General features: G+C 69.5%; 116 protein-coding genes and 1 pseudogene (2 of these 117 cut by a window edge). 62 read left to right on the top strand and 55 right to left on the bottom strand.

What is annotated here, in order from left to right; genetic code table 11:
• On the top strand, window positions 1–75 hold the final stretch of the coding sequence (locus tag ACO06I_RS14255; RefSeq protein ID WP_421933222.1) for a hypothetical protein. Its footprint begins 288 nt before the window's first position; only the last 75 of its 363 coding nucleotides appear in the window; its start codon lies off the left edge, out of view; it ends in the stop codon at window positions 73–75.
• Between the two features lie 11 nt (window positions 76–86).
• Complete coding sequence (locus ACO06I_RS14250; protein WP_421933221.1) at window positions 87–512, top strand: SHOCT-like domain-containing protein; 426 nt, start codon at window positions 87–89, stop codon at window positions 510–512.
• A gap of 76 nt (window positions 513–588) precedes the next feature.
• Here ACO06I_RS14250 and ACO06I_RS14245 read toward each other — a convergent pair whose 3' ends face one another.
• Both ACO06I_RS14245 and ACO06I_RS14240 read right to left on the bottom strand, forming a co-directional pair.
• Window positions 589–1,659 (bottom strand): 1,9-bis(guanidino)-5-aza-nonane synthase, encoded by a 1,071-nt coding sequence (locus ACO06I_RS14245; RefSeq protein WP_421933220.1) that lies wholly within the window; start codon window positions 1,657–1,659, stop codon window positions 589–591.
• Window positions 1,660–1,755: 96 nt separating this feature from the next.
• Window positions 1,756–3,009: a type III PLP-dependent enzyme gene (locus ACO06I_RS14240; protein ID WP_421933219.1), complete on the bottom strand. Its 1,254-nt coding sequence runs from the start codon at window positions 3,007–3,009 to the stop codon at window positions 1,756–1,758.
• A gap of 378 nt (window positions 3,010–3,387) precedes the next feature.
• Here ACO06I_RS14240 and phnC point away from each other — a divergent pair, with 378 nt between their 5' ends.
• The 8 genes from phnC (at window position 3,388) to arsB (ending at window position 10,642) form a co-directional block, all read left to right on the top strand.
• Window positions 3,388–4,182: a phosphonate ABC transporter ATP-binding protein gene (gene phnC / locus ACO06I_RS14235; RefSeq protein WP_421933218.1), complete on the top strand. Its 795-nt coding sequence runs from the start codon at window positions 3,388–3,390 to the stop codon at window positions 4,180–4,182.
• Window positions 4,179–5,180 carry a phosphate/phosphite/phosphonate ABC transporter substrate-binding protein gene (phnD, locus tag ACO06I_RS14230; RefSeq protein ID WP_421933217.1) on the top strand — a complete coding sequence of 334 codons (1,002 nt, stop codon included), beginning with the start codon at window positions 4,179–4,181 and terminating at the stop codon, window positions 5,178–5,180. Before phnC ends, phnD begins: the two co-directional genes overlap by 4 nt.
• The gene (gene phnE / locus ACO06I_RS14225; RefSeq protein ID WP_421933216.1) at window positions 5,180–5,992 is read left to right on the top strand and encodes a phosphonate ABC transporter, permease protein PhnE; all 813 of its coding nucleotides are present in this window, start codon (window positions 5,180–5,182) and stop codon (window positions 5,990–5,992) included. The genes phnD and phnE overlap by 1 nt, the downstream gene beginning before the upstream one ends.
• Window positions 5,993–6,161: 169 nt before the next feature.
• Entirely contained in the window at window positions 6,162–7,433 is a 1,272-nt protein-coding gene (locus tag ACO06I_RS14220) for an OprO/OprP family phosphate-selective porin (RefSeq protein ID WP_421933215.1), read from the top strand.
• Between the two features lie 38 nt (window positions 7,434–7,471).
• Window positions 7,472–8,509, top strand: coding sequence for a substrate-binding domain-containing protein (locus tag ACO06I_RS14215; RefSeq protein ID WP_421933634.1), 1,038 nt, complete (start codon window positions 7,472–7,474; stop codon window positions 8,507–8,509).
• 107 nt (window positions 8,510–8,616) lie between these two features.
• Complete coding sequence (locus tag ACO06I_RS14210) at window positions 8,617–8,988, top strand: ArsR/SmtB family transcription factor (protein WP_421933214.1); 372 nt, start codon at window positions 8,617–8,619, stop codon at window positions 8,986–8,988.
• Window positions 8,988–9,515, top strand: a complete 528-nt coding sequence (locus ACO06I_RS14205; protein WP_421933213.1) for an arsenate reductase ArsC — start codon at window positions 8,988–8,990, stop codon at window positions 9,513–9,515. The genes ACO06I_RS14210 and ACO06I_RS14205 overlap by 1 nt, the downstream gene beginning before the upstream one ends.
• Window positions 9,516–9,586: 71 nt before the next feature.
• Window positions 9,587–10,642 (top strand): ACR3 family arsenite efflux transporter, encoded by a 1,056-nt coding sequence (gene arsB / locus ACO06I_RS14200; protein ID WP_421933633.1) that lies wholly within the window; start codon window positions 9,587–9,589, stop codon window positions 10,640–10,642.
• Here arsB and ACO06I_RS14195 read toward each other — a convergent pair.
• The 3 genes and pseudogenes from ACO06I_RS14195 to ACO06I_RS14185 form a co-directional block, all read right to left on the bottom strand.
• Entirely contained in the window at window positions 10,639–11,736 is a 1,098-nt protein-coding gene (locus ACO06I_RS14195; RefSeq protein ID WP_421933632.1) for a glycosyltransferase family 4 protein, read from the bottom strand. The two genes, arsB and ACO06I_RS14195, sit on opposite strands and share 4 nt — an antisense overlap.
• 111 nt (window positions 11,737–11,847) lie before the next feature.
• Window positions 11,848–12,036 (bottom strand): annotated as a pseudogene (locus ACO06I_RS14190) (TetR/AcrR family transcriptional regulator); the annotation flags it as partial.
• Window positions 12,037–12,087: 51 nt separating this feature from the next.
• On the bottom strand, window positions 12,088–12,906 hold the full coding sequence (locus ACO06I_RS14185; RefSeq protein WP_421933212.1) for a UDP-2,3-diacylglucosamine diphosphatase: 819 nt from the start codon (window positions 12,904–12,906) through the stop codon (window positions 12,088–12,090).
• 151 nt (window positions 12,907–13,057) lie between these two features.
• Here ACO06I_RS14185 and ACO06I_RS14180 point away from each other — a divergent pair, with 151 nt between their 5' ends.
• Window positions 13,058–13,693 (top strand): TetR family transcriptional regulator, encoded by a 636-nt coding sequence (locus ACO06I_RS14180; protein ID WP_421933211.1) that lies wholly within the window; start codon window positions 13,058–13,060, stop codon window positions 13,691–13,693.
• Between the two features lie 10 nt (window positions 13,694–13,703).
• Here ACO06I_RS14180 and ACO06I_RS14175 read toward each other — a convergent pair whose 3' ends face one another.
• Window positions 13,704–13,850 carry a hypothetical protein gene (locus ACO06I_RS14175; RefSeq protein WP_421933210.1) on the bottom strand — a complete coding sequence of 49 codons (147 nt, stop codon included), beginning with the start codon at window positions 13,848–13,850 and terminating at the stop codon, window positions 13,704–13,706.
• Between the two features lie 126 nt (window positions 13,851–13,976).
• Window positions 13,977–15,722, bottom strand: a complete 1,746-nt coding sequence (locus ACO06I_RS14170; protein WP_421933209.1) for a DUF885 domain-containing protein — start codon at window positions 15,720–15,722, stop codon at window positions 13,977–13,979.
• Between the two features lie 117 nt (window positions 15,723–15,839).
• On the opposite strand from ACO06I_RS14170, the gene ACO06I_RS14165 reads away from it, so the two are divergent.
• Complete coding sequence (locus ACO06I_RS14165) at window positions 15,840–17,240, top strand: amino acid permease (protein WP_421933208.1); 1,401 nt, start codon at window positions 15,840–15,842, stop codon at window positions 17,238–17,240.
• 1 nt (window position 17,241) lies between these two features.
• Here the strand turns inward: ACO06I_RS14165 and rfbA are convergent, their stop codons facing one another.
• Genes rfbA through rfbB form a run of 3 tightly spaced genes read right to left on the bottom strand, consistent with a single transcriptional unit; the run spans window position 17,242 to window position 20,080 of the window.
• Window positions 17,242–18,138 carry a glucose-1-phosphate thymidylyltransferase RfbA gene (rfbA, locus tag ACO06I_RS14160; RefSeq protein ID WP_421933207.1) on the bottom strand — a complete coding sequence of 299 codons (897 nt, stop codon included), beginning with the start codon at window positions 18,136–18,138 and terminating at the stop codon, window positions 17,242–17,244.
• Window positions 18,135–19,034: a dTDP-4-dehydrorhamnose reductase gene (rfbD, locus tag ACO06I_RS14155; protein ID WP_421933206.1), complete on the bottom strand. Its 900-nt coding sequence runs from the start codon at window positions 19,032–19,034 to the stop codon at window positions 18,135–18,137. Before rfbD ends, rfbA begins: the two co-directional genes overlap by 4 nt.
• Window positions 19,031–20,080 (bottom strand): dTDP-glucose 4,6-dehydratase, encoded by a 1,050-nt coding sequence (gene rfbB / locus ACO06I_RS14150; protein WP_421933205.1) that lies wholly within the window; start codon window positions 20,078–20,080, stop codon window positions 19,031–19,033. Before rfbB ends, rfbD begins: the two co-directional genes overlap by 4 nt.
• A 249-nt stretch (window positions 20,081–20,329) precedes the next feature.
• Between rfbB and ACO06I_RS14145 the strand changes: the two genes are divergently transcribed.
• The gene (locus ACO06I_RS14145) at window positions 20,330–21,922 is read left to right on the top strand and encodes an MATE family efflux transporter (RefSeq protein WP_421933204.1); all 1,593 of its coding nucleotides are present in this window, start codon (window positions 20,330–20,332) and stop codon (window positions 21,920–21,922) included.
• Here ACO06I_RS14145 and ACO06I_RS14140 read toward each other — a convergent pair.
• On the bottom strand, window positions 21,919–23,133 hold the full coding sequence (locus ACO06I_RS14140) for a serine hydrolase domain-containing protein (RefSeq protein WP_421933203.1): 1,215 nt from the start codon (window positions 23,131–23,133) through the stop codon (window positions 21,919–21,921). The two genes, ACO06I_RS14145 and ACO06I_RS14140, sit on opposite strands and share 4 nt — an antisense overlap.
• A 284-nt stretch (window positions 23,134–23,417) precedes the next feature.
• On the opposite strand from ACO06I_RS14140, the gene ACO06I_RS14135 reads away from it, so the two are divergent.
• The 4 genes from ACO06I_RS14135 to ribB all read left to right on the top strand — a co-directional run bounded on the left by ACO06I_RS14135 (window position 23,418) and on the right by ribB (window position 28,393).
• Window positions 23,418–24,752, top strand: a complete 1,335-nt coding sequence (locus ACO06I_RS14135) for an acyl-CoA dehydrogenase family protein (RefSeq protein WP_421933202.1) — start codon at window positions 23,418–23,420, stop codon at window positions 24,750–24,752.
• A 127-nt stretch (window positions 24,753–24,879) separates the two neighbouring features.
• The gene (locus ACO06I_RS14130) at window positions 24,880–26,649 is read left to right on the top strand and encodes a class I adenylate-forming enzyme family protein (RefSeq protein WP_421933201.1); all 1,770 of its coding nucleotides are present in this window, start codon (window positions 24,880–24,882) and stop codon (window positions 26,647–26,649) included.
• A 2-nt stretch (window positions 26,650–26,651) separates the two neighbouring features.
• On the top strand, window positions 26,652–27,233 hold the full coding sequence (locus tag ACO06I_RS14125; RefSeq protein ID WP_421933200.1) for an NADPH-dependent FMN reductase: 582 nt from the start codon (window positions 26,652–26,654) through the stop codon (window positions 27,231–27,233).
• On the top strand, window positions 27,230–28,393 hold the full coding sequence (gene ribB / locus ACO06I_RS14120; protein ID WP_421933199.1) for a 3,4-dihydroxy-2-butanone-4-phosphate synthase: 1,164 nt from the start codon (window positions 27,230–27,232) through the stop codon (window positions 28,391–28,393). Before ACO06I_RS14125 ends, ribB begins: the two co-directional genes overlap by 4 nt.
• Here ribB and ACO06I_RS14115 read toward each other — a convergent pair.
• Window positions 28,390–28,860, bottom strand: coding sequence for a hypothetical protein (locus ACO06I_RS14115; protein WP_421933198.1), 471 nt, complete (start codon window positions 28,858–28,860; stop codon window positions 28,390–28,392). The genes ribB and ACO06I_RS14115 overlap by 4 nt on opposite strands.
• 600 nt (window positions 28,861–29,460) lie before the next feature.
• Here ACO06I_RS14115 and ACO06I_RS14110 point away from each other — a divergent pair.
• The gene (locus ACO06I_RS14110; RefSeq protein ID WP_421933197.1) at window positions 29,461–30,132 is read left to right on the top strand and encodes a DUF1013 domain-containing protein; all 672 of its coding nucleotides are present in this window, start codon (window positions 29,461–29,463) and stop codon (window positions 30,130–30,132) included.
• Between the two features lie 128 nt (window positions 30,133–30,260).
• Here the strand turns inward: ACO06I_RS14110 and ACO06I_RS14105 are convergent, their stop codons facing one another.
• Entirely contained in the window at window positions 30,261–30,437 is a 177-nt protein-coding gene (locus ACO06I_RS14105; protein WP_304700459.1) for a DUF465 domain-containing protein, read from the bottom strand.
• Window positions 30,438–30,568: 131 nt separating this feature from the next.
• On the opposite strand from ACO06I_RS14105, the gene ACO06I_RS14100 reads away from it, so the two are divergent.
• The 3 genes from ACO06I_RS14100 (at window position 30,569) to ACO06I_RS14090 (ending at window position 31,934) form a co-directional block, all read left to right on the top strand.
• On the top strand, window positions 30,569–31,168 hold the full coding sequence (locus ACO06I_RS14100; RefSeq protein WP_421933196.1) for a UbiX family flavin prenyltransferase: 600 nt from the start codon (window positions 30,569–30,571) through the stop codon (window positions 31,166–31,168).
• Entirely contained in the window at window positions 31,168–31,614 is a 447-nt protein-coding gene (locus tag ACO06I_RS14095) for a TIGR02444 family protein (protein ID WP_421933195.1), read from the top strand. Before ACO06I_RS14100 ends, ACO06I_RS14095 begins: the two co-directional genes overlap by 1 nt.
• A 98-nt stretch (window positions 31,615–31,712) precedes the next feature.
• Entirely contained in the window at window positions 31,713–31,934 is a 222-nt protein-coding gene (locus tag ACO06I_RS14090) for a YdcH family protein (RefSeq protein ID WP_421933194.1), read from the top strand.
• Here ACO06I_RS14090 and ACO06I_RS14085 read toward each other — a convergent pair.
• Entirely contained in the window at window positions 31,931–32,692 is a 762-nt protein-coding gene (locus tag ACO06I_RS14085) for a GGDEF domain-containing protein (protein ID WP_421933193.1), read from the bottom strand. The two genes, ACO06I_RS14090 and ACO06I_RS14085, sit on opposite strands and share 4 nt — an antisense overlap.
• Window positions 32,693–32,826: 134 nt before the next feature.
• On the opposite strand from ACO06I_RS14085, the gene purE reads away from it, so the two are divergent.
• Both purE and ACO06I_RS14075 read left to right on the top strand, forming a co-directional pair.
• Window positions 32,827–33,318 (top strand): 5-(carboxyamino)imidazole ribonucleotide mutase, encoded by a 492-nt coding sequence (gene purE / locus ACO06I_RS14080; RefSeq protein ID WP_421933192.1) that lies wholly within the window; start codon window positions 32,827–32,829, stop codon window positions 33,316–33,318.
• Window positions 33,319–33,323: 5 nt separating this feature from the next.
• The gene (locus tag ACO06I_RS14075; protein ID WP_421933191.1) at window positions 33,324–34,415 is read left to right on the top strand and encodes a 5-(carboxyamino)imidazole ribonucleotide synthase; all 1,092 of its coding nucleotides are present in this window, start codon (window positions 33,324–33,326) and stop codon (window positions 34,413–34,415) included.
• Here ACO06I_RS14075 and motA read toward each other — a convergent pair.
• On the bottom strand, window positions 34,412–35,281 hold the full coding sequence (gene motA / locus ACO06I_RS14070; protein ID WP_421933190.1) for a flagellar motor stator protein MotA: 870 nt from the start codon (window positions 35,279–35,281) through the stop codon (window positions 34,412–34,414). The two genes, ACO06I_RS14075 and motA, sit on opposite strands and share 4 nt — an antisense overlap.
• A gap of 110 nt (window positions 35,282–35,391) precedes the next feature.
• Between motA and ACO06I_RS14065 the strand changes: the two genes are divergently transcribed.
• Window positions 35,392–36,723, top strand: coding sequence for an MFS transporter (locus ACO06I_RS14065; protein ID WP_421933189.1), 1,332 nt, complete (start codon window positions 35,392–35,394; stop codon window positions 36,721–36,723).
• Here ACO06I_RS14065 and ACO06I_RS14060 read toward each other — a convergent pair.
• Window positions 36,720–37,997, bottom strand: coding sequence for a lytic murein transglycosylase (locus tag ACO06I_RS14060; RefSeq protein WP_421933188.1), 1,278 nt, complete (start codon window positions 37,995–37,997; stop codon window positions 36,720–36,722). The genes ACO06I_RS14065 and ACO06I_RS14060 overlap by 4 nt on opposite strands.
• A 148-nt stretch (window positions 37,998–38,145) precedes the next feature.
• The gene (locus ACO06I_RS14055) at window positions 38,146–38,772 is read right to left on the bottom strand and encodes a TetR/AcrR family transcriptional regulator (RefSeq protein ID WP_421933187.1); all 627 of its coding nucleotides are present in this window, start codon (window positions 38,770–38,772) and stop codon (window positions 38,146–38,148) included.
• An 89-nt stretch (window positions 38,773–38,861) separates the two neighbouring features.
• Between ACO06I_RS14055 and ACO06I_RS14050 the strand changes: the two genes are divergently transcribed.
• The 5 genes from ACO06I_RS14050 (at window position 38,862) to ACO06I_RS14030 (ending at window position 41,714) form a co-directional block, all read left to right on the top strand.
• Entirely contained in the window at window positions 38,862–40,136 is a 1,275-nt protein-coding gene (locus ACO06I_RS14050) for a cytochrome P450 (RefSeq protein ID WP_421933186.1), read from the top strand.
• Window positions 40,137–40,144: 8 nt separating this feature from the next.
• Entirely contained in the window at window positions 40,145–40,321 is a 177-nt protein-coding gene (locus ACO06I_RS14045; protein ID WP_421933185.1) for a rubredoxin, read from the top strand.
• A gap of 122 nt (window positions 40,322–40,443) precedes the next feature.
• Window positions 40,444–40,569: a type B 50S ribosomal protein L36 gene (gene ykgO, locus ACO06I_RS14040; protein WP_111456358.1), complete on the top strand. Its 126-nt coding sequence runs from the start codon at window positions 40,444–40,446 to the stop codon at window positions 40,567–40,569.
• Between the two features lie 17 nt (window positions 40,570–40,586).
• The gene (locus ACO06I_RS14035; protein WP_421933184.1) at window positions 40,587–41,195 is read left to right on the top strand and encodes an HAD family hydrolase; all 609 of its coding nucleotides are present in this window, start codon (window positions 40,587–40,589) and stop codon (window positions 41,193–41,195) included.
• 66 nt (window positions 41,196–41,261) lie between these two features.
• Window positions 41,262–41,714 (top strand): PA2169 family four-helix-bundle protein, encoded by a 453-nt coding sequence (locus tag ACO06I_RS14030; RefSeq protein ID WP_421933183.1) that lies wholly within the window; start codon window positions 41,262–41,264, stop codon window positions 41,712–41,714.
• A 49-nt stretch (window positions 41,715–41,763) separates the two neighbouring features.
• On the opposite strand, the gene ACO06I_RS14025 is transcribed toward ACO06I_RS14030, so the two are convergent.
• Window positions 41,764–42,033 (bottom strand): hypothetical protein, encoded by a 270-nt coding sequence (locus tag ACO06I_RS14025; RefSeq protein ID WP_421933182.1) that lies wholly within the window; start codon window positions 42,031–42,033, stop codon window positions 41,764–41,766.
• A 205-nt stretch (window positions 42,034–42,238) separates the two neighbouring features.
• Between ACO06I_RS14025 and ACO06I_RS14020 the strand changes: the two genes are divergently transcribed.
• From ACO06I_RS14020 to ACO06I_RS14005, 4 genes are all read left to right on the top strand, one after another.
• Window positions 42,239–43,471, top strand: coding sequence for a cytochrome P450 (locus ACO06I_RS14020; protein ID WP_421933181.1), 1,233 nt, complete (start codon window positions 42,239–42,241; stop codon window positions 43,469–43,471).
• 86 nt (window positions 43,472–43,557) lie between these two features.
• Window positions 43,558–44,277 carry an ABC transporter ATP-binding protein gene (locus ACO06I_RS14015; protein WP_421933180.1) on the top strand — a complete coding sequence of 240 codons (720 nt, stop codon included), beginning with the start codon at window positions 43,558–43,560 and terminating at the stop codon, window positions 44,275–44,277.
• Window positions 44,274–46,643 (top strand): FtsX-like permease family protein, encoded by a 2,370-nt coding sequence (locus ACO06I_RS14010; protein ID WP_421933179.1) that lies wholly within the window; start codon window positions 44,274–44,276, stop codon window positions 46,641–46,643. The genes ACO06I_RS14015 and ACO06I_RS14010 overlap by 4 nt, the downstream gene beginning before the upstream one ends.
• Before the next feature lie 4 nt (window positions 46,644–46,647).
• On the top strand, window positions 46,648–47,850 hold the full coding sequence (locus ACO06I_RS14005; RefSeq protein WP_421933178.1) for an efflux RND transporter periplasmic adaptor subunit: 1,203 nt from the start codon (window positions 46,648–46,650) through the stop codon (window positions 47,848–47,850).
• On the opposite strand, the gene folE is transcribed toward ACO06I_RS14005, so the two are convergent.
• Window positions 47,847–48,428, bottom strand: a complete 582-nt coding sequence (gene folE, locus ACO06I_RS14000; protein WP_421933177.1) for a GTP cyclohydrolase I FolE — start codon at window positions 48,426–48,428, stop codon at window positions 47,847–47,849. The genes ACO06I_RS14005 and folE overlap by 4 nt on opposite strands.
• A 232-nt stretch (window positions 48,429–48,660) precedes the next feature.
• Between folE and ACO06I_RS13995 the strand changes: the two genes are divergently transcribed.
• The 3 genes from ACO06I_RS13995 to ACO06I_RS13985 are packed head-to-tail and all read left to right on the top strand — an operon-like array spanning window position 48,661 to window position 49,627.
• Window positions 48,661–48,927, top strand: a complete 267-nt coding sequence (locus ACO06I_RS13995; protein ID WP_215338304.1) for a DUF2312 domain-containing protein — start codon at window positions 48,661–48,663, stop codon at window positions 48,925–48,927.
• Window positions 48,924–49,253, top strand: coding sequence for a hypothetical protein (locus ACO06I_RS13990; protein WP_421933176.1), 330 nt, complete (start codon window positions 48,924–48,926; stop codon window positions 49,251–49,253). Before ACO06I_RS13995 ends, ACO06I_RS13990 begins: the two co-directional genes overlap by 4 nt.
• Before the next feature lie 2 nt (window positions 49,254–49,255).
• Window positions 49,256–49,627 (top strand): hypothetical protein, encoded by a 372-nt coding sequence (locus tag ACO06I_RS13985; protein WP_421933175.1) that lies wholly within the window; start codon window positions 49,256–49,258, stop codon window positions 49,625–49,627.
• Between the two features lie 4 nt (window positions 49,628–49,631).
• Here ACO06I_RS13985 and ACO06I_RS13980 read toward each other — a convergent pair whose 3' ends face one another.
• Window positions 49,632–51,392 carry a M14 family metallopeptidase gene (locus ACO06I_RS13980; protein WP_421933174.1) on the bottom strand — a complete coding sequence of 587 codons (1,761 nt, stop codon included), beginning with the start codon at window positions 51,390–51,392 and terminating at the stop codon, window positions 49,632–49,634.
• A gap of 109 nt (window positions 51,393–51,501) precedes the next feature.
• Window positions 51,502–52,995 (bottom strand): sigma-54-dependent transcriptional regulator, encoded by a 1,494-nt coding sequence (locus ACO06I_RS13975; RefSeq protein ID WP_421933173.1) that lies wholly within the window; start codon window positions 52,993–52,995, stop codon window positions 51,502–51,504.
• A 179-nt stretch (window positions 52,996–53,174) separates the two neighbouring features.
• Between ACO06I_RS13975 and ACO06I_RS13970 the strand changes: the two genes are divergently transcribed.
• Together ACO06I_RS13970 and ACO06I_RS13965 are read left to right on the top strand one after the other, a co-directional pair.
• On the top strand, window positions 53,175–53,831 hold the full coding sequence (locus tag ACO06I_RS13970) for a hypothetical protein (RefSeq protein ID WP_421933172.1): 657 nt from the start codon (window positions 53,175–53,177) through the stop codon (window positions 53,829–53,831).
• A gap of 80 nt (window positions 53,832–53,911) precedes the next feature.
• A complete protein-coding gene (locus tag ACO06I_RS13965) occupies window positions 53,912–56,026 on the top strand; it encodes a PQQ-dependent dehydrogenase, methanol/ethanol family (RefSeq protein WP_421933171.1) in 2,115 nt (704 codons plus the stop codon).
• Window positions 56,027–56,170: 144 nt separating this feature from the next.
• On the opposite strand, the gene rocD is transcribed toward ACO06I_RS13965, so the two are convergent.
• Window positions 56,171–57,391: an ornithine--oxo-acid transaminase gene (gene rocD / locus ACO06I_RS13960; protein WP_421933170.1), complete on the bottom strand. Its 1,221-nt coding sequence runs from the start codon at window positions 57,389–57,391 to the stop codon at window positions 56,171–56,173.
• Window positions 57,388–58,245: a dimethylarginine dimethylaminohydrolase family protein gene (locus tag ACO06I_RS13955; RefSeq protein ID WP_421933169.1), complete on the bottom strand. Its 858-nt coding sequence runs from the start codon at window positions 58,243–58,245 to the stop codon at window positions 57,388–57,390. Before ACO06I_RS13955 ends, rocD begins: the two co-directional genes overlap by 4 nt.
• 115 nt (window positions 58,246–58,360) lie before the next feature.
• On the opposite strand from ACO06I_RS13955, the gene ACO06I_RS13950 reads away from it, so the two are divergent.
• The 3 genes from ACO06I_RS13950 to ACO06I_RS13940 all read left to right on the top strand — a co-directional run bounded on the left by ACO06I_RS13950 (window position 58,361) and on the right by ACO06I_RS13940 (window position 60,467).
• Window positions 58,361–58,783 carry an Lrp/AsnC family transcriptional regulator gene (locus tag ACO06I_RS13950; protein ID WP_421933168.1) on the top strand — a complete coding sequence of 141 codons (423 nt, stop codon included), beginning with the start codon at window positions 58,361–58,363 and terminating at the stop codon, window positions 58,781–58,783.
• Window positions 58,784–58,819: 36 nt separating this feature from the next.
• Window positions 58,820–59,791, top strand: coding sequence for an alpha/beta hydrolase (locus tag ACO06I_RS13945; protein WP_421933167.1), 972 nt, complete (start codon window positions 58,820–58,822; stop codon window positions 59,789–59,791).
• A 91-nt stretch (window positions 59,792–59,882) separates the two neighbouring features.
• Window positions 59,883–60,467: a hypothetical protein gene (locus tag ACO06I_RS13940; RefSeq protein WP_421933166.1), complete on the top strand. Its 585-nt coding sequence runs from the start codon at window positions 59,883–59,885 to the stop codon at window positions 60,465–60,467.
• A gap of 59 nt (window positions 60,468–60,526) precedes the next feature.
• On the opposite strand, the gene yghU is transcribed toward ACO06I_RS13940, so the two are convergent.
• Window positions 60,527–61,402 (bottom strand): glutathione-dependent disulfide-bond oxidoreductase, encoded by an 876-nt coding sequence (gene yghU / locus ACO06I_RS13935; protein ID WP_421933165.1) that lies wholly within the window; start codon window positions 61,400–61,402, stop codon window positions 60,527–60,529.
• A gap of 100 nt (window positions 61,403–61,502) precedes the next feature.
• Window positions 61,503–63,197, bottom strand: coding sequence for a calcium-binding protein (locus ACO06I_RS13930; RefSeq protein WP_421933164.1), 1,695 nt, complete (start codon window positions 63,195–63,197; stop codon window positions 61,503–61,505).
• A gap of 181 nt (window positions 63,198–63,378) precedes the next feature.
• On the opposite strand from ACO06I_RS13930, the gene ACO06I_RS13925 reads away from it, so the two are divergent.
• Both ACO06I_RS13925 and ACO06I_RS13920 read left to right on the top strand, forming a co-directional pair.
• The gene (locus ACO06I_RS13925; RefSeq protein WP_421933163.1) at window positions 63,379–65,169 is read left to right on the top strand and encodes a M3 family oligoendopeptidase; all 1,791 of its coding nucleotides are present in this window, start codon (window positions 63,379–63,381) and stop codon (window positions 65,167–65,169) included.
• A 41-nt stretch (window positions 65,170–65,210) separates the two neighbouring features.
• Window positions 65,211–65,915 carry a phosphatase PAP2 family protein gene (locus tag ACO06I_RS13920; RefSeq protein ID WP_421933162.1) on the top strand — a complete coding sequence of 235 codons (705 nt, stop codon included), beginning with the start codon at window positions 65,211–65,213 and terminating at the stop codon, window positions 65,913–65,915.
• Here ACO06I_RS13920 and ACO06I_RS13915 read toward each other — a convergent pair.
• The 3 genes from ACO06I_RS13915 to ACO06I_RS13905 form a co-directional block, all read right to left on the bottom strand.
• Window positions 65,912–66,844 (bottom strand): MarR family transcriptional regulator, encoded by a 933-nt coding sequence (locus tag ACO06I_RS13915; RefSeq protein WP_421933161.1) that lies wholly within the window; start codon window positions 66,842–66,844, stop codon window positions 65,912–65,914. The genes ACO06I_RS13920 and ACO06I_RS13915 overlap by 4 nt on opposite strands.
• Window positions 66,845–66,961: 117 nt before the next feature.
• The gene (locus ACO06I_RS13910) at window positions 66,962–67,894 is read right to left on the bottom strand and encodes a hypothetical protein (protein WP_421933160.1); all 933 of its coding nucleotides are present in this window, start codon (window positions 67,892–67,894) and stop codon (window positions 66,962–66,964) included.
• A 75-nt stretch (window positions 67,895–67,969) separates the two neighbouring features.
• Window positions 67,970–69,187: an acyl-CoA dehydrogenase family protein gene (locus ACO06I_RS13905; RefSeq protein ID WP_421933159.1), complete on the bottom strand. Its 1,218-nt coding sequence runs from the start codon at window positions 69,185–69,187 to the stop codon at window positions 67,970–67,972.
• 133 nt (window positions 69,188–69,320) lie between these two features.
• Here ACO06I_RS13905 and ACO06I_RS13900 point away from each other — a divergent pair, with 133 nt between their 5' ends.
• The 10 genes from ACO06I_RS13900 to ACO06I_RS13855 all read left to right on the top strand — a co-directional run bounded on the left by ACO06I_RS13900 (window position 69,321) and on the right by ACO06I_RS13855 (window position 79,085).
• Complete coding sequence (locus ACO06I_RS13900; protein WP_421933158.1) at window positions 69,321–71,489, top strand: beta-glucosidase family protein; 2,169 nt, start codon at window positions 69,321–69,323, stop codon at window positions 71,487–71,489.
• Window positions 71,490–71,669: 180 nt separating this feature from the next.
• Window positions 71,670–72,269, top strand: a complete 600-nt coding sequence (locus ACO06I_RS13895) for a TetR/AcrR family transcriptional regulator (protein WP_421933157.1) — start codon at window positions 71,670–71,672, stop codon at window positions 72,267–72,269.
• An 11-nt stretch (window positions 72,270–72,280) separates the two neighbouring features.
• A complete protein-coding gene (locus ACO06I_RS13890; RefSeq protein WP_421933156.1) occupies window positions 72,281–72,997 on the top strand; it encodes an MBL fold metallo-hydrolase in 717 nt (238 codons plus the stop codon).
• A gap of 110 nt (window positions 72,998–73,107) precedes the next feature.
• Window positions 73,108–73,584: a PaaI family thioesterase gene (locus tag ACO06I_RS13885; RefSeq protein WP_421933155.1), complete on the top strand. Its 477-nt coding sequence runs from the start codon at window positions 73,108–73,110 to the stop codon at window positions 73,582–73,584.
• Window positions 73,584–74,633, top strand: coding sequence for an alpha/beta fold hydrolase (locus tag ACO06I_RS13880; protein ID WP_421933154.1), 1,050 nt, complete (start codon window positions 73,584–73,586; stop codon window positions 74,631–74,633). Before ACO06I_RS13885 ends, ACO06I_RS13880 begins: the two co-directional genes overlap by 1 nt.
• A gap of 85 nt (window positions 74,634–74,718) precedes the next feature.
• Window positions 74,719–74,949: an aa3-type cytochrome c oxidase subunit IV gene (locus ACO06I_RS13875; protein ID WP_421933153.1), complete on the top strand. Its 231-nt coding sequence runs from the start codon at window positions 74,719–74,721 to the stop codon at window positions 74,947–74,949.
• A 182-nt stretch (window positions 74,950–75,131) separates the two neighbouring features.
• The gene (locus tag ACO06I_RS13870) at window positions 75,132–76,265 is read left to right on the top strand and encodes a Re/Si-specific NAD(P)(+) transhydrogenase subunit alpha (protein ID WP_421933152.1); all 1,134 of its coding nucleotides are present in this window, start codon (window positions 75,132–75,134) and stop codon (window positions 76,263–76,265) included.
• A 19-nt stretch (window positions 76,266–76,284) separates the two neighbouring features.
• The gene (locus ACO06I_RS13865; protein WP_421933151.1) at window positions 76,285–76,626 is read left to right on the top strand and encodes a proton-translocating transhydrogenase family protein; all 342 of its coding nucleotides are present in this window, start codon (window positions 76,285–76,287) and stop codon (window positions 76,624–76,626) included.
• The gene (locus ACO06I_RS13860; RefSeq protein WP_421933150.1) at window positions 76,623–78,041 is read left to right on the top strand and encodes an NAD(P)(+) transhydrogenase (Re/Si-specific) subunit beta; all 1,419 of its coding nucleotides are present in this window, start codon (window positions 76,623–76,625) and stop codon (window positions 78,039–78,041) included. The genes ACO06I_RS13865 and ACO06I_RS13860 overlap by 4 nt, the downstream gene beginning before the upstream one ends.
• Window positions 78,042–78,317: 276 nt before the next feature.
• Window positions 78,318–79,085 (top strand): M23 family metallopeptidase, encoded by a 768-nt coding sequence (locus ACO06I_RS13855; RefSeq protein WP_421933149.1) that lies wholly within the window; start codon window positions 78,318–78,320, stop codon window positions 79,083–79,085.
• On the opposite strand, the gene ACO06I_RS13850 is transcribed toward ACO06I_RS13855, so the two are convergent.
• Window positions 79,082–79,483 (bottom strand): hypothetical protein, encoded by a 402-nt coding sequence (locus ACO06I_RS13850; protein WP_421933148.1) that lies wholly within the window; start codon window positions 79,481–79,483, stop codon window positions 79,082–79,084. The two genes, ACO06I_RS13855 and ACO06I_RS13850, sit on opposite strands and share 4 nt — an antisense overlap.
• A 118-nt stretch (window positions 79,484–79,601) precedes the next feature.
• Here ACO06I_RS13850 and ACO06I_RS13845 point away from each other — a divergent pair, with 118 nt between their 5' ends.
• Together ACO06I_RS13845 and ACO06I_RS13840 are read left to right on the top strand one after the other, a co-directional pair.
• Window positions 79,602–80,105 carry a hypothetical protein gene (locus ACO06I_RS13845; protein WP_421933147.1) on the top strand — a complete coding sequence of 168 codons (504 nt, stop codon included), beginning with the start codon at window positions 79,602–79,604 and terminating at the stop codon, window positions 80,103–80,105.
• A gap of 49 nt (window positions 80,106–80,154) precedes the next feature.
• Window positions 80,155–81,021 (top strand): alpha/beta fold hydrolase, encoded by an 867-nt coding sequence (locus ACO06I_RS13840; protein WP_421933146.1) that lies wholly within the window; start codon window positions 80,155–80,157, stop codon window positions 81,019–81,021.
• 299 nt (window positions 81,022–81,320) lie between these two features.
• Here ACO06I_RS13840 and tilS read toward each other — a convergent pair whose 3' ends face one another.
• The 12 genes from tilS to ruvC all read right to left on the bottom strand — a co-directional run bounded on the left by tilS (window position 81,321) and on the right by ruvC (window position 90,726).
• Complete coding sequence (gene tilS / locus ACO06I_RS13835; protein WP_421933145.1) at window positions 81,321–82,541, bottom strand: tRNA lysidine(34) synthetase TilS; 1,221 nt, start codon at window positions 82,539–82,541, stop codon at window positions 81,321–81,323.
• Window positions 82,529–83,371, bottom strand: coding sequence for a tol-pal system protein YbgF (gene ybgF, locus ACO06I_RS13830; protein ID WP_421933144.1), 843 nt, complete (start codon window positions 83,369–83,371; stop codon window positions 82,529–82,531). The genes tilS and ybgF overlap by 13 nt, the downstream gene beginning before the upstream one ends.
• Before the next feature lie 122 nt (window positions 83,372–83,493).
• The gene (gene pal, locus ACO06I_RS13825) at window positions 83,494–84,030 is read right to left on the bottom strand and encodes a peptidoglycan-associated lipoprotein Pal (RefSeq protein WP_421933143.1); all 537 of its coding nucleotides are present in this window, start codon (window positions 84,028–84,030) and stop codon (window positions 83,494–83,496) included.
• Between the two features lie 128 nt (window positions 84,031–84,158).
• The gene (gene tolB / locus ACO06I_RS13820) at window positions 84,159–85,454 is read right to left on the bottom strand and encodes a Tol-Pal system beta propeller repeat protein TolB (protein WP_421933631.1); all 1,296 of its coding nucleotides are present in this window, start codon (window positions 85,452–85,454) and stop codon (window positions 84,159–84,161) included.
• Window positions 85,455–85,477: 23 nt separating this feature from the next.
• A complete protein-coding gene (locus tag ACO06I_RS13815) occupies window positions 85,478–86,302 on the bottom strand; it encodes an energy transducer TonB (RefSeq protein WP_421933142.1) in 825 nt (274 codons plus the stop codon).
• 7 nt (window positions 86,303–86,309) lie between these two features.
• Complete coding sequence (locus ACO06I_RS13810; protein ID WP_421933141.1) at window positions 86,310–86,804, bottom strand: ExbD/TolR family protein; 495 nt, start codon at window positions 86,802–86,804, stop codon at window positions 86,310–86,312.
• Between the two features lie 4 nt (window positions 86,805–86,808).
• Window positions 86,809–87,519 carry a protein TolQ gene (gene tolQ / locus ACO06I_RS13805; protein WP_421933140.1) on the bottom strand — a complete coding sequence of 237 codons (711 nt, stop codon included), beginning with the start codon at window positions 87,517–87,519 and terminating at the stop codon, window positions 86,809–86,811.
• Window positions 87,520–87,698: 179 nt separating this feature from the next.
• The gene (locus tag ACO06I_RS13800; RefSeq protein ID WP_421933139.1) at window positions 87,699–88,136 is read right to left on the bottom strand and encodes a YbgC/FadM family acyl-CoA thioesterase; all 438 of its coding nucleotides are present in this window, start codon (window positions 88,134–88,136) and stop codon (window positions 87,699–87,701) included.
• Window positions 88,133–88,504, bottom strand: a complete 372-nt coding sequence (locus tag ACO06I_RS13795) for a hypothetical protein (protein ID WP_421933138.1) — start codon at window positions 88,502–88,504, stop codon at window positions 88,133–88,135. The genes ACO06I_RS13800 and ACO06I_RS13795 overlap by 4 nt, the downstream gene beginning before the upstream one ends.
• Before the next feature lie 79 nt (window positions 88,505–88,583).
• Window positions 88,584–89,618 (bottom strand): Holliday junction branch migration DNA helicase RuvB, encoded by a 1,035-nt coding sequence (gene ruvB / locus ACO06I_RS13790; RefSeq protein WP_421933137.1) that lies wholly within the window; start codon window positions 89,616–89,618, stop codon window positions 88,584–88,586.
• Entirely contained in the window at window positions 89,615–90,229 is a 615-nt protein-coding gene (gene ruvA, locus ACO06I_RS13785; RefSeq protein WP_421933136.1) for a Holliday junction branch migration protein RuvA, read from the bottom strand. Before ruvA ends, ruvB begins: the two co-directional genes overlap by 4 nt.
• Window positions 90,226–90,726, bottom strand: coding sequence for a crossover junction endodeoxyribonuclease RuvC (ruvC, locus tag ACO06I_RS13780; RefSeq protein ID WP_421933135.1), 501 nt, complete (start codon window positions 90,724–90,726; stop codon window positions 90,226–90,228). The genes ruvA and ruvC overlap by 4 nt, the downstream gene beginning before the upstream one ends.
• Window positions 90,727–90,883: 157 nt before the next feature.
• Here ruvC and ACO06I_RS13775 point away from each other — a divergent pair, with 157 nt between their 5' ends.
• Window positions 90,884–91,729 (top strand): hypothetical protein, encoded by an 846-nt coding sequence (locus ACO06I_RS13775; RefSeq protein ID WP_421933134.1) that lies wholly within the window; start codon window positions 90,884–90,886, stop codon window positions 91,727–91,729.
• A 7-nt stretch (window positions 91,730–91,736) separates the two neighbouring features.
• On the opposite strand, the gene ACO06I_RS13770 is transcribed toward ACO06I_RS13775, so the two are convergent.
• Both ACO06I_RS13770 and ACO06I_RS13765 read right to left on the bottom strand, forming a co-directional pair.
• Window positions 91,737–92,366, bottom strand: coding sequence for an energy transducer TonB (locus ACO06I_RS13770; RefSeq protein ID WP_421933133.1), 630 nt, complete (start codon window positions 92,364–92,366; stop codon window positions 91,737–91,739).
• Window positions 92,367–92,418: 52 nt separating this feature from the next.
• Window positions 92,419–93,126: a type I pantothenate kinase gene (locus ACO06I_RS13765; protein WP_421933132.1), complete on the bottom strand. Its 708-nt coding sequence runs from the start codon at window positions 93,124–93,126 to the stop codon at window positions 92,419–92,421.
• Between the two features lie 81 nt (window positions 93,127–93,207).
• On the opposite strand from ACO06I_RS13765, the gene ACO06I_RS13760 reads away from it, so the two are divergent.
• The gene (locus ACO06I_RS13760) at window positions 93,208–93,642 is read left to right on the top strand and encodes a PaaI family thioesterase (RefSeq protein WP_421933131.1); all 435 of its coding nucleotides are present in this window, start codon (window positions 93,208–93,210) and stop codon (window positions 93,640–93,642) included.
• Here the strand turns inward: ACO06I_RS13760 and ACO06I_RS13755 are convergent.
• From ACO06I_RS13755 to ACO06I_RS13740, 4 genes are all read right to left on the bottom strand, one after another.
• Complete coding sequence (locus ACO06I_RS13755) at window positions 93,639–94,037, bottom strand: VOC family protein (protein WP_421933130.1); 399 nt, start codon at window positions 94,035–94,037, stop codon at window positions 93,639–93,641. The genes ACO06I_RS13760 and ACO06I_RS13755 overlap by 4 nt on opposite strands.
• An 80-nt stretch (window positions 94,038–94,117) precedes the next feature.
• Window positions 94,118–95,305 carry a carbohydrate porin gene (locus ACO06I_RS13750; protein ID WP_421933129.1) on the bottom strand — a complete coding sequence of 396 codons (1,188 nt, stop codon included), beginning with the start codon at window positions 95,303–95,305 and terminating at the stop codon, window positions 94,118–94,120.
• 639 nt (window positions 95,306–95,944) lie between these two features.
• On the bottom strand, window positions 95,945–96,199 hold the full coding sequence (locus tag ACO06I_RS13745) for a hypothetical protein (RefSeq protein WP_421933128.1): 255 nt from the start codon (window positions 96,197–96,199) through the stop codon (window positions 95,945–95,947).
• Between the two features lie 89 nt (window positions 96,200–96,288).
• Window positions 96,289–96,465, bottom strand: coding sequence for a hypothetical protein (locus ACO06I_RS13740; protein ID WP_421933127.1), 177 nt, complete (start codon window positions 96,463–96,465; stop codon window positions 96,289–96,291).
• A gap of 117 nt (window positions 96,466–96,582) precedes the next feature.
• Between ACO06I_RS13740 and ACO06I_RS13735 the strand changes: the two genes are divergently transcribed.
• Window positions 96,583–97,659, top strand: a complete 1,077-nt coding sequence (locus ACO06I_RS13735; RefSeq protein WP_421933126.1) for a methyl-accepting chemotaxis protein — start codon at window positions 96,583–96,585, stop codon at window positions 97,657–97,659.
• Window positions 97,660–97,706: 47 nt separating this feature from the next.
• Here ACO06I_RS13735 and ACO06I_RS13730 read toward each other — a convergent pair whose 3' ends face one another.
• Window positions 97,707–98,126, bottom strand: coding sequence for a hypothetical protein (locus ACO06I_RS13730; protein WP_421933125.1), 420 nt, complete (start codon window positions 98,124–98,126; stop codon window positions 97,707–97,709).
• A 75-nt stretch (window positions 98,127–98,201) separates the two neighbouring features.
• Here ACO06I_RS13730 and cytX point away from each other — a divergent pair, with 75 nt between their 5' ends.
• Window positions 98,202–99,494, top strand: a complete 1,293-nt coding sequence (cytX, locus tag ACO06I_RS13725; RefSeq protein ID WP_421933124.1) for a putative hydroxymethylpyrimidine transporter CytX — start codon at window positions 98,202–98,204, stop codon at window positions 99,492–99,494.
• Here the strand turns inward: cytX and ACO06I_RS13720 are convergent.
• Window positions 99,466–99,735 carry a hypothetical protein gene (locus ACO06I_RS13720; protein WP_304697682.1) on the bottom strand — a complete coding sequence of 90 codons (270 nt, stop codon included), beginning with the start codon at window positions 99,733–99,735 and terminating at the stop codon, window positions 99,466–99,468. The genes cytX and ACO06I_RS13720 overlap by 29 nt on opposite strands.
• Window positions 99,736–100,029: 294 nt before the next feature.
• On the opposite strand from ACO06I_RS13720, the gene ACO06I_RS13715 reads away from it, so the two are divergent.
• Window positions 100,030–102,078 carry an ATP-binding protein gene (locus ACO06I_RS13715; RefSeq protein WP_421933123.1) on the top strand — a complete coding sequence of 683 codons (2,049 nt, stop codon included), beginning with the start codon at window positions 100,030–100,032 and terminating at the stop codon, window positions 102,076–102,078.
• Window positions 102,079–102,125: 47 nt separating this feature from the next.
• Window positions 102,126–102,932 carry an acyl-CoA thioesterase gene (locus ACO06I_RS13710; RefSeq protein ID WP_421933122.1) on the top strand — a complete coding sequence of 269 codons (807 nt, stop codon included), beginning with the start codon at window positions 102,126–102,128 and terminating at the stop codon, window positions 102,930–102,932.
• A 10-nt stretch (window positions 102,933–102,942) separates the two neighbouring features.
• Here ACO06I_RS13710 and ACO06I_RS13705 read toward each other — a convergent pair whose 3' ends face one another.
• Window positions 102,943–103,686, bottom strand: coding sequence for a YebC/PmpR family DNA-binding transcriptional regulator (locus ACO06I_RS13705; RefSeq protein ID WP_421933121.1), 744 nt, complete (start codon window positions 103,684–103,686; stop codon window positions 102,943–102,945).
• Window positions 103,687–103,803: 117 nt separating this feature from the next.
• Between ACO06I_RS13705 and ACO06I_RS13700 the strand changes: the two genes are divergently transcribed.
• Window positions 103,804–104,037, top strand: coding sequence for a hypothetical protein (locus ACO06I_RS13700; protein ID WP_421933120.1), 234 nt, complete (start codon window positions 103,804–103,806; stop codon window positions 104,035–104,037).
• On the opposite strand, the gene ACO06I_RS13695 is transcribed toward ACO06I_RS13700, so the two are convergent.
• The 5 genes from ACO06I_RS13695 to ACO06I_RS13675 form a co-directional block, all read right to left on the bottom strand.
• Entirely contained in the window at window positions 104,006–104,422 is a 417-nt protein-coding gene (locus ACO06I_RS13695) for a hypothetical protein (RefSeq protein ID WP_421933119.1), read from the bottom strand. The genes ACO06I_RS13700 and ACO06I_RS13695 overlap by 32 nt on opposite strands.
• Entirely contained in the window at window positions 104,419–105,000 is a 582-nt protein-coding gene (locus ACO06I_RS13690; RefSeq protein WP_421933118.1) for a histidine phosphatase family protein, read from the bottom strand. The genes ACO06I_RS13695 and ACO06I_RS13690 overlap by 4 nt, the downstream gene beginning before the upstream one ends.
• Entirely contained in the window at window positions 104,997–105,782 is a 786-nt protein-coding gene (locus ACO06I_RS13685) for an SDR family NAD(P)-dependent oxidoreductase (RefSeq protein ID WP_421933117.1), read from the bottom strand. Before ACO06I_RS13685 ends, ACO06I_RS13690 begins: the two co-directional genes overlap by 4 nt.
• Window positions 105,783–105,842: 60 nt before the next feature.
• Window positions 105,843–106,676, bottom strand: coding sequence for an alpha/beta fold hydrolase (locus tag ACO06I_RS13680; protein WP_421933116.1), 834 nt, complete (start codon window positions 106,674–106,676; stop codon window positions 105,843–105,845).
• A 174-nt stretch (window positions 106,677–106,850) separates the two neighbouring features.
• A protein-coding gene (locus ACO06I_RS13675) for a quinone oxidoreductase family protein (protein WP_421933115.1) crosses the window boundary here: on the bottom strand, window positions 106,851–106,952 show its end. Its footprint extends 864 nt past the window's final position; the window shows 102 of its 966 coding nt (coding positions 865–966); the start codon falls outside the window, past its right edge; the stop codon is at window positions 106,851–106,853.

Below are 106,952 nucleotides of genomic sequence, written 5' to 3'. Positions count from 1 at the left end.
GTGCTGATGGCGCTGAGCGGCACGCAGATCGACATCGACCGGCGCGACGCCAACGTCCACCTGAAGATCCTCTAGGAGAGACCGCCATGAGCGAAGATCGCCGCTCGATCCTGCAGATGCTGTCGGAAGGCAAGGTCACGCCCGACGAGGCCGAACGCCTGATCGCCGCCCTGGAGCGAGGCGCCGGTCCTCGGGCGCCCGAGGGGGCTCCGGCCGCCAAGGCGGCGCCGAAATACCTGCGGGTCGCCGTCGACACCGACGAGGGTCACGGCGGTCCCACCAAGGTCAATGTCCGGGTGCCGATGAACCTGCTGCGGGCCGGGGTGCGGCTCTCCAGCATCATCCCGCCCCAGGCCCGGGACAAGGTCAACGAGGCCATGCGGCAGCACGGCGTGCCCTTCGACATCAACAGCCTGAAGCCGGAAAACCTGGAGGAGCTGGTGGAACAGCTCAACGACCTGACGGTCGACGTCGACCAGGACCGGACCAAGGTGCGGATCTATTGCGAATAGCGAGCGGGTATCCTCCCCACACGCTGAACTCGGCCGTCACGCCCCGGGCGTGACGGCCGCTTCTTTTCAGGTCGGCCTACTTCGCGATCTTCTGGAACAGCTTGGCCCAGCGGGGCTTCTCGCGGGTCTTCCAGGCGCCGCGGTGCCAGGCGTCCGAGGCGATCAGCGGGACCACGGTGCTGGCCTCGGCGAACACCATCTGTTCCCAGGTGACGTCGACCTTGCCCCAGGAGCAGGCCTCCTTCAGCGTCGAGGACGAGCAGGCGCCGTCGCGCACGTCGGCCACGGTGATCTGGATGGCGTACTTGTGCATGTCCACCTCGTGGCCAAGGATCTCGGCGCAGACCACGGTGTCCTGGGCGAAGTTCTTCGGAACCCCGCCGCCCACCATGAACAGGCCCGTGGTGCCGGCCGCGATCTTGACGTCGGTCAGCTCGCGGAAGTCGGCCACGGAGTCGATGGTCAGGTAGGGCTTGCCCGCCTTCATGTTCTCCACCTGGTGCTTCACCAGGCCGAAGCCGGCGGAGCTATCGGTGAAGGCCGGGCAGAAGATCGGAATGTCCAGCTCGTAGGCCGTCTCGATCAGCGAGCCCTTCTTCTTGGCGCCGCCCTCGGCCAGCCACTTGCCCATCTCCCAGATGAACTCGCGGCTCGAATAGGGGCGCGGCTCCAGGGCGTTGCAGAGCTGGAAGATGGTCTCGTCGCAGTTCTGGAGCTCTTCCTCGTCGATATAGGTATCGTAGATGCGGTCGATATAGAGGGCGCGCAGGTCCCGGTCGTCGACCGGATCCTGGGGCTTGGACTGGTAGTGCTTGAAGCCCAGGGCCTCGAAGAAATCCATGTCCACGATCGAGGCGCCGGTGGAGACGACGCAGTCGATCAGGCCGAACTTCAGCATGTCGCGATAGATGTGCATGCAGCCGCCGGCGCTGGTGGAGCCGGCCAGGGTCAGCCAGGTGGAGCAGCCCTTGTCCTCCAGCGCCATGGTCAGGATGTCGGCCGCGCGGGCGGTGTCGCGGCTGGTGAAGCTCATCTGCCGCATCGAATCGATGATCGGCCGGGCGTCGTACTGGTCGATGGCCACGTGCTCGACGGTGGTCGAGAGCAGCTCGGCCTTGCGGTTGGTGTTCTGAACGTCAGCGTTCATTCTCTTGATCCTGTAGAGTTTGAGCGCCCGTCCATGGAAAAGGGGCCCAGCCGGGACGGAGCGACCGGCTGGACCATCAACACCTGGGCGGCGGGGTTATTTCCGCCGACGCTTCTTCCCGCGCGCCCGTGACAGCTTCACGACGTTGGCGGTGTCGGACTTCGGCACCGGGATCGAACGCCGGGCCAGGCCGAACATGGAGGCCATGGGCGCGTCCTCGCACTCGATGGTCTCGGCGTCGCCGAAGCCATTGAAGCGGGTGTTCATCGCCACCCCATAGGCGCCCAGCATGCCGATCTCGACATAGTCACCCTCGCGGATGTCCTCGGGCAGCCAGAATGGGCCGGGCATGTGGTCCAGGGAATCGCAGGTGGGACCCCAGAAGCGATAGGGCTTCAGGGCGCCTTCGACCTCCTGGGCCTCGCCGTCCACGTTGCGGATCAGCTTGACCGGAAAGGGCCACTTGGTGTGGGCGGCGTCGAACAGCGAGCCGTAGGACCCGTCGTTCAGATAGAGGGCGTCGCCCTTGCGCAGCTCGACCTTGGTGAGGATCGAGGAGCCTTCGGCCACCAGGGCCCGGCCGGGTTCGCACCACAGCTCGGTGGTCTCGTGCACCATCATCTCGGCGAAACCGCGGTCGATGGAGTCCACATAGTCGGCGAGCGCCGGCGGAACCATGCCGGGATAGACCGACGGGAAGCCGCCGCCCACGTCCACCACGTCGGCGAAGACGCCGGCGCGGACCAGGGCGCGGGAGGCCTGGGTCATGGCCGCCTGGTAGGCGGTGGGACGCATGCATTGGCTGCCGACGTGGAAGGAGACGCCCATCAGGTCCTGGGTCGCCCGGCGGGCGGCCAGCAGCAGGGCCGGGGCCTCGAAGGCGTCGACCCCGAACTTGCCCGACAGGGAATAGGCCGCGCCCTCGGCGGCGACCGCCAGACGCACGATCAGGTTCAGGTCCTTGGCGCCGCCGGTGGCGTCCAGGATCTTGGCCAGCTCTTCGTGCGTATCCAGCGCGAAGGTGCGGACCCCATGATCGAAATAGGCCTGGGAGATGGCCGAGCGGCTCTTCACCGGATGCATGAACGCCATGCGCGATCCGGGCGCGAACTGGCTCACCAGTTCGATCTCCGGGATCGAGGCCACGTCGAACGAGGTCACCCCATTGGCCGCCAGGGTCTCGATGACCCACGGCGAGGGATTCGCTTTGACAGCGTAGAAGACGTCGCCTCGGAAATTTTCCTGGAACCAGCGCGCCGCCACAGCCACCGCGTCAGGTCGCGCTATTGCGACAGGACGTTCCGGGGACCGCTGACGGACCAGGTCCAGGGGCGTATGATACGTGTGCAATTCACGTAACCCCCAACGGATTGTTGAACCTAGCCGGCGTTAGCAGCGCTTTTGAGGACTTCGGGTCCGCCGGAGCGCGGTGAAATAGGGGCATATCACCCCTGTGTAAAGAGGTTTGATTCCGCTGCGGTAAATCGCGCGCAAACCCTGACGGGGCCAAGGCTTGGAGAGGGGGACCCGCGCGCGGTTTTGTGACGGTCCCTCAGGGGCTGAATCGACCGCCTTGGGGTCATTCCTGCCCCGCCCGCGGCCGCAGGGCGTGACGGCGTTAACGGACGCTAGACCGGACGCGGGCCGGCGTGTCATGAAGTCGTCGCAGCGGTCGGCGATGACGCGTCTCCGCCCCTGCGTGCGCCGACCTTGGAAACTTCTGCATTCATGACTGACGCCGCCGTTCTGTCCGTACGGAACGCCTCGAAGAGCTTTGGCCCTCGCAAGGCGCTCGACGGCGTGTCCCTCAGTGTGGCCCGGGGCGAGATGATCGCCCTGATCGGCCCGTCCGGCTCGGGCAAGTCCACCCTGTTGCGCTCCATCAGCGGCCTGCAGACCATCGACCAAGGCCCCGGCGTCATCGAGGCCTTCGGCGGGCCGGTGCAGTCGGGCGGCAAGATCAGCCGCAAGGTGCGCGAGACCCGCATCCGCGTCGGCTTCATCTTCCAGCAGTTCAACCTGGTGGGCCGGCTGTCGCTGTTCACCAATGTCGCCCTGGGGTCGCTCGGCCGCATCCCGGCGATCCGCGGCCTGCTGGGCCTCTGGCCGCAGGAAACCAAGGACGCCGCCATGGCCGCCCTGGCCCGGGTCGGCGTCGCCGACTATGCCGGCCAGCGGGCCAACACCCTGTCTGGCGGCCAGCAGCAGCGCGGCGCCATCGCGCGCGCCCTGGTGCAGAAGGCCAAGATCATCCTGGCCGACGAGCCGGTGGCCTCCCTCGACCCCGTCTCGGCCCGCAAGGTGATGGAGCTTCTGCGCGACCTCAACGCCGTGGACGGCCTCACCGTCGTGGTCACCCTGCACCAGGTCGACTACGCCCTGCGCTACTGCAAGCGGGTGGTGGCCCTGAAGGCCGGCAAGGTCGTCTATGACGGCCCCATCGACGGCCTGGACCGCGCCCGCCTGATCGACATCTACGGCCCCGAATTCGAAGACGCCTTCTGGGAAGGAGCGCCGAAATGATCCGCCGCCATGTTCTGACCGCCCTCGCGGCCGCCCTGGCCCTGTCCGCCTGCGGCCAGAAGCCCGCCGACAAGACCGCGGCCCCCAAGGAGCTGACCTTCTCCATCCTCTCGGCCGAGAACCAGGCCTCGATGGCGCCGCTGTGGCAGCCGATGCTGGACGACATGTCCGAGCAGCTCGGGATCAAGGTGAAGCCCTATTTCGCCACCAACTACACCTCGCTGATCGAGGCCATGCGCTTCAACCAGGTGCAGGTGGGCTGGTTCTCCGCCCTGCCGGCGCTGGAGGCCGTGCGCCGGGCCGACGGCCAGGTGCTGGGCCGGGTCATCGATTCCGGCGGCGTCGACTCCTACGAGTCCGTGCTGATCGTGAAGAAGGGCAGCGGCATCACCCTCGATGACGTGCTCAAGTGCGGCAAGCGCTACTCCTTCGGCATCGGCGACGCCAAGTCGACCTCCGGCACCCTGGCGCCCATGACCTACCTGTTCTCGCCGCGCGGCATCGAGCCCGCGGCCTGCTTCAAGGGCGTCCGCTCGGCCAGCCACCAGGCCAATGTCTTCTCGGTCGCCAACGGCGTGCTGGACGTGGCCACCAACAACTCCGTGGGCCTGGTGTTCGCCGGCCGCGAGAATCCGGAGATCGCCGCCAAGATCGAGGTGATCTGGCGCTCGCCCCCCCTGCCGGAATCCTCCATCGTCGCCCGCAAGGACCTCGATCCGGCGATCAAGGAAAAGCTGCGCCAGTTCTTCCTGACCTATGGAACCGGCACGGGCCCCCGCGCGGACAAGCAGCGCGAGGTGCTCAAGGGCCTGGCCTATGGCGGCTTCCGCCCGGCCGACGATTCCTATCTCGATCCGATCCGCGAGATGGAAGCCTCCGAGGCCCTGGCCGACGCCAAGCGCGGCGGCGACGCAGCCAAGATCGCCAAGGCCCAGGCCGCCTATGACGACATCCGCGCCAAGGCCGCCCAGCGCCGCGCCGTCAATCCGGACGTCTGATGAGCCAGACCGACATCCATCCGCCGGGCCTCCTGGCCCCGCCCAGCCGCACCCTGGCCCAGCGAGCCCCCGACGTCCTGGTCTGGGGCGGCGTCATCGTGCTGTTGATGATCAGCTTCCGGCCGGTGGAGATGAACCACCTGGTCCTGCTGTTCCGCAATTCGGAGAACATGCGCCAGTACGGCGGCGACCTGCTGCATCCGGACTTCACGAACTGGAAGATCTACGTCTCCCAGATGTGGCTCACCATCCAGATCGCGCTGTGGGGCACCGGCCTGGCGGTGGTGCTGGCGATTCCCTTTGGCCTGGCCTGCGCGCGCAACGTCTCGCCGGCCTGGCTCCAGCAGCCGATGCGGCTGCTGATGAACCTCCTGCGCTCGATTCCCGACCTGGTGGTGGGCACCCTGTTCATCGTGGCCGTCGGCCTGGGCCCGTTCGCCGGCGTCCTGGCGCTCGCCCTCAACACCGGCGGGGTGCTGGCCAAGCTGTTCTCCGAGGCGGTGGAATCCATCGACAAGGGTCCCGTGGAGGGCGTGCGGGCCACCGGCGCCACGCCCCTGCAGGAGGTCATCTGGGGGGTCATCCCGCAGGTCGCGCCCCTGTGGACCTCCTATGCGCTCTACCGTTTCGAATCCAATTCGCGCTCAGCCACCGTGCTGGGCCTGATCGGGGCGGGCGGGATCGGCCAGGTGCTGTTCGAGACCATGAACGCCTTCGCCTACCAGCAGCTCTCGGCCATCGTGATCGTCATCGTCGTCGCGGTGTCGCTGATCGACCTGCTGTCCCAGGCCATGCGCAGCCGCCTGATGTAGGCCGCCCAAGACCGTCCGCGCACGGATGGTCTGTCACAAACCTGAAGCGTGACCGTCATCGATCCGGCGCCGGATCGTCATGCAAACTTGGCCGAAGCGTCACGGGACCTCGTTAAGCCGCCCCTAGCCTGAAGAGGCACGGGGATAAGCTCCACAAGGATCCGAAGATATGACCTTCAAGACCTCGCTCTGCGCCGGTATGGCGCTCAGCGTCGCCATGCTGGCGGCCGGCGCCGCCAGCGCCCAGGACACCACGACCGCCTGGAAAGGCGCGCCGCAATGGACCAATGACGACGTTCAATTCAAGGTGCGGGGCCGCCTGCTGATCGACTACGTCTATCAGGACGTGAAGCGTGACGCCCCGCTGGCCGACTACAAGACCAGCAATGTCCGCGGCCGTCAGGCCTTCCTGGGCATCGAAGGCAAGCTCAACAACTACATCGCCTACAAGGCCGAGGGCGGCGCCGTGAACGGTGGGGCCTGGTCCTGGGACGACGTGGTCCTGGAATACAAGCCCAACGAGATGACCTCGGTCATGGTCGGCGCCATCAAGGCCGCCGGTCTCGAGAACCTCACCTCCACCCGCTTCACCACCTTCATGGACCGCGGCCCCTACGGCGACATGGGTCCCGACAGCTACCTGCTGTCCCTGGTGACCAAGGTGAACGGCTACAACTGGACCGCCACCGGCGCCGTCCAGGGCAACTCGCTCAACTCCGCCGACGTCAACAACACCGCCACGGCCAATCCGGGCTCCAAGGAGCGGGTCGGCTTCACCGGCCGCGTCTCCTACGCCCCCATCCTCACCGATTTCGACAAGCTGCACGTGGCGGTCTACGGCCGCTACCGCAACCACGGTGACGAGAGCGCCTTCAACTACGCCGCCCGCCCCAACACCAACTACGGCGACTCCGGCCGCTATATCGCCACCGGCGCCATCGGCGACATCGACAAGACCGTCGGCGTCGAAGCCGCCTACATCCACAACAACTTCTCGATCCAGGGCGAATATTCCGACATCAAGGTGACCCGTCTCCAGACGGTCCAGCCCGGCGGAAACCCGGACGTGAAGGTGGGCTACGCCTTCATCAGCTTCTGGCCCACCGGTGAGCAGCGCAACTACGACGCCACCAAGGGCGAGTTCGGCCGTCCGAAGATCCTCAACCCGATCACCGGCGGCGGCATGGGCGGGGTCGAACTGGCCCTGCGCTACGACTACGCCGACCTGACCGACGCCTATTCGTCCGCCGCCACCACGGCCGGCCGCACGCTCAGCCAGGACGCCGGCAAGTACAAGGCCTGGACGCTGGGGGCCAACTACTACCCCACCGGCTACGCCCGCCTGCAGGCCAACTACACCCGCTCGAAGATCGACAACCCCGGCGCTGGCCGCGACGTCGATGTCGACACCTTCCAGATGCGCGCTCAGCTCGACTTCTAAGCCGAGCGAACGAGGAGATTGAGATGAAGACCGTTCAACTGAAGACCCTGCTCGGCTGCGTCGCCGCCTGCGCCCTGATGGGCGCCGGCTCCAACGCCTGGGCCGCCCGCGACTATGTCTGGGCCGCCGGCTCCTCCACCGTCTTCCCCTTCGCCACCCGCGTGGCGGAGAACTACGCCAAGAAGACCGGCGCCAAGTCTCCCAAGGTGGAGAGCCTGGGCACCGGCGGCGGCATCAAGCTGTTCTGCGGCGGCGTCGGTGACGCCTTCCCGGACATCGCCAACGCCTCGCGTCCGATGAAGAAGTCGGAGTTCGACGCCTGCGCCGCCAAGGGCGTGAAGGATATCGTGCAGATCAAGATCGGCTTCGACGGCATCGTCGTGGCCACCGACAAGGACGGCGCCGACTACGCCTTCAAGACCGAGCACCTCTATCTCGGCCTGGCCGCCAACGTGCTGCGTCAGGGCAAGTTCGTGAAGAACCCCTACACGACCTGGGATGAGATCGGCGCCGGCCTGCCCGGCAACCGCATCCAGGTCTACGGCCCGCCGCCCTCCTCGGGCACCCGCGACGCCTTCGTCGAACTGGCCATCGAGGCCGGCGCGCGGAAGTATCCGACCGCCGACGCCCTGCGCTCGGACAATGAGAAGAAGTTCAAGGAACTGGTCGACCCGCTCCGCAAGGACGGCTGGGTGGACGCCGGCGAAAACGACAACGCCATCGTCGGCACCCTCACCAAGACGCCGGGTGCGCTCGGCGTGTTCGGCTGGTCCTACCTCGAAGAGAACATGGACAAGATCAAGGGCGCCAGCGTCAACGGCGTGAAGCCCTCGCCGGGCTCCATCTCGGACGGTTCCTACCCGCTCGCCCGCTCGCTCTACATCTATGTGAAGAAGTCCCAGATCGGCGTCACCGCCGGGCTCCAGGACTTCGTCAACGAGTTCGTCTCCGACGCGGCCACCGGCCGGGGCGGCTACCTGCAGAGCCGCGGCCTGATCCCGCTGCCGGCCGGCCAGCACGATGGCCAGCAGGCGGTCGCCGCCAAGCTCACCCCCATGGCGCGCCCGGCTTCCTGAGCCCCCTCAAGCCGGACAAGCCAAGAGCGCCGCGGTCCCCCGGGACCGCGGCGTTTCTTTTTGCGCGCGGTCTCGCAACTGTCGCATATTTCGACTATTATCGAATTATGGAACTCAAGCCCGCCATCGCCAGCCTCTCCGCCCTGGCCCACGAAGGCCGCCTGGAAGTCTTCCGCCTGCTCATCAAGGCCGGCGCCGAGGGCCTGCCGGCCGGGGAGGTCGCCCGCCGCCTCGAGGTGCCCCCCAGCAGCCTCTCGGCCAATCTCAACCTGCTGAGCCACGCGGGCCTGGTCCAGGCGCGGCGCGAGGGCCGCTCGATCATCTATACCGCCGACTACGGCGCCATGAGCCGCCTGATCGGCTTCCTGCTGGAGGATTGCTGCGCCGGGTCCCCCGAGGTCTGCGCGCCGCTGTCGGCGATCCTCGACCGGGCCGCCTGCTGCGCGTCGGCGGAGGCCGCCACCCTGGAGACCGTCTGATGACCTCCGCCAAGCCGCTGAACGTGCTGTTCCTCTGCACCGGCAATTCGGCCCGCTCGATCCTCGCCGAGGCGATCATGAACCGGGTCGGGGCCGGCAAGTTCAAGGCCTGGTCGGCCGGCTCCATGCCGGCGGGCCAGGTCAATCCCCACGCCCTGGCCCTGCTGGAGAAGCTGAACTATCCGACCGAGGGGCTGCGCTCCAAGCCCTGGGACGAGTTCTCGCGGACCACCAATCCCGACGCGCCGGAGCTCGATTTCGTCTTCACGGTCTGTGACAACGCCGCCGGCGAGGTCTGCCCGATCTGGCCGGGCCAGCCGATGAGCGCCCATTGGGGCCTGCCCGATCCGGCGGCCGTGGAGGGGAGCGAGGCCGAGAAAGCCGTCGCCTTCGCCGACGCCTACCGGATGCTGAACAACCGCATCGGCATCTTCGTCAACCTGCCCCTCAGCTCGCTGGACAGCATGTCCCTGCAGAAGCGCCTCAACGAGATCGGCAAGACCCAGGGCGAGCCCCGGCCGGCCTGACCGCCTCGCCCCCGACAGGAACCCCTCCCTTGACGTCAACCTCCCCCACGCCGATGGCCGCGCCCGCGCCCATGGCCACCTTCGAGCGCTTCCTGACCCTCTGGGTGGCCCTGTGCATCGTCGCCGGGGTGGCCCTGGGACACCTCTTCCCCGAGGTCTTCCAGGTGATCGGCGGCCTGGAGATGGCCCGGGTCAACCTGCCGGTGGCCGGCCTGATCTGGCTGATGATCATTCCCATGCTGATGAAGGTCGACTTCGGCGCCATGCGTCAGGTGGGCCGCCACTGGCGGGGGATCGGGGTCACCCTGTTCATCAACTGGGCGGTGAAGCCCTTCTCCATGGCCGCCCTCGGCGCCCTGTTCATCGGCTACCTGTTCCGGCCCTGGCTGCCGGCGGGCGAGATCAATTCCTACATCGCGGGCCTGATCATCCTGGCGGCGGCCCCCTGCACGGCCATGGTCTTCGTCTGGAGCAACCTCACCCGCGGCGAGCCCAACTTCACCCTCAGCCAGGTGGCCCTGAACGACGCCATCATGGTGGTGGCCTTCGCCCCGATCGTCGGCCTGCTGCTGGGGCTCTCGGCCATCACCGTGCCCTGGGAGACCCTGCTGCTGTCGGTGGGCCTCTACATCGTCGTGCCGGTGATCCTGGCCCAGGGCCTGCGCGCCGCCCTGCTGGCGCGCGGCGGCGAAGCCGGCCTCAGGCGGGTGCTCGACCGCATCGGACCGGTGTCGCTCACCGCCCTGCTGGCCACCCTGGTGTTGCTGTTCGGCTTCCAGGGGGAGCAGATCATCGCCCAGCCCGCCATCATCGCCCTGCTGGCGGTCCCCATCACCATCCAGGTCTACTTCAACTCCGGCCTGGCCTATCTGCTGAACCGCGCCGCCGGCGAGGCCCACTGCGTGGCCGGGCCCTCGGCCCTGATCGGCGCCAGCAACTTCTTCGAACTGGCGGTGGCCGCGGCCATCAGCCTGTTCGGCTTCACCTCCGGCGCGGCCCTGGCCACGGTGGTCGGCGTCCTGATCGAGGTGCCGGTCATGCTCTCGGTGGTGGCCATCGTGAACGCCAGCAAGGGCTGGTACGAGGCCGGCGCGGCGGTCCGTCGCGTGGCGGCGGGAAAGAGCTAGGCGGCCTCCGGCCGCCGGCGGCGCACCCGGGCCAGACGGCGCAGGCGCCGCCAGAACCGGGTCTTCTCAGGCTCGGGATAGGGCTGCAGGTTGCGCACGAAGTCCTCGGCGCAGGCCCGCCAGGAGAAGCCCTCGGCGAAGGCGCGCACCTTCCTGCGATCCAGCTTCAACGCCTCCAGGCAGGCCTCGCGCAGGCCCTCGGTGGCGCTGCCGGCCAGCACCCCGGCGTCGCTGCCCGGGATAATGTCGATGGGGCCGGGCGCCGGATAGGCCGCCACCGGCGTGCCCGTGGCCATGGCCTCAAGGATCACCAGGCCGAAGGTGTCGGTGAGCGAGGGGAAGACGAAGACGTCGGCGCAAGCGAAGTGGGCGGCTAGCTCCTCGCCCATCTTGAAGCCGCGGAACACCACCTCCGGATACTTGGCCTTCAGCTCCTCGGTCTGGGGGCCGTCGCCCACCACCACCTTGGTGCCGGGCAGGTCGAGGCCCAGGAAGGCCTCGATGTTCTTCTCCACGGCCACTCGGCCCACCGACAGGAAGATCGGCCGCGCCAGGCCCTCATAGACGTCGGGTTCGGCCTCGCCGCGCGGATGGAAGGCCTCGGTGTCGACGCCGCGGGACCAGGCGGTGATATTGCGGAAGCCGTGATGCTCCAGCTCGTCGCGCATGGTGGGCGTGGCCACCATCAGCCGTCCCGACGGCTTGTGGAACCACTTCATGTAGGCGTAGCCGGCCGCCAGGGGCAGCGGCAGGCGGGCCGAGACATATTCCGGGAACCGGGTGTGGTAGCTGGTGGTGAAGGGCAGCTTCCACTCCACGCAGATGCGGCGCGCCGCCAGGCCGAGCGGTCCCTCGGTGGCGATGTGGATGGCCTCGGGCTCGAAGGCCTTGAAGCGTTCCTGCACCGGCTCGTAGGTGCCCACGGCCACCTTGATCTCGGCATAGGTGGGCAGGGGGAAGGTCTTGAACTGGTCGGGGCTGATCACCTCGACCGTGTGGCCCATCTCCCGCATCTCCTTGATGACCCGGGTCAGGGTGCGGACCACCCCGTTCACCTGCGGCTCCCAGGCGTCGGTCACCACCATGATGCGCATCGGCTTGAGGCTGTCGCGCGGGGCGGTGATGGCGTCACGGACCCGGGCCCGCGAGGGCCGGGGCGGGGTGAGCGCCTGGGTCTGCAGCCAGGCCCAGAAGGCCCCCATCAGGGCTTCACGGGTGGGGAAGTGGCGGTAGACGGTGCGCTCGCCGACCTTGGCCTCGGCGGCGATCTCGGCGAAGCTCAGCTCCTCCAGGCCGCCGGACTCCAGGCGCGTGGCCACCGCCCGCAGGATCTGGTCGTGCGTCTCGGCCTTCTGGCGATCGCGCAAATTGGAGACATAGCGAGTTGGGGGCATCGTCATGACAGTCGCACTGTCATCAGCCGGCCTGCGCTGTCAAGAACCGTGTTACGCCGCAACGGGTTCGAGGATCGCCTCGTCCACCGTGTCGACGGTGCGCGTGATGGCCGACCAGGATCGGATCTTCGCCCACTCCAGGATTTCCAGCCGTCCGTCCGGATGTTCCACCAGGGCCGAACAGCTCTCCACCCAGTCGCCGTCATTGATATAGACGATCCCGTCGATGTCGCGCATCTCGGCCTTGTGGATGTGGCCGCAGATCACGCCGTCCACGCCGCGACGGCGGGCCTCGTCGGCCACGGCGGCCTCGAAGTTCTCCACGAACTGCAGGGCGTTCTTCACCCGGGTCTTCAGATAGGCCGACAGGCTCCAGTAGCCGAAGCCGAGGCGCCGCCGGGCCCGGTTGAACAGGGTGTTGGCCGCCAGCAGGGCCCGGTAGGAATAGTCCCCGAGGATGGCCAGCCAGCGGGCGTGCTGCACCACCCCGTCGAACTCGTCCCCGTGGGTCACCAGGAAGCGTTTGCCGTCGGCGGTTTCGTGGATGGCGTCGCGGGCCACCACCACCCCGCCGAAATGGACGCCGGTGAACTCCCGGACCCGGTCGTCGTGGTTGCCCGGCACATAGATGACGTTCACCCCCTTGCGGGCCAGGCGCAGGATCTTCTGCACCACGTCGTTGTGGCTCTGGGGCCAGTGCCAGCCCGATCGCAGCTTCCAGCCGTCGATGATGTCGCCCACCAGATAGAGGCTGTCGCACTCGATGTGGCGGATGAAGTCGAGCAGCAACTCTGCCTGACATCCCTTCGTCCCCAGATGGACGTCGGAAATGAACACGGTGCGATAACGCCGGATTCCGAAATCGGCCATCGAGGACCCCCTGGTGAGCAGCCAACGCCTGCCGGTTAGGCTGATTGCATGTCACTCTCATGAAACCGATCGTGCCTCTTTCGAAGCGGGGCCTTTGAGGGTAAGGGATTGGTCAGGCCGACCCTCCCCAGGTCTCCCCAATCAGGTCCCGATGGACGCCCGTACCTATCCTGCGAAGGAGACGCCGAAGTCTCGGCGTACCCGCGCGCGCATCTTGGACGCCGCCATGCGGCTGTTCGCCGAAGTCGGCTATCACGCCGCCACCAACGCCATGATCGCGGACGCCGCGAACCTGACTCGCGGCGCGATGCTCTACCATTTCGCCAGCCGCGAAGAGCTGGTGGAGGCCGCCGTGGCCTATATCGAGGTGGAGCGGGCCCGGCTGTTCGAACAGGCGGCCTCGGCGCCCGCAGCCCCCGGCGTCGACGCCTCGGAGCACGCCATCGACGCCTACTGGGCCCTGCTGCACGAAGCGCCCTTCGTGGCCTTCGCGGAGCTGGAGACCGCCGCGCGAACCGATCCCATGCTGCGGGTGCGCCTGGCCGCCGCCCAGAGCGCCTTCGACCGGGCCCAGGTGGGCGACCGCTTCCTGGCCCTGGCCCAGGCCGGCGAGGATCCCCGGTTCCAGACCAGCCGCGACCTCGGCCGCTTCCTGCTGGAGGGCCTGGCCAAGGGCGCCATGACCTATGACGAGCCGGCGCGCAAAGAGCGCCTGCTGACCGTGGTCAAGCGGGCCGTGCGGGTGTTGAACCGCAAGGGCGATGTTCAGGAACTCTGGCCCGACTAGGCCAGGGGGTTCAGAGGGTCGCGAGCAGACCCACGAAGGCGATGGCCTTCACCGCCAGGTACCAGAAGACGGCGTTCAGGCCGAGAAAGCCCGCCACCAGGGCCAGTTTGTAGAAACTTGGACGCCTGGATGCGCGGCCCGGGAAGGCGTTCGCCATCGATGTTTCCTCCGCTGCTGCTTGGTTCGGAGGGTGCAGCTAAGCTTCGTAAGTCGTGCGCCGATTCACTGTGATTGTCCCGGCGACCGAATGTCGCCTATCAAACGTTAGAGCGCGAGAAATGTTTCACCGCGCCCGTTCCGCGACGATCCAGGCGTCGATGCGGGTCTCCAGCAGATCCAGGGGGAGGGGGCCCGCCAGCAGCACCGCGTCGTGGAAACGGCGGATGTCGAAGCGGTCGCCCAGGGCGGCCTGGGCCTTGGCCCGCAACTGGACGATCTTCATCTCGCCAACCTTGTAGGCCAGGGCCTGTCCCGGCCACGACACGTAGCGGGCCAGCTCCACCTCGATATTGAGCGGCGACAGGGCGGTGTTGTCGGTGAAGCAGGCGCGGGCCTGGTCCAGGCTCCAGCCCTTCCAGTGGATGCCGGTGTCGGCCACCAGGCGGCAGGCGCGCCACATCTCGTAGGACAACCGGCCGAACCGCTCATAGGGGTCGCGGTAGATCCCCATCTCTCCGCCCAGCTTCTCGGCATAGAGGCCCCAGCCCTCGGTGAAGGCGGTGACGCCGGCCTCGCGACGGAAAGTGGGCACGCCTTGCAGTTCCTGGCCCAGCGCGATCTGCAGGTGATGGCCCGGGACAGCCTCGTGCAGGGTCAGGGCCGGCAGCTCGTAGAGCGGCCGCTGGTCGAGCTTGGCGGTGTTGACCATGTAGCCGCCGGCCACGCCCTGGGCCGGGCTGCCGGTGAAATAGCGGCCGGTGGTGTAGTTGGCCTCGATGTCGGCGGGCACCGGCCGCACGCCATAGGTCAGGCGCGGCAGGGTGGCGAACCAGCCCGGCAGCTTGTCGTCGATGCGCTTGGCGATCCGTGAGGCCTTCTCCAGCAGGTCCTCCCGCGAGGTGGCATAGAACCGCGGGTCGGACCGCAGCATGGCCAGGAAGGCCTTGAAGTCACCCTTGAAGCCGGTCTCGGCGATCACCCCGTCCATCTCGGCCCGGATCCGCGCCACCTCGGCGAGGCCCGCCGCGTGGATCTCGTCGGGGGTCATCCTGGTCGTCGTGTGGTCGGCCACCAGCCAGCGGTAATAGCGTTCTCCGTCGGGCAGGCTGCGGGCCGCCAGGGATTTGCGGCTGGCGGGCAGGTATTCCTTTTCCAGGAAGGTGACGAAGTCGCGCTGGGCGGGGCGGACCCTGTCGCGCACCACGGCGACCGCCTGGGTCCGCAGGGCCGCCTGCTCGGCGGCGGGGATCGCCGGGGGCAGGTCGCGGAACGGGGTCAGCAGGACGCCGCCCTCCACAGGGGCGGCCGCCATCTCCCGGGCGCGGGCCAGGACCTGGTCGTTGGTGCTGCGGGGCTGAGTGAAGCCGGTCTTCACCCCGCGACGGGCGTTGGCGATGCTGGCGGCATAGTAGGCCGGAATGGCGTTCAGCCGGTCCAGCCAGGCCTTGGCGTCGGCGCTGGAGCGGATCGGGGTGGTGGCCGCCAGGTAGCCGAGGGTCTGGTGGAAGCCGCCATCGGAATTGAACGGCATGCGCGCCTCGTCGAAGGCCAGGCTCTGCACCTGACGGTCCAGGGTCCAGGCGAGGAAGTCGCGGTTCAGCCGCGCCTCGGTGGTCAGGCCGGCGGCGTCGATGCCCGCCAGCCGCGCCTGGAAGGCCTTCAGCGCCTTGGCTCGCGCAGCGTCGGCGGCCGGGGTCACGTCGGGCAGGCGCGACAGGGCCGCGCGATCCCCCTGGCCGCCGGCGGTGATGGGGTCGTCGGCCAGCGCATAGGCCTCGTAGTCGGCCACCAGGGCGTTCAGCGGCCGGTCGTCGGCCAGGGCCGGCCCGGCGAACAGTAGAATCACCAGGGCGAACAGGGCGTGGCGCATGGAGGCATCCTTCGAGCGAAGCGCCAAGCTGGCGCCGGGGCAGGGTCCTGCCAAGCCCTTGCGGCCCGACCGCGGGGCGCCTCATGCTCGCCCCCGCGACGACGAGGGGGACGGTTCATGAGCTTCATCACACGCCGCAAGGCCATAGCGCCCCACGTCCATGCCGAGGGGGAGCACCGGCTGAAGGCCACCCTCAGTTGGCCCCACCTGATGGCCCTGGGCATCGGCGCCATCATCGGCACCGGGATCTACACCCTGACCGGGGTGGCGGCGGGCCTGGCGGGGCCGGCGGTGATCCTGTCCTTCGCCGTCGCCGGGGCGGTCTGCGCCTGCGCGGCGCTCTGCTACGCCGAGATGGCCAGCCTGATGCCCCACGCGGGCAGCGCCTATTCCTACACCTACGCCACCCTGGGCGAGCTGGTGGCCTGGGTGATCGGCTGGAGCCTGATCCTCGAATACACCCTGGTCTGCAGCGCGGTGTCGGTGGGCTGGTCGGGCTACGCCTCCGGCCTCATCGAACAGGCCCACTGGGCCGTGCCCAAGGCCCTGCTGGCCGGACCCGAGGCGGGCGGCCTGGTCAACCTGCCGGCGGTGTTCATCGCCCTGGCGGTGACCGGCATGCTGCTGGTGGGCACGCGTGAGAGCGCCACGGTGAACTTCATCCTGGTCTGCGTGAAGCTCGTGGCCCTGGCGGGGTTCGTGGCCCTGACCCTGCCGCACTTCGACGCCAGCCACTTCACCCCCTTCGCCCCCTTTGGCTTCGGGGCCCACGAGGCGGACGGCGCCAAGTACGGGATGATGGGGGCCGCGGCGATCATCTTCTTCGCCTTCTACGGCTTCGACGCCATCTCCACGGCGGCCGAGGAGGCCAGGAACCCCAGCCGCGACCTGACCATCGGCATTGTCGGCTCCATGCTGGTCTGCACCCTGATCTACATGGTGGTGGCCGCCTGCGCCCTGGGCGCCTCGCCCTACGACGTCTTCTCCAAGGACCCCGCGCCCCTGGCCTTCGTCCTGAAGCAGCTGGGTCAGCCGTTGGCGGCCAGCCTCATCGCCGGCGCCGCGGTGATCGCCATGCCGACGGTGATCATGGTCTTCATGTTCGGCCAGAGCCGAGTCTTCTTCGCCATGGCGCGGGACGGGCTGCTGCCCCGTTGGCTGGCGGCCGTCACCCCGCGCGGGGTGCCCAGCCGCGTCACTATCCTGACCGGCGTCATCGCCGCCGTGATCGCCGGCGCCATGCCCCTGTCGGAGATCGCCGCCCTGGCCAATGCGGGGACCCTGGCGGCCTTCATCGCCACCACCCTCGCGGTCCTGGCCCTGCGGCGCTCGGCGCCGGACCTGCCGCGCGCCTTCAAGACGCCGCTGGTCTGGGTGATCGGCCCGGCCGGGGTGCTGGGCTGCGTCTACCTGTTCACCAGCCTGTCGGCCAAGACGATGATCTTCTTCGCGGTGTGGAACGCCGTCGGGGTAGGGGTCTACCTAGTCTATGGGCGGATGAAGAGCCGCCTGGCCTGACCTATTCCGCCGGTTCGTCGAAACCCTGAGGGCGGTCGGCGAGCTGGCGCAGGTACTGGCCGTACTCGCTCTTGGCCAGCCGGTCGGCCAGCTTCAGGAGCTGCGCGCGGTCGATCCAGCCCTGGTGGAAGGCGATTTCCTCCAGGCAGCCGATGCGCAGGCCCTGGCGCTGCTCGAAGGTGCGGATCAGTTCCCCGGCCTGGATCAGGCTGTCGTGGGTGCCGGCGTCCTCCCAGGCGAAGCCGCGGCCTAGCAGTTCGACGTGCAGTTCGCCCGCCTCAAGATAGATCTGGTTTAGGGCGGTGATCTCCAGTTCGCCGCGCGAGGATCGCTCCAGGGTCTTGGCGAAGGTCGAGGCGCGGCCATCGTAGAAATAGAGGCCGGTGACCGCGTGGTTTGACTTCGGATGGGCCGGCTTTTCCTCGATGCCGATGGCGCGGCCGTCAGGGCCCAGCTCAACCACGCCGTAGCGTTCCGGATCGGTGACGTTGTAGCCGAACACCGTGGCGCCGTCGGTGCGGGCGTCGGCCGAGCGCAGCATCTGGCTGAAGTTCTGGCCGAAGAAGATGTTGTCACCCAGGATCATCACGCTGGGCTCGCCGCCCACGAAGTCCTCGCCCAGGATATAGGCCTCGGCCAGGCCGCCCGGCGTCGGCTGGACGATGTATTCGAACCGCACGCCGAGCTGCGAGCCATCCCCCAGCAGGCGCTTGAAGCCCGACTGGTCCTCCGGCGTGGTGATGATCAGGATCTCGCGCACCCCGGCCAGCAGCAGAACCGACAGGGGATAATAGATCATCGGCTTGTCGTAGATCGGCAGGAGCTGCTTGGAGACCGCCAGCGTCAGCGGGTGCAGGCGCGTGCCCGAGCCGCCGGCCAGGATGATGCCGCGCCTCATGCGGTCACCGCCGCTAGGTTCAGGTCTTCGATGGTGTCCTCCAGCGCCTCGCGCCACGGCCGCAACGTCAGACCAAAGACGCTCCGAAGCTTCACCGTGTCCAGTTCGCAGTTCAGCGCGCGGGGCGCCGGGGTCGGAAAGGCGCTGGTGGGCACCGGCTGCATGGCGGGCGCGGCGCGGTCGGGCCAGGCCAGTTCGAAGATCGCCTGGGCCATCTCATAGCGGGTGGCGACGCCGTCATTCACCAGGTGCAGCAGCCCCCACTCCGGCGCGCCGGCGGACAGGCGCGACAGGCGCTGGGCCTGGCTGAGCATGAAGCCGGCCACGTCGCCGCTGGCTGTGGGCCGGGCGCGCTGGTCGTCCACCACCTTCAGCAGGGGCTGGGTGGCGCCCAGCTTCAGCATCATCTGCAGGAAGTTCTGCCCGAAGGCCGAGAACAGCCAGGAGACGCGGGCCACCAGGGCGCGGTCGCAGTGCTCCAGCACCGCCTGCTCGCCGGCCAGCTTGGAGGCGCCATAGACGTGCAGCGGGTGGGTGGCGTCGGTCTCGACATAGGGGCCGGCCTTCTCGCCGTCGAACACCATGTCGGTGGAGATGTGGATCAGAGGCACGCCGCGGGCCTGGCAGGCCCTGGCCATGGCCTCGGGGCCCTTGGCGTTCACGGCATAGGCCAGGTCCGGCTCGCTCTGCGCCTTGTCGACGGCGGCATAGGCCGTGGCGTTGAACACCAGGTCGATGTCCGGCGTCTCGCCGATGGCGCGGGCCACCGCATCTGCGTCGGTGACGTCTGCGTCGGCGCGGGACAGGGCCTTGATGGTCACCCCGCCGCTGGAGCGGAGCAGCATCTCCCGGGCCAGCTGCCCGGTGGCGCCGAACTGCAGGATCGTCGTGGTCATGCCGTGGCGAGGCCCAGGCGCTCGGACTGGAAGCCGCGCTCGCGGATGGCCTCCCACCAGGCGCGGTTCTCGACGTACCAGCGGACGGTGTCCTCCAGGCCGGCGGCCAGGTCGGTCTTGGGCGCCCAGCCCAGTTCGTTGGCCAGCTTGCTGGCGTCGATGGAGTAGCGGAAGTCGTGACCCGGACGGTCGGCCACGAAGGTGATCCGCTCGGCATGCGGCACGTTGGCCGGGGCCAGCTTGTCCAGGTGGGCGCAGAGGATCTTGATGACCTCGATATTGCGCAGGTTGGAGTCGCCGCCCACGCAATAGGTCTCCCCCAGCCGGCCCTTCTGCAGCACGGTCAGCAGGGCGTCGGCGTGGTCGTCCACGTGCAGCCAGTCGCGCACCTGGCGGCCGTCGCCATAGACCGGGATGGTCTTGCCCTCCATGGCGCGCAGCACCACCGTCGGGATCAGCTTCTCGGGAAACTGGAAGGGGCCGTAATTGTTGGCGCAGTTGGTGATCACCGCCGGCAGGCCGAAGGTCCGGTTCCAGGCCCGCACCAGGTGATCGGCGCCGGCCTTGCTGGCCGAGTAGGGCGAGTTGGGATCGTAGGGGGTGTCCTCGGTGAAGGCCCCGTCCTCTCCCAAAGCCCCGAACACCTCGTCGGTGGAGACGTGGTGGAAGCGGAAGGTCGCCTTCTTCGCCGGCTCCAGGCTGTTCCAGTAGGCCCGCGCGGCCTCCAGCAGGACCGCGGTGCCCAGGACGTTGGTGCGCACGAAGTCCAGGGGTCCGTCGATGGCCCGGTCGTTGTGGCTCTCGGCGGCCAGGTGCATCACCGCGTCGGGCCGATGCCGGGCGAAGATGGCCTGGACGGCGGCGGCGTCGCAGATGTCGGCCTGCTCGAAGGCGTAGAGCGGCGAGGCCGAGACCTCGGCGACATTTTCCAGATTGGCCGAGTAGGCCAGGACGTCGAGGTTCACCACCTCATGGCCGTCCGCCACGGCCCGTCTCACGACCGCCGACCCGATGAACCCGGCGCCGCCCGTAACAAGGATTTTCATGGAGTCTCTCGTAAGCGATGGCGGCGGTCTTGCCACGTCAATTCCCGCAAGGATTGCCTCTAACAGGAGATCGCCTTCGGCTCAAATCGCGCGATGCGTGACGCTTTTTCGCAAGGGCCGTGCTTGAGGCGTCGAGGTGGGGCGCCTAATGTCTCCTCAACTCGCTCCCTCGCATTTTCGGGGATCACGCCGCGCCTCCGCATTTTCGGAGACCAGTCGAAGGCGGGCGGCGCGTGTCGCGCCTTGGGGATGGCTGTGGTTTCGAGTTCAAGCGACGGGCCGGTTGCGGCCCCCTCCGGCGGCCCTCGGCCCGGCATCCCGGCCGGCGGACCCCGTGGTCCTGGTGGGCCCGGCGGTCGATTCGGCGGCAAGGATCTGACGACGGGCCCCATCGGCCCGACCCTGATCGCCTTCGCCCTGCCGGTGATGGGCTCCAACATCCTGCAGTCGCTGAACGGCTCGGCCAACGCCATCTGGGTCAGCCACGTTCTGGGGGAGGCGGCGCTCACCGCCACCTCCAACGCCAACATCATCTTCTTCCTGATGCTGGGGGCGGCCTTTGGGGTCAGCATGTCCGCCAACCTCTTGATCGGTCAGTCGATCGGGGCCGGCGACCATGCGATGGTCAAGCGGGTGATCGGCACGGCCACCACCTTCTTCCTGGTGCTTTCGATCGCCGTGGGGGTGAGCGGCTATACCTTCACCCCAGCCATCCTGCGCGCCATGGGCACCCCGGCCGACGCTGTCCAGGACGCCATCACCTATCTGCGGGTGATCTTCCTGGCCATGCCGTTCATGTACTTCTTTTCCTTCGTCATGATGGCGCAGCGCGGGGCCGGCGACAGTCGGACACCCTTCTATTTCTCGCTGTTCGCGGTGGGGATGGACGTCATCCTCAACCCCATCCTGATCACCGGCTTCGGTCCCGCGCCACGCATGGGGATCGCCGGCTCGGCCATGTCGACCCTGACCAGCCAGACCATCACCCTGGGCATTATCCTGGTCTTCCTCTACCGCACCAAGTCGGTCCTGGTGCTGCGTCGCGATGAGTGGAGGCTGCTGAAGCCCGAGTGGGAGATCCTGAAGACCATCGTGGTCAAGGGCATGCCCATGGCCTTCCAGATGCTGGTGATCTCGGGCTCCGCCGTGCTGATGATCAGCATGGTCAACACCTATGGCTCGCACACCGCGGCGGCCTACGGGGCGGCGACCCAGCTCTGGACCTATGTGCAGATGCCGGCCATGGCGCTGGGCGCCGCGGTCTCCTCCATGGCCGCCCAGAATGTCGGCGCCGGCCGGATGGACCGGGTCGATAAGATCGCCGGGATCGGCTCGCTCTACGCCGCCCTGCTCAGCGCCGGGCCGGTTCTGCTGATCTACCTGATCGAGCCGATCATCCTGCACCTGTTCCTGCCGGTGGGCAGCCCGTCCCATCCCATCGCGATGCGGATCAACATGTTCGCCCTGTGGGGGTTCATTCCCTTCGGCGTGTCCTTCGTGCTGTCGGGGATCGTGCGGGCCACGGGGTCGGTGTGGCCGCCGCTGTTCGCCATGATCATCTCGATGTGGATCGTGCGCGTGCCCTTCGCCCACACCCTGATGCCCTATATCGGCGCCGACGCCATCTGGTGGAGCTTCCCGCTCGGCAGCATCACCTCCTGCGTCCTGGCCGCGGCCTGGTATCGCTGGGGCCCGTGGCGCAACGCCCGCCTTATGAAGTTCAGCCCGCACGGTGACGCGCCCTCGACGGGTCTCAGTCCGCCCGGCGGCCTGGAGGAGAGCGAAGCCTCCGAGGCGGTGGCCGAAGCCGGCCAGCCGCTGGCGACGCCCTCGAAGGCCTAGGGCTCGACCAGGGCCGAATAGACCAAGGTCCGAAGCTCCCGCCGGATAGGGTAGCTGGAGGACGGCAGGACCTGGGTCATGAACACCACCTGGATATCTTCCACCGGATCGACCCAGAAAGCCGTCGAGGCCGCGCCGCCCCAGTAGTACTCGCCGGGGCTGGAGGTCAGCATGGCCTTGACCGGATCGAAGGTGACCGCGAAGCCGAGGCCGAAGCCGACCCCGGCGTTGGTGGCCTCCGAGAACAGGGACCGCGAAAGGTCGGTCAGGTCCTGGCCGCCGGGCAGGTGGTTCGAGGCCATCAGCTTCAGGGTCCTGGGGGCGATCAGCCTCTGGCCGTCCAGCACCCCGCCGTTCGCCAGCATCCTGCAGAAGGCCATGTAGTCCTTGGCCGTGGAGACCAGCCCACCGCCCCCGGAGTGGAAGCTTGGCGTCGTGAGATAGGGGCTGGTCTCCGGATCGTCCTGCAGGGTGAGGCCGCCCGAGGGGGTGGCGTTGTAGCAGGCGGCGAAGCGGGGACGCTGGTCCTCCCGGACCTGGAAGCCGGTGTCGGTCATCTTCAGCGGATCGAAGATGCGGCCCTGCAGGAAGCTCTGGAACGGCATGCCGGAGATGCGCTCCACAAGCACCCCCAGGACGTCGGTGGAGATCGAATAGTTCCACGCCTCGCCCGGAGAGAACTCCAGGGGCAGCTTGGCCAGCTCGGCGACGAAGCCGTCGAAGTCCAGGCCATGGGTGTCGGCGATCTTCAGCTTGCGATAGGCGGCGTCGACATTGCCGCGGTTCTGGAAGCCGTAGGTCAGGCCCGAGGTGTGGCGCAGCAGGTCGATCATCTGCATGGGCCGGGCGGGCGGCGTGGTCATGTACGGACCGGTCCCGGCGGCGAAGACCCCCAGGTTCTTCCACTCGGGGATGAAGCGGGTCACCGGATCGTCCAGGGCCACCAGGCCCTCCTCCACCAGCATCATGAAGGCCAGGCTCGTGATGGGCTTGGTCATGGAATAGATCCGGAAGACGGTGTCGCTGGCCAAGGGCTTGCCGCGCTCGCGGTCGGCCTGGCCCAGCAGGGTCTCGTGGACCAGCTCGCCGCGGCGCACGATCTGGACCTGGGCGCAGGGGATGCGGCCCGGCTCGACATAGCGGCCGGCCAGGAAGCGATCGAGCTTGCCGAGGCGCTCGCTGGAGAAGCCGAATTTCTCGGGCCGGGTCATGGGCGGGTCCTTGCTGCGGGTGGCTCCCCACCGTGCCCGGAGCCGGCGGTCGGTTTCAACAGCAAGTTCGCCGGCCTGGGGTCCGGTCAGGAGGGTGGAGCGAAGAATTTCCTGAAAATGCGCGACGGGCGCCGTTGCGTAACTCGAACAGCCGTTTGATAATGCCTCCATGACCGGCGGCCTAAGGGCCTGTCCGGTCGCGGAATTTTACGCCGGCGTCGCTCTACGCCATACCGGTTTTAGGAAAAATGAGCCGCAGCCCGCGGCGACATGGGAGGCCATAGATGGCTTGGGATTTTGAGACCGACCCGGAATTCCAGAAGAAGCTGGACTGGATCGAGGACTTCATGCGCGAGGAGGTCGAGCCTCTGAGCCATCTGGGCATGGCCGTCCATGGACCGCTCGGCCGCGAGAAGTTCATCAAGCCGCTGCAGCAGAAGGTGAAGGACCAGGGCCTGTGGGCCTGCCACCTGGGTCCCGAACTGGGCGGCCAGGGCTTCGGCCAGCTGAAGCTCGGCCTGATGAACGAGAAGCTGGGCCGCAACGGCCTGGCCCCCACCGTCTTCGGTTGCCAGGCGCCCGACACCGGCAACGCCGAGATCATCGCCCACTACGGCACCGAGAAGCAGAAGGAGCAGTACCTCTGGCCCCTGCTCAACGGCGACATCCGCTCGGCCTTCTCGATGTCCGAGCCCACCGGCGGCTCCGATCCCCTGACCTTCAAAACCCGCGCGGTCCTGGAGGGCGACGAGTGGGTGATCAACGGCGAGAAGTGGTTCTCCACCAACGCCCGTTTCTCCAAGGTCCTGGTGCTCTACGCGGTCACCGATCCGGACGCCAAGGACCCCTACCGCCGCACCTCGATCTTCCTGGTGCCCACCGACACCCCTGGCGTGGAGATCATCCGCAACGTGGCGGTCGGCGGCGGCGGCGAGATCGGCGGCGGGACCGAGGGCTATGTCCGCTACAACAATGTGCGGGTGCCCTATGACGCCCTGCTGGGGGATCGCGGCGCGGCCTTCGTCATCGCCCAGGTCCGCCTGGGCGGCGGCCGGGTCCACCACGCCATGCGCACGGTCGGCTCCTGCAAGCACGCCCTGGACCTGATGTGCCAGCGGGCGGCCTCGCGCAACACTCGCGACGGCAAGCTGGCCGACCTGCAGATGGTGCAGGCCGACATCGCCGACAGCTGGATCGCCCTGGAAAGCTTCCGCCTGCTGGTGCTGCGCACCGCCTGGCTGATCGACAAGCACAAGGACTACAACCTGGTGCGCAAGGACATCGCGGCCATCAAGGTCATGATGCCCAAGGTCTATAACGACATCGCCACCAAGGCGGCCCACCTGCACGGCGCGCTGGGGGTCTCCAACGAGATGCCCTTCATGCACATGGTCACCAGCTCGCTCGTCATGGGCATCGCCGACGGCCCCACCGAGGTGCACAAGGTGACCTTGGCCAAGCAGGTCCTGAAGGACTACCAGCCCGACAACGACCTGTTCCCCAAGTACCACATCCCGCGCCTGCGCGAGGAAGCCCACGAGAAGTACGCCGACGAACTGTCGGACCTGAAGAAGGACTACGAGAAGCTGCGCGGCGCCCGGGAAACCGAGAAGGCCTAAGGCGGACTTCGATCCAGGCCCTTTCCGGTTCCGGAAAGGCGCGACAATGTGGGGGCGGCTCCTTTGCGGGGGCCGCCCTTTGCATGCCCCGACATTTCCAACGCCACCATATTTCGACGAGATTTGCATGACCGACGTCCAGACCCCCTCCCAGGCGGGCTCCGCGGCCCCGACGTGGCCGGTGATGAGCATCCGTGAGGCCCACGCGCGGCTCACGGCGCCCGGCCAGCGGTTCGAGATGGAGGAGGTGACGATCCGCGGCGTGAAGACCCGGGTCTGGAAGAACGCCCCGGCCACCCTGCGCGACGTCTTCCTCAACGGCCGCGGCTTTCCCGAGCGGGAGTTCCTGATCAACGACGATGAACGGGTCACGTACGAGGCCTTCGCCCGCGCCACCCTGGCCCTCGCCCACCGGCTGGCCGCCGACGGGGTGAAGAAGGGCGACCGGGTGGCGGTGATCATGCGCAACCTGCCCGAATGGCCCGTCGCCTTCTGGGCCGGGATCCTGCTGGGCGCCATCGTCACCCCCCTGAACGCCTGGTGGACGGGCGCCGAGCTGGAATACGGCCTGGCCGATTCCGGGGCCAAGGTGGCCTTCGTCGACGACGAGCGGCTGGAGCGCCTGGCCGACCACCTGAAGGCCCTGCCGGACCTGGAGCGGGTCTATGTCAGCCGCCTGCACGAGGCCCGCGGCGACGGGCGGGTGAGCCGGCTGGAGGACGTGATCGGCAGGCCCAACGACTGGCAGGCCCTGGCCGACAGCCCCCTGCCCGCGGTCGAGATCGGGCCCGAGGACGACGCCACCATCCTCTACACCTCCGGGACCACCGGAAAGCCGAAGGGCGCGCTCGGCACCCACCGCAACATGACCTCCAACATCATGGCCAGCGGCATCTCCGCGGCGCGCAACTTCCTGCGGGCCGGCAATCCCCTGCCGGAGAGCGATCCCCACAAGCTGCCCCAGCGCTGCACCCTGCTGGTGGTGCCGATGTTCCACGCCACGGGCCTGTCGGCCAATCTCAGCCCCAGCATGAACGCCGGCGGCAAGATCGTGATGATGCGCCGCTGGGAGCCGGAGGCGGCCATGAAACTCATCGAGCGTGAGCGGGTCAGCTCCACCGGCGGCGTGCCCACCATCGCCTGGCAGCTCATCGAACATCCGGCGCGGTCCAGGTACGACCTGTCATCCCTGGTGGCGGTCTCCTATGGCGGCGCCCCCTCGGCGCCCGAGCTGGTGCGCAAGATCGTCGAAGTCTTCCCGGCCTCGCAGCCCGGAAACGGCTGGGGCATGACCGAGACCACCGCCACCTTCACCAGCCACCTGGGCAAGGACTACGAGGCCCGCCCCGACAGCGCCGGGCCGGCCGCTCCGGTGGGGGAGATGCAGATCCGCGACCCCGCCGACGGGGTGACGGTGCTGACCCCCGGCGCGGTGGGCGAGCTGTGGGTCAAGGGGCCGCAGGTGGTGAAGCTCTACTGGAACAAGCCCGAGGCCACGGCCGAGACCTTCGTCGACGGCTGGCTGCGCACCGGCGACCTGGCGCGGGTGGACGAGGAGGGTTTCCTGTTCATCGTCGACCGGGCCAAGGACATGCTGATCCGGGGCGGCGAAAACATCTACTGTGTCGAAGTCGAAAATGTTTTGTATGACCATTCCGACGTCATGGACGCGGCCCTGGTCGGCGTTCCGCACAAGACGCTCGGTGAGGAACCGGCGGCCGTGGTGCATCTGAAGCCCGGAGGGACGGCCACGGAAGCCGACCTCAAGGCCTGGGTGCGCGAACGGCTGGCGGCGTTCAAGGTTCCGGTCAAGGTCGCCTTCTGGCCCGAAACCCTGCCCCGGAACGCCAACGGCAAGATCCTCAAGACCGAGCTGAAGAAGGTGTTCGAGGAGTAGGCATGAGTTCTTTGGCGCGAAAGCCGCTGATCGTCGGGATCGGCGGCACCGTCCGCACCGGATCCTCCACCGAGAAGGCGCTCACCGTGGCGCTGCGGGCGGTGGAGGCGGGCGGGGGCGAGACGCGCCTGCTGGGCGGGGAGTTCCTGGCCAGCCTGCCGATCTACAATCCCCAGCCGGGGGGCCCGACGGCCGAGCAGATGGTGCTCACCGAGGCGGTTCGGGGCGCCGACGGGGTGATCGTGGCCAGCCCCGGCTATCACGGCTCGATCTCCGGGGTGATCAAGAACGCCCTGGACACCCTGGAAGGCCTGCGCGATGACGCCCGGCCCTATTTCACCGACCGCGCCGTGGGCTGCATCATCACCGCCGATGGCTGGCAGGCCGCCGGAACGACATTGACCACGCTGAGATCGATCATACATGCCCTGAGGGGCTGGCCGACGCCGTTCGGCGCGGCCCTGAACGCGAATTCCGGTTCCTTCGACGCCGAAGGAGCCTGTGTGGACCCGAAGGACGCCTGGCAGCTCGCCACGGTGGGAGAGCAGGTCCTGGAGTTCGCCAAGCTGAGAGCCGCCCGATGAAACGCCCCTATCTCGTCCAACCCGGATCCTCCGCCTCCGACGGCGGCGGCGGCGAACAGGCCCACGAGTCGGCGATCTCGCCGATCGAGGACATCATCGAGGACGCCCGCAACGGCCGCCCCTACATCCTGGTGGACGCCGAGGACCGGGAGAACGAGGGCGACGTCATCATCCCGGCCCAGTTCGCCACGCCCGACCAGATCAACTTCATGGCCAAGCACGCCCGGGGCCTGATCTGCCTGTCGATCACCGCCGAACGCGCCCGCCAGCTGCGCCTGCCCCCCATGGCGGCTGAGAACCGCGAGGGCATGGGCACCGCCTTCACGGTCTCCATCGAGGCGGGCGAGGGGGTCACCACCGGCATCTCCGCCCATGACCGCGCCCACACCGTGGCCGTGGCCATCGACCCCACCAAGGGCGTCGACGACATCGTCTCGCCCGGTCACGTCTTCCCGCTGGTGGCCCGCGACGGCGGCGTGCTGGTCCGCGCCGGCCACACCGAGGCCGCCGTCGACATCTCCCGCATGGCCGGTCTGAACCCGGCCGGGGTGATCTGCGAGATCATGAAGGACGACGGGTCGATGGCGCGCCTGCCCGACCTGGTGGGTTTCGCGCAACTGCACGGCCTGAAGATCGGCACCATCGCCGACCTGATCGCCTATCGCCGGCGCACCGAACGGCAGGTGGAGCGGGTGCTGGAGACCCCCTTCGACTCCGCCTTCGGCGGCCGGTTCCGCATGGTGATCTACCGCAACATCCTGGACGGCACCGAGCACGTGGTCCTGACCCGGGGCAAGATCGATCCCGACAAGCCGACCCTGGTGCGAATGCACCGCGTGGACTTCGCCGCCGACATGCTGGGCCACACCGAGGCGCGCCGGGACTATGTGCCCCGCGCCTTGCAGGCCATCGCCGACTATGACGGCGCCGGGGTGGCGGTGTTCATCCGCGACTCCAACCCGGCCTGGCTGTCGGAACGCTACGGCGCGGAGCCCGGGACCGATCACGGGGCCAACGTGCTGCGCGACTATGGCGTGGGCGCCCAGATCCTGCTGGATCTCGGGGTGCGCGACATGACCCTGCTGTCCAACTCCTCGACCGTCCTGCCCGGCTCGGGCGGCTACGGCCTGCGTATCGTGGGCCGCACACCGCTGAGCTAGGCGGCGACGCCCTGGGCGCTGGCCTGGCCGGTCCAGGCGTCGGGCTGGGCCCGCAGCCGCCAGTGGCCCCGCTCCAGGACCACGGCGCCGCCCTCGGCCAGGCTCCGCAGTTCCTCGACCACGCGCGACTCCTGGAAGCTGCGGTTCCAGCGCCGCTCCAGGGACTCCATGATCTCGCCGGTGTCGGCGCCCTCGTCATGGGCGCGCAGGGCCGCCAGGATCATGTCGTTCAGGCTACGCTTGATCCGGCCTCGGGGCAGGCCGGTCTTGCGCGCGCGTTCGGTCTTGGGGGCCGGGAGGGGCGTGTCCTCCTCGGCCAGCAATGGCGCGCCGTCGAGGGCGGCGAGCGCGATATTGACCGCGCGCAGCTCCTCCTCGAAGGGCGCGGCGGCCTTGGCGCGCGCGGCCAGCATCTGTTCCTGTACTTCGGCCCGGTGCTGCAACAGCAGTTTTCGGATAGCGTTCATCGGTTGTATTCGGCGCGCCCGGGGGGGCATAGCGGCGCGGCGCCTTGATTGAAAGGTTTGCGACAGATCGTCTCAGGTAGATGTCGTTTATGCCTCCGAAATCTTTCCGAAAGTGTACTTTTTCGACCCGATTTGGGGTTTTTATAGTTAACGCGACTTAATTTTTCTGCCCGTTAACTGCCCAGTGTGATGGCGCCGCCCCAAGACGAGCGCGGTTTGGGCGCGTCAAGCTCTTGAGTTTCCACATGAAAATTCCGCTCCGCCCTGGCGGGTTGGGTCCGCCGAAGGGGGTGGGCCAGGATTGCGTGCGAAAATACGGCCACGCTCAGAACGCGTAGAGCCGTTAAATTCCCCGGAGGCGAGATTGGTGGGGTCCGCCCGCGCCTCGCCCCCGAGATCGGCGCCGGCCGCCACGATCATGCCGGTGTGGCCGGACAAGCCTGGAACGCCAGCCTCCGGGACGGCCCGATCTTGAAAGATCTCACCGGCTGTTAAGCTTGCGATTGTCGTTTTCTTGGGCGCGGAACGGGCCTATATGACGCCTGCTACTTATGCACCGCCCGGCCGAAAGGCCGGGCGCCGTCATTTTCGGAGTCCGTCATGACCGACATTCTGATGCCGAAGGCGACCGCCGTCTGGCTGGTCGACAACACCTCGCTCACCTTCGAACAGATCGCCGATTTCTGCGGCCTCCACCCCCTGGAAGTGAAGGGCATCGCCGACGGCGAAGTGGCCCGCGACATCCGCGGCGCCGACCCGATCGCCAACGGCCAGCTTTCCCGCGAGGAGCTCGACGCCGCCCAGGCCAGCGACAAGTACCGCATGGTCGCCCAGAAGAGCCGCCACGCCGAGCTGCTGAAGCCGGTGAAGAAGGCCCCGCGCTACACCCCGGTGTCGCGCCGCCAGGACCGCCCGGACGCCATCGCCTGGTTCATCCGCAACCACCCCGAGGTGGCCGACAGCCAGATCGCCCGCCTGCTGGGGACCACCAAGGCCACCATCGATCAGGTGCGTAACCGCCAGCACTGGAACGCGGCCAACATCAAGCCGGTGGACCCGGTGACCCTGGGCCTCTCGACCCAGCTCGAGCTGGACGCGGTGGTTCGTAAGGCGGCCGACAAGAAGGCCAAGGACGACGCCCGTCGCGGCATCGTCGAACCGGACGGCGCGACCCTGGAGCCGGCCTCGGTCACGGGGGCGGCCCAGCTGGAGGCGGTCCATGAGGACGTCGCCGAAGACACCCATTACGACGACGACGACGCGGAAGATTGATCGGAACCGAGGCGGACGGAGCCCTGAGCCGACGCGTCGCGCGCCGCTCAGGGACGTCCCCCTTCAGGGCGTGACAGCCTGAGGCGGCTACCGACTCAGGCGTCGGTCACGCTCTAACTCTGGAAGGCCTAGTGCGTGGTCTTGGCGCGCAGGGCTTCCATCTCTTCTTTCAGCTTAAGCTTCTTTCGCTTGAGTTCCTTGAGGCGGGTGTCGTCGGAGACCGGTCGGTTGAGCTCGTCCTGGATCGCCTGATCGAGAGAATGGTGGCGGGATCCAAGTTCACGGATGCGGGCTTCAACGGCCATGGTGGGTCGTCTCCTTGTGTTGGAACGATGCCAACACTGAACACCCGCTGTTCTCGTCTGTCAGATCACATATGTTTGCACGTGGGCGGACGGCTTGGGCGCCTTGAAATCAGGCGCGGAGACCCGGTGAAATGACCAATATGGATCGCGCGCGCCTCATCGTCGGGGTCTCGGGCGCCAGCGGGGTGGCCTATGGCCTGCGCACCCTGGACGCCTGCCGCGAGCTGGGCGTCGAGAGCCATCTGATCCTGTCGAAGGCCGCGGCGCTCACCATCGCCCAGGAAACCGACCTCTCCCTGGCGCAGGTCCAGGCCCGCGCCGACGTGGTCCACAAGGTGGGCGACGTGGGCGCCTCGGTGGCCTCGGGCTCCTATCCGACCCTCGGCATGATCGTCGCCCCCTGCTCGGTGCGCACCATGAGCGAGGTGGCCACCGGCGTGACCTCCTCCCTGCTGACCCGCGCCGCCGACGTGACCCTGAAGGAACGCCGGCCCCTGGTGCTGATGGTGCGCGAGACGCCCCTGCATCTGGGCCATCTGCGCACCATGGTGAAGCTGGCCGAGATGGGGGCGGTGATCGCCCCGCCCCTGCCGGCCTTCTACGCCAGGCCCGCCAGCCTGGAGGAGATGGTGGACCAGTCGGTGGGCCGGGCGTTGGATCTGTTCGGCCTGGCTTGGCGGCCAGTGAAGCGTTGGGGCCAGGATGTCGGTCCATTGCAGGGAGAAGACTGATGGCGATCTGGGAATGGGCGCTGGAGGCCTACAGGCTGGAGGGCGTGCCGGAGGCCTGCCTCACCCTGCAGGACAGCTATGGCCAGAATACCTCCCTGCTGCTCTGGGCGGTCTGGGCCGAGGGGCCCGACGCCGAGGCCCTGGCCAAGGGCGTGGCCGCGGCCAAGGCCTGGGACGCCACGGTGCTGCTCCCCATCCGCGATGTGCGCCGGGCGCTCAAGGCGCCCCAGCCGCCGGTGGACGACGGCGCGCGCGAGGCCCTGCGCGAGGACGTGAAGGCCTGCGAGCTTCGGGCCGAGCGGGTGCTGATGGAGACCCTCGGCGAGCTGGCGGGCGCCTCCAGCGGCGGCCATGGGGCCCTGGCCTCCCTGCAGGCGGCCTCGGCGGCCTGGGGCAAGCCCGCGCCCGACGACGTCCTGGCGGCCCTCGCGGGGGCCCTGACCTAGGGCCCGTCCGGACGGGCGGCCGGACCGCCGCCCACAGCGGCGCTTTACGGCGCCCCCGGCGATGCGCATCATCGCGGCGATGAGTTCGGGGCGTGCGTATGAACGACGATGAAACCGAGGAGGCGGAGGACGCCGGCGTGCGCGCGCGCCTGGCTTCCATCAGCCTGGACCATTCCGACCTCGACGCCGCGATCCAGGCTCTGATGCTGGCGCCGCTGCCCGACATGATGGTCATCAGCCGCCTGAAGCGGAAGAAGCTGCTGCTGAAGGATGAGATCGAGCGGCTGAAGGATCAGCTCACCCCGGACATCATCGCCTAGCTTTCGGCCGCGGGGTCGGCGGCAGGGGGCTGGGCCGCCCGCTCGCGGTCGCGCAGGCGCTTGGCGGCGAACATGGCCGCGTCGGCTTCGGCTACCAGGGCCTCCGGCTCGCTGTCGGGGGTGATCTCGCGGACCCCATAGGAGATGTGCAGGGGCGCCGACCAGTCGCCGAACTGGATGGGAGAGGCCTCGATGGCCTGGGCGAGGGACTCGGCCTTGGCCCGCGCGGTGGCCTCGTCGGCCTGGACCAGGATCACGCCGAATTCGTCGCCGCCCATGCGGCCGATGATGTCGCTGTCGCGGACATTGGCCGACAGGCGCTCGGCCACGGCCTGCAGGGCCGCGTCGCCGGCGGCGTGGCCAAAGCGGTCATTGACCCCCTTGAAGCCGTCCAGGTCGAAATAGACCACGCTGGCGGGGGACCCGTAGCGCTGGGCGAAGGTGCGGATGCGGCCAAGCTCGCGGATGAAGGCCCGACGGTTGAGGAGGGGCGTCAAAGGGTCGCGGTCCGCCAGGGTCTCGGCCTCAGAAAGCTTGGCCTTCAGGCGGGCGACCTCGCCGCGCAGATCGTCGATTTCGGTGAGAAGGGTCTTCACCGCCCCCTGGACCGCCGGGGTCAGATCGGCCTCGCCCAGGCCCAGAAAGGCGGTCCGATCGGTCGGGGCGGCCGTTCCGGCGGTGACATAGGCCCCCGCCTGGGCCAAGGCGCGCTTGCGGATGGCCGAAAAGGGTTCGTTGCGGGCGCCAGTGACCTTCATGCGACTTTGAGCGGGCTTTCGGCGAACACGAATCGTCGACGCCTTGTCGACGTTAAGAATCCTAAACGTCCTTGGTTGCGGGCGCAAAGGCGGCGCCTATACTCCGCGCCTTCTCGTCGCAGGGGCACGCCTTCATGAGCGCCACGTCAGCGCCCGTCGCCATCATCATGGGCAGCCGTTCCGACTGGCCGACATTGAAGGGCGCGGCCGAGAGCCTCAACGCCCTGGGGGTGGCCTATGAGGCCAAGGTGATCTCCGCCCACCGCACCCCCGATCGGATGTACGCCTTCGCCAAGGGGGCCAAGGCCGCGGGCTTCAAGGTGATCATCGCCGGGGCTGGGGGCGCGGCCCACCTGCCCGGCATGACGGCCTCCATGACCGAGCTGCCGGTGCTGGGCGTCCCGGTGCAGTCCAAGTCGCTCAGCGGCCTCGATTCCCTGCTCTCCATCGTGCAGATGCCGGCCGGCATCGCGGTGGGCACCATGGCCATCGGCGAGGCGGGCGCCCGCAACGCCGGCCTGATGGCCGCCCAGATCCTGGCCCTGTCCGATACGGCCCTGGCCCAGCGTCTGGCCGATCACCGGGCCCGTCATTCCCAGGCCGTTTCCGAAAGCGTCGAGGACTAGTCTCCATGGATCTTCCCCTGGCGCCCGGCGCGATGATCGGGATCCTGGGCGGGGGGCAGCTGGGCCGGATGCTGGCCCTGGCCGCGGCCCGCCTGGGCTTCGACGTGGCCATCCTGGAGCCGGAGCCCGATTCGCCCGCCGGCCGGGTCGCCGCCCACGCCATCCGCGGCCCCTATGACGATCCCCGCGCCCTGGAGGCCCTGGCCGCGGTGGCCGGCCTGGTGACCTACGAATTCGAGAACGTGCCCGCCTCGGCGGTGGCCCACCTGATCGCCCAGGGGGTGGAGGTGGCGCCCAACGGCCGGGCCCTGGCCGTGGCCCAGGACCGGGTGGAGGAGAAGACCTTCCTCAATTCCATCGGCGTGGCCACCGTGGCCTTCGCCCAGGCCGACAGCGACGAGACCGCCAGCGCCGCCGTCGCCCAGCTCGGCGCGCCGGTGCTGATGAAGACCCGCCGCGAGGGCTATGACGGCAAGGGCCAGCGCTGGGTCGAGCATGTGGCCGACGCCGCGGCGGCCTTCGAGGCCCTGGGGGGGCGGCCCGTGATCCTGGAGGCGCCCGCCGACTTCGTGCGCGAGCTGTCGGTGATCGCCGCCCGCGGCCGCGACGGGGAACTGGCCATCTACCCCCTGGCCGAGAACCACCACGAGAACGGCGTCCTACGCCGCTCCGTCGCCCCGGCCGCCGTCACCCCGGCCCTGGCCGAGCAGGCCGAACGGATCGCCGCCCAGATCCTCACCGGGCTGGACTATGTGGGGGTGATCGGGATCGAGCTGTTCGAACTCCCCGACGGCCGGCTGCTGGTCAACGAGATCGCGCCGCGGGTGCACAACACCGGCCACTGGACCATGGACGGCTGCGAGGTCGACCAGTTCGAGCAGCACATCCGCGCCGTCGCCGGCTGGCCGCTGGGCCCCACGGCGGCGATCGCCCGGGTGGAGATGCTGAACCTGCTGGGGGACGAGGTCGAGGCCTGGGCCAAGCTGGCCGGCGAGCCGGAGACCCGGCTGCACCTCTACGGCAAGCGCGACGCCAAGCCCGGCCGCAAGATGGGCCACGTCAACCGGGTCAGCCCGCTGGCCGACCCGCGGCGTTAGGCTTCGTTGGGAATGGCCGAGAGGGCCTCTTCCAGCTCCAGGAAGCTGGGCTGGGCGCCGGAGGGGACGCTGCCGCGGCCGATTTCCACCGAGATCTGGGCGGCGTTGCCGTGCAGGTGGGCCACCAGGACCGACTGGATAATGCGGTAGTAGGAGGCTTCCTCCTCGACGATCTCCTTCAGGCGGGTCGCGAACGGACCCACCAGGCCATAGGCCAGGAACACGCCCAGGAAGGTGCCCACCAGGGCGCCGCCGATCATCTCGCCCAGGATCTCCGGGGGCTCGGTGATGGCGCCCATGGTCTTGATGACGCCGAGCACGGCGGCGACGATGCCCAGGGCGGGCAGGGCGTCGGCCAGGCTCTGCAGGGCGCCGGCGGGCGCCAGGGACTCGTGGTGGTGCTTCTCCAGCTGCTTTTCCATGGCGTCCTCGACCTGGTGCGGGTCCTCGAGGTTCATGGTCATCATCCGCAGGGTGTCGCAGATGAAGTCGACGGCGAAGTGGTCCTTGGTCACCTTGGGGAAGCGCGAGAAGATCGAGGAGTCCTTGGGGTTCTCGATGTGGCTCTCCAGGGCGATGACGCCCTTGGACTTCATGGTCTTGGTCAGCAGGAACAGCAGGGACAGCAGGTCGCGATAGTCCGAGGCCTTCCACTTGGGGCCCTTGAACACCTTGGCCAGGCCTGAGCCCGAGCTCTTCACCACCGTCATCGAGTTGGAGATCAGGAAGCTGGCGACGCCGGCGCCGCCGATGGCCATCATCTCGTGCGGGGCGGCGTGCAGGATGACGCCCATATTGCCGCCGGACATGATGTAGCTGCCGAACACCAGGCCGAAGAGCAGCACGATGCCGATGATCTGAAACATGCGAGACGGGTCCTAGGGCGCGATAGGCCGGAGCATCCCTGTTAATGCTTAATGCCCGGTGAGGATTTATGGGGTTTCGCGCTCCGGCGGGCCGGCGTAACAGCCGATCCATGCCCAAGTCCGCGTCCGTCCCTGTCAGCCTCCCCAAGTCGTCGTTCGCGATCATTTTCGGCGTCTCCCTGGTCACCGCCATGGGCAATACGGGGATGATCTCGGTGCTGCCGGCCATCGGCCGCTCCATCGGCATTCCCGACTTCCTGGTGGCCGGCGTCTTCTCGCTGTCGGCCCTGCTTTGGGCCGGATCGTCGCCCTACTGGGCCCGGACCTCGGACCGCTACGGCCGCAAGCCGCTGATGCTGGTGGGGCTGACGGGGTTCGCCGTCTCCATGGCCGCCTGCGCCCTGGTGGTGGCCGCGGGCCTGCACAAGCTGGCCGCGCCCATGGTGATCTTCGTCTTCTTCCTGTTCGCGCGCGCCCTGTTCGGGCTGTTCGGCGCCGCCTCGAATCCGGCGACCCAGGCCTATGTGGCCGAGCACACCCCGGTGGCCGAGCGCACCACCGCCATGTCCAGCCTGGCCGGCGCCTTCGGCCTGGGGACCGTCATCGGACCGTTCCTGGCCCCGCTGTTCATCCTGCCCTTCCTCGGCATCGGCCTGGCCGGCCCCATGCTGGTCTTCTCGCTGATCGCGCTCTCCATGCTGTTCGTGGTGTGGAAGTACCTGCCCGAGAGCCAGCACATGCCGGCCCAGCCGGTGAAGATGGCGCCCACCATGGACGCCAAGGCCGACGCCGCCGGCAAGGAGACGCCCATGTGGCGCGACCCGCGCCTGACGCCCTTCCTGATCTACGGCTTCATCGTCGCGGTCTGCCAGACCGCCCAGGGCCAGACCCTGGGCTTCCTGATCATCGACAAGCTCGGCAAGTCCCCCACCGAGGCGCAGGGCTTCATCGCCATCGCCATGATGTTCGGCGCCATGGCCGGCCTGCTCTCCCAGTGGGGGATCATCCGCATGTTCGAGATGACCCCGCGCCAGCTGCTGCGCTGGGGCGTGGCGGTGGCGGCGCTGGGCAACCTGATCGTCGCCTTCCAGCCGAGCTACGCCGCCGTGGTGGCGGGCTACGCCATCTCAAGCCTGGGCTTCGGCCTGGCCCGGCCGGGCTTCACGGCCGGCTCGTCCCTCGCCGTCGGCATGCATGAGCAGGCCCGCGCCGCCGGCGCCATCGCCGCAGTGAACGGGGTCAATGTGGTCCTGGCTCCGCTCTTCGTGCTGCTCTACGAGCGGGTCCATGCCGCGCCCTTCGTGCTCAACATGGTCATGATGCTGGCCATGCTGGTCTACGCCTTCCGCAACAGCCAGCTGGCCAACGCCGACCCCAAGCCGGCCACCCAGGCCGACTCGGCCATGGCCACCCTGGAGAAGAGCGACGAGGGCTCCCTCTAGAGGATATTGGCCTCGGCCTTCAGCCGGCTGACCATGTCCTGGGACAGGTAGCCGTCGGCCGTCAGGCCGCGGGACTTCTGCCAGTTGCGCAGGGCGGTGCGGGTATTGACCCCCACCACTCCGTCAGGCTGGCCGGGATCGAAGCCGAGTTGGGCCAGAGCCCGCTGGGTGACGATGCGGTCCCCCAGCGACAGGGCGCTCTCATAGGGCCACGGCTTCACCAGCGGCCCCATGCCGCCGAAGCGGTCGGCCAGCAGGCCGACGCCCAGCGCATAGGTGGTGGCGTTGTTGTACTTGCGGATCACGAAGTGGTTCGGGAACAGCAGGAAGCAGGGGCCCTGGGCGCCGGTCGGCGCGATCAGCATCGCCTTGGACCCCTGGTCGCCGGAACTCCAGGGCAGGCCGTCGGCGCGGCGCACCCCGAGCTGGGCCCACCAGTCCGGCGTCTCGCGCGGGCCCTCGGTGAGGCTGTAGTCGAAGCCCTCGGGCAGGATCACCTCGCGGGCCCAGCCCTGACCGCGCTGCCAGCCGCCCTTGGCCAGCAGGTTGGCGGCCGAGGCCAGGGCGTCGGGGGCCGAGCCCCAGACGTCGCGGCGGCCGTCGCCGTCGCCGTCCACCGCGGTGGCCAGGAAGCTGGTGGGGATGAACTGGGTCTGGCCCATGGCGCCGGCCCAGGACCCGCGCAGGCGGTCGCGGGGGAACTCGCCGGAGCCGATGATCCGCAAGGCGGCCATCAGCTGATCCTCGGCGAAGGCCCGGCGGCGGCCCTGGGCGGCCAGGGTGGCCATGGAGCGGACGACGTCGAAATCCCCCATCACCGCGCCGAAGCCGGTCTCCATGGCCCAGATGGCCATCAGGATGTCGCCGGGCACGCCGTAGCGGTCCTCGATCTGGGCCAGGGTGGGGGCGAGCGCCGGCTTGCGGCGGGCGGCTATGGCCACCCGGTCCTCGCTGACCACGCCCTTGATGTAGTCGCCGAAGGGCTTGGCGAATTCCGGCTGGCGGGTGTCGAGGCTGTTGACCCGCGGATCGGGCGTCAGGCCCGCCAGCTCGCGGTCCAGCAGGGCCGGCGGCAGGCCGGCCTTCACCGCGCGCATGTAGAAGTCGCGGGCCCACTCGTCGAAGGTCATGTCGCCCGACTGGGTGGGCGGGGCGGCCGGCGCCGGCTGCTGCGGCGTGGGGACGGGCGGCATGGGGCTGACCGTCGGCACGAGATTGGCCGACGGGTCGGCGCAACCGGCCAGGAGCAGAACGAGGAAACAGCGACGATCCATCGGGGCAACCTAGCGGTGACCGCGCCTGCGACTCAATCACAAGCCCGTCAGGGGCGAACAGCCGCTCGTGCGCGGCGCGTGAGGGGCGTCGTTCCTGGTTAGAGCGTGACGGCCGCCTGACCCGGCAGCCGCTTCGGGCCGTCACGCCCTAGGCCGCGAAGCTGAGCCGCAGGGTCATCAGGCTGGTCTCGCGGAGCGGGGCGAGGTCCATCATCGGGTCCAGCAGCAGTTGCATGGACAGGCCAAACAGCAGGGCGCCGGTGATCAGGGCCGCGGCGTCGGCGTCGATGCCGGCCCGCACCGCGCCCTCGGCCTGGCCGCGCAGGAAGAAGGACTCAAGGGCCTGCTCCACCTGTTTGTGGGCCGCGGCGAAGGGCGCCCGCAGCTCCGAGACGTCGGCCACGGCGGCGGCCAGGACCACGAAATAGGCCCGCAGCTCGCCGTCCCTGTCCAGGGCGGCCAGGAAGACGTCGACATAGGCCAGGACCGCCTCCAGGCCGTTCAGCTCGTCGACGCGCCGGTCCTCCAGCAGACCCCCGAGGCGGCCCTGCAGATCGGCGATCAGGGCCTCGATCAGGCCCCGCTTGGAGCCGAACCGCTGGGTGACCAGGCCGCGGCTGTAGCCGGCCCGGGCGCCGATGTTCTCGAAGGTGGCCGCGCCCATGCCGCGCTCCACCACCAGCTCGGCGGCGGCCGCCAGCAGCCGGCGTTCGGACTCGTCGCGCCGTTGGGCCTGGCTCCGGCGCGCTTTGACCTTCGTCAATGTCGTGACCATGTTGCGGATTCTAGAAAGTTGTTGGACAACTAACAAGTGGGTCGCGCTTGACCGTGCCCGCTCCAAGACAAGCAAGGCTGGAAACGCGCATGACCATCCCGTCCGATATCGCCCAGACCATCGTCGATCCCCGCGCCTATGCGGACGGAAAGCAGGTGGACGACGCCTTCGCCTGGCTGCGCAAGGAGGCGCCCCTGGAGCAGGCCCAGCCCGAGGGGTTCGACCCCTTCTGGGTGGTCACGCGCCACGCCGACATCCTCGAGGTCGAACGCCAGAACGAGCTGTTCCACAACGGCGACCGCTCCACCGTGCTCACCACCATCGAGGCCGACAAGAAGGTGCGCGAGATGATGGGCGGCAGCCCGCACCTGGTCCGCTCCCTGGTGCAGATGGACAACCCCGACCACATGGCCTACCGGCGCCTGACCCAGGGCTCCTTCGTGCCGCAGAGCCTGCGCCCCCTTGAGGCGCGGATCCGCGAGATCGCCCGCGGCTTCGTCGACCGCATGGCCGCCCACGGAACCCAGTGCGACTTCGCCCGCGACGTGGCCTTCCTCTATCCGCTGCACGTGATCATGGAGGTGATCGGGGTGCCGGAATCCGACGAGCCCCGGATGCTGAAGCTGACCCAGGAGCTGTTCGGCAGCGCCGACCCCGAGCTGAACCGGACGGGCGACACGGCCCAGACCACCGACGAGGGCGTCGACACCATCCAGTCGGTGGTGATGGACTTCATGCTGTATTTCAACGCCATCACCGAGGATCGCCGGATCAATCCCCGCAACGACCTGGCCAGCGTCATCGCCAATGGCACGGTCAACGGCCAGCCGCTCGGCCACCTGGAGGCCATGAGCTATTACATCATCGCCGCCACCGCCGGCCATGACACCACCTCATCGACCACCGCCGGGGCCCTGTGGGCGCTGGCCGAGAATCCCGAGCAGTTCGCCAAGGTGAAGGCCGACCCGAGCCTGATCCCCGGCCTGATCGAGGAGTCGATCCGCTGGGTGACGCCGGTGAAGCACTTCATGCGCACGGCCACGGCCGACGCCGAGTTGGCGGGCAAGAAGATCGCCAAGGGCGACTGGATGATGCTGTCCTATCCCTCCGGCAACCGCGACGAGGCGGTGTTCGCCGACCCCTTCAAGTTCAACGTCGAGCGCACCCCCAACAAGCACGTGGCCTTCGGCTACGGCGCCCACGTGTGCCTGGGCCAGCACCTGGCCCGGATGGAGATGCGCGTCCTCTGGGAGGAGCTGTTCGCGCGCCTGGAGTCGGTTGAACTGGACGGCGCGCCGCGCAACATGACGGCCAGTTTCGTCTGCGGGCCCAAGTCGGTTCCGATCCGCTTCAAGATGCATTGAGCCCGCCCGTGTCCGAGCCCTTCAAGACCTGGCAGTGCCGCACCTGCGGCTACATCTATGAGGAAGAGTTCGGCGATCCGGGCGAGGGCCTGGCGCCGGGAACCCGCTGGGCCGACATCCCCGACACCTGGGTCTGCCCCCTGTGCGGCACCGCCAAGGCCGAGTTCGACATGATCGAGCTGTAGAGACGAGCGGCGCGGGCGCCACAACGCCCGCCCGCCGTTGACTCATCCGCCGCCGCCTCGTATATGCGCCGGCTCTTGTAGACACCCCCGGGCGAGAGCCTGGTCTTTAAGAAGATACGGTCATGAAGGTTCGAAGCTCGCTCAAGTCGCTCAAGACGCGTCACCGCGACTGCAAGCTCGTGCGCCGCAAGGGCGTCGTCTACATCATCAACAAGACCAACCCGCGCTTCAAAGCCAAGCAAGGCTGAGGCGGCCGGGGTCCCGGATGCCGAAGGCGGTCATCTGGGACGTTGGTAATGTGGTCGTGCGCTGGAATCCGCGCACGCTCTATTCCCAGATCTTTCCAGAGCCGGTCGCTTGCGACCGGTTTTTGTCGTCGGTCTGCACCATGATCTGGCACGTGAACCACGACCTCGGCGTCAGCTTCGCCGACAATCGCAAGCCGCTGATCTCCCAGTTCCCGGAATACCGCGAAGAGATCGAGGCCTGGGAGACCCGCTGGTGGGACATGTTCTCCGGAACCATCCCGGAGAGCGAGGCGGCCATCGAGGCCCTGCACGCGGCCGGGGTGCCGCAATACGGCCTGACCAACATGTCCGACGAGACCTTCGAGGGCACCATGGCCATGAGCCCGGCCTTCGGGCGCCTGGCCGACATCGTGGTCTCGGGCCGCGAGGGCATGATCAAGCCCGACCCGCGCATCTATGCGCTGACCTGTGAGCGCTTCGGCCTGGCGCCGGAGGACATCTTCTTCATCGATGACGGCCTGGCCAACGTCGAGAGCGCCCGGGCCTTCGGCATCGACACCCACCACTTCACCGATCCGGCGGCCCTGCGGCCGGCCCTGGTGGCGCGCGGCCTGTTGCAGGTCTGACGTCCCGCCGAGGAACCGGCGGCGGCGGCGCATGTTGTGGAGCGGTCACCAGCAAGGAGATCGCCCATGAGCACCCCCGCCGAACACGCCGTGAAGGTCCTGAACAGCCTGATCGAAACCACCCTCGACAGCGCCCGCGGCTACAAGGAAGCCGCCCACAGTTCCGAGGACACCCAGTACAAGACCATGTTCAGCGAGCGCTCGCTGAAGCGCATGAAGCTGACCGGCGAACTGCAGCAGGAGGTTCGCACCTTCGGCGGCGAGCCTGAGGACGACCAGTCCGTGCTCGGCAAGGCGCACAACATGTTCGTCGACCTGAAGGCCGCCGTCCTGGGGCATGACGAGAAGGCGATCATCAACGAGGTCGAGCGCGGCGAGGACTTCATCAAGGCCAAGTTCGAGAAGGCCCTGGCCGAGGACGACCTGCCCGCGACGGTCCGCGAGGTGGTCAGCCGCGCCTTCGCCGACATCAAGGCCGACCATGACAGCATCAGCGCCCTGAAGAAGCGCCTGAACTAGCGAAATCAAGCCCCCGGCGTCTCAGGCGCCGGGGGCTGACTTGGTTCGACTATTGGGTCTTGGCGGCCGCGTCGGCGGCGGCGTCGGCCTTGCGGGCCGCCGTGCCCGCGGCGTCGGCGGTGTTGGCCGCGGCGTTGTCCACCGCCGCGGCGGTGTTGGCGGCGGCCGCGTCGGCGTTGGCCGCGGTGTCGTTGGCGGCCGAGGAGGCCGCGGCGCCGGCCTGGTCGGCGGCGGCGGCGGCGTGGTCTTCGGTCTTCTGCGAGCAGGCGGCCAGGGTGAGGCTGGCGACAGCCGCCGAGAGGATCAGGGCGAGGCGCATGGGGTTCTCCGTTGGTGTTCAGGGTCTGCAGCGCCCACCCAGCCGACGGGAAGGCCAGAGCGCTCCCGCCTCGAATGAGGCCGAGAGGCTTAACCGCGCAAGGCCGGCTTTGGATGCATGGGGGTCGGCAAGCCGACGCTGGGTCACCCTTGCGAGCCGCGGGGCTTCCGGAGCAGGGTGGGCCATCGACTGAAGGACCGTGGCGATGACCTCCCAGCCTCTCCCCTCGATGATCGACCTGACGCCGCTCAACGAGACCTATCGCGCCGACCCCCACGCGGTGCTGGACGACCTGCGCACCCGATGTCCGGTGCATCGCGACACCGTCTCCGGCAACTTCGTGATCAGCCGCTATGGCGACGTGCGCGCCATCGTCTCGGACCGGGAGCTGTGGCGCGATCCGCTGCGGGCCGAACCCGCGGCCATGTTCCAGCGGCAACAGACCCAGGGCTACGATCCCAGCCTGCCGCGCACCAGCCAGGCCAGCATCCTGACCCTGGACGACCCCGACCACGCCCGCATCCGCCAGCCCCTGGCGCAGGCCCTCTACGCCCGGGTGGCCCGCTTCCGCCCGGAGGTGGAGCGCATCGTCGGCGAGGCCCTGGACCGCATGGCGGGCAAGCCCGGCCTCGACCTGATGGCGGCCTTCTGCGTCCCGATCCCCATCGACGCCATCGCCTCGATCCTGGGGGTCGACCATGACCGCCTGGCGGAGTTCCGCGAATGGTCGGAGGGCAGCATCCAGGGCCTGAACCCGTTCCGCACCCCCGAGCAGACCGCGGTGATGGAAACCGCCAGCGCGGCGCTGTCGAACTACTTCACCCAGACCATCGCCGCGCGCCGGGTCGCGCCCCGCGACGACCTGATCAGCGACATGGTGGGGCTGCAGGCGGCCGGCGCGGACCTCAGCGACGACGAGCTGCGCATCAACCTGACGGCCCTGCTGATCGGCGGCAATCTCACCACCACCGACCTGATCGGCAACGCCGTGCGCCTGCTGCTGCTCCACCCGGCGGAGCTGGCCAAGCTGAAGGCCGATCCGAAGATCATCAACGGCCTGGTGGAGGAGGTGCTGCGCTACGAGCCGCCGGTGGACATCACCGGCCGCATCGCGTCGGCCGACATGGAGGTGGGGGGCTGTCCGGTGAAGGCCGGCCAGGCCATGACCCTCTCCCTGCGGGCCGCCAACCGCGATCCGGAGGTCTATGAAGACCCGCACCGCTTCGACGTCACCCGCAAGCACAGGCCCCACGTGGCCTTCGGCGGCGGCGCCCATATCTGCATCGGCGCGCCCCTGGCCCGGCTGGAGGCCCAGGTGGCCCTCACCCTGCTGTTCGACCGCTTCCCGGACCTGAAGCTCGCCCATCCGGACGAGACCCCCGAATGGCGCAAACTGCCCTTCTTCCGGGGCATGGAGCGCCTGGAGGTGCTCACCTAGGGTTGACCCGGATCAAGGCCGCCGCGCCCTCGTCCGGCCAGGGTCCAGCCTGATGCGCCGGTCAGGCGCAGGTTCCGGGGCCGGACATGGATTCCTCCGATACGACGCCGGCCTTCGACATCCGGGGCCTGGCCAAGGTCTACAGGACCGAGGCCGGGGAGGTGCACGCCCTGCGCGGCGTCGATCTGCAGATCGCCAAGGGCGAGACCCTGGTGCTGCTGGGGCCCTCGGGCTCGGGCAAGTCGACCCTGCTCAACATTCTGGGGGGCCTGGACCGGGCGAGTTCGGGCTCGGCGCGCTTCCATGACCTGGAGCTGACCACCGCCAGCGACCGGGAGCTGACCCGCTACCGGCGGGCCAGCGTCGGCTTTATCTTCCAGTTCTTCAACCTGGTCCCCAGCCTGACGGCGCGGGAGAACGTTGCCCTGATCACCGAGATCTCCCGCGATCCCATGCCGCCCGAGGAGGCGCTGGCCCGCGTCGGCCTGGCCGAGCGGCTGGACCACTTCCCCGCCCAGCTCTCCGGCGGCGAGCAGCAGCGGGTGGCCGTGGCCCGCGCCATCGCCAAGCGGCCCGAGCTGCTGTTCTGCGACGAACCCACCGGGTCCCTCGACAGCGAGAGCGGGGTCCGCGTGCTGGAGGCCATCGCCGAGGTCACCGCCGCGGTGGGGGCGACCACCATGATCGTCTCCCACAACACCTCCATCGGGGCCATGGCCGACCGGATCATCCGCTTCCGCGACGGCCAGATCACCGAGGCGGCCGCCAACCCCCACAAGATCGCCCCCAGGGAGATGGCCTGGTGAGGCCCGCCCCCCTGGACCGCAAGGTGCTGCGCGACCTGTGGCGGATGAAGTGGCAGGTGCTGGCCATCGCCCTGCTGATCGCCTGCGGGGTCTCGGTGGCGGTGATGTCCTTCTCGGCCCAGCGGGCCCTGGCCACCGCCCAGGCCGATTTCTACGAGGCGACCCGGTTCGCCGACGCCTTCGCCCAGGCCAAGCACGCGCCCCTGTCCCTGGCCCGGGAGCTGGCGGCCATCGAGGGGGTGAGCGCCCTGGACGTGCGCATCGCCGAGGTGGGGCTGATGGACCTGCCGGGCCTGGCGCGGCCGGCAACGGCCCGGCTGATCGCCCTGCCGCAGGACGAGCGGGCGGCGCTGAACGGGATCGTGCTGGTCGAGGGGCGGCTGCCCGACCCCACCCGCACCGACGAGGCCGTGGCCCTCAAGACCTTCATGACCGCCGCCCACCTGCATCTGGGCCAGAAGCTGAGCGCGGTGATCGGCGGGCGGACCTTCGACTTCAAGATCGTCGGGGCGGCCCTGTCGCCGGAATATGTCTATGTGCCGGCTCCCGAGTCCTTCATGCCCGACGACGCCCACCAGGGGGTGCTGTGGGCGCCGCGGCCCGCGGTGGAGCGGGTGGCCGGGATGTCGGGGGCCTTCAACATCGCGGCCTTCCGCCTGGCCCCGGGGACCTCGGTCGCCGGCGTGCTGCAGGACATCGACCGGCTGCTGGCGCCCTATGGCGGCCGGGCGGCCTACGCCCGGGCCGATCAGCCCTCCCACGCCTTCCTGGACGCCGAGCTCAAGGAGCTGTCCACCTCGGCCACCATCCTGCCGCCGATCTTCCTGCTCATCGCCGCGGCCCTGGTCCATCTGGTGATCACCCGGCTGGTGGAGGCCGAGCGCGAGCAGATCGGCCTGCTCAAGGCCTTCGGCTACAGCGACCTGGAGGCGGCCTCGCCCTATCTGAAGCTGGCCGGGGGGATCGGCCTGACCGGCGCGCTGGCGGGGGGCGTCCTGGGCGGCGCCCTGGGGGCGGCCATCGTCGACCTCTACCGGGACTATTTCCGTTTTCCCGTCCTGGAGGTGACCTTCCATTGGCCGGCCTTCGCCGGCGCCTCGGCGGTGGCCGTGGGGGCGGCCCTGGCCGGATCCCTGACGGCGGTGCGCCGCGCCGCGGCCCTGTCGCCGGCCGTCGCCATGTCGCCGCCCCGCCCCGCGGCCTATCGCGCTGGCCTGCTGGACCGCCTCGTGCGGGGGAAGGGCGTCGACCAGGCCACCCGGATGGTCGTGCGCCACCTCGAGCGGTTCCCGATGCGGGGCGCCCTGGCCGCCCTCGGCCTGGCCTCCAGCCTGTCCCTGCTGGTGGGGACCCAGTTCATGTTCGACAGCCTCGATCAGGTGGTGGACCAGGCCTATTTCCGCACCCAGCGCTGGACGGAGTCGGTGGGCCTGGCCGAGGCGCGTGGGATCGCCGCGGTGACCGAGATCGGCCGCCTGCCCGGGGTGACCGCGGCCGAGCCGGTGCGGGTCGTCGCCGCCCGTCTGAAGGCCGCCGGACGCGAGGAGACCACCCGCCTGGTGGGGCTGGAGTCCGAGGCGCGGCTGCAGCAGCCCCTGGACGCTCGCGACCGGCCCATCCCCTTCAAGGGCGACGGCCTGGTGGTGAGCGAGGCCCTGGCCGGGCGCCTGGGTCTGCATCCCGGCGACCAGGTCTGGGTGGAGGTGCTGGACGGACGCGCCCCCAGCGCCCTGATGACCATCACGGGGCTGGCCCGCGACTACAGCGGCTTCGCCGCCTATCTGGACCGCCGCGCCCTGAACCGGCTGATGGGGGAGGGCGACCTGGCCAACCGCGCCGAGCTGCTGGTGGCGGCCGACGCGCGGCCGGCCTTCTATCGCGCCGTGGAGGCCAGGCCCGGCATCGTCGGGGCCTCGTCGCGCGACGAGACCGTGGCCGCCTGGCGCCAGGCCATGGCCGAGGCCTTCCGCACGACCCTGACCTTCTATGTCGGCTTCGCCGCCGCCATCGCCTTCGGGGTGGCCTACAACGTCACCCGCATCTCGCTGTCGGAGCGGTCGCGGGACCTGGCCACCCTGCACGTCCTGGGATTCGGTCACGGCGAGTGCGCCTATATCCTGGCCGGCGAGCTGGTGATCCTGGCCCTGGCGGCGGTTCCCCTGGGAATTCTGGGGGGACAGGCCCTGGCCCATGGCCTGGTGGCCGCCTATTCCCGCGACGAACTGCGGCTGCCGGCGGTGATCACCGCCCAGAGCTACGGCCTGGCGATCGCCGCCTATCTGAGCGCCGTGCTGCTGGGCGGGGTGCTGGTGGTGCGCCGAGTCTGGGGCCTCGACCTCGTAAGCGTTCTGAAGACCAGGGAGTAGAGCCGTGGCCGACATCAAGTGGGTGAGATGGGCGCTGGGAGGCGCGGCGGCGGCGGTGGCCGCCGGCGCCCTGGCCTTGCTGCTGGCCCCCCGGCCGGTGCCGGTGGACGTAGGGACCGCGGCCGTCGGCCCCATCGCCCAGAGCGTCGCCGACCAGGGGCTGGCCCGGGTGCGGGAGGCCTATCTGGTGGCCGCCCCGGTTTCCGGCCGGCTGGAGCGGGTGGAGCTGCACGTGGGCGACCGGGTCGTGGCGGGAACGACGGTGGTGGCCAGGATCCGCCCGGCCAGCGCCGACCTGCTGGACCCCCGGGCCAGGGCCCAGGCCGAGGCGACCGTCACGGCCGCGCAGGCTGCGGTCGGCGCGGCCCAGGCTCAGCAGGAGGAACTGACGGCGCAGGCGCGCAAGGCCGACGGCGACCTCGCCCGGGTCCGCGTCCTGGCCGAAAAGGGCTTCGCCGCCCGCCAGGCCCTGGATTCCGCCGAGGCCCAGAGCCGCGCCAGCCGCGCGGCGGTGCGGGCCGCGGCCGCGCAACTGTCGGTCCGGCGCTCGGAGCTGGCGGTGGCGCGCGGCGCCCTGCTGGGCCCCGACGCCGGCGACGGACAGGCGGTGCCGGTGACCTCGCCCGCGTCGGGCTATGTCACCCGGGTGCTGCAGGAGAGCGCCGCGCCGCTGGCCATGGGGGCGCCCCTGCTGGAGGTGAGCGATCAGAGCGGCCTGGAGGCGGCCATCGAGTTCCTGTCCCAGGACGCGGTGCGGATCGCCGAGGGCATGCCCGCCGCGATCTACGACTGGGGCGGTCCCGGAACCCTGCCGGCGATGGTGCGCCGGGTGGAGCCCCAGGCCTTCACCAAGACCTCGGCCCTGGGGGTCGAGGAGCAGAGGGTGCGGGTGCTGCTGCAGCTCACCGGCCCGCCGGCGACCTGGGCGCGGCTGGGTCCGGGCTACCGCGTTTGGGGCCGGGTGATCCTGCGCCGGGCGCCCCACGCCCTGAAGGCCCCCCTCGGCGCCCTGGTGCGCGCCGACGGCGGCTGGGCGGTCTATCGAATTGAGGACGGCCGGGCGCGGCTGACCCCCATCAAGGTGGGCGCCCTGACCGACCGCGAGGCCGAGGTGCTGTCGGGCCTGAAGGCGGGCGACCGGCTGGTGGTCTTTCCCTCCGACAAGGTCCGCGACAGGGCCCGGGTGAAGGAACGCGCCGCGCCCTAGCCGCGGACGAGGTCGAAGAATTCCTGCCGCGTGCGGGGATCGTCGCGGACTTCGCCCAGCAGATGGCTGGTGGTCAGGCGGGAGCCCGGGGTGTTGACCCCGCGCATGGTCATGCAGCTGTGCTCGGAGACGATCACCACCCCCACCCCCTTGGGCGCCAGGATGTCCTGGATGGCGCCGGCGATGTCGGCGGTGAGCTTCTCCTGGATCTGCAGCCGGCGGGCGAAGCCGTGGACCACGCGGGCCAGCTTGGAGATCCCCACCACCCGGTCGTTGGGCAGGTAGCCGACATGGGCGGTCCCCAGGAAGGGCAGCATGTGGTGCTCGCAGAAGCTCACCACCCGGATGTCTTTCAGGATCACCAGCTCGTCATAGCCGCCGACCTCCTCGAAGGTGCGGGCCAGGTAGTCCTTGGGGTCGGTCTCGTAGCCGGAGAACAGCTCCTTGTAGGACCGCGCCACCCGCGCCGGGGTCTCCTTGAGGCCCTCGCGGTCGGGATCGTCGCCGGCCCATTCGATGAGGGTGCGGACGGCGGCCTCGGCCTCCTGCTGGCTGGGGCGCTTGGGGGATGTGGTCATGGGAAGCTCCGCGGCGTTCCGTCTCAACGGATCGCCGCGGTGAAGGTTCAGAGCGGATGACAGAGACCGACCCTGAGGCCGACGCCCTTCCTCATTAAAATCAATGATTTTAATGAGATAAGAAGGGGTCGTTTTAAGAGCCTGGAGCGCGACGGCCGCCGAAACCGGCTTCCACTTTCGGCTGTCGCGCTCTAGTGTCCGCCGCTTTCCAGCCTCCTATCCGCGAGCTCCCATGGCCGACGACGCTTCCCACGCCGACATCCTGAACCAGACGGCCCAGGGCCAGCTGAAGAGCATCATCGAGCGCATCGAGCGCCTCGAGCAGGAGAAGTCGGAGATCGCCGAGCAGATCAAGGAGGTCTTCGCCGAGGCCAAGGGCAACGGCTTCGACGTCAAGATCCTGCGCAAGGTGATCCGCATCCGCAAGCAGGACGCCGCCAAGCGCCAGGAGGAAGACGCCATCCTCGACCTCTATCTCTCCGCGCTCGGAGTGATTTGAAGCGGGGCCCGCCAGATCGGAAGGCGCAGGCCCAGCGGGCCGCGCTGAACGCCCTGAAACGCGCCCAGCGCACGGCCGATAAGGCCGGCGTCAAGCTCTCCGACTGGGAGGGCGAGTTCCTCGAATCGGTCACCGAGCGGGTGAAGACCTACGGCCGCGCCTTCGCCGACCCCGAGAAGGGCGGCGCGGGCGAGGCCTTCTCGGTGATGCAGCACATCAAGCTCAAAGAGATCGTCGCCAAGGCCAAGGGCGAGAAGAAGCCGCCGCCGGCTCGGCGCGGCTTCAAGCGGCGCGGGCCGCCCAAGGCCGACAAGGACGGCGCCTAGGCGTGACCTCCGGGGACACCCTTCCCGAGCTGATCGCCAGGGCGAGGCGCGCGGCGCTCACCCTGCGCGCCACGACCCTGAAGTCGCGCGGGGCGGGCCACGCGGTCTATGTGGTGCTGCTGGAGGATTCGCGGCGGCCCTGCCGCTGGGGCCTCTATGTGGGTGAGACCTCCCGCGATCCCGACCTGCGCTTCGACCAGCACAAGACCGGCTACAAGGCCAGCCGATGGGTGAACCGCTTTGGCGTCCGCCTGCTCCCCGACGTGGTCGAACACCTCAATCCCCTCAAACGCTGGGAAGCCATCGACCTGGAGGAGGCCCTGGCCGAGGCCTTCCGCAAGGCCGGCGTGACCTGGGTCGAGGGCGGCCACTAGGGCCTCAGACCTCGCGGCCGATCGGATAGAGCAGGTAGCGGTCGTCGTAGAAGGGCGTGCGCTCATAGAACCAGGCCAGGCGCGCGGCGGCGTCCTTGGCGAACGCCGGTTCGGCGGCCAGCCTCGCCTCGAATTCCGCCCGTAGCCCCGCGTCGGCCGCCAGCATTCGGTCGGCCAGGGGGGCGATGGCGTAGGCCTCGATATATTCCACCCGGGTCAGCACCTCGGGGATCATGCCCCAGGAAAAAAAGCTCTCGCTGGATTGAGGCTCCAGCAGCAGGACCACCAGGTCCCCCAGGGGCTGGTCGGTGGAGACCCGCACCGAGCCGGGGGCGAAGACCCAGTCGCGGCGCTCGGTGGTCACGTCCCTGGCGGTGATCGCCACGTGCCCCTCGGCCGCCTGGCTGGCGATCTTCGGCGCGGTCAGGCGCAGCATGTCCACACTGACCGTCCTGGGCTCGGTGAGCGCCGCCATCTCCACGCCGTGCAGGGCCAGGCGCTCGATCAGGTCGGCCCGGTAGCCCGGAACCCAATAGGCGGCCGGCCGGGCCAGGGTCAGGGTCGGTTCCGACAGGAAGTGGGGCAGGGACCAGGGCTCCGGGTCCGGCTCCCCCAGCCAGCGGATCTCGCGGCGCCCCGAGGCCGGGCTCTCATAGGTGTCGTACTTGATGCCCTTGAAGCTGCGGGTCCGCGCCGGCGCCTTGGCCTGGACGAAGTTGGCCGGGATCTGCGCCGGTCGCAGGGCCCTGTCCGCCGTGATCGCCGCGCGCAGGCCCGCCCCCTTGTCGGCCAGCAGTTTCAGCGCCGTTTCCAGGAACACATAGGTCGCCAGCACCCGCTGGGCGTGGGGCTTGAGGCTGTGATTCTCGATCAGGATGGTGGGGACGTGGGCGGCCGCGCCCCAGCCGTTGGAGAACCGCTCGCCGAGTCCGCCGTCCGACAGCCCGGCCTTTGGGTCGTCGTCGTCCAGGCCGAACACCAGCTCGCCGGGGATGTGGCCCTCGGCCTCCAGGGCCCCGTTCATCACCGGCTTGAAGACATCGTCGAGCCATTTGGCGATGGCCGGCGACCGCGACCAGGACCGCTCCTCGCCATTGTAGCCGTAGGTCAGGTCGTACTGGTAATCGAGGCCGTCGGTGACGTGGATGTCCACATAGAGGTCGGGCCGGTATTTGTTGAGCAGGCCCCGCGCGGCCTGCATCTCCGGCTGGTCCAGCTTCATGTAGTCGCGGTTGAGGTTCTGGTTCGTGGCCGTGTTGCGCCAGCCCTGGATGCGCGGACCCCGCTGGTTGGGCCGCGAATAGGCCGAGGCCCGCTCATGGCCGTCGACGCTGAGGATCGGCGCCAGGATCAGGTTGGCCCCGTCCAGCAGGGCGTCCTTCCCATAGAAGCAGATGTCGCGCAGCAGCATCATGCCCGCGTCCTTGCCGTCGATCTCGCCCGGGTGGATGCCGGCCTGGGCCAGCAGCACCGGCTTCTTCGGATCGAAGGCTTCGCCGTCCTTGCTGGCGATCACCGCATAGATCGGCCGCCCCTCCGGCGAGGTCCCGAACACCTCGATGCGGATCCAGGGCGAGGCCGCCTCCAGCCGGTCGAACCAGGCGCGCGTCGCGGCGTAGTCGGGGCTGAAATTGTGCTCGGGGTCGGCCTCGAAGGCGCTGACCCAGGGATCGGTCGCCGGCCGCAGCAGGGCCTGGCTGGCGCCCTGCCAGGGCGGGGCGGGGGGCAGGAATTCCTGGTCCCAGGGGGCGGGGGCGTCGACCATCGGCAGGCTCACTCCGGACGCGACGGAGCACGGCCCCGACGCGAGCTTGAACCTCACCTCATTGCGGGAGCGGGCGGCCCCTGTCGAGGGCCCGCCCGAGCTTCCTCCGTCAGGCGACGGCGGCGGAGTCCTCGCCTTCGCCGTCCTTCAGGATGCCGTCGAGGCCCTGCTCGCGGACCTTGCGGTAGAGGGTGGAGCGGCCGATGCCGAGCCGGCGGGCCACCTCGCTCATGTGGCCGGCATAGATCTCGATGGCCAGCTGGATGAGGTCGCGCTCGATCTCCTCCAGGGTCCGCAGGTGGCCGCGGCCGTCCAGGATGCGCACGGGCGAATCCTGCGGGATCTCGCTCATCAGCTGCTGGGCGGTCGGCAGGGACGGCGCCTGGGCCATCAGGGCGGTGGGGGACACGGCCTCCGGCGGCGGAGCGGCCACCCCGGAGATGGCCGGGAAGTCGTAGGGCTGCAGATAGGGCGAATCGGCCAGCACGATGGCGCGATAGACCGCATTCTCCAGCTGGCGGACATTCCCCGGCCAGTCGAAGGCGGTGAGGAAGGCGAGCGTCTCCGGCGAGGCGCCCACCACCGACTTGCCCTCTTCGATATTGAAGCGGCGGATGAAGTGCTCCACCAGGGCCGGGATGTCCTCGCGCCGGTTGCGCAGGGCCGGGGCCTCGATGGGGAAGACGTTGAGGCGGTAGAACAGGTCCTCGCGGAACAGGCCGTCCTTCACCGCCTGGGCCGGATCGCGGTTGGTGGCCGAGACAATGCGGACATCCACCTTCAGCGAGCGCTTGGAGCCGATGGCGTCAACCTCGCCCTCCTGCAGCACCCGCAGCAGCTTGACCTGCATGTCGAGGGGAAGCTCGCCCACCTCGTCCAGGAACAGGGTGCCGCCATTGGCCTCCTGGAACTTGCCCAGGTGCTTGTCGGTGGCGCCGGTGAAGCTGCCCTTCTCGTGACCGAACAGGATGGACTCGATCAGGTTCTCGGGGATGGCGCCGCAGTTCACCGCCACGAAGGGCTTGCCGGCGCGGTCGGAGGAGCCGTGCACGGCGCGCGCGATCACTTCCTTGCCGACCCCGCTCTCGCCGGTGATCAGGATGGGGATGGAGGACTTGGCCGCCCGCTCACCCAGGCGCTTGACCATGGTCATGGCCGGCGAGTCGCCCACCATGTCGGCGAAGCTGGCGCGGCCGGTGGTGTGCTTCTTCAGCCGCTCGACCTCGCTCTTCAGGGAGCCGAGATTCAGGGCGTTGCGGATGGAGACGATGATGCGTTCGGGCGAGGCCGGCTTGACGAAGAAGTCGCAGGCGCCGGCCTGCATGGCGGCGACCACGGTGTCGATGCCGCCGGTGGCGGTGACCACGATCACCGGCTGCTGGTGACCGCGGGCCCGCATCTCCTTCAGGGTCTCCTGGCCGGTGATGCCGGGCATCACCAGGTCCAGCAGCACCAGGTCGGTCGGCGCGCCCGACTGCAGCCGGGCGATCGCCTGGTCGCCGTTCTCGGCGTGGACCGCGACAAAGCCCTCCCGCTCCAGGACCGCCTGGATCAGCCTGCGCTGTGTCGGGTCGTCATCGACGACGAGGACCGTCTTGGTCATTTGAAAACACCCACCAGAACCGGGCGCCGCCACATGGACGAGGCCTCTTGTTGACCCGGATTGATACAGGCCTTGGGTAAAGGACGCGTTTCGGAGTCCTGAGTCGGGCGTTAACGCGGGGACTTGCGCACAGCCAAGCTCCGGCGCTCTCATCGGGCAAGATCCTGGGGAGGACGTCGATGTTTGTGGGCCACTACGCCGCCGCGCTGGCGGCCAAGAGCGCCGAGCCGCGCGGGCCGCTCTGGACCTATGTCCTGGGCTGCCAGCTGATCGACGTGGCCTGGGGCGGGCTGATCGCCGCCGGCGTCGAGCGGGTCACCGTCGATCCCAGCCTGCCCGGGAGCGCGCTCGTTCTGGAGCACATGCCCTACACCCACAGCCTGCCGGCCTCGATCGCCTGGTCGGTGGGCGCCGCCCTGCTGGCGCGGCTGGTCCTGCGCCTGCCCTGGCGGGTGGCGGTGGTGATCGCCCTGACGGTCTTCTCCCACTGGCTGGCGGACCTCCTGGTGCATCGCCCCGATCTTGAGCTGTGGTTCGGCGGAGAGAAGGTCGGGCTGGGGCTTTGGAACTATCCGGTCCCGGAGCAGGCCGTCGAGATCGGCCTGCTGGGCCTGGCGGCCGCGGCCTGGACCTGGCGTCGCGCCAAGCTCGGCCAGGGGCTCTGGCCGGCCCTGATCTTCGTCGGCCTGCTGCTGGCCCTGCAACTCTACGCCATGTTGCAGCCGGCCAATCCCGATCCCGTGGGCCTGGGGACCACGGCCATCGCCGTCTACCTGCTGTTCACCGCCCTGGCCTGGATCGTCGACCGGCCGGGGTCCAAACCCCGGCCCGCGTGACGCGACGTCACCAGTTGCGGCGGCGACGCGCGCGCGCATAGTGCGGCCAGGACCGGCATACACGGTCGGGGAGGACCTCCATGAAGCTCACCAAGCTCGCCATCGTCCTGGCGTTCTCAGCTCTCGTCGCGGCCTGCGGACAGGCCAAGCCCGGAAATGTCGACGGCAAGCGGATCGCCGCGGCCTCGGCCAATGGCGACTGGGTCTCGGTCGGCCGGACCTATGACGAGCAGCGCTTCAGTCCCCTCACCAAGATCGACACCAAGAACGTCGGGACCCTGGGCCTGGCCTGGTACCACGAGTTCGACACCGACCGCGGCCAGGAGGCCACCCCGGTGGTGGTCGACGGGGTCATGTACACCACCACGGCCTGGTCCAAGGTCTACGCCTTCGACGCCAAGACCGGCGAGCAGAAGTGGTCCTACGATCCCAAGGTCGACGGCTCCAAGGGCTATGACGCCTGCTGCGACGTGGTCAACCGCGGGGTCGCCGTCTGGAAGGGCCGGGTCTATTTCGGCACCCTGGACGGGCGCCTGATCGCGCTGGACGCCGCCACCGGAAAGCCGGTCTGGACGACCCAGACCACCGACAATTCCCAGCCCTATACGATCACCGGCGCCCCCCGGATCATCAAGGACAAGGTGATGATCGGCAACGGCGGCGCCGAGTACGGCGTGCGCGGCTACCTGTCGGCCTATGACACGGCCACCGGCAAGCTCGTCTGGCGCTTCTACACCACCCCCAACGCCAAGGGTCAGCCGGACGGCGCGGCCAGCGACAAGATCATGAAGGAGAAGGCCGCCGCCACCTGGTTCGGCGACGGCTGGAAGGAGACCGGCGGCGGCGGCACGGTCTGGGACTCCATGGCCTATGACCCCGACCTCGACATCCTCTATGTGGGCGTTGGCAACGGCTCGCCCTGGAACCGGCTGAAGCGGTCGGACGGCAAGGGCGACAACCTCTTCCTGTCGTCGATCCTGGCGCTGAAGCCCGACACCGGCGCCTATGTCTGGCACTACCAGACCACGCCTGGCGAGAGCTGGGACTACACCGCCACCCAGCACATCATCCTGGCCGACCTGACGGTGGGCGGGACGCCGCGCAAGGTGCTGATGCAGGCGCCGAAGAACGGCTTCTTCTATGTGCTCGACCGGGCGACCGGCGAGCTGCTCTCGGCCAAGAACTATATCCCGGTGACCTGGGCGACGGGGATCGACCCGAAGACCGGCCGCCCCATCGAGAACCCCGGCGCGCGCTATGAGACCGCGCCCTCCCTGCAGTTCCCCGGACCGCTGGGGGGCCACAACTGGCACCCGATGTCCTTCAGCCCCAAGACCGGCCTGGTCTATATCCCGGCCCAGCTGGACCCCTTCGCCTACACCAACGAGAAGGACTACAAGCACCGCCAGGGCGCCTGGAACCTGGGCACCGATCTGCTGGCCAACGCCTTCCCGAGCGACAAGGCCCAGCTCGCCGGCCTGAAGTCGATGTTCAAGGGTCAGCTGATCGCCTGGGACCCTGTGGCCCAGAAGGCCCGCTGGACCGTGCAGCATCCCTATTTCTGGAACGCCGGCATCATGTCAACGGCCGGCGGCCTGGTGTTCCAGGGCGACGGGGTGGGCGAGTTCGTCGCCTATGACGCCGCCACCGGCAAGAAGCTGTGGAGCTACAAGACCGAGAACGGCGTCGTCGCCGCCCCCTCCACCTACGAGATCGACGGCGAGCAGTACGTCGCCCTGATGGTGGGTTATGGCGGCGGGGCGCCGACCTCGGCGTCGGCGGTGCTGCGAGAGCGTCCCCGGCTTCCCGGCCGCCTGATGGTCTTCAAGCTGGGCGGCAAGGCCCAGGCCAAGCCCTACGACATCCCGGTGATTCCCAATCTCGACCTCACCGGCGTCACCTCCACCGGCGACGCCAAGGCGGGCTTCGCCCTGTTCCACAACAACTGCCAGGTCTGCCACGGTCCCAGCGCGTCCGGCGCCTTCCTGCCCGACCTGAAGAAGTCGCAGATGCTGCTGACGGAGGCCGACTGGAAGTCGGTGGTGATCGACGGCGCCCGCAAGGCCAACGGCATGGCGAGCTTCGCCCGCTTCCTGTCGCCCAAGGACGCCGAGGACATCCGCGCCTATGTGATCACCGAGGCCCGCAACGCCCAGGCCGGCGTGGCCCCGGCCAAGGCGCAGGGGGCGAAGTAGGGAACCTTCTCCTCTCCCCTTCTGGGGGAGAGGTTAGGGTGAGGGGGCGCGCAGCAGGGCTGCGCGTCTCTGACGCCGAGCGACAACGGAAGAGCAGAAAGAGCCCTCACCCTGCCTCTCCCGCAAGCGGGAGAGGAGAAGAGGTCAAGTAGGGGGCAGCGCCGCCTGCACCTGCTCGGCGATCCAGTCGGCCTCACCCGCGGTGAGCACCAGGGGCGGGGAGATGCGGATCGTGTGGTCGTGGGTGTCCTTGGCCAGCAGGCCTCGGGCGGCGAGGGCCTCCACCACCGGTCGGGCGCCGCCGGCCTGCGGGTGCAGTTCCACGGCCAGCATCAGGCCGCGGCCGCGAACCTCCTTGACGGCGGGGTGGCGGATCGAGGCCAGGGTCGCCTTCAGGCGCGCGCCCATGACCGCCGAATTCTCGACCATACCCTCGTCCACCAGGACCTTCAGGGCCATGCGGGCCACGGCGCAGGCCAGGGGATTGCCGCCGAAGGTGGAGCCATGGTCGCCGGGCTTCAGCACCCCCAGCACCTGGGCGTTGGAGAGCACGGCGGAGACCGGATAGACCCCGCCGGCCAGCGCCTTGCCCACCAGGGTGAGGTCGGCCTCGATGCCCTCGTGTTCCTCCGCCAGCAGCTTGCCGGTGCGGCCGAAGCCGGTCTGAATCTCGTCGAGGATCAGCACGACATTGTGGGCGGTGCAGAGCTCGCGCACCCGGGTGAAATAGCCGGCCGGCGGGATGACCACGCCCGCCTCGCCCTGGATGGGCTCCACCAGGAAGCCGACGGTGTTGGGGGTGATGGCGGCCTCGAAGGCGGCGACGTCGCCGTAGGGGACCATCCTGAAGCCGGGCGTGAAGGGGCCGAAGCCGGCGCGGGTCTGGTCGTCGGAGGAGAAGCCGACGATGGCGAGCGTCCGGCCGTGGAAGTTCTCCGAACAGACGATGATCTCGGCGCGATCGGCCGGCACGCCCTTCACCTCGTAGCCCCACTTGCGGACGGTCTTCAGCGCGCTTTCCACGGCCTCGGCGCCGGAGTTCATCGGCAGGGCCATGTGGGAGTTGGTCAGCGTGCAGAGCTCCTCCAGGAAGGCCGGAAGTTGGTCGTTGCGGAAGGCGCGGCTGGTCAGGGTCAGGCGCTGGGCCTGCTCGGTCAGGGCGCCGATGATGCGCGGGTGGCAGTGGCCCTGGTTCACCGCCGAATAGGCCGAGAGACAGTCCAGGTAGCGTTTGCCGTCCACGTCCCAGACATGCACCCCCTCGCCGCGGGTCAGGACCACGTCGAGGGGCTTGTAGTTGTGGGCGCCGTAGTGGTTCTCGCGTTCGATGAGGTCGGCGGCGCGGCTGAGGACAGCGGTGGTCATGCGGGAACTCCCTGAGGTGCGGAGACGAGATCCAGGCGAAGGGTCATGCAGAAGGCCGCCCCGCCGGAGAGGATGAAGGGGGCCAGGTCCACCTCGACCAGGCGGTAACCGCGGGCCTCGATGCGCGCCTTCAGCTCGGCCGGGGCGCGGGCCATGACGACGGTGCGGTCCAGGCAAACGGCGTTGACGCACAGGGCCTCGGCGTCCTGGCGGGTGGCGATCAGGCGGTCGGCGGGGGCGACGCGGGCCTCGATGGCCGCCAGGGCCTGGGGGGTGAAGGCCGGGGGATAGTAGAGCACCTCCCCGCCGCTCAGCGGCCGGAAGCAGGTGTCCAGGTGGTAGAAGTGAGGGCTGGCCAGCTCCAGGGCCACCACAGGGCGGCCGAAGGTGCGGGCGATGACCTCGGCGGCTTGGGCGTCGGAGCGCTGGCCGTGGCCGGTCCAGAAGATGCCCCGCGTCCCGTCCCACAGGGCGTCGCCGGCCCCCTCGTGGATCAGCCCCTCGGGGAGCTCGACGATGCGATCGATCCAGCCGCGGCGCTTCAGGGTCTCGAAGGCCGCCCGGAACGGGGCCTCCTCACCCCGGCGCTCAGGGTGGCGGAAGCGGGCCATGAGCGCCGTCCCGTCCAGCACCACGGCGGCGTTGGCGGGGAAGACCAGGTCAGGCAGGCCCGCCACGGCGGGGACCATCTCCACCCGGGCGCCGGCGGCCTGCAGGGCCCAGCTCAGGGCCGCCGAGCCGGCGCGGGCGGCGCGGGCGTGGGCCGGGGTCCAGGCGGCGGGACTCATCCAGGGATTGATGGTGTAGCTGACGTCGAAATGACCGGGGTCGGTCATCAGGAAGGTGGGGGCCATGGGTCGCCTCATGAGGAGTCCGCCCCACAGTCCCGCGCCGTCGCGCTAGCGAAAAGCCGCCGGGATGCTACGGTATGCCGGAAAGATTGGCGTTACGTCATGGGATTCTAGCGATATGGATGATCTGGACCGTCGGCTGCTGGCCCTGCTGCGCGAGGACGCCCGGGCGCCGGCCTCCAATCTGGCGACGAAGCTGAAGGTCTCCCGCGGCACCGTGCAGAACCGCATCGAGCGGATGCTGAAGCGGGGCGCCATCCAGGGCTTCACCGTCCGCGCCCGGCCCGAACTGGAGGCCGAGCGGGTGCGGGCCATCATGAGCCTGGCCATCGAGGGGGAGCGGACGGCGGCTGTGCTCAAGGCCCTGCGCGGCTTCCCGGAGGTGGCGGCGGTCCATTCCACCAACGGCCGTTGGGACCTGATCGCCGAACTGGACGCCGCCTCCCTGGCTGATTTCAGCCGCCTGTTGGACGAGGTCCGCACGCTCGAGGGGATCGGGGCCAGCGAGACCAGCCTGCTGCTCCGGACCCACCCGATCTAGCTCGCCAGGCGGGGCCGACCGCGTTAGCCTCGATCCATGACACCGGTTTCCAACCTGATCGCCGCCGTGGCCCTGGTCCTGGGTCTGGCCACCGCCGCCGCCGCCCAGGAGAGCCCCGCCGGCCCCGGCCACGCGGTGATCGCGTTGTGGCCCAAGGGTCCGCCCGGCGCCGAGCACGCCACGGCCCGCGAAGCGGTGGTCGAGCGGTCCAAGGACACCTCCGTCATCCGCGACCGCATCCTCAAGGGCGTCACCAATCCGACCCTGATCGCCTTCCGCCCGGAGCATCCCAACGGGGCGGCCCTGCTGATGGCGCCCGGCGGCGGCTATTCGTGGGTGGTGATGGACAAGGAGGGCTATGAGACCGCCGAGGTCTTCGCCAGGGCCGGGGTCACCGTCTTCGTCATGACCTACCGCCTGCCGCAGGAGGGTTGGAGCGCCGGCCCCGCCGCGCCGCTGCAGGACGCCCAGCGGGCCCTGCGCCTGATCCGGTCTCACGCCGCCGAGTACGGCGTCGATCCCAGGCGGGTGGGGGTGATGGGCTTCTCGGCCGGCGGCCACGTGGCCGGCATGCTGACCCTCAGGTTCGACCAGCCGACCTATGCCGCCGTCGACGCCGCCGACCTGGTTTCCGCCCGGCCCGACTTCGCCGTGCTGATGTATCCGGTGGCGACGATGGCGGAGCCCTACGTCCATCCCGGCTCGCGCCGGAACCTGCTGGGAGCCGCGCCCACGCCGAAGGCCGTGGCCGACGGGTCGCTGGAAAGGCTCGCCCGGCCCGACGCCCCGCCGGTCTTCCTGGTCCATGCCGTGGATGACGCCAGCGTGCCGGTGGAGAACAGCCTGCAGCTCTTCGACGCCCTGCGGGCCCAGAAGGTCCCGGTGGAGATGCACCTCTTCGAGGAGGGCGGGCATGGCTTTGGCCTGCGCTTCACCGTGGGCAAGCCCGTCGCCGCCTGGCCCGACCTGGTGCTGAGCTGGATGGGCCGGCGGGGCTACCTGGACTAGGCCGAGCCGATCATCCCTAACGCGCTCTTAGGGGCGTTCCTTCACGACGAATTCAGGCCGGTCCCCGAGGATGCGCCGCGTCGAGGGGTCCATGCAGATATCCACGCTCGGGGCGGCCCAGTCCGGCGCGCCCGCCATCCTGCCCGACAGCGTCGCGGCCGCCGCTCTGGTGCTGGGCGACCGCAGCGGCGCCGTGAGCCTGCGCGAGCAACTGGCCTCCTACCAGGACCTGGCCGGCCGCTGGCGCCAGGCCCAGGGCGGCGCGCGGCAGGCCCTGGCCCGGGTGCTCACCGACAGTCCCTTCGCCCAGCGGGTCCACACCACCCTCGACGCCTTCACCCGCGCGGCCTGGGCCGGCCCCGACGCCATGCCGCCCGAGCCCCAGGCCCGCGTGCTGCAGGCTTTCGACGCCCTGTCGGCCGACGACCAGCAGATCGTCGCCGGGGTGCAGGTGGACGCCGCCGGCGCCCCCGCCTACGCCGGCGCCGACGACTACCGGGCCCGGCTGCAGGCCGACCTCGACCAGGCCCAGCCCCGCCGCGCCGACAGCGTCACGCTCTCACAGGAGGCCCAGGCCGCCCTCGCCGGCGCCGCGCCCCCTGAGCCGCCGCCATCCCCCGAGGTCGCCCCCGAACGCGCCGCCGCCATCGCCGCCTACACCAAGCTGGCGCGGTAGGGCCACGGGGTGCGGGCCGGATCGATAGGTGGCTGGTTTGTCCCGCGACGGGAGGAGCCCTACCCCTCCGCCGGGGCCACCTTGTCCTGGGTCTTGGTGTCGAAGTCGCTGGCCTCGTGGCGTTCCCGCAGCTGCGAGGAGGGCTCGCCGAAGGTGCGGTTGACCATCCGGCCGCGCTTGACCGCCGGCCGCTCGGCGATCTGGTCGGCCCAGCGGTTGACGTTCTTGTAGGACGCCACGTCGAGGAACTCGCCGGCCTCGTAGAGGACGCCCTTGGCCATGCCGCCGTACCAGGGCCAGATGGCCATGTCGGCGATGGTGTATTCGGACCCGCCGACGTACTCGGCCTCGGCCAGGCGGCGGTCCAGCACGTCCATCTGCCGCTTCACCTCCATGGCGTAGCGGTCGATGGCGTATTCGATCTTCATGGGCGCATAGGCGTAGAAGTGCCCGAACCCGCCTCCCAGGAACGGCGCCGAGCCCATCAGCCACATCAGCCACGACAGGCACTCGGCCCGGGGCCCCGGCGCGGTGGGCAGGAAGGCGTTTCCGAACTTCTCAGCCAGGTGAATCAGGATCGCGCCCGACTCGAACACCCGGATCGGCTCGGGTCCCGAGCGGTCCAGCAGGGCCGGGATCTTGGAATTGGGATTGATCTCCACGAAGCCGGAACTGAACTGGTCCCCGGCCCCGATATTGATCAGCCAGGCGTCGTACTCGGCGCCGGAGTGCCCCAGCGCCAGCAGCTCCTCCAGCATGATGGTGACCTTCACCCCGTTGGGGGTGCCCAGCGAATAGAGCTGCAGCGGGTGACGGCCCACCGGCAGCGCCTTCTCCGAGGTCGGCCCCGCGATCGGCCGATTGATCGCCGCGAACCGCCCGCCGGACTCCTTGTTCCAGGTCCAGACCTTGGGGGGCGTGTAGGTGTCGGTCATGGCTTCCTCCGGGGTGCGCAACTCTGTGCGGTGTGGCTACCGATGTGGGGGAGGCGAAGGCGTTTGGCGAGGGGGAAGGGGCGGAAAGGCTTGGACGTTCCTAGCCAACGATGAGCCACCCGGCTGGAAGGCTGGCCGCGGTCACCGCGACCAGGACCATGCGATCCGCGCCGCCAAGATCGATCACCGTGTCGGCACCCTCCTGACGGACCGTGTAGGCGGGAGCGCCGTCGAGAACGATACGATCGCCCTGCGTGTAGTTGAAGTCGGTCACCCGATCGAGGCCAGCGCCCACCAGGGTGTGGAACATGTCGGCCCCGAGGCCGCCGGCCATCGTGTCGTCGCCGCGATCACCCCAGATCAAGTCGTCGCCGCCCCCGCCCAAGAGGCTGTCATTGGCTTGGCCGCCGCGGACCCAATCATTTCCTTCGCCGCCGAGGCAGGTGTCCGCACCAAGATTGCCGTACACGACATCACCGCCGGCCTCGCCTAGCAGCATGTCATTGCCCTGACCGCCGACCACCCAGTCGTCGCCATAGGCTCCGTTGACGGTATCGTCCCCCTGGTTGCCATGCAGGTCGTCGAAGGCCGAGCCGCCGACGATGAAATCATTGCCTTCCTCGCCCCTCAGATAGGTCAAACCACTTGTAGCGCCGCCGGAGAGACTGGGGGGATAGACCGCGTAGATCTGATCGTTTCCGGCGCCGCCGAAGATGGTGTCGGAGCCGCCGAGCCCATAGATCAGGTCGTCGCCCCCAAAGCCGCGGATCAGATCGGCGCCGTTCCAGCCGTTGAGTTTGTCGTTGCCGGCGAGGATCGTCGCGAAAGCCTGCTGGGTGGCGTCGGTGGCGACCCAGGTTCCAAACTGCGATGCTGAGATGGCCGTTTGGGACGCCCAGACTACGCCGAAGATGGCGTTGCTGTAGCCGAGGTTGCTTACCTGGCCTCCAGTGATCTGCTGGTGGGAGTCATAGGTGAACCCAGAGCCGGTCAGGCTCATGCTCGCGGTAGCTCCGTGGATATAGAGCGTCGTAGAGGTCGCGGTCTCGATCGGCATGCCCACCAGGCTGGACAGGTGGGCGGTGTCCATGTTCCCGCGCACATCACCGGTCACACCGGAATAGGCGACCGCCGGGCTTCTACCGCCGACGAAATTTCCGAAGTCGATCTGGTCGAGTCCGGCTCCCACAAGGACCGTTTTGACCAAGGACGTGCCGTCGTTCCGATTATCCTGATCGCCGTAGACGTAGAGGTCGGCGCCTACCGCGACCACTGCATAGTCCTTTCCGGCGATCACCTGTTGCTGGGCGAAAGCGTCGGCCTCAGCGGCGGTCGATCTCGTCGCCTCGACGTAGTTCGCCGCCGTCGCCAAGGGCGCGTAGTTCGTCATGGAGATGGCGTCGGTGACCTCCCAATCATGAATCCGGGTGACATACGGGTCGTCTATGACGAACAGGTCGCCTCCGGCTCCGCCGTAGGCGTCCGTGGCTCGAGCGATGGTGTCGGATCCCCCGCCGCCGAAAACGACGACTCCAGGCCAGCCCGAGGTGTCGTCGCCCGCTGTGAGAATCTGAATTCCCGAACCGGCGAATGACGTGATCATCTCGCCGTAGAGACCCGAGCCAAAGACCACGCTGCGGCCGTTTGAGGCATCCGTCAGCGTTACATGCCCTGCGACGTCGTCAAAGGTGGCGGTGAACCCAAGTATAGGTGTCGAGACGCTGAGACTGTCGGCGGCTCCGTCAAACGCAAGGGCCTGGTCTGCGGTAATCGTGCTGAACGCGTAGCTCGCCACGCCTACTCCGATATGCTGTACGAAGAGGCGGTAACACCCCTGGGTTTTGTGCTTAAGCTATTTCACGTCGGAGACGCCAGTCTCCAGTGGGGCAGCTTAGGCGGCGAGTGTGTCGGTTCGGCAGGCTGGCGGCTATTTACCGCCCTAGTCCCGCCCCGACCCGCGCGCTAAACCTCCGCCCATGAACGCCCCTGTGAAGACCGACGTCCTGCCCGAGTGGCAGCTCTCCGACCTCTATGCCGGTCGGGACGACCCGAAGATCGAGGCCGACCTGGCCGCCGCCAAGGCCGCCAATGACGAGCTGGTGAAGCTGAAGGGCCGGTTCGTGGGCATGCGCTCCGATCCGCTTCACCTGGGGGAGCTGCTGGACCACGGGATCGGCCTCTATGAGAGCGCGGTGAACGGGCTGTGGGCCGTGGGCGCCTATGCGGGCCTGGCCTCATCGGTGGCCAAGGACGACCCGGCCTGGGCCAAGTTCGAGGGCGACCTGCGCACCCGGTCCTCGCAGATCGGCGCCGAGAGCCTGTTCTTCACCCTGGAGCTCAACCAGCTCGAGGACAACGAGATCGAGATGGCCTTCAAGGCCCATCCCCCCGCCGCCCGCTGGCGCTCCTGGATGCGCCGCGTGCGGCTGTCGCGGCCCCACGAGCTGTCGCCGGACCTGGAGCGGCTGCTGATCGACCGCTCGCCCGCGGTGGCCAACTGGATCCGGCTGTTCGACGAGACCCTGGCCCGGCTGTCTGCCAAGGTGGGCAAGGAGACCCTGACCCTGCCCGAGGTGCTCAACCGCCTGTCGGACCCCGACGTCGCCAAGCGCAAGGCCGCCGCCCATGGCCTGGCCAAGGCGCTGGAGGACCGCACGCCGGAGCTGGCGCTGGCCATGAACACGCTGGCCTTCGAAAAGCAGGTGGAGGACCGCTGGCGGAAATATCCGTCGCCCGCCGCCAGCCGCCACATCGCAAACGAGGTGGACGCCGACGCCGTCGAGGCCCTGGAGGCCGCGGTGGTGGAGGCCTATCCCGCCGTCAGCCACCGCTACTATGCGCTGAAGGCCAAGCTGATGGGCCGCAAGACCCTGGACTACTGGGACCGCAACGCGCCGCTCGATACAGGCGCCCAGCGCACTTACGACTGGGGCCAGGCCAAGGGCATGGTGCTGGAGAGCTTCTCCGACCTGGCGCCCAAGTTCGCCGACACGGCCCGGACGTTCTTCGACCAGCCCTGGATCGACGCGCGGCCGCGGGCCGGCAAGCAGTCGGGGGCCTTCTCCCACCCGGTGACCGCCGAGCGGCACCCCTATGTGTTCATGAACTATATGGGCGAGCGCCGCGACGTGCTCACCCTGGCCCACGAACTGGGGCACGCGGTGCACCAGACCCTGTGCCAACCCCTGGGCACCCTGCTGGCCGACACCCCCCTGACCCTGGCCGAGACCGCCTCGATCTTCGGCGAGGGTCTGGTGTTCGAGCGGCTGTTGGCCGGGGCCTCGAAGGCCGAGCGGATGGGCCTGCTGGCCGGCCAGATCGAGGATGGGCTCAACACGGTGGTGCGCCAGATCGCCTTCCACCGCTTCGAGAGCCGCTTCCACGCCGCCCGCGTCGAGGGCGAGCTGGCGCCCGACCAGATCGGCGCCATCTGGCTGGAGACCATGGGCGAGAGCCTGGGTCCGGCCATCAAGCTCAACCGGGGCTACGAGCACTATTGGGGCTATGTCAGCCACTTCGCCCACGCGCCCTTCTATGTCTACGCCTACGCCTTCGGGGACCTGCTGGTGCGCGGCCTGATGGAGAAGCGCCGGGAGGACCCGGTCGCCTTCGCGCCCCTCTACGAGGACCTGCTGGCCGCCGGCGGCACCCGGACCTATGTCGAGGCCCTGCGCCCCTTCGGTCTGAACCCCCGCGAGAAGGCTTTCTGGGCGGCGGGCATGACCCAGATGGAGCGGCTGGTGGACGCCTTCGAGGCCCTGGTCTGAGGCGCGCGGAAAGAAGCTGAGCTTCGCGCGTTGAGGCCGGGATGACCGACCCAGCCAAGAAGCCGCTCGCGCGGCGGATCGAGACCCGCGCCCTGCTGATCTGGCTGGGCGGGGCCGCGGCGATCTGGGGGTTCTTCAACGTCGCCAGCGAGGTCACCGAGGGTGACACCGCGGCGATGGACCAGCGCCTGCTACTGATGCTGCGCCGGCCCGGGACGCTGAGCGACCCCATCGGACCGCGGTGGCTGGAAGAATCCATGCGCGACGTCACCGCTCTGGGGGGCTTCACCTTCCTGACCCTGGCGACGATCGTGGCGGTGCTGCTGTTCAGCTTCCACGGCAAGCGGCGGCAGGCCTGGATCCTGGCCGGCGCCGTGCTGGCCGCCCAGGTGTCCAGCGAGGTGCTGAAGACCTTCTATGACCGGCCCAGGCCCAGCCTCGTGCCGCACGGAAGTTACGTCTACACCCAGAGCTTCCCCAGCGGGCACTCGACCCTGTCGGCGACGGTGTTCCTGACGCTGGCCACCCTGATCGCCAGCGTGGAGGTCCGGGCCAGCACCAAGATCCTGATCTATGTCCTGGCGGTTCTGACGACGATAGCCGTGGGCTTCAGCCGGGTCTATCTCGGGGTCCACTGGCCCAGCGACGTGCTGGCGGGCTGGAGCCTGGGGGCGACCTGGGCCTTCGGCGCCTGGGTGGTGCTGGAATGGATGCGCCGCCGCGACGTGAGCCGCGAGCGGGTCTAACCCGCGTCCGGCCGGTAGCCGACGCCGATGGCCGCGAGGTCGGCGAGGAAGGCCTCGGTGAGGGCCGCCATGTCGATCATGGCGCGGATCACCTCGGGACGCGCCAGAACCTCAGTGGGGGTGGTGAGGCCGTCGGGGCCGCGCTCCACGAGTCCGCGGTCCTCCAGCCGCTTCACGGCGCGCCGCGTGGTCTCGTAGGGCAGCAGCAGGAACTTGCCGATGGCGTAGACGCTGACCGGGCGGCGCTCGGCGTCGGGAACCGCCTCCTCCAGGCCGGCGTGTGCCTGGGCCAGTTCCGGATCGTGGGTGATGTGGGCGATATTGGCCTTGTTGACAGCGCGCAGGGCCAGCACGGTCAGGACGTCGAGGTCCAAGATCCGGGCGCTGTGGCAGGTGGACTCCAGGAAGAAGTCGGTGGTCAGGCGCAGGGTCTGGCGCAGGACGTCGGGGCCTGCGGCCCCCGGCGGGCCGGCGGCGACGCCGAGGCGGCCGGCCTCCTGCACGAACCCCGTCGTGGCGGCCCAGGTCTCGGCGATGATGCCGTCGTGGGCCGGATCGGTCAGCACCTTGGCGGGGATGATCAGGCCGCCGTCCACCTCGGCGCAGACGCCGGCGGCCACCAGCTGCCTGGCCCGGCGGCGGACGGTTTCGTAGGGCAGGCCCAGGTCCTTGGCCACGGCGTAGACGCTGACAGGCCGGCGGCGGTCGTCGGTGGGCACGCCGGCAATCCCCTCATGGGGATCGGCGATGACCTCGCGCGAGGCCAGCAGCTCGCGGACATTGGCCCGGTTGATGGCCAGGATGGTCAGGGCGGTGACGATGTCGCGGCTGATGAACCGGGCCGAGCGCCGGGCGGTGTTCACGTGATAGTCGCCGGCTAGGCGGGCGATGAGGCGCCGCCGGTCCGTGGTCTCGACGTCAGGACCCATGCGGTGGCTCTCCCCATTGAGGCGACGCGTCAGGCCCAGTTGGGCTGATTTGAGGGACCTCTCAATAGTTTTAAGAACGGTGCTATGCCACGCGGCCTGGAGCCGCAGCGGCCGGGGCTAGGCCTCGGGCCGGTAGGTCAGGCCCGCGGCGGCGAGGTCGGCCAGCAGGGTCTCGGTGCTGGCCACCAGCCCCATGATCCCGGCGACCACCTCGGGGCGTGTCACCACCTCGACCGGGACGATCAGGCCCCCCGCCTGCCGCCGCACCAGGCCATCGGCCTCGAGCTGCAGCAGGGTGCGGCGGACGGTCTCGTAGGGCAGCAGCAGATACTTCGCCAGGCCGTAGACGCTGATCGGGCGGCGCTCGGCGTCGGGCAGGATGTCGCCCATGCCGGCATGGGCCCGGGCGGCGTCGGGGTCGTGGGTCACGTGCCGGACATTGGCCAGGTTGACCGCCCGCAGCATCAGCACCGCGGCGGGGTCCAGGTCCATGGTGCTGGCCATCTGGCAGACCGCCTCCAGGCAGTAGGCGGTCACCGCGCGGTTCACCTGCCGGAACTGATCGGGGCTGGGGGGCTGGTTGTCGCCGGCGACGGAGATCCCCAGGCGGCCGGCCTCCTGCACGAACGCGACGGTGGCGGTCCAGGTCTCGGCCGCCGCGGCCATGAGCCGGGGATCGAGGATCGCCCGGGCGGGGATGATCACGCCGCCGGCCACCGTTTCGCAAAGCCCGGCCTGGGTCAGCTTCTTCACGTGCCGGCGCGCGGTCTCGTAGGGCATGTGGAGATTGCGGGCCACCATGTAGATGCTGACCGGATCGCGCAGGTGGTCGGGGGGAACCCCGGGGACGCCCGCATGGGGCTCGGCGACGGTTTCCCGCGAGGCGGTCAGGGCCGCGACATTGGCCCGGCTGATCTCCAGGAAGACCAGGACGGTGAAGACGTCACGGCTGGTGGACCGAGCGACCCGCCGGGCGGAGTCCAGCTGGAAGTCCCCGCCGAGGCGGGACAGCAGTCGGCGGCGGTCCACGCCGTTCAGGTCTTCGGACATGCGATGTCGTTTACCTACCGCCGGGGGAGGACATCAAGGCGCAACCGTCCAGTCACAAGCGGTTCGCGGCCCGCCCTACAGGCCCAGCACCGCCTTGGCGATGATGTTGCGCTGGATCTCGTTGGTCCCGGCATAGATCGAACCGGCCCGGTCGTTGAGGTACTTGGCCGCCACCGTCAGGCTGTGGTCGGGACCGACATGGCCCTGGTCGGCGGGCGGGGTGAACAGCGGCGTCGGCCCCCCCGGCGCCGTGGCGTGGGGCTGGTAGGGGACGCCATAGGCGCCGGCCGCCTCCAGGGCCAGCTCGGTGAGCTTCTGGCTGAGCTCGGTCCCCACCGTCTTCATCATCGAGGACTTGGCGCCGGGCGCCTCGCCCGAGCTGAGGTTGGCCAGGATCTGCAGCTCCACGGCCTCCAGGGCGTCGATCTCGATCGCCGCGGCGGCCAGGCGCGCGGCGAAGCTGCGGGTGTCGGTAAGGTGGGGCTCGGCCGCGGCCATGGCGGCGATGCGCGCCAGCCGGGCCCGCAGCCCCGGCGCGCTGACCCCGCCGCCGCGTTCGAACTCCATCAGGTACTTGGCCACCGTCCAGCCCTCGCCCACCTTGCCCACCACATTGGCCCGGGGCACGCGGACGTCGGTGAAGAAGACGTCGTTCTGGATGTGCTCCCCCGACAGCATCAGGATCGGACGGACCTCGACGCCCGGCGTGGTCATGTCGATCAGCAGGAAGGTGATCCCCTGCTGGCGGATGCCCTCGCTGGAGGTCCGCACCAGGCAGAAGATCCAGTTGGCGACATTGGCGTGGGTGGTCCACAGCTTGTGGCCGTTGCAGATGAAGCCGTCGCCGTCGGCCACGGCGCTCATCTGCAGGGAGGCGAGATCCGAGCCCGAGGCCGGCTCGGAATAGCCCTGGCACCAGTGGTGCTCGCCCGACAGCATGCGCGGCAGGTAGTGGGCCTTCTGCTCGGGACTCCCGTGGCCGATCAGCACCGGCCCGCACATGCCGATCCCCATGGGCGAGAGCGGCGGGGCGCCGGCGGCGGCCAGCTCCTGGGCGAAGATGTAGCGCTGTGCCGCGCTCCAGCCGCAGCCGCCGTATTCCACCGGCCAGGCCGGCGCCGCCCAGCCGCGGGCGTGCAGGATGGCCTGCCATTCGGTGGCGAGATCATGCGGGGCGTAGACGCTGGTCATCAGCCGGCTGGTGCGCCGCATCTCCGATGTCAGCTCGGCGTCGAGGAAGGCGCGCACCTCGTCACGAAAGGCGAGATCCGCCTGGCTCCAGCTCACCTGCATCGCGCCCTCCCAAGGCTGTTTGACGCGATGATGCCCAGGTGACGGACCGGCAGGCGAGTCCCGCGCTCGCGCCCAGTCGACCCGCCCGGACAAACTGGATAGCGTCGCCGCCAACAAGAGGGAGGACACCGAGATGACCCAAGCCTGGATGGACAAGACCCTGTCCCCGGACGCCCGGGCCACCCTGCTCATCGAGCAGCTCACCCTCGACGAGATGATCTCCCTGGTGCACGGGCCGATGCCGGCCATGGTCACCCCGCCGCCGGCCGACGCGGCCATGGGGGCGGGCTATATCCCCGGCGTCGAGCGCCTCGGCATCCCGCCCCTGAACGAGACCGACGCCAGCCTGGGCATCGCCAATCCGCGCCAGGTGCGTCCGGGCGACGGCGCCACCGGCCTGCCCTCCGGCCTGGCCCTGGCCTCCACCTGGGACCCGGAACTGGCCCACGCCGCCGGGGTGATGGTGGGGAGCGAGGCCCGCGACAAGGGCTTCAACGTCCTGCTGGGCGGCGGCGCCAACCTGACGCGGGAGCCGCGCTGCGGGCGGAATTTCGAGTATCTCGGCGAGGACCCGCTGCTGGCCGGCGTGCTGGCGGGTGAGGCCATCAAGGGCGCCCAGTCCAACGACATCGTCTGCACCCTGAAGCACTTCGCCCTGAACGACCAGGAGACCTGCCGCCACGTGGTGGACGCCCGCATCGACGAGGGCGCCCTGCGGGAGAGCGACCTGCTGGCCTTCCAGATCGCCATCGAACGCGGCGATCCGGGCTCGGTGATGTGCGCCTATAATCGGGTCAATGGCGAGTGGGCCGGGGAGAGCGACTTCCTGCTGAACCAGGTGCTGAAGCGCGACTGGGGCTACCGCGGCTGGGTGATGAGCGACTGGGGCGCGGTCCACTCCACCGCCAAGGCGGCGCTCGCCGGCCTGGACCAGGAGAGCGGCGAGCAACTGGACAAGCAGGTCTATTTCGGCGCGCCCCTCAAGGAGGCCGTGGAGCAGGGGGAGGTGCCCTTCGAGCGGCTGACGGACATGGTCCACCGCATCCTGCGCAGCCTGTTCGCCAAGGGGGTGTTCGACAATCCCGCCGCCAAGCGCTTCACCGACTACGCCGCCAACGCCCAGGTGGCCCAGGCCGCCGCCGAGGCGGGCACGGTGCTGTTGAAGAACGACGGCCTCCTGCCCCTGTCCGGATCCCTGCGCAGGATCGCGGTGATCGGCGCCCATGCCGACGTCGGGGTGCTGTCGGGGGGCGGCTCCTCCCAGGTGATCCCCGTGGGCGGGCCAGGCCTGTCGCTGCCGGTGGCCGGCGCGGCCGGCGCCTTCGCCAACATCACCTATCATCCCTCGGCGCCCCTGGCGGCGATCCGCGACATGACCCGCAACACCCAGGTCACCTTCTCCCCCGGGACCGATCCCGCCGAGGCCGCCGACCTGGCCCGCGACGCCGACGTGGCCATCGTCTTCGCCGACCAGTGGGCCACCGAGGCCGAGGACCTGCCCAGCCTCTCCCTGCCGGGTCACCAGGACGCCCTGATCGAGGCCGTCGCCGCCGCCAACCCCAGGACCGTGGTGGTGCTGGAGACCGGGACCCCGGTGCTGACGCCCTGGCTCGACCGGGTGAGCGCGGTGCTGGAGGCCTGGTATCCGGGCACGCGGGGCGGCGAGGCCATCGCCAACATCCTGTTCGGAGCGGTCAATCCGTCCGGCCGCCTGCCCATCAGCTTCCCCCGCGAGGTGGAGGACCTGGTGCGGCCGGAGATTCCCGGCCAGATCTTCGGTCCCCCGGAGGAGGGACGCACCATCCCGACCTCGCGGCCGGACGTGCAGCAGCACAAGGGCCGCTTCTCGGTGGAGCATCCGGAGGGGGCCGATGTCGGCTACCGCTGGTTCGCCAAGCACGGGACCGCGACCCTGTTCCCCTTCGGCTTCGGCCTCTCCTATACGAGCTTCGCCCATTCGGGCCTGGAGCTGACGGGCGGCGAGACGATCACCGCCAGCTTCGAGGTGAAGAACACCGGCGCCGTGGCCGGGATCGACACCCCCCAGGTCTATGTCACCGTGACGGGCTCGGACGGCCAGCCCAGCCAGCGCCTGATCGGCTGGGCCCGCGTGGCGCTGGCGCCTGGCGAGAGCCGCAGGGTGAGCGTCACAGCCGACCGTCGCCTGCTGGCCAACTATGACTTGGCCCTGCCGGGCTGGCGCATCGCCGCCGGTCCTGTGGCCGTGGTGGTGGGAACCTCGGCCGAGGACGCCACCCTGCACGGCGAGGTCGCGGTCACGGCCGGGACGCTGAAGCCCTAGAGCCTCCTTCTCGCCCGTCATCCCAGACGGCCGTCAGGCCGAGCCGGGACCCAGGGGCGGCAGGCTGGACCCCTGGGTCCCGGCTCTCCGCCGCGCTGCGGCCGGGATGACGCAGCGGGCCCGTCGAAAGACCGCCCCCTCTTGACGCCTCAATATTGATAGAATATTCGTTCAATTAATATGACCCAGACCCCACGCAGGTACGACCAGCAGCGCCGCGCCAGTTCGGCGGCGGAGACACGGAGACGGATTGTGGAGGCGACCTTCGAACTGCACGCCGAGCAGGGTGTGCTGGCCACGACCATGAAGCAGATCGCCGCCCGGGCCGGGGTCGGGGTGGGCTCGGTCTATCACCACTTCCCCACCTATGAAGACGCCGTCGAGGCCTGCGGCCAGCACGCGCGGGTGCTGATGCCGGTCCCCAGCGAAGCTGCCCTGGCGGGCGCCACGACCCGGGCCGAGCGGATTCGCGCCTTCGTCGCGGCGGTCTTCGATCTCTGGAGCCAGGCGCGGGGCCTGGAGCGAATCCGCGCCGAGCGCGACGAGGTCGGCCCGGTGCGGACCTATTTCGACGAGATGAACCAGGGCCTGACCCGCTTGGCGGCCCAGGCTCTCGGGCCGGGCGCGACCGCGATGGAGGCCGAGATGGTGGTGGCGCTCTGCGACCTCTCGGTCCTCCAGGCCCTCACCCGCGCCGGCCTGTCCCGCGACGCGGCGACCGACCGGATCGCCGAGGTCATCAATGGCTGGCTGGCCGCCGGCAGATCCTCTCCAAGCTGAAGGAGCCCCTCATGGAGACCCGCACCACCGAAATCGCCGACGGCGTCTACCGGCTGTCGACCTATGTGTCCGACGTCGCGCCCCCGGCCGGCTTCACCTTCAACCAGTTCCTCATCGACGCCGATGAGCCGCTGCTGTTCCACTGCGGGCACCGCCAGATGTTTCCGCAGATCAGCGAGGCGGTGCGGGCGATCATGCCGCTGGAGCGGCTGGCCTGGATCAGCTTCGGCCACGTGGAGGCCGACGAGTGTGGCGCCATGAACCAGTGGCTGGCGGCCGCGCCCCGGGCCCAGGTGGTCCACGGCGCCCTCGCCTGCGACGTCTCTCTGAACGATCTGGCCGACCGCCCGCCGCGGGCCCTGGCCGACGGCGAGGTCCTGGACCTGGGCGGCAAGCGCCTGCGCTGGCTCGACACGCCGCATGTGCCACATGGCTGGGAAGCCGGCGCGATGTACGAGGAGACCGGCGGTGTGCTGCTTTGCGGCGACCTGCTGACCCATGTCGGCGACGGTCCGGCCCTCACCCACGGCGACGTCCTGGCCCCTGCGCTGGAGGCCGAGGCCATGTTCAAGGCCATGAGCATGCACCCCGCCACGGGATCGGTCCTGCGCCGGCTGGCGGCCCTGGAGCCCACCACCCTGGCCCTGATGCACGGCTCGTCCTACGCCGGGCGCGGGGGCAAGGTCCTGTCCGACCTCGCCGCGGAGTTGGAGGCGGTCGCCGCCTGAAGCCGCGACGCGGTTTTCCGGTCCTGACGGGGGGGCAGCTTCGGCATGACGGCGACTGGACCCCATCAAGGGCTTGCCATTCGCCGACCGCCCGTTCATTTCCCTGCGCGATGTCCGATGATCTGACCGAAGTCCAGACCGCCATCGTGCCCGATGGCTTTGTCATCAACCTCTGGAACCGGGGGTTCGGCCGCACGGTCGGGCCGTTCTATTCCCGCCGTGACGAGCCGACCGGCGACGAGGTGATGGCCTTCCGGGTCGAGGAGCATCACGCCAACGGCATGAACAACTGCCACGGCGGCATGCTGATGAGCTTCGCCGACATGGCCTGGGGCCGGGTGATCTCCAACAAGCGCGAGATCGGCTGGGTGACCGTGCGGTTGACCACCGACTTCCTCTCCGGCGCCCACATGGGCGACTGGGTCGAGGGGACCAGCGAGATCATCACCGAGCAGGACGACGTCTTCACGGTTCGGGGCCGGATCTGGTGCGGCGAGCGCACTCTGATCACCGGCACCGGCGTCTACAAGGGTATGCGCTCCATCTCGCGCAAGGCGGGTGAGCGCGAAGTGCGGGGAGTCGCCTGATGGCATTGGATCCGGCGATCAAGGAAGGCGCTCCCGTCGGCTACGACGACCGCCCCATCCATTCCGAGCCCGGCAGCCTGCCGCCCCAGGTGCAGGCGCCGCTGGCGCCGTTCCGCGGCCGCCATCCCGACGCGCCGGAATGGTTCCTGGACGCCATCGCCCAGGAGCCGGAGCGCAGCTTCGTCACCTCGCTGGGGACAAGGATCGAGGCCCTGACCTGGGGCGAACTGGGCAAGCCCGGCCTGTTGCTGGTGCACGGCAACTCCGCCCACGCCGACTGGTGGAGCTTCATCGCCCCCTACCTGGCCCAGGACTACCGGGTGACCTCCATGTCGCTGGCCGGCATGGGCGCCTCGGACTGGCGCGAGAGCTACGCCTTCCAGGACTTCGCCGAGGACGCCGAGGCCGTGGCGCGCGCCACCGGCCTCTACGAAGCTGGCAAGCCGATCTATATCGGCCACTCCTTCGGGGGCAGCCAGGTGTTCTTCGCCGCCGCCGCCCACCCAGAGCGCATGCGCGCCGCGGTGCTGGTGGACACCGGCTTCGGCGGTCCGCCGCCGGACTCGCCGGAGGCCAAGCGCATGCAGGAGCAGCAGGTGCGCAACATCCCCACCGGCGACCGCGCCGCTCGGGTCTATCCGACAGAGGAGGCCGCGCTCGCCCGCTTCCGCTTCATGCCGCCCCAGGTGGCCGGCAACCTGTTCATCGCCGACTTCATCGCCCGCCGCTCCCTGAAGCGCGCGCCCCTGCCGGACGGCTCGGGGGAAGGGTGGACCTGGCGGTTCGACCCGGCCATGTGGAACAAGCTCGACCGCAGCGTGATGATGGGCATGACCGCCGAGGGCCCGCCCAAGGTCACCGTGCCCCTGGTGCACATCTATGGCGACCGCTCGGTGGTGAAGTCCCGCGTCAGCGATGACCGGCCCTCGCCCCTGCCCAAGGACATGCTGGAGATCGCCATCCCCGATTCGGCCCACCACATCATGGTCGATCAGCCGTTGGCGCTTATCGCGGCGTTGCGCGGCCTTCTGGCCGCCTGGCCGGGCTGAGACATAAGGCGCGCTTGAGCCATCGCGGCGGACCGTGTAGGTCGGCCTGCTTCCATTTCCTCCCAAGTTTGAGAGACGCCCTTCTATGGCTTCCGAATACCACCGCGGCGACATGGACATTTCCGAGCAGGTCGCCACCTTCAATCTGTTCAACGGCCTGACCAAGTGGGGCTCGCTGGTGATGGCCGCCCTGCTGCTTCTGCTGGTCCTGTGGTTCTGCACCCCCGCGGGCTTCCTGGGCGCCTTCATCAGCGCCGCGGTCCTGGCCGGCCTGGGTGTCGTCTTCCTGCGCGAAAAGCCCGAAGCCGCCCACTAGGGTCGCCTCTGCGCGCCCGCCGCGCCCTCCGCAATGACCTGTCAGGCGCGTCGATTCATCGGCGCGCCTGAAGTCGTATCCGCCATTCAAACGGACGTTCGAATATCCCAGGTCGATAGCTGGACAAGCTCACCGTGCCCCCCGTATGGTCCGCCCAAAGCTGACCAGGGGGAAACAGGCGCATGGCCGTCATAGCCGTCACGACCGAACGCCGCGCCGGCGAGACCCGCGTCGCCGCCGTCCCCGAGACCGTCAAGAAACTGATCGCCGCCGGCTTCTCGGTGGTGGTGGAGTCCGGCGCCGGAACCGCCGCGTCCTATCCCGACGCCGACTACCAGGCCGCCGGGGCGGAGATCGCCAAGGACGCCAAGGCCGCCATCGGCAAGGCCGACATCCTGTTCAAGGTGCGTGCGCCCGAGGCCGCCGAGGTCGCGACCCTGAAGTCCGGGGCCATCGTCGTGGCCCTGCTCAACCCGCACATGGACAAGGACGCCCTGAAGGCGCTGGCCGCCAAGGGCGCCACCGCCTTCGCCATGGAGTTCGTGCCGCGGATCACCCGCGCCCAGGTCATGGACGCCCTGTCCTCCCAGGCCAACCTCGCCGGCTACCGCGCGGTGATCGAGGCCGCCGAGGCCTATGGCCGGGCCATGCCGATGATGATGACCGCCGCCGGCACCGTCGCCGCGGCCAAGGTCTTCGTGATGGGGGTGGGCGTCGCCGGCCTGCAGGCCATCGCCACGGCCCGGCGTCTCGGCGCTGTGGTCACCGCCACCGACGTCCGCCCCGCCACCAAGGAACAGGTCGAGAGCCTCGGCGCCAAGTTCCTGGCCGTCGAGGACGAGGAGTTCAAGAACGCCCAGACCGCCGGCGGCTACGCCAAGGAGATGAGCGCCGAGTACCAGGCCAAGCAGGCGGCCCTGGTCTCCAGCCACATCGCCAAGCAGGACATCGTCATCACCACCGCCCTGATCCCCGGCCGGCCGGCGCCCAAGCTGGTGAGCGCCGAGCAGGTGGCCTCCATGCGCCCGGGCTCGATCCTCGTGGACCTGGCCATCGAGCAGGGCGGCAATGTCGTCGGCGCCAAGTTAGGCGAGGTGGCGGTCACCGCCAACGGCGCCAAGATCCTCGGGATCGCCAACCTGCCCGGCCGCATCGCCACCGACGCCTCGGCCCTCTATGCCCGCAACCTGATGGCCTTCGCCGGCCTGCTGCTGGACAAGGAGGGCAAGCTCGCCCCCGACCTGGAGGACGAGATCCTCAAGGCGGCCCTGGTCACCCAGGGCGGCGCGGTCGTCCACCCCTCGCTGCAAAGCTAGAGCTCCCAAGGAGGAAACGATGGAAGCCGTCGACCCCACAGTCTTCCGCCTGGCGATCTTCGTGCTGGCGATCTTCGTCGGCTACTACGTCGTCTGGAGCGTGACGCCCGCCCTGCACACCCCGCTGATGGCGGTGACCAACGCCATCTCCTCGGTGATCATCGTCGGCGCCCTGCTGGCCGCCGCCGCCCACGGCGCGCCCGAGGCCGGCCTCACCGGCACGGTCCTGATCTCCAAGGGGGCCGGCGCTGTCGCCGCAGCCTTCGCCGCCGTGAACATCTTCGGCGGCTTCCTGGTCACCCAGCGCATGCTGGCGATGTACAAGAAAAAAGACCCCGTGAAGAAGGAAGCCGCGAAGTGAACGCAAACCTCGCGGCCATCGCCTATATCGTCTCGGGCGTCCTCTTCATCCTGGCCCTGCGCGGCCTGTCCAGCCCCACCACCAGCCAGGCGGGCAACCGCAACGGCATGATCGGCATGGCCATCGCGGTGGGCACCACCCTGCTGACCCTCTGGGGGCAACAGGCGCTCGACACCATCACGCTTGGCCTCATCGTCGGCGGCGTCGCCATCGGCGGCACGGTGGGTGCGGTGATCGCGCGCCGGGTCGCCATGACCTCCATGCCGCAGCTGGTGGCCACCTTCCACAGCCTGGTGGGGGCCGCGGCCTGCCTGGTGGCGGTCGCCGCCATCTATACGCCGGCCGCCTACGGCATCCTCGGCGAGAACGGCCAGATCCACCTCAACTCCCTGGTGGAGCTGTCCCTCGGCTTGGCCATCGGGGCCGTGACCCTGACCGGCTCGATCATCGCGGCGCTGAAGCTGAACGGCAACATGAGCGGCGCGCCGATCCTGCTGCCGGCCCGCCACCTGCTGAACATCGTCATCGCGCTGGCCATCGTCGCCCTGGTGGTGGTGCTGGTGATGAGCGGCGGCCAGGCGATCTGGGCCTTCTGGGCCATAGCCGGCCTCAGCCTGCTGATCGGGATCACACTGATCATCCCCATCGGCGGCGCCGACATGCCCGTCGTCGTGTCCATGCTCAACAGCTATTCCGGCTGGGCGGCGGCGGCGCTTGGCTTCACGCTGGAGAACGTCACCCTGATCATCACCGGGGCCCTGGTGGGCTCGTCCGGGGCGATCCTCAGCTACATCATGTGCAAGGCGATGAACCGCAGCTTCATCTCCGTGATCCTGGGCGGGTTCGGGGCCGACGACGCGGCCGCGGCTTCCGGCGGCAAGGTCGAGACCCGGCCGGTCAAGCAGGGCTCGGCCGACGACGCGGCCTTCATCATGAAGAATGCCAGCAAGGTGATCATCGTCCCCGGCTACGGCATGGCCGTCAGCCAGGCCCAGCATGCGCTGCGCGAGATGGGGGACAAGCTGAAGGAGGAGGGCGTCGAGGTGAAGTACGCCATCCACCCCGTCGCCGGCCGCATGCCGGGCCACATGAACGTGCTGCTGGCCGAGGCCAACGTCCCCTATGACGAGGTCTTCGAGCTGGAGGACATCAACGCCGAGTTCCCCACCGCCGACGTGGCCTTCGTGATCGGCGCCAACGACGTCACCAACCCGGCCGCCAAGACCGACCCCTCCAGCGCCATCTACGGCATGCCGATCCTGGACGTCGAGAAGGCCCGTACGGTCCTCTTCGTGAAGCGCGGCATGAGCTCCGGCTATGCCGGGGTCGAGAACGAACTCTTCTTCCGCGACAACACCATGATGCTGTTCGGGGACGCCAAGAAGATGGTCGAGGGAATCCTCAAGGCGCTCTGACGCCCGAGGCCGCCGCCGGAGTCACGCCCAGACCCGGCGGCCCCCTGCCTGCCATTTTGTCGCAGGCCCGTAAGAACACCGTTTACCAGTCGACTCTATGGTGGCGCTTCGTTCGACGCCGCGACAATAGGTCAAAGGTATTCCATTAACCCTGCCGTCTTTTCGTCCCAAAGACCCGGCATCTAGCCCGCGCACATCCGTGGGAAATCGTCGAGGCTGTCCGCATAACCTCTAGCGGACGAGTTTAAAGCTCGACTTTACTGGAAGAGGTTCCGTTTGAGTTCGAAGTCCTCGTCGGCGACCGATCGCGTGCGCCATTTCGGTCTGGAGACCGCCGCCGCGGTGGTGCTGGGCCTGGCCGCGGTCACCGTCGCCTACGCCGCCTTGCCCGACGTCAAGCAGAAGCCCGTGGCCTCGGCGCCGGCCGCGCCCGCCGCGCCGGCCGTCGAACCCGCGCCACCGCCCCCGGTGTTCGAGTGCGGCAATCCCGTGCCCGGACAACTGATCAACTCCCCCTTCGGCCTGCGCCGCCTGCCCTGGGAAGACCATGGCCGTCTCCACGAGGGGGTCGACATTGCCGGCCCCACCGGGACCAAGGTCGTGGCCGTGGCCGACGGCATCGTGGTCCGCGCGGGCGAGAGCCCCTCCTACGGGCGCTATGTCGAGATCGAGCACGGGGTCGGCCTCACCAGCTTCTACGCCCACCTGGGCAAGATCGAACGCGTGGCCCGCAAGGGCGCCTATGTCGAGGCCGGCAAGCCGATCGGCCGTATGGGCTCCAGCGGCACCTCCACCGGGCCGCACGTCCACTTCGAGATCCGCCAGGATGACAAGCCGCTCAATCCCCTGGTGTTCATGAACCGCGAGTTCGCCACCGTGGCCGACCTGCCCCTGAAGCTGGGCGCCTATGTCTCGCCCCGCGTGCGCATCGCCTATGTCTCCGAGATCCCGGAGAGCAAGAAGGCGCTGATGGAGGCCAAGGCCGCCAAGGGCAAGAAGGGCAAGGGCGGCAAGGTCCGCCAGACCCTGCGGTTCAACAGCTAGAGTCTCGGCTTTCCCGAGGCGCGGTCCGCCGCGACCGCCGCCACCAGCACCGCGATCACCAGACCCGCCCGCGTCCACAGCGGATAGCCGGTGGTCACCAGGGTCCAGGCCGCGAAGGCCAGGAACAGGCCGCTGACGATGCGGCCGGCCAGCGCCCGGCGTCCGGCGATCAGGTTGGCGCTCCAGGCGGCGGCCAGGGCCCCCAGCAGCCAGGCCAGGATGGTGCCGACCTGGGCGCCGAAGGGCAGGACCGCGGTGGCCGCGCGGATAGCGGCCGGATCGGTCAGGTTCACGCCGGGCGGCGGCGGGAAGATCATGTTGGCCGCCCCGTCGACGACCCCCAGCACCACCAGGCCGATCAGGGGCCCGAGAATCACCGCCAGAATCAGCCGCAGCATGGTCGAATCCCTCTTCGCGCGGCCGAGAACCTAACCCCAGTAAGGCTCCGGCGCACGGCCTTGTGGCACGGCCAAGCTTGTGCCCATCCTCGTGTCATAAAAAACGAGGAAACGACCCATGCGTTCAGGCTTTAGCGGGCTTGCGCTCGCGTCCGTCCTTCTACTGAGTGCTTCGCTCGCCGCCTGCGGGAAGAGCGAACCCGCGGCCCCGGCCGGTCCCCCGGCCCTGGCGCTCTCCATGGCCGAGGGCGCCCACGGCATCCTTCCGGCCCAGAGCGTCGAGATCAAGACCAAGGGCTCGACGGCCAAGGTGGCCATGACTCCCAACTGGCGGGTCGGCGGCCAGCAGCTCAACATCATGTGGTACGCCGGCGCCAGCCAGACCAAGCGCTTCTTCGTGGTCACCGAGACGGGGACTGCGGCCGACCAACCCAAGTTCCTCGCCAACCCGGAGACCGGGGTGCGCAACGTCCGGGTCAGCTTCGACGGCGGCGCGCCGGTGGCCCTCAAGCCCACCACCGCGCGGGCGCCCTTCGACGTCCCGGCGGGCGCAAAGGCGGTGACCCGGGTGGAGATCGACTACGGGTCTTCCGAGGCGCCCCAGACGGTCGTCTGGAAATAGCCGCAAACCGGCCTTGCGCCTGACCGGGCGGGACTCCTAAGTCTCGCCCATGGCCAAGGCCGGATTCCATCCCACGCGCGGCGCCCTCGTCGATATCGGCGGGCGGCGGCTGCGCGTGGTCCGGGCCGGGGACGCCTCGGCCGAGCCCCTGATCGTCCTGGAGTGCGGCGCCTTCGGCTGCGCCGCCGACTGGGCCGTGGTGCAGCAGCGCCTGGCGGAGAAGGGCCTGCGCAGCCTGGCCTATGACCGGGCGGGACTGGGCTATTCCGATCCCGGCCCCCGCCCCCGCGACGGGCGGGCCATCGCCGCCGACCTGGAGGCGCTGCTGGCCCATCTGGGCGAGACCGGGCCCCTGATCCTGGTAGGCCATTCCATGGGCGGCCTGCTGCTGCGGGTCTTCGTCGGACGCAACCGCGACCGGGTCACCGGCGTCGTGCTGGTGGACGCCGTCACCCCGGAGACCATCGAGAGCCCCGCCGCCGCGCGCGCCATCCATGGCTTCCGGCGGGCCATGAAGCTGGTGGGCCGCTGGTCGGGAATCGGCTTCATGAAGCCCTTCGCCCTGGTGGTGGGCGACAAGATCGGCCTGGAGGGCGAGGCCTCCACAGAGAAGCGGCGCATCTACGGCCTGGCCAGTCACGCCCACTGGTCGGCGGAGGAGGTGGCCCACTGGGCGGCCACCTCGGCCCAGGGGCGCGAGATCGGACATTATGACCCCAGCCTGCCGGTGGCGGTGGTGAACGCCGGCGGAACGCGGCTGCCGGCCCGGCTGAAGGCCATCCAGGCGGCGCCCGCCCACGCCTCGGCGCGGGGCTATGTGGTCGACATCGCCGGGGCCAACCACTCCACCCTGCTGGGCAAGCGGTTCGCCGACCCGATCATCGTCGGGATCGAACACGTGATGGCGGACGGTTAGCCCGCGGCCTCGCGGCCGCGGGCCTGTCCTCAGTCGAGGGGATCTTCGACCCCGACGTCCTTCTGCAGATGAGCCGATAGTCTTCCGGACAGTCGGCGCCGGATGAGGGCGCGGTCCTGCTGAGGCGCGCGACGACGCCTAGGCGCGAGGACTCGCGCCAGCCATTTGAATAGGTCCATTGAAACCCGAAATTGAAGGTTGAAGGTCGGCGGTCTGACGCATGACGATCTCCTTCCTTGTCTCGGGTTCCGGCCGGTGGTGGCCGCAGAAGGTTCATATCAGGCCGAGTGGGGCCTCGGCTAGGCCGGTTCCCGATCGACGGCGCCGCAGGCGGCCCGCAGCCGGTCCAGGGCCAGCGGCCTGACCGATATCCCGGCGGTCGCGGTCAGCAGCGGCGAGCCTTCGCCCGCGATGAATGGCAGGGCGCCCCGCGCGCCGGCCGGCAAGACGAGCAGGGCCGCGCGCGCGGCGGGCGACAGGCTCGCCGCGTGGCCTGTCAGGGCCTGAACCCGGACCGCCCGCGTCGTGACGATCTCGAAGCGGCCATCCCAGACGCCCGTCGCCCCCGCGGCCAGGTCCAGGGGCGCGAGCCCGCCCCGCCGGGCCTCCCCGGGCTCGCGCAGGAATCGGACCTGTGTCCGGTCGGCCTCGATGCGTGCGCCGGCCAGGGTCGCGGCGCCGGGCGCCTCGCGCGCCAGGGCGGCCGCCAGGCGCCCCAGCCGGGCGCCCCGCGGCGGGCGGGTTGTTCCAGCCGCGCAGAGGCAGGCGGCGGCGAAGAAGGCCTGTGGCGCCCCCGCGAGCGCGCTGCGCGGCAGGACCAGTCCGCCGGCGAGGTCTGCGGCCGCCCGGGCCAGTTCGGCGAGGCTTCCGGCGAGCGCGGCCTCGTCGACCTCGTCGCCGGTGAGGGCGGCGCGGGCGCGGGCGCGGGCGAAGCGGTGGTCGTCGTTGGCGGGGTCGTCGATCCAGGTCTCGCCACGCTCGCTGAGCCAGGCGCGGAGGTGGGCGCGGGTCTGGCTGAGCAGGGGACGCAGCAGGAAGACGCCCCGGCCCTCCGGCCAGGACGGCGAGGGACTCCACTCACGCGGGCTGGGGGTGGTGGCGCCCGTCTCCCGCATCGCCGCGGCCTCGAGGCGGTCGCTGGCGGTGTGGCCCATCAGGACCACCTTGGCCCCGGCCTCCCGGGCGGCGTCGGCGATCAGGCGGTGGCGGGCGATCCGCGCCGCGGCGGGCAGGCCGGTCGCGGGCTTCTCCCCCTCCCAGGCGAGCGCCCGGAAGCCGGCGCCGAGGCGGTGGGCTGTGGCCGCGCAGGCCTGCGTCCAGGCCGCGCTCTCGGCGCGCAGGCGGTGATCCACGGTCAGGATGAGCAGCGACCGGCCATGGGCCTTGGCCCAGTCGGCGGCGATCAGGGCCAGGGCCAGGGAATCTCCGCCGCCGGACAGGGCCACGGCGATCGGCGCGGCGCTCGCGCTCAGCAGATGGCGGTCGAGAGCCTCTCGGACGACGGCCTCTAGGCCGCGCACTTGGCCTGGGTCCGGGCGGCGGCGGCGCGGCCCTTCACGGCGGCGGCGGCCTTGGGATAGCGGCGGTCGAACTCGCCCAGGATCTGGCAGGCGTCGGCGGGCTTCTTCAGCGCCACCAGGGCGCGGGCCAGCTCCACCGTGGCGTCGGGCGCCCAGCTGGTGGCGGGCCAGCCGCGGATGGCGCCGATATAGGCCTGGGCGGCGTCGGCGTGGGCGGCGCGGGCCGACAGGGTCTTGCCCAGCCAGTAGCGGGCCTCCGGCGCCTTGGCGCTGTCGTCATAGCGGTCGACATAGTCGCGGAAGGCGCCCTCGGCGCCGGTGTAGTCGCCGCTGAGCATCAGCTGGCGGGCCGCCGTGAAGGCCTCCGACGCGGTGGGGGCCGGTCCGGCCGCCACCGTCGCCCCACCGGCGAGGTCGGGGGCGGGGCCCTCGGGCGCCGGCGCGGCCTGGCGCTGCTCGACCCCGCCGAGGCGGTCGGTCAGGGCCTTGTTGTCCCGCTTCAGGGCTTCGGTGTCGCGCTTGGCCTGTTCGAGGTCGTGGCTGGTGGTCTCCAGCTGGCCGTTCACCCGGGTCAGGGCCTGTTCCAGATCGGCGATGCGGCGGGTCAGTTCCTGGAGCTGGTAGTCGGTCTCGGCGGGCTGGACGACCACCGGCTTTCCGGAGTCGCGGCCCTGGAAGACGATGGAGCGCAGCTCGCGCATCACCTGCTCCATGCGGTCCAGGCGACGGGCGTCGCGGGCGTCCAGCGGATCGATCGGCGTCTGCGCGAAGGCGGGGGTCGCCAGGGTGAGGACGGCGGCGGATGCGAGGGCGAGGCGGCGAAGGGTCATGCGGTCATCATCTTCAGGTCGGGTGGGCCAAATTGGGGCCCGTCCACAGGATTAGTCCAGAACGCAAAGAGGGGCCCCGCATCGGGGGCCCCTCTCGCACTCTCCTCGAACTGTGGTGCGCCTTAGCGCGCGCCGCCGGTGATGGCCGTGTGGCCGTTCCGGTTGCGCTGGTAGGCCTCTTCGCTGGTGCCCGGATCGATCGGGCGTTCCTTGCCGAAGGACACGGTGGAGATCCGCGCCGGCGAGACGCCGCGGCTCACCAGATATTCCCGCACCGAGTTGGCGCGGCGGGCGCCGAGCGCCAGGTTGTATTCGCGGGTGCCGCGTTCGTCGGCGTTGCCTTCGATCCGGACCGCGACGCTGGGATAGCGCACCAGCCACTGGGCCTGGGCGTCCAGCACCGGGCTGGCGTCGGAGCGGATGTCGTAGCGGTCGAAGTCGAAATAGACCCGGTCGCCGATATTGATCACGAAGTCCTGGATCGAGCCGGGGACCACATTGCCCGTGCTCGGGCCGGGGCCCGGTTGCGACGGATAGCCGGGGCCGGGACCCGGGCCGGGCGTCGGGCCGGGCTTGGGACGGCTGGCGCAGGCGGCCATGGACAGAGCCGCCGTGGTGACAAGCGCCAGTCGAAGGGCGTGCTTGGTGCTGAAGCTCATGTCGGGCTTCTCCTTAAGCTGGGTTTCGCCGGCGCCAACCGCGCCATTTCCTAAACTCTACCTGCATTTCCATCTGCCGGACATTCAAATGACCGCCACTACGGAAAGGTTACACCTGAATTCTCTCATCAGTTGAGCAGAGGAGACCAGGCTGGGTCTGACCCGGAACCCGGATAGGGCGCCGCGCGCAGGATTCGACCTGTTACATCCACCGTCCACAAACGCGGAGGTCCGCCCTGCGTTTCCCGGCTGAACATCAACACCCGCCCGTTCGGCGCCCAGGTGGGGCTTTCATCCAGGTAGCTGGTGGTCAAAAGCCGCTCATCCGAACCGTCCGGCCGCATGACGCCGATGTGGAACTCGCCCCCCGTCTGCTTGGTGAAGGCGATGAAGTCCCCCACCGGGCTCCAGACCGGGGTGGTATAGCGCCCCGATCCATAAGAAATGCGACGGACGCCCGAGCCGTCGGAATTCATGATGTAGAGCTGGGGCGAGCCGCCGCGGTCGGAGTTGAAGACGATCTTGGTCCCATCCGGCGAGAAGGAGGCCGAGGTGTCGATCCCGGGGTCGGAGGTCAGGCGCGCCGAGGTGCGGCTCTTGAGGTTCATCACATAGATGTCGCTGTTGCCGCCCCGCTCGACGGAGAAGGCCACGCGGCCGCCGTCGGGGGAGAAGCGCGGCGCATAGACCATGCCCGGGAACTGGCCGATGCTTTCGCGCCGCGCGGTCTCCAGGTTGAACAGGTAGATGGCCGAGCCCTCCGGCCGCAGGGTCATGTAGGTGATCTCCTGGCTGGTGGCGGAGAACCTGGGCGACATGACGATGTAGGAGCCGTCGGTCAGATAGCTGGGATTGGCCCCGTCCTGGTCCATGATGGCCAGGGTCTTGGTGCGGTTCAGACGCCCCCCGGTCTCCGAGACGAAGACGATGCGGGTGTCGAAATAGCCCTTCTCCCCGGTCAGCCGCTCATAGACGGCGTCGGAGATCTTGTGGGCGACGCGGCGCCAGTTCTCCGGGGTGGAGGTGAACTGCAGGCCCAGCAGCTGCTGCTCGGAATAGACGTCCCACAGCCGGAAATCGACCCGCAGGCGGCCGCCCTCTACAGTCACCTGGCCGTTGACCAGGGCCTGGGCGTTGATCGCCTTCCAGTCGGGGAAGCGCGGCTGGACGGCCACGTCCAGGCCCTTCTCGATGAAGGCGGCGGGATTGATGGGGGCGAACAGCCCCGAGCGTTCCAGGTTGCCGGTGATGACCTGGGCGATGTCGGCGCCGCGGGTTCCGCCGAAGGCCGGGACGGCGATGGGCAAGGGCTGGACGTCGCCCTTGTTCACGTCGATCTCGATCTGGGCCTGGGCCGGTGTGACCAGGGACGCGGAGGCGAGCAACAGGCTGGCGATCGCCAGGCAGAGGGCCTTCAGTCGCATGGGACGGGTCTCCTTGGGGGCGCTCATCGGCAGGCTTCCTGGGCGTTGAAGGTGGGGGCCCAGGCCTGGCCGTAGACCTCGCGGGGCAGGGACTTCTCGGCCGCGGCCTGGCGCACGGCGCGGATGGCGCGCTCGGCGGCGGCCCGGACCACGGGGTTGGACGAATTCTCCTGGCCGCCGGCCTCCACCGGGCCGACCACCTGGCCGCCGGCCGACAGGGTGAAGGTCACCCGGACGCGGACGTCGCGGCCGCCCTCGACCTCGCAATTGGGGTTCCAGCGGCGCTGCAGCTCCGAGACCAGACCGGCGAGCGCGCTGGCCGAGACCCCCTTGCCGGCGCCGGCTGAGGGCCGGGCCTCGCGCGCGGTCTCCTGGCGGGCCGGACCCTGGGCGGCCGACGAGGCCTTGCCGCCGGAGGGGCGGCTCTTGGCGATGCTGGCCGACAGGGCGTCGAGGTCCAGGGCCTTCTGGGGCTTGGCGGGGGCGGGCTTCTGCTGGCCCTTGGCGGCGGGATCGACGGTGGGCTTGGCCGCGGCCGGCGCCTTGGCGGGGGTGGGCGCGGGCTGGGGCGCGGGGGGAACCGGCTCGGGCGCCGGCGTTTCGAGGGCGGGTTCGGGCGGGGCGTCGGGGACAGGCGCCTCGGTGGCGGCGGTCTGCTCCTGGGCGGCCTGGGCCGCGGCGCGCAGGTCGGTATAGGTGGCGTTGGAGATGATGTTGACCGGCACGGTGGTGCCGGCCGGAAGCTGCTTCTGCCATGGCCAGGAGATCAGGGCGGCCACCAGCACCCCGCCGTGCAGCAGCAGGGAGGCGAGCATGGCCGCGGAGAAATCCGACCGGGTGCGCGTCATGCCGGCCTCAGGTCCCCGGGGCGTCCGGGGCGGGGGTCCCGCCGGAAGAGGGGCCGCCGGTGTCGGTGATGAGGTTGATCGACTTGAAGCCCGAGGTCGACAGGGCGGCCATCACCTGGGCCACCACCGCATAGGAGGCCCGGCCGTCGGCCCGCACATAGATCGGCTTGGCGGTGACGTCGCCGGACATGGCCCGCAGGCGCGGGGCGAGCCCCGCGAAGGGGACGGGGTCCTCCTGGACGAACAGCGAGCCGTCGGCGCGGATGGAGACGGTGAGCGGCTCGGACTGGTCCTCCATGGCGCCGGCCTCGGTCTTGGGCAGCTCCACGGGGACGCCCACGGTCAGCAGGGGGGCGGAGATCATGAAGACGATCAGCAGCACCAGCATCACGTCCACCAGGGGGGTGACGTTGATCTCCGAGAGCGCGCCGCGGCGACCGCCGCGACGGCGCCTGCGGCTGCCGCCGGAGGCCGAGAAGGCGTCGTGGCTCGAGATCGCCATGGCCCTAGGTCCGGTCCGCCAGCCGCCGCTGGATGGCGGTGGACAGGTCGTCGGCGAAGCCCTCCAGGCGGGCGGTGTAGCGCGAGGCGTCGGTGGAGAACTTGTTGTAGGCGATATAGGCGGGAATCGCGCTGATCAGGCCGATGGCGGTGGCGAACAGGGCCTCGGCGATGGAGGGGGCGACCACGGCCAGGTTGGTGTTCTTCTGGATCGCGATCTCCTGGAAGGCGTGCATGATCCCCCAGACGGTGCCGAACAGGCCGATGAAGGGCGAGGCGGTGGCGACGATGGCGAGCGAGCCGAGCCCGTCCTCCACCCGCTGGGCCTCGCGGGCGATGGTGGTGTCCAGCACCCGGTCGATGCGCTGGATCAGGAAGGCGGCCTGGGTGTCGGTGGCCAGGCCCTTGGCCCGGGCGTCACGCCACTCGCGCAGGGCGCCCTGCAGCATGCGGGGCAGGGCGTGCTTGGGCCGCTCGCCGGCCTCCTGGGCGATGTCCTCCAGGCTGCGGCCGGAGGAGACCTGATTCTCGAACCGGTCCGCCTGGCCGTTCAGCACCGAGAAGCGGAAGAACTTGTCGATGATCACCGTCCAGGACCAGAGCGAGGACAGGGCCAGGCCCGCCATCACGGTCTTCACGACCCAGTCGGCGCGCAGGAAGAGGGCGATGAAGGAGAAGGTCTCGGGCGTGATCGCGGCGGGGACTGCGGGGTCCATGCGGCCTGGGCTCCGTGGTTTGCGTCCGGCCAGGATTGGCTTGGAACGGCGCGGTGTCGAACTTAAGGCCAAGCCGCTCAAGAAATGTCCGTTTCTCTTTGAAACGGACATTTCTGACCACTTTTAGTCTAGAGCGCGATGGCCGCCGAAACCGGGATTCCACTTTCGGCTATCGCGCTCTAGCAAAAAAGGGGCCTGAGCGTCGCTATGAGTTCCTTGGGCGGCTTTCGCGGCCGTCCTGCGAGATCGATACAGGCGGCCTCGACGACCGCCTGCGCAATCACCTGCTCGCCGCGGGTGATCTTCTGGTTGATGAACAGTCGCGGGCCCGCCATGCGGTCGTAGGTGGTGCGCACCAGCAGGGCGTCGTCGATGCGGGCCGGCGCCTTGAAGTCCAGTTCCAGCCGCACGACGGTGAAGGCGGCGGGGTCCGGGCGCTCCAGCAGCTGTGCGTGGCCGATGCCGGCCACCCGCAGGAAGTCGCTGCGGCCGCGCTCGAAGAACCGCACGTACTGGCCATGATAGACGACGCCGGTGAAGTCGGTGTCCTCGTAGTAGATGCGCACCGGAAGCTGGTGCTCCCGGCCGACGATCTCGCCGGCATAGGGTTCGGTCATCGGGGACGGTCCTGCAGCATGGCCGCGGTCAGGATGGCGCCGACCCCGAACAGGAGCCAGGCCGCGCCGCCTACCAGGCGAGCGGGATTGGCCGCGTAGAGCTCCGGCGACCAGACCATGGCCAGCGCATCCAGCAGGACGCCGACCGTGCAGAGGATGGCCGCGGTGGGCAGGCGCGGCGCGGGGCCGCCGGAGGTGATCCTGTGGACCACGCTCACCAGCACCGGCGACATCAGGGCGGTGATCCCGAACAGGGCCAGGGTGACAGGACCGCCGCTGAACAGGCCGAAGGGCAGGGTCAGCCGGATGAAGGCCGCCGCGACGAACCAGAGCACGGCGCCCAGCAGGATCAGGGAAAGGGTTCGCATCGCCCCCTTATGCCCGGATGGGTGCGAGGCGGTCGAGGAGACTCTCCTCTCCCCACGTCTTTGGGGGAGAGGAAGAGCGCTATTCGTCCTCGAACAGCCCGGCCTGGCCGCCGGCCTGGATCTGCGGCGGCGGCGTGAGGCCGATATGGGCGTAGGCCTTGGCGCAGATCATGCGGCCCCGCGGCGTGCGCTGGATGAAGCCCTGCTGCAGCAGATAGGGCTCGATCACGTCCTCCACCGCGTCGCGGGCCTCGGCGATGGCGTAGGCCAGGGTCTCCACCCCGGCCGGGCCGCCGCCATAGTTCTCGATCAGGGCGCGCAGGTAGCGGCGGTCGAGGGCGTCCAGGCCGGCCTCGTCGACGTCGAGGCGGGCGAGCGCCTTGGCGGCGACCTTGCGATCGATCAGGGTCGCGCCGTCGGCGGCGGCGAAGTCGCGGACCCGGCGCAGCAGGCGCCCGGCCACCCGGGGCGTGCCCCGGGCCCGGGCGGCGATCTCCAGGGCGCCGTCGGGCGACAGCTCCAGGTTCATCTTGCGCGCCGCCTGGGTCAGCACCTTCTGCAGCTCGGGGTGGGTGTAGAATTCCAGGCGCAGGGGAATGCCGAAGCGGTCGCGAAGCGGGGTGGCCAGCAGGCCGGCCCGGGTCGTGGCCGCCACCAGGGTAAAGGGGGCGAGATCGATGCGGATCGAGCGGGCCGAGGGGCCATCGCCGATGATCAGGTCCAGGACGTGGTCCTCCATGGCCGGATAGAGGATCTCCTCCACATTGGCCGGCAGGCGGTGGATCTCGTCGATGAACAGGACGTCGCGGGGCTCGAGATTGGTGAGGATCGCCGCAAGGTCGCCGGCCTTGGCCAGGACCGGGCCGGAGGTGGCGCGGAAGTTCACCCCCAGCTCGCGGGCGACGATCTGGGCCAGGGTGGTCTTGCCGAGGCCCGGCGGACCGAACAGCAGGACGTGGTCCAGGGCCTCCTCGCGGGCCTTGGCCGCCTCGATGAAGACCGAGAGATTGCCCTTGGCCTGCTCCTGGCCGACGAATTCGGACAGGGTCTGGGGCCGCAGGGCCTTGTCATGGCTCTCCAGCGGGGCTTCCTCGCCCGAAACCAGGCGGGTCAACGCCCCAGCTCCTGCAGGCCAGCCTTGATCAGGGCCTGGACGGTGGCCTCATCCCCCAGGCGCAGGGCGGCCTGTTCGACGACGCGCCGCGCGTTCACCTCGGCGATGCCCAACCCCATCAGGGCCGAGACCGCCTCGCCGGCGGCCGAGGGCGGCGGCGGGCTCGGGGCAGCGGCGGTGGCGTGGAAGGCGGCCACCGGGCCGTCGGTGAGCGGCTTGTCCTTCAGCTCGGTGACGATGCGCAGGGCGAGCTTGGGGCCGACCCCGTTGGCGCGGGCCACGGCGGCCTTGTCCTCGCGGGCGGCGGCCTGGGCCAGTTCGGCCGGCGACAGGATGTCCAGCACCCCCAGGGCCGCCTTGGGGCCGACCCCCTGGATCGATTGCAGGATGACGAAGGCGCGGCGCTCGTCGCGGCCGAGGAAGCCGTAGAGCCGCATGCCGGTGGCCTCGGACCACTGGGTCTCGACGTGCAGCACCGCCTCTTCGCCCAGCGCCGGCAGGTGGGTGAGGGTGCGCGACCCGCAGCGGACCACATAGCCGACCCCGGCCACGTCGATCAGGGCGTCCTCCTCGCCGACCTCGGCCACCAGGCCCCGCAGCCGCCCGATCATGCCGCGACCCCCAGCCTGCGGACCTTGCGGGCGTGGGCGTGGGCGATGGCGACGGCGAGCGCGTCGGCGGCGTCGGCGGTGGTGGGGCCGGCCTTGGGCAGCAGCCGGGCGATCATGAAGGCGACCTGGGTCTTGTCGGCTGCTCCGGTGCCCACCACGGCCTTCTTGACCACGGTGGCGGCGTATTCGGCCACCGGCAGGCCGGCCCGGGCCGGGACCACCAGGGCCATGGCCCTGGCGTGGCCGAGCTTCAGGGCCGAGGCGGCGTTGTTGTTCATGAAGGTCTCCTCCACCGCCGCCTCGTGCGGGCCGTGCAAGGCGACGACCTCGCTGATGCCCTCGAACAGGGCCAGCAGGCGGTCCGCGAATGGCGCGGTGTCCTTCGGGGCGATGACGCCGTGGGCCACGTGGGTCAGCCGCGCCCCTTCGATCTCGATCACGCCCCACCCGGTGCGGCGCAGGCCGGGATCGAGGCCGAGGATGCGGATGGCGGTCATGCGGGACTCAGGCGTTCGGGATATGTTCCGGTGATACAGCGGCGATCGGGGTTAAGGAAGGGTGTTCTGGCGCTCCTGCTACGGGCGGCGAGGCCGCGGCGCGTAATCTTCCATTATCCCTCCTCAAGGTAGAGCTTGCGGCGCGAGGGGGACGAACATGCGCTGGTTGACGAGCCTGGTGGCGGTCTTGAGCTTGGGCCTGGCGTCCTGCGCCTCCCACCAGACCATGCTGGAGGTGCAGCGCCCGCCGCTGCGCAACGCCATCGCCTTCGCCGTGCCCCCGGGCCATCCCTTCTACCAGACCGTCGTGGTCGACTACGTCTCCGGGATGAGCCAGCACTCCTTCCTGTTCTCCGAGGCCAACCAGGCCCAGTTCCGGCCGCAGCTCGCCCTGCTGCTGGAAAAGTCCGGCATGCTGGCGCCCACCCCCATCGCCGCCCGCTACGGCCTGCAGGTCGAGTTCGTCGACCTGGACGGCTCGGCCTTCGGCGCCACCTTCGAGAGCCGCAGCCGGGCCATCTACCGCATCGTCGACCGGCGCAGCGGTCGGACCGCCTTCCAGACCACCGTGGATTCAGGCTTCAGCGCCCGTTTCGTCGGCCTCAACGAGCGCGACGCCGTGGCCCTGGTGAGCCTCGGCCTGCTGGGCAACCCCTTCGACGTGCTCAAGCTGTCCAACTACATCGCCCCGGGGACCTGGGAGGGCGACGGCGTGGAGCGCCGGGCCCTGGCCCGCGAAGGGGACCTGGCCGTCAGCGGCTATGGCGACCGCGACGGCTTCCGGCGCGGCCAGCAGGCCGACTATCAGATGATGAAACAGAGCGTGGCCAAGTTCGTCCTGGCGCTCAGCGAGGACCAGCACATCCCGATCCGGGTGATCCTGCCCTGCCTCTACAACGCCGACATCGAGGCCCAGAAGGCCGAGCTGGAGGTGCGCCACATCCGCTGGGTGGAGGACGATTGCAGCCGCTATCCGCAGAAGGCCCGGCCGATCGTTTACTAGGGCAAGCTCACTTCGGAAGCTTTGCTACGCAACTCTCGAGTTCATAGCCCCGCTTGGGCCTCAGTGTGCCGTTGGCCGCCTCACCACGCGCGCGGGCCATGGCGGACTCGACCTTAGACGGTGAGCTGTACCTCCCTGCGGCAGCGCTCATCATCTTGGCGGCCCAATACATTGCGCCGCGCCAGGCCTGCAGGTCTTCGGCGTTGGCTTCGGCGCGGTTGGCGAATTGCCCATAGCAGATTGCGAAATCATCAGGATCTGGCCGCCGCATGAATTCGGAGCCGGGTAGGACGTATCGGACCTTGATTTCGCCGGTTTCGCCCTCGACGGGCGCACCATCCTTCGCAGCGGTCGCCATGCGGAACAGGGGCGCCAATTTCAATGTCGCCTCGCCAAACCCAGCACTTGCTGGATACTGACGGGTGACAGTGCAGTTGGTCAGGTGGCCATCAGCTGTCGCCTTGCAGGCCATAGCGGCCACCCCCTCCACGTTGGCCCTTTGCGCGGCGACCGGATAGACGCGCGCGATTTCCTCAGGCGTTGGAGTACTGACCCAGAGCGCTTCTCTTTCCTTCGTAGGCTCCACGGCGACGGCTTCCGCCGCAAGGGCCGCCATCGCGGCGAGAACGATCAACATCAACAAGCTCCACCTTGGATCGCGCGATCCTGCACGCTCAGGTGGATTGGCGCTAGCCCCGCGCCTCCACCGCCACGATGGCGTGGTCGGGGCCCTTGCGCACCACCAGGTCGGCCTGGGCGCGGGCCGGCGCGATGTGGTCGCGCAGGTTCTTCAGGTTGACCTTCTGCCAGACCATCCTGGCCAGGCCTTCGACCTCGGGCCGGCTCATGCCGCGGAAGCGGGCGTAGAAGGAGGCGGGGTCGTGCTCGGCGGCCTCCCACAGGCCCAGGAAGCGGTCGACGTACCAGGCCTCCAGGTGGGCCTCCTCGGCGTCCAGATAGACCAGGGTGTCGATCAGGGAGGGGCCGTGGGTCGGGACCAGGTTCAGCCCCTCGATCACCAGGACGTCGGGCGGGTCCAGGGTGCGGGCGAGCGCCGGGTCGACGTCATAGGTGACGTGGGAATAGCCAGGGAAGATCGTCGGTCCCTGGCGCACGCCCTCCAGGGCCGCGCGCAGGGCGGCGTGGTCGTAGGAGGGCGGGAAGCCCTTCTGGTTGGTGAGCTCCAGCTCCGCCAGCCGGGCGTTGGGCAGCAGGAAGCCGTCGGTGCAGACCAGCTCCACCCGCTCGCCGTCCGCGGCCAGGTGTTCGGCCAGGCTCTGGGCGAAGACGCTCTTGCCGGCGGCGACGGCGCCGGTGACGCCGACCACATAGGTCCCCGACGCAGGACGCCGCGCGGCCAGGCGCTCGGCCACCTGGCTCAGATCCATCCCGGCCATCGGCCCTCCGCATTTTCCGCGCCCCGACCCTGACACAGCCCCGGCGCTCTGCGCTAGATGGGCGCAAAGAAGGGGAGAGACATGGCTGGCACGAGCAACAACACCTCCGTGGAGAGCCTGAACCGCGCCAATGAGGGCAAGCTGCCGGGCCATCTGGGCCTGACGGTGACGGAGGTCTCCGACGGCCGGGTGGTGGGGCGATTCGAGGTGAGGCCCGACCTGGTGGCCCACACCGGCTTCCTGCTGGCCGGCTGCCTGCTGTCGGTGGCAGATATCCTCTGCGCCTATGGGGTCTCCACCGCCTGGCCGGAGGGGGCCAGCGGCTTCACCACCGCCGAGGTGAAGTGCAACTTCATGAGCACCCTGCGGGAGGGCGCTGTGGTCTGCACCGCCCAGATGCTGCACGGCGGCCGCACCACCCAGGTCTGGGACGCCACCCTGACGGACGCGGCCACCGGCAAGCTGATGGCCGCCTTCCGCTGCACCCAGATCATCCTCTATCCGCGGGCGGGTTAGCTCTTCGGCGGCGGGGCCTGGAGCAGCTCGATGGTGTAGCCGTCGGGGTCCTTGGCCAGGCCCACCACGGCCCCGCCCAGGGTGGCGATGGGGGCGGGCTCGCGCAGGATGGTCAGGCCGTCGGCCTTGATGCGGTCGCTGACCGCCTTGGGGTCGGTGACGTAGAAGACCAGCTTGACCGGATTGTCGGCGTAGTTGCGCGCCGAGCCGTCGGTGTAGTGCATCAGCACCACCGCGGTGCGGCCCTCGAAGGCCACCACCACCTCGTCCATATAGTCGAGCTTGAAGGTCTGGGTTTGGGTCATGCCCAGGACGCGGGTGTAGAAGTCGACGGAGCGGGTCAGGTCGCTGACCCCAATGCCGACAGCGCCGAGGTAGTCCGGGGAGCGGGGCATGCTGGGTTCCTTGAAGACAAGGGCCAGACCCTAGCGCGGAAATGCCAGAGCGCCATACCGTGGCATCGAACTTTCGGCGGTCAGAACCCGATGTCCACGCGCAGCGACGCGACGACGGCGTCCTTGACCTGTGGGTCGCCGCCGGGGCGATGGATGAACTGCAGGCCGGGCTGCAGGCGGACCTTGTCGTTGAGCTCGTCCGAATAGGCCAGTTCCAGCACCGTCTCGCCGCGGTCGAGGGCGGGGCCGCCGGCCAGGATCGAGGCGTCGCGATAGGCGCGGCCCAGGGCGGCGTAGGTGACTCCCACCGTCAGGCTGGAGTCCGGGCGGCCGGCGAAGAGCGGGGCGGCCAGCAGGCCGGCCTGGACGCTGCCGCGGAAGGGGCCGGTGCGGCCCTCGGAGATCCCGGCGCGCAGGAAGCCGGTCAGCGCCCGGACGGGGCCTTCGGTCAGGGGCTGCTCGACGAGGGCGTAGGCGCCCTGGGCCGTGCGGCGGACCGGCTGGCCCGCGGCGTCCAGGGTGGCGAGGTCGTCCTGCCGGCGCGTCAGACGCCAGTAGCCCACGGCGACCTTGCCGCGCGCGGTGGCGCCGGCCTCGGCCGCCAGCACCGTCCCGTCGTCGAAGCTGAGATCGGCGCCGCCGTCATCGCCCGGCACGCCGGTGCGGGCGTTGACCAGGGCCGCCTGCAGATAGGTGGTCGGGCTCGGCTCGACCCGCACCCGCAGGCCGAGCGAGGTGGAGGGATAGGCCGCCGCCCCGCTGGCGGCGAAGTCGGGCGCCATACCGAAACTGGGATTGAGCAGCAGGCCCGAGGCGTCGGCGACGGCGAACTCGCCGCTGACGTCGGAGAAGCCGAGCCGCAGGTTGACCAAGCCGCCGGCCAGGCTCTGCTCCAGCCAGGCCTGGTAGAGGCGCAGCCGCTGGGCGGAGACCTCGAGGGCGTCCACCCCCTGCAGGGCGCCGGCCCGCAGGCTGGGCGCATCGCCGCTGGTGTTGAGCAGGTCCAGATGGGCCGAGCCGCCCGCCCAGCCGACCGCGCGGTCCAGGTCCAGGTCCGCGCTGAGGGTCAGGCCGTCCAGCAGGTCGGTTCCCCGCGTCGCGCCGCCGCCCAGGACCCCGACGCTGTCGAGCTTGTAGTCCAGGCCCAGGGTCAGGGCGGGACTGTGGGGTTCGGCCGCCCGGGCGCCCGTCGCCCCGACCAGGGTCAGGGCGACCGCCGCCGCGCAAAGCCTCCGCAGCCGTCCCGCCCCGTCTCCAAATAGAGTCAAAGTCTGTCCCGATGCAAAAATCACTATACGTCATGTATAGGTGGGGAAGACTAAAGACCCGTAACCTAAAGATTGCAGAAATCCTCAATTTTCATAGTAAAGATATCCTTAGGCCCTTCCGCGGGCATCCCATACTCTTGTGGGCGCTGGATGTCCGATGAGCTCGGCGAGTCTCCTAGCAAAAACAGTGACATGGATCGGGGCGGAGGCGGGGCGTCGGAGGCCGGGCACCGGGTCCGTCGCGGGAAGATGGGCCGCCATCGGCCTCCTCGAAGCGTGACCCGAGGGCGGGGCATTTCGTATACTCATTTCGAGCATAGCAAATACAAGCATTCGGGATCCGGCGCCCTCACAATGAGTGTATTCGACCCGGAATTCGCCGCGGAATATTTCCCGTTAACCGGCGCCTTTATGGGTTGGTTAAAAGCCCCGTGACACTTTGCCCGCCTGCAAACCTCAGGCGTAACCATGTCCAGCTCCCCCCCGCCGGTGCGTAAGTCCCGGGCCATCGAACGATATCTCACCGCCATCGTCATCACCCTGGTGGTCTTCGCCGCCGGGGCGGCCCTGGGCGAGGGCCTGATCGGCCTGATGGGCGAGCGGCAACGCGAGCGGGAGACCGCCGCGAGGGCGGAACGTTCAGCCGCCACCCTGGACCTGGTCTCGGCCAGCAAGCAGGTTCAGATCGACGTCATCCAGGTCCAGCAGTTCCTCACCGACGTCTCGGCCACCCGCGGCCTCGACGGCCTCGACGACGGATGGGCCGCGGCCGAGGAGAACGCCACCGCCTTCAAGGCCGACGCCGCCCGCGCCCGCGCCCTGGCGCTCAAGCTCGGCGCCCCGGCCATGGTGGCGGCCATCGACCGGGCCACCGCCAGCTTCGACGCCTTCCATCAGACCGGGGTCAGCATGGCCCACGCCTATGTCGACCAGGGCCCCGTGGGGGGGAATGCGATGATGCCGCAGTTCGACGCCGCCGCGGCTCAGATGACCCAGGCCATCCAGGCCACCCAGGGCGAGATGGCGAAGCTCCTGCGGGCCCAGGCCGTGGCCGGCGCGGCCACGGAAGCCAAGATCGCCGCCGACAGTCGCCGGGTCCTGGTCCTGACCGGCCTGGCCGCTCTGCTGACCGCCTTGGGCGGCGCGGCGGTGATCGCCATTCTGCGCCGCAAGCTGCTGCGCCCGCTCTCCGAGCTGGTGACCTACATGTCGGACCTGGCGGAGGGGGACTATGACAAGCCCGTCCCCGTCGCCGTCTCGCCGACGAGCTGGGGGAGATGGCCCGCTCCATCGTGGTCTTCCGTGAGGCGGCCCTCGAACGCCGCGACCTGCGCACCGCCCAGGAAGCCCGCCGGGCCGAGGAGGAGAAGTCCAAGGACCAGCGCGAGGCCGAACGCCTGGCCGCCGAGCGGGAGCGCGACGTCCTGGTCAAGGCCCTGGCCGAGGGCCTGTCCCACCTGTCCGAGGGCGACGTCGGCTTCCGCGTCCAGGTCGAGGTGGCCCCGGAGTACGAGGTGCTCAAGCGCGACTTCAACCAGGCCGCCGAGAAGCTGCAGACCACCATGCGCGGCATCGGCGCCGCGGCCGAGGGCGTGGGGGTGGGCGCCGACGAGATCGCCAGCGCCGCCGACGACCTGTCGCGCCGCACCGAGCACCAGGCCGCCTCGCTGGAGGAGACCGCCGCGGCCCTGGACCAGATCACCGTCACCGTGAAACAGACCGCCAGCCGCGCCGCCGAGGCCAACGCCGTGGTGGCCGAGACCCGCGCCGACGCCCGTCAGACCGAGGCCGTGCTCGCCGCCGCCGTCACCGCCGTCGGTGAGATCGAGACCTCCTCAAACCAGATCGGCCAGATCATCGGGGTGATCGACGAGATCGCCTTCCAGACCAACCTTCTGGCCCTGAACGCCGGGGTCGAGGCCGCCCGCGCCGGCGAGGCAGGCCGCGGCTTCGCGGTCGTCGCCTCCGAGGTCCGGGCGCTCGCCCAGCGCTCGGCCGGCGCGGCCAAGGAGATCAAGACCCTGATCGCGGCCTCCTCCGGCAAGGTCAGCGAGGGGGTGACCCTGGTGGGCCGCACGGGGGAGGCCCTGACGCGGATTCTGAAGCGGGTGGAGACCATCGGGGAGTCGGTGACCGCCATCTCGGCCTCGGCCCAGGAACAGGCCGGCGGTCTCTCGGAGGTCAACGCCGCCGTCAATCAGATGGACCAGGTCACCCAGCAGAACGCCGCCATGGTGGAGCAGACCACCGCCGCGGCCCATTCTCTCAAGTCCCAGCACGCCGACCTGGCCGCCCTGGTGAGCGCCTTCGAGGTGGGGGCGGGATCGAGCCGGCCCCTGCGCCGCGCCGCCTAGAGCCTTTTAGGGTCAGATGGGATCGTCTGACCTGACCCTGACGCGCTCTAGCGGTCGCGGCGGAACTTGGCGGCGTCGGCGGCGAGGGAGGAGGACATCTTGGCCTCGACATCCTCCTCGGCCTGATAGGGCAGGGCGCCGGCCACCCCGCGGATCGCCAGCCACATCTGGAAACTGAACTGCGGCAGGATCTTCAGGGGGCGGCGCTTGTCGGTGACGTCCCAGCCGGCGGCCTCGAAGGCCTCAACCTGGTCGCGCTCGGACCTGCGCTCGATCCGGTCCCAGTCGGCGGGCAGGGTCACCTCGTCGGCCTCGTCCAGGGTGAGGCCGAAATTGGCGCGGCTGACCTCGTCGAGCTCCGGGAACTGCGCCTGCGCGCCGGGCTCGCGCATCGCGGGCTTCATCACCGAGGCGAATTCCAGGTCGGCGATGCCGGGCAGGTCGATCAGGCGGCGCAGGGTGCTCATGGGCGCAGACTAGCCCAAGGCCCGTCGCGGCCCAAGCGGGCTGGCCGTCGCGCGAACGCCTGATACACCTTGGCCATGGATAGCCCGAACGACAGCTATGATCCCCTGACCCCGGTTCCCGAGGGCCGCCGCGCCTTCGCCGCCGGCGACGCCTTTTCCCTGTGGTTCAGCCTGGGGATCGGCCTGCTGGTGCTGCAGGCCGGCGCCTTCCTGGTTCCGGGCCTCAGCCTGCCCCATGCCCTGGCCGCCATCGTCCTGGGTTCGATCCTCGGCGTGCTGCTGCTGGCCGCCGCCGGGGTGGTGGGGGCCGACACCGGGCTCTCGGCCATCGGCAATCTGAGGCCGGCGCTCGGCGTCCGCGGGGCCGCGGTTCCCGCCGCGCTCAACGCCCTGCAGCTCACCGGCTGGGGAGCCTTCGAGATCATCGCCATGCGCGACTCCGCCGACGCCCTGGCCAGGCAGACCTTCGGGGTGTCGAACCCGGTGCTCTGGACCCTGCTGTTCGGCGTGTTGGCCACCGCGCTCGCGGTGATGGGGCCGGTGTCCTTCGTCCGCCGCTTCCTGCGGGCCTGGGGCCTGTGGCTGCTGCTGGCCGGGGCGGCCTGGCTGACCTGGCGGCTGCTGGCCGACCATGACCTTCCCGCCCTCATGGCCCGAGCCGGGACCGGGGAGATGAGCTTCGGCGCCGGGGTCGACCTGGTGGTGGCCATGCCGCTCTCCTGGCTGCCCCTGATCGCCGACTACACGCGCTTCGGGCGCTCGCCGGGGGCCATGTTCCGCGGCAGCGCGGCTGGCTACCTGCTGGCCAATATCTGGTTCTTCGCGCTCGGCGCCTGCTACGCCCTGGCCTCCGGCGGCGGGGAGGGGATGCTGCTGGCGGCGCTCGCGGCCACCGGCGGCGGGGTGGCCCTGCTGCTGATCCTCATCGACGAGACCGACAACACCTTCGCCGACATCCATTCCGCGGCGGTGTCCACCGCGACCCTGGTCCGCGCCCGGCCGGCGCGCCTGGCGCTGGTCTACGGGGCGGTCTGCACCCTCATCGCCCTCTTCGCGCCCCTGGCGAGGTACGAGGGGTTCCTGCTGCTGATCGGGTCGGTCTTCGCCCCCCTGTTCGGGGTGCTGCTCACCGACCACTTCGTCGTGCGGCGCCGACGGATCGAGGCGGGCGCCATCGCCCAGGCGGGGGGCGCCTACTGGTTCACCGGGGGGTTCAGCCTGCGGGGTCTGGCGGCCTGGGGGATCGGCATCGCGGCCTACCAGGCGGTCACCCGCCTGGAACCGGGCCTGGGGGCGACCCTGCCGTCGGTGGCCGCGGCGGCCGCGGCCTATCTGGCCCTTACGACTTCGCCGCGCCGCCGCTCGTGATTTCCTTGATCAAGCCCTGGAGCTGCTGCTTGCCGCCGGCGTTCCAGACCGCCTTCATGTGCTCCAGGGTGCGGGCCGCGGCGTCCTCGAACTTCCAGTCGCAGTCCTCGAACCGGCAGTCGGTGAAGACCGGGGCCTCGCCGCCGGCATAGACCATGCGGCACTTCTGGAAATCGCAGTCGTAGAAGGTCTCGCCGTCGAGCTGGACGGTTTCACGGGTAAAGGCTGTGGAACTTTGCATGGCGCGGTCTTCCTGAGGTCTTTGGGGGCGAGGCGGCGGGCCCACCGCGATCGTCGCGGGTCAGGTTCGGAGAAGCGCTCGGCAGGGCGGCTAAACACATGAACGGCGGCCAGAAAGCAAGCCCGCTATGCTCGGACCGGTGTTGGGCGAATGTGTCGCAGCGCCGATTAGCACTCCAAACAGTAGAGCCAGGGTACCCCGGAACCTTCATCGCGCAGTCGCGCGCACCTGCCCTGGAGTCGGACGATCTCAAGCCCACCCCTCTCCGTGCGCCTGGACGAGGCTGCCGTTGCGGTGCGCTTCGTCACCTTGCCGCGCCTGGGGTTGAGCCTGTTCGGCGCGGTGATGGCCGCGCTGATCCTGTCGCCGATCATGGCCGGCGGCTGGCTGGCGATCATCCTGTCCCTGGAGCTTTGGCTCTGGCTCGCCAGCCGCGGCCAGGTCGATGGCGGCGTCGTCCGCCACCGGTCCCGCGCCAATTTCCTGGTGAGCTTCACCTCCATCAGCCTGTGGTGGCTGGCCCTGGGGATCACCTTCTGGAACGCCGACACCCTGGCCGGCCGCACCACGGCGGCGATCCTGTGCATCACCGTCGTGGCCCTCGCGGTCCTGCTCTTCTACAGCACGCCGGCGGTCTTCCTGGCCACCGGCGCGATTCCGGCGATCTGCGCCCTGCTGATCGTCGGCGTCAGCGACGGCCGGACCTGGATGGAGCTGGCGCCGATCCTCATGGCGCTGGCGCTCGGCCTGATCTTCGTGGGCGGACGGGCCATCGAGCTCCCCTCGGCCCAGGAGCAACAGCGGGCGGTCAACGCCAGCCTGCACCGCTACGAGGTCCTGGCCGAGAACATCACCGACATCATCGCCCGCACCGACCTGGAGGGCGTCCACACCTACCTCTCCCCCGCGATCGAGAGCGTGCTCGGTTACCGGCCCGAGGAATTGATCGGGGTGTCGCGATTGGAGATCATAGAGCCCGAGGACTGGTTCTTGATCTCGGAGGCCGCCGCTCGGATGCGAGCCGATCCGGCGCGCTCGGAGGTGGTGACCGTCAGGGTGCGCCACAAGGATGGGCGCTGGCTCTGGTTCCAGACCAACGCCAAGCTAGTCTGCGAACACGGCATCCCGGTGGGCGTCATCGACGTCAGCCGCGACATCACCGAGCAGGTGGCCAAGGACCAGGCCCTGCGCGAGGCCAAGACCGAGGCCGAGAGCGCCACCCGGGCCAAGGCCGAGTTCCTGGCGAATATCAGCCATGAGATCCGCACCCCCATGAACGGGGTGCTGGGCGCCCTGCATCTGCTGAAGGACGAACCGATCTCGGCGGAGGGCCGCGAACTGATGCGCCAGGCCGCCGACGCCGGCCTGATGCTGGCGCAGCTGCTCAATGACGTGCTGGACTTCTCCAAGATCGAAGCCGGCCAGATCGACCTGACGCCCGAGCCCATGAACATGGGTGAGGCCCTGGACGCCGTGGTCGCCCTGCTGGAGGGGCAGGCCCGCGCCAAGGGGATCGAGCTGCGCCGCGAGACCGTCGGCGCCGATCTGTGGATCGCCGCCGACCCCGTGCGGGTGCGTCAGGCGATGTTCAACCTGCTGGGCAACGCCATCAAGTTCACCCCGGCCGGACATGTCGCCGCGCGCCTGGCAGTCACCCCCCAGGCCGACGGACAGCGCCACGTGCGGCTGGAGATCGAGGACACCGGGGTGGGCATTGCGCTCGCCGCCCAGCCTCACCTGTTCGAGCGCTTCCGCCAGGCCGAGAGTTCGACGGCCCGCCGCTTCGGCGGCTCGGGCCTGGGGCTCTCCATCACCCGGGCGCTGGCCCAACGGATGGGCGGGGACATCGCCTTCACCAGCGCCGAGGGGGTCGGCTCCACCTTCTGGCTCGACTTCACCGCGCCCGGGGCCGCCCCGGCGCCGTCCGTCGCGGCGGATGAAAGTCTGCTGGAGGGGGTGAGCATCCTGCTGGTGGAGGACAACCCCACCAACCGCCTGGTGGCCCGCACCCTGCTGACCCGCCTCGGCGCCCAGGTGGCCGAGGCCGCGGACGGGCGGATCGGCCTGGAGGCGGCCCGGCACGGCGGCTTCGACCTGATCCTGATGGACGTCCAGATGCCCAACATGGATGGGGTCGAGGCGACGCGGGCCATCCGCGCCCTGGCCGGTCCCGTGGCCCGCACCCCGATCATCGGCCTGACCGCCAATGTCATGACCCATCAGCAGGGCGCCTATCGCGCCGCCGGCATGAACGGGGTGGTGGCCAAGCCGATCTCCGTCCCCGCCCTGCTCGGCGAGATCGCCCGCCTGTTGGGCGAGGACGAGGTCGCCATCGCCGTCTGAGGCGAAAATCCGGGACAGGGCCGCCGTGGAGGGGTATCGGCCCGGCCATGAGCGAACTCTTCTTCGACCTTCAGGCCACCCACAACCCGCACCGCTGGTTCATGCCGCTGACGCCCGCGGTCTGCGTCGGGCCGCCGGACAACCTCTTCATGTACGGCGGCATCGGCCTGGCCAGCGCCATCGCGGCCATGGAACGGACCTGCGGACGCCCGGTGATCTGGGCCACGGCCCAGTACCTCTCCTATGCGCGGCCGGGCTCGGTGGTGGACCTCGACGTCTGGGTCCCGGTCCAGGGCAAGTACAACAGCCAGGCCCGGGTGATCGGCCATGTCGGCGACCAGGAGATCTTCACGGTCAACGCCGCCCTCGGCTCCCGGCCCAGCACCGTGTCCCACCAGTGGGTGACCATGCCCGACATGCCGCCGCCGGAAGACTGCGAGCGCTCGGTCCTCTGGGGCGACCAGGGGGACAACCTCAACGGCCGCCTGGACGTGCGCATGGCCAAGGGCCGCTACGGCGAGGGCCCGCGCACAGGTCAGCTCTCCGCCGACGGACGTCTGGTGATGTGGATCAAGCCGGTGGAGGACTTCGCCGTCGACGCCAGCCTGCTGGCGATCATGGCCGACTATGTGCCGTCCGGGGTCGGCGCGGCGCTAGGCCGCCAGGGCGGCGGCAACAGCCTGGACAACACCCTGCGCATCCGCCGCATCGTGTCGACCACCTGGGTGCTCTGCGACATTCAGATCACCGGCATCCACGGCGGCTTCGCCCACGGGGTGATGAACCTGTTCGCGCAGAACGGGGAGCTGATGGCCACGGCCAGTCAGTCGGTGATCGTCCGCATGATGGACTAGGCGCGGGCCCCTAGCCGAACTTCTCCATGTCCTCGTCGGAGATCTCGTAGTCGCCGTAGACGTTCTGGACGTCGTCGTCGTCGTCCAGGGCGTCCAGCAGCTTCATCAGGGTGCCCACCGAGTCGCCGGAGATCGGGGTCAGGTTCTTGGGCCGCCAGATGATCTTGGTGGACTTGGCCTCCCCCAGGCTGGCCTCCAGGGCGCTGGCCACCTCGGCGAAGGCCTCGTAGGCGGTGAAGATGGTGTGGGTTTCCTCGTCGGACTCCACATCCTCGGCGCCGGCCTCGATGGCGGCCTCCATCACCTTGTCCTCGCTGCCGACCTTGGCCGGATAGACGATCTGGCCCAGGCGATCGAACATGAAGGCCACTGAGCCGGTGGCGCCCATATTGCCGCCGTTCTTGGAGAAGGTGGACCGCACATTGGCCGCGGCGCGGTTGCGGTTGTCGGTCAGGCCCTCGACGATCAGGGCCACGCCGCCGGGGCCGAAGCCCTCGTAGCGCACCTCGTCATAGGACTCGGCGTCGCCGCCGGCGCCCTTCTTGATGGCCCGGTCGATATTGTCCTTGGGCATGGACTCGGCCTTGGCGTTGGCCACCGCCAGGCGCAGGCGGGCGTTCATGGTCGGGTCGGGCAGGCCCGACTTGGCGGCCACCGTGATCTCGCGGCTCAGCTTGGAGAACAGCTTGGAACGCACCGCGTCGGCGCGCCCCTTGCGGTGCATGATGTTCTTGAACTTGGAATGTCCGGCCATGAGTGGTCTGTTGTTCTCGTTCAGGCGGTTCTTAAATGGGTTGAGGGCTTCTACCGTCCGCGGGCGGGGATGACCAGCGGGGGAGGAACCTCCCCGATTTCGAAGGGTTTGAGTGGCATGAGAGAGCAGTACGAGCCGATGAGCGACTATGCCGAGGCCTGGGACGGTTCCCTGATCTACGGCAAGGAGCATCCTCGGAACGGATTGGGCCCGGTGGCGGCGTCGGGCGCCATGTTCGGGTCCTTCGTCCTGGGCGCCCTGGTGGGCGTCGGCGTCATGGTCCTGCTGCGCCAGCTCGACGACGCCAATGACGGCGGGGTCATCCTGCGGCGGGTCCAGCCCGCGCGCTGAGCGCCGCCACGCAGAGCAGGCAGCCCACCGCCGAGGCCGCGCCCATGACGTAGCGCTCGACATCCCCCTGCGCCGCCAGGTTGGCCAGGGTGTTGAGCCCCAGCTGAACGGCGAGCAGCAGGTTGATCCACCAGACGGGACGCCGGGGCAGCCTCGCCCCGAGATCGCCCGCGCGCACCAGCATCGCCAGGGCGGCGAGCGCCAGATAGACCGCCGCCCCGGCGCTGGCGGCCTTCAGGCCGTCGGGCAGTACGGCCGGGCTCGCCCCGCCCCAGGCCATCTTGCCGAAGGGGGCGCCCAGCGCCAGGGCGACCTGGAAGCCGGCGAAGCCCAGGCAGAACGCCGCCGCCCCCCGCGCCGCCCAGCGTCCCAGCTGGGGCGTCACGCGGGGTCGCAATCGATCTGCACGACCTGGCCGTCCGCAAGGCGATAGATGGCGTCCTGCGGCACGGGCAGGGTCAGCATCGCCTCGCGCGGAAGGCCGCCATAGAGTCCCCGCAGGATCCGGCCCGACAGGCCGTGGGAGACCAGGATGAGGTTCTGCGTCTCGTCAACTGAGGCCAACCAGTCCGACAGCCGCGCCAGGACGCCCTCGAAGCTTTCGCCGCCGGGCGCCGCGAAATAGCGCTCCGGATAGGGCAGGTCGGCGGGCCTTCGCGCCTCCAGCTCATCCAGGGACAGCCCCTCCCACGATCCCATGCTGACCTCCGCCAGCCGGGCGTCGAGTTCCGGCGCCAGCGTCCCGCCCATCGTCTGGGCGATGATGCGGGCCGTGTGGTGGGCGCGGCCCAGGGGGCTGGCCACCATGCGCCAGCCGCCCGGGTCGGGGACCAGGCGGCTCAGCAGCTCGCCCATCCGCCGGGCCTGGGCCTGGCCAAGCTCGGTGAGGGGGGAGTCCGACGCGCCCTGGTAACGGCGCGCCAGGTTCCACTCCGTCTGGCCGTGGCGCGCCAGGTAGATCACCGCTTGCGGCGCACGACCGGGTGGGACGACGACAGCCCGCCGTCCACCACGATGGCCTGGCCGTTGACATAGGAGGCCTCGTCGCTGGCCAGGAACAGGGCGGCGTTGGCGATCTCGATGGGCACGCCGCCGCGGGTCAGCGGGTTGAGCTGGCCGATCTTGTCCTCGTTGCCACGGGCGCGGGCGCCGTCGAAGATCGGCTGGGTCATGCCGGTCTCGATCAGGCCGGGGCAGATGGCGTTGACCCGAACCCCGGTGCCGTAGAACTCGTTGGCCGCGGTCTGGGCCAGGTTGATGACCCCGGCCTTGGAGGCCGAATAGGGTGAGCCACCGGCGCCCGACCGGATGCCGGCCACCGAGGCGGTGCAGATGATCGAGCCCTTGCCCTTGGGGATCATCACCCGGCTGGCGTGCTTCACCAGCAGGAAGGCGCCGATCAGGTTCACCCGCAGGATCTCGGCCCAGAAGGCGGTGTCCTGGTCGTCGAAGGCGGTCCAGCCGCCGGAGATGCCGGCGTTGGCCCAGGCCACGTCGAGGCCGCCGTATTCCGACACCGCCTTGGCTGTCAGGCTGGCCACGAAGGCCTCCTCGCCCGCGTCGCCGGTGAGGGCGACGACCTTGCCGCCGGCGGCCTCGACCAGCTTGGCCGTCTCCTGGACGGTGTCCATCTTGTCGGCGATCACCAGGCTGGCGCCCTCCTGGGCGAACAGCACCGAGGCCGCGCGGCCGATGCCGGAGCCGGCGCCGGTGATGACGGCGGTCTTGCCGGAGAGACGTCCCATGGGAATTTCCTCAAGTTTGGCTGATCCGGCCTTGGCCGGCGGAAGGTGGGGATGGGCGCCTCAGCGGGCCCGGGCGGCGGCGTCCAGGATGGCGTCGGCCACGATGTCGAACAGGGCCGGCGGCAGGTCATGGCCCATGCCGGCGATCACCCGCAGCTCCGAGCCCGGAATGGCCGCGGCCGTGGCCTGGCCCCCCGCCAGGGGCACCAGGGGATCGTCGGCGCCGTGCAGGACGATGGTGGGGAGCTTGAGGGCCTTCAGGCGCTCGGTGCGGTCGCCATAGGCGCGGATGGCGGCCATCTGGCGTGTCGATCCGGTGGGATTGAAGGCCCGGCCATGCTCGGCGATCACCCGCTCGCGCAGGGCGCCCTGGGGCCAGGGGTAGCCGGGGCTGCCGATGGTGAGCGCGTTGTTGACCCCGTGGGCGACGAAGGCCTCGAAGTCGGCCTGCGGATTGGGCGGCGGGGTGGAGAGCACCGCCGCGGCCGCCGGTGTGGAGTCCATGGTGCCCGGCCCGCCGGTGGCCGACATGATGGAGGTCAGCGACAGGGTGCGCTCCGGGTGCTCGATGGCCACCACCTGGCCGATCATGCCGCCCATGGAGACCCCGGCCACATGGGCCTTGGCCGCGCCGACGGCGTCGAGCACCGCCATGGCGTCGGCGGCCATGTCCGAGAGCGTGTAGGCCTGGCCGGGCTCGAACCAGGTGGAGAGACCGGTGTCGCGGTTGTCGAACCGGACGGCGCGATAGCCCTTGGCGGCCAGCTTGGCGCAGAAGGCCTCCGGCCAGCGGGTCTTCTGCGAGCCCAGGCCGTTGATCAGCAGGATGGTCTCCGGCCCCTCGCCGAACACCTCGTACTCGATCGCGACGTCGCCGTTGCGGGCCTTGGGCATGGTCGTTTCCTCTCGTTGGCGCGATTGAACCCCATCGGTGTCATCCCGGAAAGCGCGAAGCGCTTGTCCGGGACCCAGACGCACCGGGCCCTCCGGAGAGGTCGGCGCCTCTGGGTCCCGCACGTCCGCGCCTGCGGCGCTCCATGCGGGATGACACCCTGGTGGAGGTGGGTCTTACGGCACCATCACCACGCGACCGACGGCGGCGCGGCTCTCGATATAGGCATGGGCCGCGGCGGCTTCCGACAGGGGGAAGACCCGGTCGATCACCACCTC

This window comes from Phenylobacterium sp., assembly GCF_965229015.1.
GTDB lineage: Bacteria > Pseudomonadota > Alphaproteobacteria > Caulobacterales > Caulobacteraceae > Phenylobacterium.
Note: the sequence above shows the minus strand (reverse complement) of the source record. Positions and strands in the feature narration are given on the sequence as shown.

Excerpts from the sequence above, each read along its gene's own strand:
- ACO06I_RS14250 (WP_421933221.1), top strand. The coding sequence starts at position 87 with ATGAGCGAAGATCGCCGCTCGATCCTGCAGATGCTGTCGGAAGGCAAG.
- ACO06I_RS14245 (WP_421933220.1), bottom strand. The coding sequence starts at position 1,659 with ATGAACGCTGACGTTCAGAACACCAACCGCAAGGCCGAGCTGCTCTCG.
- phnC (WP_421933218.1), top strand. The coding sequence starts at position 3,388 with ATGACTGACGCCGCCGTTCTGTCCGTACGGAACGCCTCGAAGAGCTTT.
- phnD (WP_421933217.1), top strand. The coding sequence starts at position 4,179 with ATGATCCGCCGCCATGTTCTGACCGCCCTCGCGGCCGCCCTGGCCCTG.
- phnE (WP_421933216.1), top strand. The coding sequence starts at position 5,180 with ATGAGCCAGACCGACATCCATCCGCCGGGCCTCCTGGCCCCGCCCAGC.
- ACO06I_RS14220 (WP_421933215.1), top strand. The coding sequence starts at position 6,162 with ATGACCTTCAAGACCTCGCTCTGCGCCGGTATGGCGCTCAGCGTCGCC.
- ACO06I_RS14210 (WP_421933214.1), top strand. The coding sequence starts at position 8,617 with ATGGAACTCAAGCCCGCCATCGCCAGCCTCTCCGCCCTGGCCCACGAA.
- ACO06I_RS14205 (WP_421933213.1), top strand. The coding sequence starts at position 8,988 with ATGACCTCCGCCAAGCCGCTGAACGTGCTGTTCCTCTGCACCGGCAAT.
- arsB (WP_421933633.1), top strand. The coding sequence starts at position 9,587 with ATGGCCACCTTCGAGCGCTTCCTGACCCTCTGGGTGGCCCTGTGCATC.
- ACO06I_RS14195 (WP_421933632.1), bottom strand. The coding sequence starts at position 11,736 with ATGCGCATCATGGTGGTGACCGACGCCTGGGAGCCGCAGGTGAACGGG.
- ACO06I_RS14185 (WP_421933212.1), bottom strand. The coding sequence starts at position 12,906 with ATGGCCGATTTCGGAATCCGGCGTTATCGCACCGTGTTCATTTCCGAC.
- ACO06I_RS14180 (WP_421933211.1), top strand. The coding sequence starts at position 13,058 with ATGGACGCCCGTACCTATCCTGCGAAGGAGACGCCGAAGTCTCGGCGT.
- ACO06I_RS14175 (WP_421933210.1), bottom strand. The coding sequence starts at position 13,850 with ATGGCGAACGCCTTCCCGGGCCGCGCATCCAGGCGTCCAAGTTTCTAC.
- ACO06I_RS14170 (WP_421933209.1), bottom strand. The coding sequence starts at position 15,722 with ATGCGCCACGCCCTGTTCGCCCTGGTGATTCTACTGTTCGCCGGGCCG.
- ACO06I_RS14165 (WP_421933208.1), top strand. The coding sequence starts at position 15,840 with ATGAGCTTCATCACACGCCGCAAGGCCATAGCGCCCCACGTCCATGCC.
- rfbA (WP_421933207.1), bottom strand. The coding sequence starts at position 18,138 with ATGAGGCGCGGCATCATCCTGGCCGGCGGCTCGGGCACGCGCCTGCAC.
- rfbD (WP_421933206.1), bottom strand. The coding sequence starts at position 19,034 with ATGACCACGACGATCCTGCAGTTCGGCGCCACCGGGCAGCTGGCCCGG.
- rfbB (WP_421933205.1), bottom strand. The coding sequence starts at position 20,080 with ATGAAAATCCTTGTTACGGGCGGCGCCGGGTTCATCGGGTCGGCGGTC.
- ACO06I_RS14145 (WP_421933204.1), top strand. The coding sequence starts at position 20,330 with ATGGCTGTGGTTTCGAGTTCAAGCGACGGGCCGGTTGCGGCCCCCTCC.
- ACO06I_RS14140 (WP_421933203.1), bottom strand. The coding sequence starts at position 23,133 with ATGACCCGGCCCGAGAAATTCGGCTTCTCCAGCGAGCGCCTCGGCAAG.
- ACO06I_RS14135 (WP_421933202.1), top strand. The coding sequence starts at position 23,418 with ATGGCTTGGGATTTTGAGACCGACCCGGAATTCCAGAAGAAGCTGGAC.
- ACO06I_RS14130 (WP_421933201.1), top strand. The coding sequence starts at position 24,880 with ATGACCGACGTCCAGACCCCCTCCCAGGCGGGCTCCGCGGCCCCGACG.
- ACO06I_RS14125 (WP_421933200.1), top strand. The coding sequence starts at position 26,652 with ATGAGTTCTTTGGCGCGAAAGCCGCTGATCGTCGGGATCGGCGGCACC.
- ribB (WP_421933199.1), top strand. The coding sequence starts at position 27,230 with ATGAAACGCCCCTATCTCGTCCAACCCGGATCCTCCGCCTCCGACGGC.
- ACO06I_RS14115 (WP_421933198.1), bottom strand. The coding sequence starts at position 28,860 with ATGAACGCTATCCGAAAACTGCTGTTGCAGCACCGGGCCGAAGTACAG.
- ACO06I_RS14110 (WP_421933197.1), top strand. The coding sequence starts at position 29,461 with ATGACCGACATTCTGATGCCGAAGGCGACCGCCGTCTGGCTGGTCGAC.
- ACO06I_RS14105 (WP_304700459.1), bottom strand. The coding sequence starts at position 30,437 with ATGGCCGTTGAAGCCCGCATCCGTGAACTTGGATCCCGCCACCATTCT.
- ACO06I_RS14100 (WP_421933196.1), top strand. The coding sequence starts at position 30,569 with ATGACCAATATGGATCGCGCGCGCCTCATCGTCGGGGTCTCGGGCGCC.
- ACO06I_RS14095 (WP_421933195.1), top strand. The coding sequence starts at position 31,168 with ATGGCGATCTGGGAATGGGCGCTGGAGGCCTACAGGCTGGAGGGCGTG.
- ACO06I_RS14090 (WP_421933194.1), top strand. The coding sequence starts at position 31,713 with ATGAACGACGATGAAACCGAGGAGGCGGAGGACGCCGGCGTGCGCGCG.
- ACO06I_RS14085 (WP_421933193.1), bottom strand. The coding sequence starts at position 32,692 with ATGAAGGTCACTGGCGCCCGCAACGAACCCTTTTCGGCCATCCGCAAG.
- purE (WP_421933192.1), top strand. The coding sequence starts at position 32,827 with ATGAGCGCCACGTCAGCGCCCGTCGCCATCATCATGGGCAGCCGTTCC.
- ACO06I_RS14075 (WP_421933191.1), top strand. The coding sequence starts at position 33,324 with ATGGATCTTCCCCTGGCGCCCGGCGCGATGATCGGGATCCTGGGCGGG.
- motA (WP_421933190.1), bottom strand. The coding sequence starts at position 35,281 with ATGTTTCAGATCATCGGCATCGTGCTGCTCTTCGGCCTGGTGTTCGGC.
- ACO06I_RS14065 (WP_421933189.1), top strand. The coding sequence starts at position 35,392 with ATGCCCAAGTCCGCGTCCGTCCCTGTCAGCCTCCCCAAGTCGTCGTTC.
- ACO06I_RS14060 (WP_421933188.1), bottom strand. The coding sequence starts at position 37,997 with ATGGATCGTCGCTGTTTCCTCGTTCTGCTCCTGGCCGGTTGCGCCGAC.
- ACO06I_RS14055 (WP_421933187.1), bottom strand. The coding sequence starts at position 38,772 with ATGGTCACGACATTGACGAAGGTCAAAGCGCGCCGGAGCCAGGCCCAA.
- ACO06I_RS14050 (WP_421933186.1), top strand. The coding sequence starts at position 38,862 with ATGACCATCCCGTCCGATATCGCCCAGACCATCGTCGATCCCCGCGCC.
- ykgO (WP_111456358.1), top strand. The coding sequence starts at position 40,444 with ATGAAGGTTCGAAGCTCGCTCAAGTCGCTCAAGACGCGTCACCGCGAC.
- ACO06I_RS14035 (WP_421933184.1), top strand. The coding sequence starts at position 40,587 with ATGCCGAAGGCGGTCATCTGGGACGTTGGTAATGTGGTCGTGCGCTGG.
- ACO06I_RS14030 (WP_421933183.1), top strand. The coding sequence starts at position 41,262 with ATGAGCACCCCCGCCGAACACGCCGTGAAGGTCCTGAACAGCCTGATC.
- ACO06I_RS14025 (WP_421933182.1), bottom strand. The coding sequence starts at position 42,033 with ATGCGCCTCGCCCTGATCCTCTCGGCGGCTGTCGCCAGCCTCACCCTG.
- ACO06I_RS14020 (WP_421933181.1), top strand. The coding sequence starts at position 42,239 with ATGACCTCCCAGCCTCTCCCCTCGATGATCGACCTGACGCCGCTCAAC.
- ACO06I_RS14015 (WP_421933180.1), top strand. The coding sequence starts at position 43,558 with ATGGATTCCTCCGATACGACGCCGGCCTTCGACATCCGGGGCCTGGCC.
- folE (WP_421933177.1), bottom strand. The coding sequence starts at position 48,428 with ATGACCACATCCCCCAAGCGCCCCAGCCAGCAGGAGGCCGAGGCCGCC.
- ACO06I_RS13995 (WP_215338304.1), top strand. The coding sequence starts at position 48,661 with ATGGCCGACGACGCTTCCCACGCCGACATCCTGAACCAGACGGCCCAG.
- ACO06I_RS13980 (WP_421933174.1), bottom strand. The coding sequence starts at position 51,392 with ATGGTCGACGCCCCCGCCCCCTGGGACCAGGAATTCCTGCCCCCCGCC.
- ACO06I_RS13975 (WP_421933173.1), bottom strand. The coding sequence starts at position 52,995 with ATGACCAAGACGGTCCTCGTCGTCGATGACGACCCGACACAGCGCAGG.
- ACO06I_RS13970 (WP_421933172.1), top strand. The coding sequence starts at position 53,175 with ATGTTTGTGGGCCACTACGCCGCCGCGCTGGCGGCCAAGAGCGCCGAG.
- ACO06I_RS13965 (WP_421933171.1), top strand. The coding sequence starts at position 53,912 with ATGAAGCTCACCAAGCTCGCCATCGTCCTGGCGTTCTCAGCTCTCGTC.
- rocD (WP_421933170.1), bottom strand. The coding sequence starts at position 57,391 with ATGACCACCGCTGTCCTCAGCCGCGCCGCCGACCTCATCGAACGCGAG.
- ACO06I_RS13955 (WP_421933169.1), bottom strand. The coding sequence starts at position 58,245 with ATGGCCCCCACCTTCCTGATGACCGACCCCGGTCATTTCGACGTCAGC.
- ACO06I_RS13950 (WP_421933168.1), top strand. The coding sequence starts at position 58,361 with ATGGATGATCTGGACCGTCGGCTGCTGGCCCTGCTGCGCGAGGACGCC.
- ACO06I_RS13945 (WP_421933167.1), top strand. The coding sequence starts at position 58,820 with ATGACACCGGTTTCCAACCTGATCGCCGCCGTGGCCCTGGTCCTGGGT.
- ACO06I_RS13940 (WP_421933166.1), top strand. The coding sequence starts at position 59,883 with ATGCAGATATCCACGCTCGGGGCGGCCCAGTCCGGCGCGCCCGCCATC.
- yghU (WP_421933165.1), bottom strand. The coding sequence starts at position 61,402 with ATGACCGACACCTACACGCCCCCCAAGGTCTGGACCTGGAACAAGGAG.
- ACO06I_RS13925 (WP_421933163.1), top strand. The coding sequence starts at position 63,379 with ATGAACGCCCCTGTGAAGACCGACGTCCTGCCCGAGTGGCAGCTCTCC.
- ACO06I_RS13920 (WP_421933162.1), top strand. The coding sequence starts at position 65,211 with ATGACCGACCCAGCCAAGAAGCCGCTCGCGCGGCGGATCGAGACCCGC.
- ACO06I_RS13915 (WP_421933161.1), bottom strand. The coding sequence starts at position 66,844 with ATGGGTCCTGACGTCGAGACCACGGACCGGCGGCGCCTCATCGCCCGC.
- ACO06I_RS13910 (WP_421933160.1), bottom strand. The coding sequence starts at position 67,894 with ATGTCCGAAGACCTGAACGGCGTGGACCGCCGCCGACTGCTGTCCCGC.
- ACO06I_RS13905 (WP_421933159.1), bottom strand. The coding sequence starts at position 69,187 with ATGCAGGTGAGCTGGAGCCAGGCGGATCTCGCCTTTCGTGACGAGGTG.
- ACO06I_RS13900 (WP_421933158.1), top strand. The coding sequence starts at position 69,321 with ATGACCCAAGCCTGGATGGACAAGACCCTGTCCCCGGACGCCCGGGCC.
- ACO06I_RS13895 (WP_421933157.1), top strand. The coding sequence starts at position 71,670 with ATGACCCAGACCCCACGCAGGTACGACCAGCAGCGCCGCGCCAGTTCG.
- ACO06I_RS13890 (WP_421933156.1), top strand. The coding sequence starts at position 72,281 with ATGGAGACCCGCACCACCGAAATCGCCGACGGCGTCTACCGGCTGTCG.
- ACO06I_RS13885 (WP_421933155.1), top strand. The coding sequence starts at position 73,108 with ATGTCCGATGATCTGACCGAAGTCCAGACCGCCATCGTGCCCGATGGC.
- ACO06I_RS13880 (WP_421933154.1), top strand. The coding sequence starts at position 73,584 with ATGGCATTGGATCCGGCGATCAAGGAAGGCGCTCCCGTCGGCTACGAC.
- ACO06I_RS13875 (WP_421933153.1), top strand. The coding sequence starts at position 74,719 with ATGGCTTCCGAATACCACCGCGGCGACATGGACATTTCCGAGCAGGTC.
- ACO06I_RS13870 (WP_421933152.1), top strand. The coding sequence starts at position 75,132 with ATGGCCGTCATAGCCGTCACGACCGAACGCCGCGCCGGCGAGACCCGC.
- ACO06I_RS13865 (WP_421933151.1), top strand. The coding sequence starts at position 76,285 with ATGGAAGCCGTCGACCCCACAGTCTTCCGCCTGGCGATCTTCGTGCTG.
- ACO06I_RS13850 (WP_421933148.1), bottom strand. The coding sequence starts at position 79,483 with ATGCTGCGGCTGATTCTGGCGGTGATTCTCGGGCCCCTGATCGGCCTG.
- ACO06I_RS13845 (WP_421933147.1), top strand. The coding sequence starts at position 79,602 with ATGCGTTCAGGCTTTAGCGGGCTTGCGCTCGCGTCCGTCCTTCTACTG.
- ACO06I_RS13840 (WP_421933146.1), top strand. The coding sequence starts at position 80,155 with ATGGCCAAGGCCGGATTCCATCCCACGCGCGGCGCCCTCGTCGATATC.
- ybgF (WP_421933144.1), bottom strand. The coding sequence starts at position 83,371 with ATGACCCTTCGCCGCCTCGCCCTCGCATCCGCCGCCGTCCTCACCCTG.
- pal (WP_421933143.1), bottom strand. The coding sequence starts at position 84,030 with ATGAGCTTCAGCACCAAGCACGCCCTTCGACTGGCGCTTGTCACCACG.
- tolB (WP_421933631.1), bottom strand. The coding sequence starts at position 85,454 with ATGCGACTGAAGGCCCTCTGCCTGGCGATCGCCAGCCTGTTGCTCGCC.
- ACO06I_RS13815 (WP_421933142.1), bottom strand. The coding sequence starts at position 86,302 with ATGACGCGCACCCGGTCGGATTTCTCCGCGGCCATGCTCGCCTCCCTG.
- ACO06I_RS13810 (WP_421933141.1), bottom strand. The coding sequence starts at position 86,804 with ATGGCGATCTCGAGCCACGACGCCTTCTCGGCCTCCGGCGGCAGCCGC.
- tolQ (WP_421933140.1), bottom strand. The coding sequence starts at position 87,519 with ATGGACCCCGCAGTCCCCGCCGCGATCACGCCCGAGACCTTCTCCTTC.
- ACO06I_RS13800 (WP_421933139.1), bottom strand. The coding sequence starts at position 88,136 with ATGACCGAACCCTATGCCGGCGAGATCGTCGGCCGGGAGCACCAGCTT.
- ACO06I_RS13795 (WP_421933138.1), bottom strand. The coding sequence starts at position 88,504 with ATGCGAACCCTTTCCCTGATCCTGCTGGGCGCCGTGCTCTGGTTCGTC.
- ruvA (WP_421933136.1), bottom strand. The coding sequence starts at position 90,229 with ATGATCGGGCGGCTGCGGGGCCTGGTGGCCGAGGTCGGCGAGGAGGAC.
- ruvC (WP_421933135.1), bottom strand. The coding sequence starts at position 90,726 with ATGACCGCCATCCGCATCCTCGGCCTCGATCCCGGCCTGCGCCGCACC.
- ACO06I_RS13775 (WP_421933134.1), top strand. The coding sequence starts at position 90,884 with ATGCGCTGGTTGACGAGCCTGGTGGCGGTCTTGAGCTTGGGCCTGGCG.
- ACO06I_RS13770 (WP_421933133.1), bottom strand. The coding sequence starts at position 92,366 with ATGTTGATCGTTCTCGCCGCGATGGCGGCCCTTGCGGCGGAAGCCGTC.
- ACO06I_RS13765 (WP_421933132.1), bottom strand. The coding sequence starts at position 93,126 with ATGGCCGGGATGGATCTGAGCCAGGTGGCCGAGCGCCTGGCCGCGCGG.
- ACO06I_RS13760 (WP_421933131.1), top strand. The coding sequence starts at position 93,208 with ATGGCTGGCACGAGCAACAACACCTCCGTGGAGAGCCTGAACCGCGCC.
- ACO06I_RS13755 (WP_421933130.1), bottom strand. The coding sequence starts at position 94,037 with ATGCCCCGCTCCCCGGACTACCTCGGCGCTGTCGGCATTGGGGTCAGC.
- ACO06I_RS13745 (WP_421933128.1), bottom strand. The coding sequence starts at position 96,199 with ATGGAAGGCGTCGAAGCTGGCGGTGGCCCGGTCGATGGCCGCCACCAT.
- ACO06I_RS13740 (WP_421933127.1), bottom strand. The coding sequence starts at position 96,465 with ATGGCGATCACCGCCGCGCCGCCCAAGGCGGTCAGCAGAGCGGCCAGG.
- ACO06I_RS13735 (WP_421933126.1), top strand. The coding sequence starts at position 96,583 with ATGGCCCGCTCCATCGTGGTCTTCCGTGAGGCGGCCCTCGAACGCCGC.
- ACO06I_RS13730 (WP_421933125.1), bottom strand. The coding sequence starts at position 98,126 with ATGAGCACCCTGCGCCGCCTGATCGACCTGCCCGGCATCGCCGACCTG.
- cytX (WP_421933124.1), top strand. The coding sequence starts at position 98,202 with ATGGATAGCCCGAACGACAGCTATGATCCCCTGACCCCGGTTCCCGAG.
- ACO06I_RS13720 (WP_304697682.1), bottom strand. The coding sequence starts at position 99,735 with ATGCAAAGTTCCACAGCCTTTACCCGTGAAACCGTCCAGCTCGACGGC.
- ACO06I_RS13710 (WP_421933122.1), top strand. The coding sequence starts at position 102,126 with ATGAGCGAACTCTTCTTCGACCTTCAGGCCACCCACAACCCGCACCGC.
- ACO06I_RS13705 (WP_421933121.1), bottom strand. The coding sequence starts at position 103,686 with ATGGCCGGACATTCCAAGTTCAAGAACATCATGCACCGCAAGGGGCGC.
- ACO06I_RS13700 (WP_421933120.1), top strand. The coding sequence starts at position 103,804 with ATGAGAGAGCAGTACGAGCCGATGAGCGACTATGCCGAGGCCTGGGAC.
- ACO06I_RS13685 (WP_421933117.1), bottom strand. The coding sequence starts at position 105,782 with ATGGGACGTCTCTCCGGCAAGACCGCCGTCATCACCGGCGCCGGCTCC.
- ACO06I_RS13680 (WP_421933116.1), bottom strand. The coding sequence starts at position 106,676 with ATGCCCAAGGCCCGCAACGGCGACGTCGCGATCGAGTACGAGGTGTTC.